This is a genomic window from Pseudoclavibacter sp. CFCC 14310 (genome assembly GCF_008831165.1).
Lineage (GTDB): Bacteria > Actinomycetota > Actinomycetes > Actinomycetales > Microbacteriaceae > Pseudoclavibacter_A.
This window is the reverse complement of record NZ_WBKC01000003.1, coordinates 415,449-499,424: the sequence shown is the minus strand read 5'-3', so window position 1 is coordinate 499,424 and position 83,976 is coordinate 415,449. Positions and strand designations below refer to the sequence as shown.

71 protein-coding genes and 2 tRNA genes are annotated in these 83,976 nt (G+C 64.9%); 54 read left to right on the top strand and 19 right to left on the bottom strand.

Annotated elements, in window-relative coordinates:
* From F8O06_RS09615 to F8O06_RS09575, 9 genes are all read left to right on the top strand, one after another.
* On the top strand, positions 1-951 hold a 951-nt coding region (locus F8O06_RS09615), incomplete at its 5' end, for a DUF11 domain-containing protein (protein WP_225733464.1).
* A gap of 344 nt (positions 952-1,295) precedes the next feature.
* A complete protein-coding gene (locus tag F8O06_RS09610; RefSeq protein ID WP_158030927.1) occupies positions 1,296-3,515 on the top strand; it encodes a polyribonucleotide nucleotidyltransferase in 2,220 nt (739 codons plus the stop codon).
* A gap of 1,428 nt (positions 3,516-4,943) precedes the next feature.
* Positions 4,944-5,978, top strand: a complete 1,035-nt coding sequence (locus F8O06_RS09605) for a heme/hemin ABC transporter substrate-binding protein (RefSeq protein WP_225733463.1) — start codon at positions 4,944-4,946, stop codon at positions 5,976-5,978.
* Entirely contained in the window at positions 5,978-7,120 is a 1,143-nt protein-coding gene (locus F8O06_RS09600; protein ID WP_158038383.1) for a FecCD family ABC transporter permease, read from the top strand. Before F8O06_RS09605 ends, F8O06_RS09600 begins: the two co-directional genes overlap by 1 nt.
* Positions 7,117-7,977 (top strand): heme ABC transporter ATP-binding protein, encoded by an 861-nt coding sequence (locus F8O06_RS09595; protein WP_158038382.1) that lies wholly within the window; start codon positions 7,117-7,119, stop codon positions 7,975-7,977. The genes F8O06_RS09600 and F8O06_RS09595 overlap by 4 nt, the downstream gene beginning before the upstream one ends.
* Entirely contained in the window at positions 7,974-9,188 is a 1,215-nt protein-coding gene (locus F8O06_RS09590) for a hypothetical protein (protein ID WP_158038381.1), read from the top strand. The genes F8O06_RS09595 and F8O06_RS09590 overlap by 4 nt, the downstream gene beginning before the upstream one ends.
* Positions 9,189-9,230: 42 nt before the next feature.
* Positions 9,231-12,407 carry an immunoglobulin domain-containing protein gene (locus F8O06_RS09585; RefSeq protein ID WP_192496910.1) on the top strand — a complete coding sequence of 1,059 codons (3,177 nt, stop codon included), beginning with the start codon at positions 9,231-9,233 and terminating at the stop codon, positions 12,405-12,407.
* A gap of 130 nt (positions 12,408-12,537) precedes the next feature.
* Positions 12,538-14,289, top strand: coding sequence for a hypothetical protein (locus F8O06_RS09580; RefSeq protein WP_158038379.1), 1,752 nt, complete (start codon positions 12,538-12,540; stop codon positions 14,287-14,289).
* Between the two features lie 112 nt (positions 14,290-14,401).
* Positions 14,402-15,055 carry a heme oxygenase (biliverdin-producing) gene (locus F8O06_RS09575; RefSeq protein WP_192496909.1) on the top strand — a complete coding sequence of 218 codons (654 nt, stop codon included), beginning with the start codon at positions 14,402-14,404 and terminating at the stop codon, positions 15,053-15,055.
* A 9-nt stretch (positions 15,056-15,064) separates the two neighbouring features.
* Here the strand turns inward: F8O06_RS09575 and F8O06_RS09570 are convergent, their stop codons facing one another.
* Positions 15,065-15,784: a TetR/AcrR family transcriptional regulator gene (locus F8O06_RS09570; protein WP_192496908.1), complete on the bottom strand. Its 720-nt coding sequence runs from the start codon at positions 15,782-15,784 to the stop codon at positions 15,065-15,067.
* A gap of 82 nt (positions 15,785-15,866) precedes the next feature.
* Positions 15,867-17,036 carry an FAD-dependent oxidoreductase gene (locus F8O06_RS09565; protein WP_225733462.1) on the bottom strand — a complete coding sequence of 390 codons (1,170 nt, stop codon included), beginning with the start codon at positions 17,034-17,036 and terminating at the stop codon, positions 15,867-15,869.
* An 86-nt stretch (positions 17,037-17,122) separates the two neighbouring features.
* Here F8O06_RS09565 and F8O06_RS09560 point away from each other — a divergent pair, with 86 nt between their 5' ends.
* Both F8O06_RS09560 and F8O06_RS09555 read left to right on the top strand, forming a co-directional pair.
* Positions 17,123-18,499, top strand: a complete 1,377-nt coding sequence (locus F8O06_RS09560) for a M16 family metallopeptidase (RefSeq protein ID WP_158038376.1) — start codon at positions 17,123-17,125, stop codon at positions 18,497-18,499.
* A gap of 2 nt (positions 18,500-18,501) precedes the next feature.
* The gene (locus tag F8O06_RS09555; protein ID WP_158038375.1) at positions 18,502-20,001 is read left to right on the top strand and encodes a multicopper oxidase family protein; all 1,500 of its coding nucleotides are present in this window, start codon (positions 18,502-18,504) and stop codon (positions 19,999-20,001) included.
* 36 nt (positions 20,002-20,037) lie between these two features.
* Here F8O06_RS09555 and F8O06_RS09550 read toward each other — a convergent pair whose 3' ends face one another.
* Positions 20,038-20,403 carry a TM2 domain-containing protein gene (locus F8O06_RS09550; protein WP_225733461.1) on the bottom strand — a complete coding sequence of 122 codons (366 nt, stop codon included), beginning with the start codon at positions 20,401-20,403 and terminating at the stop codon, positions 20,038-20,040.
* A 35-nt stretch (positions 20,404-20,438) separates the two neighbouring features.
* The gene (locus F8O06_RS09545) at positions 20,439-21,161 is read right to left on the bottom strand and encodes a GntR family transcriptional regulator (RefSeq protein WP_192496907.1); all 723 of its coding nucleotides are present in this window, start codon (positions 21,159-21,161) and stop codon (positions 20,439-20,441) included.
* A 59-nt stretch (positions 21,162-21,220) separates the two neighbouring features.
* Here F8O06_RS09545 and deoC point away from each other — a divergent pair, with 59 nt between their 5' ends.
* The 3 genes from deoC to F8O06_RS09530 are packed head-to-tail and all read left to right on the top strand — an operon-like array spanning position 21,221 to position 23,426.
* Positions 21,221-22,180, top strand: coding sequence for a deoxyribose-phosphate aldolase (deoC, locus tag F8O06_RS09540; protein WP_192496906.1), 960 nt, complete (start codon positions 21,221-21,223; stop codon positions 22,178-22,180).
* 42 nt (positions 22,181-22,222) lie between these two features.
* Positions 22,223-22,933, top strand: coding sequence for a 4-hydroxy-tetrahydrodipicolinate reductase (gene dapB / locus F8O06_RS09535; RefSeq protein WP_158038371.1), 711 nt, complete (start codon positions 22,223-22,225; stop codon positions 22,931-22,933).
* Between the two features lies 1 nt (position 22,934).
* Positions 22,935-23,426 (top strand): hypothetical protein, encoded by a 492-nt coding sequence (locus F8O06_RS09530; protein ID WP_158038370.1) that lies wholly within the window; start codon positions 22,935-22,937, stop codon positions 23,424-23,426.
* On the opposite strand, the gene F8O06_RS09525 is transcribed toward F8O06_RS09530, so the two are convergent.
* Positions 23,414-24,118: an NAD(P)H-binding protein gene (locus F8O06_RS09525; protein WP_158038369.1), complete on the bottom strand. Its 705-nt coding sequence runs from the start codon at positions 24,116-24,118 to the stop codon at positions 23,414-23,416. The genes F8O06_RS09530 and F8O06_RS09525 overlap by 13 nt on opposite strands.
* A 154-nt stretch (positions 24,119-24,272) precedes the next feature.
* Between F8O06_RS09525 and dapA the strand changes: the two genes are divergently transcribed.
* From dapA to F8O06_RS09495, 6 genes are all read left to right on the top strand, one after another.
* Entirely contained in the window at positions 24,273-25,265 is a 993-nt protein-coding gene (gene dapA / locus F8O06_RS09520) for a 4-hydroxy-tetrahydrodipicolinate synthase (RefSeq protein WP_158038368.1), read from the top strand.
* A gap of 180 nt (positions 25,266-25,445) precedes the next feature.
* A complete protein-coding gene (locus F8O06_RS09515) occupies positions 25,446-27,167 on the top strand; it encodes a ribonuclease J (RefSeq protein WP_225732850.1) in 1,722 nt (573 codons plus the stop codon).
* 84 nt (positions 27,168-27,251) lie between these two features.
* Positions 27,252-30,116, top strand: coding sequence for a DNA translocase FtsK (locus F8O06_RS09510; protein ID WP_158038367.1), 2,865 nt, complete (start codon positions 27,252-27,254; stop codon positions 30,114-30,116).
* 5 nt (positions 30,117-30,121) lie between these two features.
* Positions 30,122-30,763 carry a CDP-diacylglycerol--glycerol-3-phosphate 3-phosphatidyltransferase gene (gene pgsA / locus F8O06_RS09505; protein ID WP_158038366.1) on the top strand — a complete coding sequence of 214 codons (642 nt, stop codon included), beginning with the start codon at positions 30,122-30,124 and terminating at the stop codon, positions 30,761-30,763.
* Positions 30,760-31,269: a CinA family protein gene (locus F8O06_RS09500; protein ID WP_225733460.1), complete on the top strand. Its 510-nt coding sequence runs from the start codon at positions 30,760-30,762 to the stop codon at positions 31,267-31,269. The genes pgsA and F8O06_RS09500 overlap by 4 nt, the downstream gene beginning before the upstream one ends.
* 53 nt (positions 31,270-31,322) lie before the next feature.
* Complete coding sequence (locus F8O06_RS09495; protein WP_158038365.1) at positions 31,323-32,183, top strand: sulfurtransferase; 861 nt, start codon at positions 31,323-31,325, stop codon at positions 32,181-32,183.
* Here the strand turns inward: F8O06_RS09495 and F8O06_RS09490 are convergent.
* On the bottom strand, positions 32,132-33,517 hold the full coding sequence (locus F8O06_RS09490; protein WP_225733459.1) for an amino acid permease: 1,386 nt from the start codon (positions 33,515-33,517) through the stop codon (positions 32,132-32,134). The two genes, F8O06_RS09495 and F8O06_RS09490, sit on opposite strands and share 52 nt — an antisense overlap.
* 328 nt (positions 33,518-33,845) lie before the next feature.
* On the opposite strand from F8O06_RS09490, the gene F8O06_RS09485 reads away from it, so the two are divergent.
* The 9 genes from F8O06_RS09485 to F8O06_RS09445 all read left to right on the top strand — a co-directional run bounded on the left by F8O06_RS09485 (position 33,846) and on the right by F8O06_RS09445 (position 41,601).
* Complete coding sequence (locus F8O06_RS09485; RefSeq protein WP_158038363.1) at positions 33,846-34,172, top strand: carboxymuconolactone decarboxylase family protein; 327 nt, start codon at positions 33,846-33,848, stop codon at positions 34,170-34,172.
* A gap of 246 nt (positions 34,173-34,418) precedes the next feature.
* Positions 34,419-34,754, top strand: a complete 336-nt coding sequence (locus F8O06_RS09480) for a helix-turn-helix domain-containing protein (RefSeq protein ID WP_158030947.1) — start codon at positions 34,419-34,421, stop codon at positions 34,752-34,754.
* A 9-nt stretch (positions 34,755-34,763) separates the two neighbouring features.
* A complete protein-coding gene (locus F8O06_RS09475; protein WP_158038362.1) occupies positions 34,764-35,000 on the top strand; it encodes a DUF3046 domain-containing protein in 237 nt (78 codons plus the stop codon).
* A gap of 234 nt (positions 35,001-35,234) precedes the next feature.
* The gene (recA, locus tag F8O06_RS09470; protein WP_158038361.1) at positions 35,235-36,299 is read left to right on the top strand and encodes a recombinase RecA; all 1,065 of its coding nucleotides are present in this window, start codon (positions 35,235-35,237) and stop codon (positions 36,297-36,299) included.
* Positions 36,299-37,057, top strand: a complete 759-nt coding sequence (locus F8O06_RS09465; RefSeq protein ID WP_158038360.1) for a regulatory protein RecX — start codon at positions 36,299-36,301, stop codon at positions 37,055-37,057. Before recA ends, F8O06_RS09465 begins: the two co-directional genes overlap by 1 nt.
* 102 nt (positions 37,058-37,159) lie before the next feature.
* Positions 37,160-38,662 (top strand): tRNA (N6-isopentenyl adenosine(37)-C2)-methylthiotransferase MiaB, encoded by a 1,503-nt coding sequence (gene miaB, locus F8O06_RS09460; protein ID WP_158038359.1) that lies wholly within the window; start codon positions 37,160-37,162, stop codon positions 38,660-38,662.
* The gene (gene miaA, locus F8O06_RS09455; RefSeq protein ID WP_158038358.1) at positions 38,662-39,621 is read left to right on the top strand and encodes a tRNA (adenosine(37)-N6)-dimethylallyltransferase MiaA; all 960 of its coding nucleotides are present in this window, start codon (positions 38,662-38,664) and stop codon (positions 39,619-39,621) included. Before miaB ends, miaA begins: the two co-directional genes overlap by 1 nt.
* Before the next feature lie 2 nt (positions 39,622-39,623).
* Positions 39,624-40,502 carry a diaminopimelate epimerase gene (gene dapF / locus F8O06_RS09450; protein ID WP_158038357.1) on the top strand — a complete coding sequence of 293 codons (879 nt, stop codon included), beginning with the start codon at positions 39,624-39,626 and terminating at the stop codon, positions 40,500-40,502.
* A gap of 85 nt (positions 40,503-40,587) precedes the next feature.
* Complete coding sequence (locus tag F8O06_RS09445; RefSeq protein ID WP_158038356.1) at positions 40,588-41,601, top strand: aldo/keto reductase family protein; 1,014 nt, start codon at positions 40,588-40,590, stop codon at positions 41,599-41,601.
* Positions 41,602-41,643: 42 nt separating this feature from the next.
* Here F8O06_RS09445 and F8O06_RS09440 read toward each other — a convergent pair whose 3' ends face one another.
* Positions 41,644-42,072 (bottom strand): type II toxin-antitoxin system PemK/MazF family toxin, encoded by a 429-nt coding sequence (locus F8O06_RS09440; protein ID WP_158038355.1) that lies wholly within the window; start codon positions 42,070-42,072, stop codon positions 41,644-41,646.
* A 13-nt stretch (positions 42,073-42,085) separates the two neighbouring features.
* Positions 42,086-43,873: a cation:proton antiporter gene (locus tag F8O06_RS09435; protein WP_192496905.1), complete on the bottom strand. Its 1,788-nt coding sequence runs from the start codon at positions 43,871-43,873 to the stop codon at positions 42,086-42,088.
* Between the two features lie 274 nt (positions 43,874-44,147).
* Between F8O06_RS09435 and gltX the strand changes: the two genes are divergently transcribed.
* The 4 genes from gltX (at position 44,148) to F8O06_RS09415 (ending at position 49,128) form a co-directional block, all read left to right on the top strand.
* Entirely contained in the window at positions 44,148-45,665 is a 1,518-nt protein-coding gene (gene gltX, locus F8O06_RS09430; RefSeq protein WP_158038353.1) for a glutamate--tRNA ligase, read from the top strand.
* Between the two features lie 58 nt (positions 45,666-45,723).
* Positions 45,724-46,653 carry an NAD(P)/FAD-dependent oxidoreductase gene (locus F8O06_RS09425; protein WP_158042474.1) on the top strand — a complete coding sequence of 310 codons (930 nt, stop codon included), beginning with the start codon at positions 45,724-45,726 and terminating at the stop codon, positions 46,651-46,653.
* A 95-nt stretch (positions 46,654-46,748) separates the two neighbouring features.
* Positions 46,749-47,351: a ribosome hibernation-promoting factor, HPF/YfiA family gene (gene hpf, locus F8O06_RS09420; RefSeq protein ID WP_158038351.1), complete on the top strand. Its 603-nt coding sequence runs from the start codon at positions 46,749-46,751 to the stop codon at positions 47,349-47,351.
* 379 nt (positions 47,352-47,730) lie between these two features.
* The gene (locus F8O06_RS09415) at positions 47,731-49,128 is read left to right on the top strand and encodes an NAD-dependent succinate-semialdehyde dehydrogenase (RefSeq protein ID WP_225733458.1); all 1,398 of its coding nucleotides are present in this window, start codon (positions 47,731-47,733) and stop codon (positions 49,126-49,128) included.
* A gap of 367 nt (positions 49,129-49,495) precedes the next feature.
* Here F8O06_RS09415 and F8O06_RS09410 read toward each other — a convergent pair whose 3' ends face one another.
* Positions 49,496-50,218 carry a LysE family translocator gene (locus F8O06_RS09410; protein WP_158038350.1) on the bottom strand — a complete coding sequence of 241 codons (723 nt, stop codon included), beginning with the start codon at positions 50,216-50,218 and terminating at the stop codon, positions 49,496-49,498.
* A gap of 82 nt (positions 50,219-50,300) precedes the next feature.
* On the opposite strand from F8O06_RS09410, the gene F8O06_RS09405 reads away from it, so the two are divergent.
* A complete protein-coding gene (locus F8O06_RS09405) occupies positions 50,301-50,753 on the top strand; it encodes an Lrp/AsnC family transcriptional regulator (RefSeq protein WP_158030963.1) in 453 nt (150 codons plus the stop codon).
* Between the two features lie 81 nt (positions 50,754-50,834).
* Here the strand turns inward: F8O06_RS09405 and F8O06_RS09400 are convergent, their stop codons facing one another.
* From F8O06_RS09400 to F8O06_RS09390, 3 genes are all read right to left on the bottom strand, one after another.
* Positions 50,835-51,788, bottom strand: a complete 954-nt coding sequence (locus tag F8O06_RS09400) for an alpha/beta hydrolase (RefSeq protein WP_158030964.1) — start codon at positions 51,786-51,788, stop codon at positions 50,835-50,837.
* Positions 51,789-51,882: 94 nt separating this feature from the next.
* Positions 51,883-52,491: a DNA-3-methyladenine glycosylase I gene (locus tag F8O06_RS09395; RefSeq protein WP_158038349.1), complete on the bottom strand. Its 609-nt coding sequence runs from the start codon at positions 52,489-52,491 to the stop codon at positions 51,883-51,885.
* Positions 52,472-52,825 carry a metallopeptidase family protein gene (locus F8O06_RS09390; RefSeq protein WP_158038348.1) on the bottom strand — a complete coding sequence of 118 codons (354 nt, stop codon included), beginning with the start codon at positions 52,823-52,825 and terminating at the stop codon, positions 52,472-52,474. Before F8O06_RS09390 ends, F8O06_RS09395 begins: the two co-directional genes overlap by 20 nt.
* A 75-nt stretch (positions 52,826-52,900) precedes the next feature.
* On the opposite strand from F8O06_RS09390, the gene F8O06_RS09385 reads away from it, so the two are divergent.
* Complete coding sequence (locus F8O06_RS09385) at positions 52,901-53,650, top strand: sulfite exporter TauE/SafE family protein (protein WP_158038347.1); 750 nt, start codon at positions 52,901-52,903, stop codon at positions 53,648-53,650.
* Positions 53,651-53,768: 118 nt separating this feature from the next.
* Here the strand turns inward: F8O06_RS09385 and F8O06_RS09380 are convergent, their stop codons facing one another.
* Positions 53,769-54,215, bottom strand: a complete 447-nt coding sequence (locus F8O06_RS09380; RefSeq protein ID WP_158038346.1) for a hypothetical protein — start codon at positions 54,213-54,215, stop codon at positions 53,769-53,771.
* A gap of 116 nt (positions 54,216-54,331) precedes the next feature.
* Positions 54,332-54,772, bottom strand: a complete 441-nt coding sequence (locus F8O06_RS09375; RefSeq protein WP_158038345.1) for a hypothetical protein — start codon at positions 54,770-54,772, stop codon at positions 54,332-54,334.
* Between the two features lie 570 nt (positions 54,773-55,342).
* Here F8O06_RS09375 and F8O06_RS09370 point away from each other — a divergent pair.
* From F8O06_RS09370 to F8O06_RS09355, 4 genes are all read left to right on the top strand, one after another.
* Positions 55,343-55,750, top strand: a complete 408-nt coding sequence (locus F8O06_RS09370; protein ID WP_158038344.1) for a hypothetical protein — start codon at positions 55,343-55,345, stop codon at positions 55,748-55,750.
* Positions 55,751-56,006: 256 nt separating this feature from the next.
* Positions 56,007-56,864 carry an RHS repeat-associated core domain-containing protein gene (locus F8O06_RS09365; protein WP_192496904.1) on the top strand — a complete coding sequence of 286 codons (858 nt, stop codon included), beginning with the start codon at positions 56,007-56,009 and terminating at the stop codon, positions 56,862-56,864.
* A gap of 3,077 nt (positions 56,865-59,941) precedes the next feature.
* Complete coding sequence (locus F8O06_RS09360; protein ID WP_158038342.1) at positions 59,942-60,376, top strand: hypothetical protein; 435 nt, start codon at positions 59,942-59,944, stop codon at positions 60,374-60,376.
* A 1,529-nt stretch (positions 60,377-61,905) separates the two neighbouring features.
* A complete protein-coding gene (locus F8O06_RS09355; protein WP_158038341.1) occupies positions 61,906-63,450 on the top strand; it encodes an MFS transporter in 1,545 nt (514 codons plus the stop codon).
* A gap of 35 nt (positions 63,451-63,485) precedes the next feature.
* Here the strand turns inward: F8O06_RS09355 and F8O06_RS09350 are convergent, their stop codons facing one another.
* The gene (locus F8O06_RS09350) at positions 63,486-64,718 is read right to left on the bottom strand and encodes a DUF2075 domain-containing protein (RefSeq protein WP_158038340.1); all 1,233 of its coding nucleotides are present in this window, start codon (positions 64,716-64,718) and stop codon (positions 63,486-63,488) included.
* Between the two features lie 54 nt (positions 64,719-64,772).
* Between F8O06_RS09350 and F8O06_RS09345 the strand changes: the two genes are divergently transcribed.
* Positions 64,773-65,684, top strand: coding sequence for a DMT family transporter (locus F8O06_RS09345; protein WP_158038339.1), 912 nt, complete (start codon positions 64,773-64,775; stop codon positions 65,682-65,684).
* 30 nt (positions 65,685-65,714) lie between these two features.
* On the opposite strand, the gene F8O06_RS09340 is transcribed toward F8O06_RS09345, so the two are convergent.
* The gene (locus tag F8O06_RS09340; protein WP_158038338.1) at positions 65,715-67,094 is read right to left on the bottom strand and encodes an MFS transporter; all 1,380 of its coding nucleotides are present in this window, start codon (positions 67,092-67,094) and stop codon (positions 65,715-65,717) included.
* Between the two features lie 241 nt (positions 67,095-67,335).
* Here F8O06_RS09340 and folP point away from each other — a divergent pair, with 241 nt between their 5' ends.
* The 5 genes from folP to F8O06_RS09315 all read left to right on the top strand — a co-directional run bounded on the left by folP (position 67,336) and on the right by F8O06_RS09315 (position 72,553).
* Positions 67,336-68,247 (top strand): dihydropteroate synthase, encoded by a 912-nt coding sequence (gene folP, locus F8O06_RS09335; RefSeq protein WP_158038397.1) that lies wholly within the window; start codon positions 67,336-67,338, stop codon positions 68,245-68,247.
* A gap of 32 nt (positions 68,248-68,279) precedes the next feature.
* Complete coding sequence (locus tag F8O06_RS09330; protein ID WP_158038337.1) at positions 68,280-69,035, top strand: dihydrofolate reductase family protein; 756 nt, start codon at positions 68,280-68,282, stop codon at positions 69,033-69,035.
* 28 nt (positions 69,036-69,063) lie between these two features.
* Complete coding sequence (locus F8O06_RS09325; RefSeq protein WP_158038336.1) at positions 69,064-70,176, top strand: hypothetical protein; 1,113 nt, start codon at positions 69,064-69,066, stop codon at positions 70,174-70,176.
* 131 nt (positions 70,177-70,307) lie between these two features.
* On the top strand, positions 70,308-71,333 hold the full coding sequence (gene cyoE, locus F8O06_RS09320) for a heme o synthase (protein ID WP_158038335.1): 1,026 nt from the start codon (positions 70,308-70,310) through the stop codon (positions 71,331-71,333).
* Between the two features lie 50 nt (positions 71,334-71,383).
* Positions 71,384-72,553 (top strand): winged helix DNA-binding domain-containing protein, encoded by a 1,170-nt coding sequence (locus F8O06_RS09315; protein WP_158038334.1) that lies wholly within the window; start codon positions 71,384-71,386, stop codon positions 72,551-72,553.
* 131 nt (positions 72,554-72,684) lie between these two features.
* On the opposite strand, the gene F8O06_RS09310 is transcribed toward F8O06_RS09315, so the two are convergent.
* A tRNA-Gln gene (locus F8O06_RS09310) sits at positions 72,685-72,756 on the bottom strand.
* 116 nt (positions 72,757-72,872) lie between these two features.
* Between F8O06_RS09310 and F8O06_RS09305 the strand changes: the two genes are divergently transcribed.
* Positions 72,873-73,838: a 3-methyladenine DNA glycosylase gene (locus F8O06_RS09305; protein WP_225733457.1), complete on the top strand. Its 966-nt coding sequence runs from the start codon at positions 72,873-72,875 to the stop codon at positions 73,836-73,838.
* On the opposite strand, the gene F8O06_RS09300 is transcribed toward F8O06_RS09305, so the two are convergent.
* Complete coding sequence (locus F8O06_RS09300; protein ID WP_158030977.1) at positions 73,816-74,553, bottom strand: VIT1/CCC1 transporter family protein; 738 nt, start codon at positions 74,551-74,553, stop codon at positions 73,816-73,818. The two genes, F8O06_RS09305 and F8O06_RS09300, sit on opposite strands and share 23 nt — an antisense overlap.
* A gap of 223 nt (positions 74,554-74,776) precedes the next feature.
* Here F8O06_RS09300 and F8O06_RS09295 point away from each other — a divergent pair, with 223 nt between their 5' ends.
* The 4 genes from F8O06_RS09295 to rarD all read left to right on the top strand — a co-directional run bounded on the left by F8O06_RS09295 (position 74,777) and on the right by rarD (position 77,156).
* Positions 74,777-75,649, top strand: a complete 873-nt coding sequence (locus F8O06_RS09295; RefSeq protein WP_225733456.1) for a glycosyltransferase — start codon at positions 74,777-74,779, stop codon at positions 75,647-75,649.
* A gap of 24 nt (positions 75,650-75,673) precedes the next feature.
* Entirely contained in the window at positions 75,674-75,952 is a 279-nt protein-coding gene (locus F8O06_RS09290) for a metal-sensitive transcriptional regulator (protein ID WP_158030978.1), read from the top strand.
* 92 nt (positions 75,953-76,044) lie between these two features.
* Positions 76,045-76,120 (top strand) — tRNA-Glu (locus F8O06_RS09285).
* 127 nt (positions 76,121-76,247) lie between these two features.
* Positions 76,248-77,156, top strand: a complete 909-nt coding sequence (gene rarD / locus F8O06_RS09280; RefSeq protein ID WP_158038333.1) for an EamA family transporter RarD — start codon at positions 76,248-76,250, stop codon at positions 77,154-77,156.
* Here the strand turns inward: rarD and F8O06_RS09275 are convergent.
* Positions 77,098-78,651 (bottom strand): PucR family transcriptional regulator, encoded by a 1,554-nt coding sequence (locus tag F8O06_RS09275; RefSeq protein ID WP_192496903.1) that lies wholly within the window; start codon positions 78,649-78,651, stop codon positions 77,098-77,100. The two genes, rarD and F8O06_RS09275, sit on opposite strands and share 59 nt — an antisense overlap.
* Before the next feature lie 192 nt (positions 78,652-78,843).
* Here F8O06_RS09275 and gabT point away from each other — a divergent pair, with 192 nt between their 5' ends.
* The 4 genes from gabT to F8O06_RS09255 all read left to right on the top strand — a co-directional run bounded on the left by gabT (position 78,844) and on the right by F8O06_RS09255 (position 83,847).
* Positions 78,844-80,190 (top strand): 4-aminobutyrate--2-oxoglutarate transaminase, encoded by a 1,347-nt coding sequence (gene gabT, locus F8O06_RS09270; RefSeq protein WP_158038331.1) that lies wholly within the window; start codon positions 78,844-78,846, stop codon positions 80,188-80,190.
* 2 nt (positions 80,191-80,192) lie between these two features.
* Entirely contained in the window at positions 80,193-81,653 is a 1,461-nt protein-coding gene (locus F8O06_RS09265; protein ID WP_158038330.1) for an NAD-dependent succinate-semialdehyde dehydrogenase, read from the top strand.
* Between the two features lie 312 nt (positions 81,654-81,965).
* Entirely contained in the window at positions 81,966-83,468 is a 1,503-nt protein-coding gene (locus F8O06_RS09260; RefSeq protein ID WP_158038329.1) for an amino acid permease, read from the top strand.
* A 10-nt stretch (positions 83,469-83,478) separates the two neighbouring features.
* Positions 83,479-83,847: an FKBP-type peptidyl-prolyl cis-trans isomerase gene (locus F8O06_RS09255; protein ID WP_158038328.1), complete on the top strand. Its 369-nt coding sequence runs from the start codon at positions 83,479-83,481 to the stop codon at positions 83,845-83,847.
* Positions 83,848-83,976 lie beyond the last annotated feature (129 nt).

Below are 83,976 nucleotides of genomic sequence, written 5' to 3'. Positions count from 1 at the left end.
GAGGGGAAGGATCTGCAGGCTTCGGATGAGTGGTTCGGGTTCGGCACGACGACTGGTCTGACTGTTGTGAAGTCTGGCAATGGTGTGGCGAATGACAGCGCTGATCGTGCGGTGCATGTGCCTGCTGGCTCGTCGGTGAAATTCGAGTACACCGTCACCAACAGTGGTAATTCGGCTGTGACCGGTGTCTCGGTCTCGGATGACAAGTTGACCGGGGTGGCGGCTCCGGCTGGTTTCGATGGGACTTTGGCTGCTGGTGCGTCGGTGACGTTCACTGCTGATGGTCCGGTTGCTGCTGGTGATTACAAGAACACGGCGACGGTCACGGGTCAGTCCGAGGGGAAGGATCTGCAGGCTTCGGATGAGTGGTTCGGGTTCGGCACGACGACTGGTCTGACTGTTGTGAAGTCTGGCAATGGTGTGGCGAATGACAGCGCTGATCGTGCGGTGCATGTGCCTGCTGGCTCGTCGGTGAAATTCGAGTACACCGTCACCAACAGTGGTAATTCGGCTGTGACCGGTGTCTCGGTCTCGGATGACAAGTTGACCGGGGTGGCGGCTCCGGCTGGTTTCGATGGGACTTTGGCTGCTGGTGCGTCGGTGACGTTCACTGCTGATGGTCCGGTTGCTGCTGGTGATTACAAGAACACGGCGACGGTCACGGGTCAGTCCGAGGGACAGGACGTCACCGCGCATGACGATTGGTACGGCTTCGGAGACGATGAGGCGCCGACTCCCGCCCCGACGCCCACGCCGAGCGCCCCGACTGCCCCAGCCCAGCCGGTTGCTCCTGACCAGAATGACGGAGCATCCGACGGCGACTCGGCCCCGCACGAGCATCAGCTTGCTCGAACAGGAGCAGAAGTAGGCTCGATCGGAGCTGGCCTCGCCTTGCTGGCCGCTGGCCTCGCCACGGTCATCTGGTCTCGTTCACGGCGACGCAGCGAGTGACGCGGTCACCGGCCGCGTGACTTCAGAAGGTCTCGACCTCTCCCGAGAGGTCGAGACCTTCTTTCGTGCGACGAGACCAGCCCAGTGCAACGATGAAGGCTGCTGCGGCAGACACCTCTGAGCGGTATTAGAGCACAGAGCCTTCCCAGCGTCTCTCTGCTAGAATGCAGAATGGCTCGTTGAGAGCCACTCACAAATCAAAACCGTGCAGGTGAGCCGTTCAGGCGCTGATCTTCGGTGGTGAGTTTCGGAACGTCCGTCCGAGGTTTTCTACTGTTGATCAGCACCATACGTTGCTCGTGCCAGTCCTGCCTGCCTGCACGTATCAGGTAAAGGAGTACCCCTTGGAGGGTCCAGAAATCACGTACGCCGAGACCGTCATCGACAACGGCAAGTTCGGCAAGCGCACCATCCGTTTCGAGACGGGTCGTCTCGCCCAGCAGGCCGCCGGCGCCGTGCTCGTCACGTTCGACGACGAGACCACGCTGCTGTCGACGACCGCCGTGTCGAAGAAGCCGAAAGAGGGCTTCGACTTCTTCCCGCTGACGGTCGACGTGGAAGAGCGCATGTATGCCGCCGGGCGCATCCCCGGCTCGTTCTTCCGTCGTGAGGGTCGCCCCACGACCGACGCCATCCTCGTCGCCCGTCTGTGCGACCGCCCGCTGCGCCCCTCGTTCGCCGAGGGTCTGCGCAACGAGGTGCAGGTCGTCATCACCGTGCTGACCATCGCCCCCGACGAGCGCTACGACACGCTCGCGATCAACGCGGCCAGCGCATCCACCCAGATCGGCGGACTGCCCTTCTCAGGCCCGATCGGTGGCGTTCGCATCGCATTGATCGACGGCCAGTGGGTCGCATTCCCGAAGCAGTCACAGCTTGACCAGGCCGTGTTCGACATGGCTGTCGCCGGTCGCAAGGTCGTGACCGAAGACGGCAGCGAAGACGTCGCCATCATGATGGTCGAGGCCGAGGCAGGCGAGAACTCGTGGGATCTCATCGAGGCCGGCGCGCAGAAGCCGACCGAAGAGGTCGTCGCCCAGGGGCTCGAGGCAGCGAAGCCGTTCATTCGCCAGCTGGTCGAGGCTCAGGAGGAGCTCGCGCGTCAGGCCGCCAAGCCCGTCGCCGAGTTCACGCTCTTCCCGCCCTACAGCGCAAGCCTGTATGAGAAGGTCGAGAAGCTGGCTCACGACGAGCTCGCCAAGATCTACCAGATCGCCGACAAGCTCGAGCGTCAGGATGCTGACGACGCGCTGAAGGCAAGCATCAAAGAGCGTCTGGCTCCTGAGGTCGACGAGGCCGAATACGAGCAGATCGGTGCGGCGTACAAGGCCGTGACCAAGAAGATCGTGCGCGGGCGCATCATCAACGAGGGCGTGCGCATCGACGGACGCGGGCTGCGCGACATCCGCGCGCTCGACGCCGAGGTGGCCGTGCTGCCTCGCGTGCACGGCTCGGCGCTGTTCCAGCGCGGCGAGACTCAGATCTTGGGTGTGACCACGCTGAACACGCTCAAGATGGAGCAGCAGATCGACTCGCTGTCGCCCGTCACGCACAAGCGCTACATGCACCACTACAACTTCCCGCCCTACTCGACTGGTGAGACCGGTCGTGTCGGCAGCCCGAAGCGCCGCGAGATCGGCCACGGCATGCTCGCCGAGCGCGCTCTGGTACCCGTGCTGCCCAGTGTCGAGGAGTTCCCCTACGCGATTCGCGAGGTTTCTGAGGCGCTCGGGTCGAACGGCTCGACCTCGATGGGCTCGGTCTGCGCGTCGACGCTGGCTCTGCAGAACGCCGGTGTGCCGCTGCGCGCCCCGGTCGCAGGCATTGCCTCGGGGCTGATCAGCCACGAAGAGAACGGCCACACCGAGTACGCCGTGCTCACCGACATCCTGGGTGCCGAAGACGCGCTCGGTGACATGGACTTCAAGGTCGCCGGCACCGCTGACTTCATCACCGCGATTCAGCTCGACACGAAGCTCGACGGCATTCCCGCCTCGGTGCTCGCCGGTGCGCTGACGCAGGCCAAAGAGGCTCGTCTGACGATTCTCAAGGTGCTGAACTCGGCGATCTCTGAGCCGGACGAACTGGCTCCGACCGCGCCGCGCATCATCACTGTGCAGGTTCCCGTCGCCAAGATCGGTGAGGTCATCGGCCCGAAGGGCAAGATCATCAACCAGATCCAGGAAGACACCGGCGCTGACATCTCGATTGAAGACGACGGCACGGTCTACATCGCCAGCGCTGACGGACCTTCGGCTGACGCCGCTCGTGCCGCGGTCAACGCGATCGCGAACCCGACCATCCCTGAGGTGGGGGAGCGCTACCTGGGCACCGTTGTGAAACTCGCCGACTTCGGCGCGTTCATCTCGCTGATGCCCGGCCGCGACGGACTGCTGCACATCTCTGAGCTGCGCAAGCTCAACGACGGCAAGCGCGTCAACCAGGTCGGCGACGTGGTGCAGGTCGGCCAGAAGGTTCAGGTCGAGATCTCGAAGGTCGACGATCGCGGCAAGCTGTCGCTGATCCCTGTGGTCGAAGAGGATGCTGCGGCCGACGCTGAGTAGGAGCAGTCGCAGTCGTTGAATTCTCGACTGCTGACGTTGTTGTTGACCTCTTGACCGCTGACGTTGTTGTTCAACGCTTGACCGCTGACGTTGTCGTTCCTGTAGGGGGATAACGGCTCGCTACCGCAAGTGGTTGCGGCGAGCGGTTGCGGCAAAGATGTGTCGAGTACGACTCGGAGCCCCACCAGACATTGTCTGGTGGGGCTCTTTTGCGTCTCTGCAGGGTGCCGTGGGGTCGAGCGGCAACTGTCGCCGGTGCCGCCGGTGCCACCGTCGACGAATGCAGCCGTAGTCCAGCGCAGCCGTAGCCAAGCGCAGCCGTCACCGAGCAGTTTCTGCCTGAATGTCCAGGCGTCGGCCCTGAGAACGCGGTCTCTCTCCGTTCGAGGCATGGGAATTGCTGCCCGCATCCGTTCGAGGCATGGGAATTGCTGCCCGCATCCGTTCGAGGCATGGGAATTGCTGCCCCCATCCGTTCGAGGCATGGGAATTGCTGCCCCCATCCGTTCGAGGCATGGGAATTGCTGCCCCCATCCGTTCGAGGCATGGGAAATGCCGCCTCAACCGATCGAGACATGGAACTTGGCATGCCTCGAACTGCCTGGGTCGCATTTGGCATGCCTGGATGCGGATGCTGCACGACGAGGGCAGGGTAGAGCGGCATGTGTGGATGCGGGTGGTGCACGACGAGGGCAGAGCGGGGGCGGCGTGTGGATGCGGAGGGTCGGGGTTGGGGCGGTGGCTCTGGGCGCGGACACGGACAGGGATACGGACGCGGATGCAAGTTGGCGGGGTGGCGGTACCTCAGGTCTCTGATCGTCTGCGAGACGCCCACTGTTCGCCAGCGGCTGGGGCGTGCGACGTGCAGACCGCGCACTTGGGCAGAAGCGACACAGTGCCTGGGGGCGTGCGACGTGCAGACGGCGCACATGGGCAGAAACGACACAGAGCCTGGGGCGTGCGACGTGCACCGCGCACTTGGGCAGAGACGACACAGTGCTTGGAAGCACGCGATCGTCAGGGCTCAGACAGTGACTCGGTCGGCGACTCGCACAGCTACTCGCATAGCCACAGCGACTCGCACGGCGACACACGTCAGACCACACGACGGTTGACGAACAATACGATCGTTGCCTAAACTCCAAAGGTGCATCTGAGGTAAGCCTTAGATTGGTTGTGGGCCCCCGACTTGGTGATTCTCTGGATCGTCGTGCGCGCCCGACGAGTGCCGGACCGGAGAGAGAGACAGCGATGTGCCCTCAAGAACAGCGTGAGAATCCGCCTGTGAAGGCCGGATCTCGACGTCACGGCACAGCTGCTGTCAGGCCATTCACGCGCGTGATAGGGGCAACGGTCGTTGCTCTCGCGCTGGCTCTGTCGGGATGCTCTGTCGGGAGTAAGGCGACGACCGGTGAGCAGAAGGCTGGTGTGGCTAACCTTCAGCCGCTTTCCTCACTCGACACCCTCAGCAATCCGCGTAACCACTTCGGCGAGTCCACCGCCACAACGGCTCAGACTTCGATCACCCCGATCGAGAACGACCCGCAGCAGCAGCTGCCGGCGACCGTGACCGACACACAGGGCGCATCCGTCACGGTCACAGACACGAGCCGCATTCTGGCACTCGACCTCTATGGGTCGCTGGCGGCGACGGTCTTCGGCCTTGGCCTCGGCGACAGGGTCGTGGGCAGAGACGTCTCGACGGGATTCCCCGAAGCCGCAGATCTTCCGCTGGTGACGCAGAACGGCCACGAGCTCAACGGCGAGGCCATCCTCGATCTCGCTCCCACCGTGATCGTCACCGACACCACGCTCGGGCCGTGGGACACCCTCATGCAGATGAAAGACGCCGGCATCCCCGTCGTCTTCGTCGACTCCGAGCGCAACATGGGCAACGTCAGCGAGATCGTGATGCAGGTGGCCTCTGCGTTGGGCGTGCCCGAGACCGGGCACCGTCTCTCAGATCGCCTGTCTGCCGAGATCGCTGCGAAGACGCAGGAGGTCGCTGCGATTCGCCCGCAGAACGAGGCCGACCGTGTGCGCATGGTCTTTCTGTATGTGCGCGGGAACGCCGGCATCTACTACATGTTCGGCGAAGGATCCGGCGTCGACTCGCTCATCGATGCTCTCGGCGGGGTCGACGTCGCGCGCGAGGTCGGCTGGAAGGGCATGAAACCGATCAACGCCGAAGCGCTGGTCCAGATGAAGCCCGACCTCATCCTCATGATGACCAAAGGCCTGGAATCGGTCGGGGGCGTCGACGGACTGTTGGAGCGCGTGCCTGCGGTGGCCAACACTCCGGCAGGACAGAACCGCCGGGTCGTCGACATGTCCGACACCGAGATCATGAGCTACGGGCCGCGCACTGCAGACGTTCTCGACGCCTTGGCCCGCGCGGTGTACGCGCCGGATGCCAGCCCGGCCGCGGGGGCTTCAGACGGTTCAAGCCGCAGGGACGGCTGATGAAAGCCTCATCTTCTGCGCCCAGTGCGAAGCTCGAACAGACGTCACGGGCAGACCTGCGGGCCCACTCTGGACTGACCGCCGAACCACTCGCAGCCACGTTGCCGCACAAGGCTCGCACCACCGTCGCCATCGTGGTGCTGAGCGCCCTGCTCGCTGTCTTCGGCGTCATCTCCGTCGGCTCCGGGCAGCTGCATATCCCGGCAGGAGAGGTCATCCAGATTCTGCTGCAGGGTGTTGGCATCGACATCGGGCACGGCACGACGCATCCCAATGCCGCAGCCGCACTGTGGAGCATCCGCCTGCCGCGTGTCGTGATGGCGCTGCTCGTGGGCGCCGCGCTCGCCGTCGCCGGTCTCATCATGCAGGCGATCTTCGGCAACCCGCTGGCAGACCCGGGCGTCGTCGGGGTCTCGAGCGGTGCTGCGGTCGGCGCATGCACAGCCATCGTGTTCAACATCGCTCTGCTGGGCGAGTGGACCGTTCCGGTCATGGCGTTCGTGTCCGGTCTGGCGACGACGCTGATCGTGTACGCCTTCTCTCGATCGGGCGGCCGCACCGAGGTGGTCACCCTGATTTTGACCGGCGTCGCAGTCAACGCGTTCGCTGGGGCCGCACTCGCCTTTCTGACGTTCGTCAGCGACCAGTCTGCGCGCGAGCAGATCGTGTTCTGGCAGCTGGGCAGCCTGAACGGCAGCCGGTGGGTGCAGGTGGCGGCAGTGGCTCCGCTGGTCGTGATCGGCATCGCCTGCACGTTTCTCTTCACCCGTCGACTCGATCTGCTCTCGCTCGGCGAGCGTTCGGCACGACACCTCGGTGTGAACGTCGAGGCGCTGCGCGTGATCGGCATCGTGGTCGTCGCCGTTCTGACCGCTGCCGCAGTCTCGTTCGCAGGCATCATCGCATTCGTCGGGCTGGTCATCCCGCATCTCATGCGCATGCTGTTGGGGCCGGCGCACCGCCCGCTGCTGATCACCAGCATCCTCGGTGGCGCGCTGCTGCTCGAAGTCGCAGATCTGGTCGCGCGTACTGCGGTGACGTATGCGGATCTGCCCATCGGCATGCTCACCTCACTGGTGGGCGGTCCGTTCTTCTTCTGGCTGCTGCGGCGTACGCGGCGCACGTCAGGAGGGTGGGGATGAGCGGTCTGATGAGTGCTCGGATGATCGCTCTGCCGAAGCGCACGCCGATCGGGGAGACCGCTCTCGAAGCCTGCGATCTCTCGGTCGAGTTGGGCGGTCGCACCATTCTCGATCATGTGGATGCGGTGGTGCGCGCCGGCGAGGTGCTCGCGCTGGTCGGCCCCAACGGCGCAGGCAAGTCCACGCTGCTCGGAGCGCTGAGCGGCGACATCCCGTCGACCGGAGTGGTGCGCCTCGACGGACGCAGCATCAGCGAGTGGTCGCTCAGCGAACAGGCCCGCGCGCGAGCCGTGCTCACCCAGCACAACTCGCTGGCGTTCCCGTTCACCGTGCTGGAGGTCATCGAAATGGGGCGTGCACCGTGGCAGCGCACGCCTCGCGAGGTCGAAGACGAAGCCGCCGTCGCCGAGGCGATGGAGCGCACTGAGACGTCGGCCTTCGGCGCACGGGCCTTTCCCTCGCTTTCGGGAGGGGAGAGCGCACGGGTCTCACTCGCACGAGTGCTGGCGCAGCGTACCGGGGTGCTGCTGCTCGACGAGCCCACCGCGGCGCTCGACATCCGTCATCAAGAAGAAGTGCTCGGCATCGCACGCGAGCGCGCACAAGCGGGTGACGCCGTCGTCATCGTGCTGCACGATCTGAACCTCGCCGCCGCCTATGCCGATCGGATCGCGCTGCTCGAGCACGGCACGGTGACGGCAGTGGGAAGCCCGAGCGAAGTGCTCACGGCCGAACGCATCAGTCGTGTCTACCGGTACCCGGTCGACGTGATCGAGCATCCTCGCACGGGTCAGCCGCTGGTGCTGCCCAGCCGCGGGAGAGAAGCATCCGAACACACACGAGAGGAATCAGCGTGAAGAACTCAGCGCGTCCAGCGACACGACATCGACAGCGTCATGCCGGCCGCATCCTGCGAGGTCTCACTCTTGCCGTCGTCGGTCTGATCGCGGCGGGCACCGCAGCGGCACAGTCGACGGCAGAGCCCGCCCAGGCAGCCGGTCCGACCGTCGTCGCCACGGTCGAGGGGCGACCCGATCTGGTCAACGTCGCAGACAATCAGTATCTGACGACGCTCGACGTGTCAGGCAGCGGCTTCGTGTCGAAGAAGAACGGATTCGGCGGAATCTACGTGCTCTTCGGCTGGGCCGGGCAGAACTGGAAGCCCAGCAGCGGCGGAGTCGACGGCCTCGACCGCAAGTACGTCTACGACGACGAGTCCAACCCGACCGGCTACATGCTCTTCGTGAGCTTTCCCGGCAGTGAGACGCAGTACGCGGCCAACGGTGGCCTGCTGAACGCCGATGGCACGTGGCATGCGAAGCTCATGGTTCCTGGCCCCACGTTCGAGTACAGCGACCGTGACGGCAACAAAGGCAGTGTGAACTGTCTGGAGACGCAGTGCGGCATCATGACCGTCGGGGCCCACGGCGTCAAAGAGCCGTCGAACGAGTCGTTCACTCCCATCAACTTCCGGCATATCTCCGATTCAGGAACGAAGGTCGACGCACAGGCTGGGACGACCGGCCAGACCTCGGCGCAGGGCAAGGCGCTCGAGCAGCAGACCTCGGGCGGCGCAGCCGGTGTGGCAGCACCTGACGCGGCCGATGCTCGGCCGGCAACCGTGCCTGGAAGCCCAGATCTCGCGGCTCTGACCGATGACAAACGGGGCAGTCTTCAGGTCACCGTCGGTGACTCACAGCTGAAAGTCACCGATGCTGCGGCCGACCCTGCATCGTGGACGGGATTCTTCGTGATGTCCGACCCCCAGTTCACGGGATGGTCCAAGCCGAACTCCGCCGGAGAGTTCGACGTGCGACTGCCCGACGACATCACTGACGGAGAGCATCATCTCGTCGCCGTCAACGCACAGGGCGATGTGACCGGATGGACGACCTTCGACGCATCAGGTCAGACGGCCACGACCGAGGCGTCCGCCGACCAGAGCGGTTCGAACGGGGCGCTGGTCGCCGCCGCGCTCGCCGTCGGTGCCGTCGCAGTGCTGGCGATCGTCGTCTTGATCCTCGTGATTCTGCGCAGACGGCGAAACCTGCAGTCGAAAGAGGCCTGAACAGCCATGATCCCGAGCACCCATAGAGAAAAGAGAGCACACATGTACAGAACAGGACGACCGCGCCGTGTGCGTGGCCCGTTGGCAGTCGGCCTTGCGGCCGTTCTCGCCGTCGGCGGCACCATCGCCGGCACCACCTTCGCCTCGGCGGCGGATGACTCCAAGACTGTGTCCGATGCGACGTTCGCATGGGGGATGAACCACGAGTCAGGCAACGGCGGGTTCATGCCCGGCAGCTGCAACTATCTGGTCAAGGGCAAGATCCCAGACCCGGGGCAGGGGAACATCCAGCTCACCAAGGCCGGCTATGACTCCGCGACCGAGGCCGGAAACGCCAGCGTGCTGAAGCCTGATCTGCAGGGAAACCTGACTGCGGCGACGTGGGAGAACAGCTGCCTCTCGGTCAAGGGCAACAAGGTCGCACCTGGTGCGCACAAGGATGTGAACGACTTCAGCCTGAACGAGGTGCAGATCGGCAAGGGCACTGGCGAGATCGACTCGGTCAAGAACACCGCAGACATCAGCTGGAAGGGGTCGTGGACGGTCGTCTACTACAGCGGCCTCACGTTCTGGTATGCGAGCGACCCACACCTGACCGTCAGCAGCGACGGCAGCGCGAAGATCACCGCCACGGCCAGCGGGTTCGGATCGTCGATGGAGGACATGAGCCAGTGGACGAGCATTCCGGCCCAGCAGATCACCCTTGCCGACTTTGCCGCAGGCGCGGTGAAGGTCACCGACAAGGGGGTGACGACGAATGACGGCAAGCCGATCACGCCGCAGTACCAAGGCGTGCAGGTCAAAGATGCCGAAGGGCAGGTGCTCAATCCCACCGGCAATCCCCAAGGATCGTTCCCGCAGAGCTTCGTCGACTTCCAGAAGCTCACGGGGCAGAGCTCCTACTGGTATTCGTCAGGCGGCAGCGCTGACCCGAACAAGCCCGCGACGCCAGTGAGCATCGGCTACACCGCGCAGTCCAAGGGCGTTGCCCCGACGATCACCGCGCAGCCCGCCGACGCGACCGTGACCGAGGGCGGCGATGCGACGTTCACCGTTGCAGCCGCGGGCACTCCGCAGCCGACCGTGCAGTGGCAGTCCAAGGCCGTCAACGCTGACTGGGTCGACGTCCCCGGTGCCACGGCCACGACGCTGACGGTCAAGGCCGCCAAGCTCTCGGCCACTGGAACGCAGTACCGTGCCGTCGTGACCAACGCGATCGGAACAGCGACGAGCACTGCGGCAACACTCACGGTGCGTCAGGCGGCCACGCCGGTCACCACTGTCACGGTCGACTCAACCGATACGACTGGGCTCGGAATCACCGTCGCAGGCACGAACTACACGAATCTGCCTGACTCGTCAGTCGGTGCCTTCCTGAACAACGGCGTCTATGCCGCCGTGATCGATTCGACCACTGACCTGGCGACGATGGACCAGAACAACGGGTTCATCGGCGAGGCGAAATGGATCATGCAGAAAGACATTGTCGACGGGGCGTTCACAACCCAGCTGAAAGCTCCCGCCGCCAAACTGGATCGGACTCACACCTACCAGGTCGTGGTCTGGCGGGCACACGGCATGCCCACCGGTAACGCCGTGATCGCTCGTCAGAACATCTCGATGACCGAAGACCAGTGGGATCAAGTGTTCCCTGAGCCCGTGCAGATCACCGGACAGCCAGAGGCCGTGTCCACGCGAGCCGGACAGTCAGTGACCTTCGCGGCGACGGCTACCGGGCTGCCCCTGCCTGCGGCGAAGTGGCAGAGCAAGACGGGCGACGCCGACTGGACCGACGTTCCGGAGACTTCGGTCACCACGACGTCGCAGCGTCCGTCGGTCACCACTCATCTGAAGATCGATGCGGCGACCATCGCGCAGAACGACACAGAGTACCGGGCGGTCTTCACGAATCTGGCCAGCGCTGAAGGCGTGGCCACTGACCCGGCGAAGCTCCTCGTCAACGACGTGCCCGCAGCTGTCGCCAAGCCAGCTGTGACGAAGTCGAAGACCTCGGTCATCGAGGTCACCTGGCAGAAGCCCGCTGAGAACAACTCGGCCGTCACCGGCTATGCGGTCACGCTGACGCCGTCCGACGGCGGCAGCCCGAAGACGGTCACCGCAGCCGCTGATGCCACGAGCAGTGTGTTCGACGGCCTTGTCGCTCCCGGAGTGGCATACACCGCAACGGTCACGGCGAAGAATGCAATCGGTGCGTCGGCAGCATCCGCCGCCTCTGACCCCGTCATCGCGACCCCGAAGCTCGCCGCCAGCGTGACCGGCAGCGTCTCGACCGCGCCGGCGCAGAACATGCTGGAGGTCAAGGTCGACGGCACCGGCTTCGTCCCGACCGATCTTCCTCAGTACTGGAGTGATGGCAGCCAGGCATGGAAGGACTCTGCAGGCGTCTACGCTGCACTGGTTCCTGCAGACGTCGACCTGAGCGCGATCACCGCGACTGACGGCACCCTCGGCGTGCAGTACGTGACCAAGTACGGCCCCGGCGCTCTGACCGACGGCACGTTCGCGACGACACTGCAGGTGACGACGAAGGACGACCAGGGCAAGGCCAGGCTGTCGCGTGACCAGTCGTACAAGGTCATCGTCTGGAACGCTCACGGTCTGCCACAGGCACCGAACCAGCCTCTGGTACTGGCCGAGACTCCGGTCAGCATCACGACGGCGCAGTTCGATGCGCTCTACCCCGAGAAGCCCTCGGTGCAGACGCAGCCGACCGACCAGAAGGCCGCCGAGGGGCAGGATGCCACCTTCAGCGCCGAGCTCACCGGGGCCCCGGCACCGAAGCTGCAGTGGCAGCGTTCGACTGACGGCCAGACCTGGACCGATGTCGAGGGAGCCACCGAATCGAGCCTGACGCTCAAATCGGTGACTCTCAGCCAGAACGGCGAGAGCTATCGCCTCGTCGCGACGAACGACAGCGGCACAGTGTCGTCCGATCCGGTCACACTCACAGTCGAGGCCAAGAAGAGCGACGAGACCCCGGCACCGTCAGAGCCGGCAGCCGACGGGACGAGCGGCAAGCAGTCAGCCGAGAACGGTCAGCAGACCGGTGCCCAGACGAATGCCCAGACCTCGGACCAGCAGCAGCTGGCACGAACCGGTCAGGGAATCGCCGGGATCGCACTGGCGGCCGCGCTGCTGGCCGGCGGCCTGCTGCTGACACGGGCTCGCCGTCGTGACGATCAGGCGTCTCAGCGCTGATCGCAGCGGTCTCTGATCTGAGACCGGACAGATGAACGAGGCGGGGTGCGATCTGCGCTGCGGATCGCACCCCGCTCCTGGTGGCCGAGGGGGCGGCACTGGTCGCGCTTTCGAAGGAGCAGAACGGCTGATGGGCAGGCAGATGATTGAGTCGACGGGTAAGAAGTCAGAGACGAGCGGTCTCAGACGTCACAGACGCGGCGCGGGAGCGCGGCCGACCATGGGTACCGGGCGCCGTGGGCGTCGTGTCGCCGCCGTGCTGGCGCTGCTGGCTGTCGGAGTCGGCGGCGGCGCGTTTGCCCAGGCTGCGGTGACGGCGGCGACCCCCGCGAGCAATCTGGTCGAGATCAAGGATGCGAGCTTCGCATGGGAGATGAACAATGAGTCCGGCAACGGTGCGTTCATGCCTGGCAGCTGCAACTTCCTCGTTGCAGGAAAGGTGCCCGATCCCGGACGCGGCAGTCAGCAGATCGATGAGGCCGCCTACACTGCGGCTCGCCAGAACGACGTCGGCAATGTGCGTGTGACCCGACCGTCGGAGGATCGCACCACACGCGTCGACTCGACGTTCGCCAATCGCTGTCAGTCTGTGAAAGGCGCGAAGCTCGTCTCCGGCGTACACAAGGACGACGGAGACTATAGCCACAACCGCATCGACATCTCGGGCGGTACTGGCAGCGTCGACTGGCGCACTGGCGCAGGAACGATTCAATGGCAGGGCGCGTGGACCGTCGCCTACTACAACGGGCTGACCTTCTGGTACGCAGAGAATCCCAAACTCACCGTCAACGCCGACGGCAGCGCGAAGATCACTGCAACCGGAAGCGGGTTCTCGTCGTCGATGGAGGACATGACGCAATGGGGCCCCGTCGAGCCGAGAGAGATCACCTTGGCCACGTTCGACAAGGCGAAAGGCCGAGCAGCGCTCGCTGAGGGGGCGTTGCGCCGGGCAGACACGACTGATCAAGAAGCCAAGGGATTCGACATCCTCCCAGACTACGAAGGCATCAGCGTGAAGGACGACTCCGGCGCGGTGCTGAACGAGGCGGGCAATCCCCAGGGCTCGTTCCCTCAGGACTTCGTGAGCTTTCAGCAGGCCACCGGTCAGGGTGCGTACTGGTACTCATCGAACGGCGCGGCAGACCCGAACAAGGTGGCAGCCCCGGTCACGGTTCGCTATGGCAACGCCCCAGTCACTCAGCAGGTGACGGTGAACAGCGTGACCGGAGGCAGCGAGGGCGGGAACGCCGCCGCACGGCAGGCACCAGCACAGACCGCTGACGCACAGCGCCAGCCCGCGACGACGCCTCGGCGAACCGAGTCTTCGGCTGCCGCCGCGGCACCGATGGCAGACGCGCCGCAGGCGGCGACGCCGACGGAGCTGAAGACGATCGACGACCTCAGAGCGGCGATTGAGGACGGCCGAGTGCAGCAGATCGAAGGCACTGACGCCGGGCTCGCGGAGTCGTTCGCCTGGGGCGATCGGCTCGACATCGGCTTCGCCTGGCCAGAGGACGACGCGGATGCCACCGGGGGAACCGTCATGGCGTATCCGGATGCCCAGTATGTGGGGGCGTTCACTGTCACCGACGGGCAGGTTCGCCTGGCCATCGACTCGTCCGTGCTGCAGCAGGGCGACGATGGAGAGCGGTACTTCGTCTTCTTCGGCGACACCGGCAGGACGATCGCCGTGCACACGACACAGAGCGGAACAGCTGCTGAGTCATCGTCGCGGCGTGCCGAAGCAGAAGAGCCGCCTGCTGCCTCAGAGCGGCGCAGCAACGACTCGCTGTGGACCACACTGCTCATCATCGCAGGGGGAGTGATCGTGGTCGCCGCTGGAACCAGTCTGCTGATGGTCAGACGCGGTAATGGAAGATGACCGCATTGCGACTAAGGTAGAACACACACACGAACGTTGCTCAGCAGAGCGGGCAGGCGCTCGCGGTGCGAGCAGCCACACCACACAAAGAGACAGACGAGGTGCCATGACCATGACAGCGACGAGCAGGGAACGACCGGCGGCTGCGACTCCTTCAGCGCGACTGCGTGAGGCGACCGTCGCCGAGCATTCCGCAGCCGAGACGAAGACCTTCATCGCCGACCTGATCGAAGGTCGTCTCACCCTCGCCGACTACACGAGGTATCTGGCTCAGATCGCCTACGTCTACGAGGCGCTGGAGAACCGTCCGCCGAGGCCCGAGGAACCTGAGTTTCTGCACGATCCCCGTCTGGCCAGATTCGCGGCAGCCAGGCACGATCTCACAGAGCTGGGCGTTCAGGACTGGCGCGCTGAGCATCCCGCGCTCGCGGCCACTCGGCGATACGTCGAACATCTGCGCACCGTTGCGGCAGACGAAGACATGGTCGCCTACCTCGCCCAGCACTACACCCGCTACCTCGGCGATCTCTCAGGCGGGCAGGTCATCGCCACGATGATCTCGCGGCACTACGGCGCCACCGAAGACCAGCTCACGTTCTACCGCTTCGACCAGATCGACAAACTGGTGGGCTACAAACGGGCCTACCGTGAGCACATCGACCATCTCGGTCTTGACGCCGCCCAGATCGACCAGCTCATCGCAGAGTCGAAGCGTGCATACCAGCTGAACGCAGATCTGTTCGACGAGCTCGCTCGCACACGCTGACCGCTGCGGTCACAGCAGACGCTTCGTCTCGATGTCGTGCGGCGGCAGCGCGATGGCTCGATACTTCTCGAGCAGCGCGTGCGGGCGCTTGACGCCCAATCCCATGAGCGACCAGCTCCAGATCGATTCGGCCTTGTCTTCGAGGTCGACCATCGGCTCGAGCCGGTAGCGCAGCACGACACCGAGCGTGGCGTCGACGATGCCTTCGCTCGCCGTCTGCACCTCGATCGCACTGTCGATCTCGCGGTCTTCGAGGGCCTCGATCAGATACTCGGCCACGAGCTGTCGCGCGCTGAACGGCGGAGTGGGCAGCGTCACATCGAGCACCGGCGCGTCGAGCAGCAGTGAGATGGCGGCCCGCTGATACGGGCCGGTGCCGTGGTCTGCGAGAAAAGTGCGCATCATCGTGATGAGACCGGCGAGTCCGGTGCGGTTCGTGTCATCGACGAGCTCGTGCATCGTCTCCCAGCGCTCGAACTCGGTCTCGAGCAGTGCGGTCGCGATGTCTGCCTTCGTGTCGAAGTGATAGCGCAGTGCGGTCTTCGGCTTGTGCAGCACTGCCGTGATGTCGGCCAGAGACGTTGCCTCGTAGCCGCGTTCTCCGATGACAGTGGCAGCGGCGTGCAGCAGCTCGGCACGCGTTCGAGCGGCTTGGACGCTGCGGTGTGAGGCAGCGGCGGTGGGGCGGGCGCTGTGCGTTTCGACCCGTCGATAGGTGCGAGGTGTCATCTCATGCCTTCCGGATTCGAGCTGCCCCCATTGTAAAGGACTGACTTTTCCAGACGCGTGCGCGGTCAGCCTCGTGGCTGCCTCAGCTGCGGGGGATGCCGCCCAGCGCATCCAGCGCATCCAGCGCGTCCAGCGTCGATCGCGCGTTGAGCCGCCCCGCTCGCTCCGCCGTGATGGTACTGGCCTGCGGGCCGTACCCCGCCAGAATCAAGGCTGGGTCACGCTGTGCGACGCCGTCGATCACGCGGATGCCGCCGGCCTCCTCGCGCAGCCCCAGACCCGCGAGGTGTCTGAGATCGGCGCGAAACCCGGTGTCCCAGATGATGGCGTCCAGGTCGACGTGCGTGCCGTCGGCCAGTACCGCGCCCTGCTCGTCGAGCCTGCGGAACATCGGCTGTCGACGCAGCCCGCCCCTCTCGTGCAGGTCGCTCATATACGGCGTGATCGGCACATCGGTCGTGCTCACGATGCTGGGCAGCGCTCGGCCGGCGCGTGCGGCCGCATCGGCGGCGGCGACGGATGCTCGGCCGGCCTGGTCGGTGAGACCTCGCGTGGGCACGATGCGAACCGGGCGTCTGGTGAACCAGTGCGTCTGGGCGGCGACGCCGTCGAGTTCGGCGAGATGCTCGATCGCCGAGGTGCCCCCGCCGACGACGCCGACTCGCTGGCCGCGAAACTCCTCGGCTGAGCGGTAGCCCTGGGTGTGCAGCTGTCGCCCGGCGAAGACGTTCTGCCCCGGATACCACGGCAGAAACGGCGCACCCCACGTGCCCGTCGCGTTCACGACGACCTGCGCGCGGATGCTGAACGCTCCCGTCGCGCTCGTGCCGACGACCTCGAAGCGATCGGTCTCGAACCCTTCGGCAGGGGACGGGCGCACGACGTGGTCGACCCCGTGCCCGTGATGCACCTGCAGGCCGAAGTGTGCTTCGTAGGCGCTGTAGTACTCGACGACGATCTCATATGCGGGGCGATGATGATCGGCGGTCTCGAAGCTCAGCCCGAGGTCATGCATGCCCGGCAGATCGTGCACCCGATGTGCGTCGCCGAGGCGCATGGCCGGCCAGCGGTGCTGCCAAGCCCCGCCGGCATCCGCATCACGATCGACGATCACCATGTCGACGTTCGGGCGCAGCCCACGGCGCAGCAGCCAGTAGGCGGTCGAGAGCCCGGCCTGACCGGCCCCGATGATCACGACCGGCGCGCGCGAGGGCAGGGGCGTCGGCGGTGCGGAGGAGGCGAAGTCGGACACAGTTCATCTCAGCGACGAAGGCTGCGGTTTCATTCCGAGCCGGATCGTCGAGCCGGGAGACCGGACGACCAACTAGACTCAGCCAGATGGCTACTACCTCTCCTTTCCCTCTTCCACTTGACGTGGACGACTCCTCGTTCGAACTCGACGGTGGCGCGACCGTTCGCCGAACGGTGCTGCCCAATGGTGTGCGCGTGCTCACCGAGAACATGCCCGGTGCGCACTCGGTGACTTTGGGAATCTGGGTTCCAGCCGGCTCACGTGACGAGCACGAAGGCCAGTTCGGCTCGACGCATTTTCTCGAGCATCTGCTGTTCAAAGGCACGCCCACGCGAACGGCGATGGACATCGCCGTGGCATTCGACGAGATCGGCGGCGAGTCGAACGCGCTGACCGGCAAAGAGCACACCTGCTATTACGCCAAGGTGCGCGACGCCGACCTCGGTGTGGCCGTCGACGTGCTCACCGACATGGTGATCAGCTCTGTCATCGACCGTGACGAGTTCGAACGCGAACGCAAGGTCATTCTCGAAGAGCTCGCGATGAGCGAAGACGACCCCACCGACGTCGCACACGAGCTCTTCTCGTCGCTGGTGTACCGCGGCGAGAGTCTGGGGCGCCCGATCGGCGGCACACCCGAGTCGATCAACGCCGTCGGTCGTGATGCCGTCTGGGCGCACTACCGTGCGAACTATCGTCCTGAAGACATCGTCGTCACCGCAGCCGGGGCCATCGACCACGATGATCTGCTCGCCCGACTCGGCGAGGCGCTCGCAGCCGGAGGCATGGGCGCCTCCACACACGGTGCGCTGCACCCGAGGCGCACCCGCGGCGCGCTGCCGGCACTCGTCGAGCCGAGCTTCGAGGTGCGTCAGCGCGACGCCGAGCAGGTCAATCTGATCATGGGCACACGCGGCATCCCCGGGTGGGACGAGCGCCGGTTCACGCTCAGCGTGCTCAACGGCGTGCTCGGCGGCGGCATGAGCTCGCGCCTCTTTCAGGAGGTGCGCGAGCAGCGCGGACTCGCCTACTCGGTCTACTCGTTCTCGGGCACATACGCCGACGCCGGTTCGTTCGGCGTGTATGCCGGCACCCGCCCGGACTCGGCTCCCGAAGTCGCACGTCTAATGCAGGATGTCGTGGCCAGGTTCGCCGAGGAGGGGCCGACCGCGACGGAGCTCGCGCGGGTCAAAGGCCAGCTCTCGGGCGGCATCACGCTCGGATTCGAAGACAGCTCGCATCATATGACGCGCCTGGGCAAATCGGAGATCGGGCTCGGCGAGCTCTGGGATCTGCCTGCGACGATCGCGCGCATTCGCGACGTCACGGCCGAACAGGTGCGCGATCTCGCCGCGGAACTCGTCGCCGGGCCGCTGCAGATCGCCGCGGTCGGTCCGATCGACGCCGATCGGCTGCGGGTGAGTGAGCTCCAGTCGACGGTCTCGGCGGCACAGGCGCACTGACGATGACCGAAGTCAGCCGTCGAGGCTTTCTCGAGCGCACCGGTCTGATCGCCGTCGGCGCGTTGGGCATCAGTGCCTCGGGGGCGGCTCTCGCCGGATGCTCGCAGAGCGTGTCGACGGCCGACGCCGAAGCCTTCGTCAATGCGCTGCACATCCCGGCAGAGGCACCGGCGACCGTCGATGCGGCAGGCATCCGTCGATTCGCCCTACAGGCCCAACCCGGCAGCACAGAGTTCGTCTCGGGAAAGACCGCGCAGACGGCTGGCTACAACGGCGACTACTTGGGGCCGACGCTGCGGGCGAAGCCGGGTGAGCACGTCGCCGTCGACTTCGCCAACGGCCTCGACGAGGCGACGACCGTGCACTGGCACGGCATGATGCTGCCGGCTCGGATGGACGGCGGCCCGCACCAGATGGTCGACGCAGGCGGCGAATGGCACCCCGACTGGACGATCGCTCAGCCTGCAGCGACGCTGTGGTACCACCCGCACCCGCATGGCGAGACTGCTCAGCAGGTGTACCGGGGGCTGGCGGGCCTCTTTCTGATCGACGACCCCGCCGTGAGCCGGGCCGGCGTGCCGAGCACCTATGGCGTCGACGACGTCCCGGTGATTCTGCAGGATCGCTCGTTCACCAGAGACGGGGATCTCTCGACCTCCGGCGCCGACTCCGCGTTCGGCCTGCTCGGCGACAGCATCCTGGTCAATGGAACGCTGCTGCCGCAGTTCACCGCGACGACCACGCTCGTGCGCCTGCGCGTCGTCAACGGGTCGAACGCACGCGTCTATCACGTCGAATGCGACGACCAGCGCCCCTTCTCTGTGATCGCCACAGACACCGGACTGCTCGAGCACCCGGTGAGCGCGACGCAGGTGCTGCTCAGCCCGGCAGAGCGCGTCGAGATCGTCGTCGAGCTGCAGCCCGGCGAACGGGTGATGCTGCGCAGCGCCAAAGGCACCAACGACGTGCTCGACAACGCCGAGTTCAACCTGCTGCGGCTCGACGCCGCCGAGCAGCTGCGGCCCTCGCCACCCCTCGCGGCGGATCTTCCCGGTGCCCGAGTCGCCGCGACTCCGGCGGCCGGCAGCAAGGCGCGCGACTTCTCATTCGACAATGCCAACCGCATCAACGGGCTGTCGATGGATATGAACCGCATCGACGAAGTCGTGCCCGCAGCGGCGCTCGAGGAATGGCGGGTGGCGAACACCGTCGACCCGCACAACTTTCACATCCACGCCTGTTCGTTCCGCATCGTCGAGATCGACGGGGCTGAACCACCCGAATGGATGCGCGGGCCGAAAGACACGGTCTTCGTGCCGCACGCCACCAAAGTGCGCCTGGCGGTGCAGTTCGGCTCCGACACCGACCCGGCGACTCCCTACATGTATCACTGCCACCTGCTGCGGCATGAGGACGAAGGCATGATGGGACAGTTCGTCGTCGTCGAACCTGGAACCGAAGGGGGCGTGTCACTGCGCCTGCCCGCCGCTCACCAGCACTGATGGGCGGAGGGCAGGCCAGCGTCAGTCTTCGGTCATTCAGTCTTCGGTCATGTAGTCGTGCAGCGGCTGGCCCGTGCCGTCGGTGCGGTAGTTCGGTGCCTTCGCAAGAATGAGAATGCCCTCGACCAGACCCCAGATCGAGGAGACGATGGCCAGCATGCCGAGCGACAGCACCGTGATCAGCAGCTGTGCGACGCCGAGCCCGGTCTTGCCGAGGTAGAAGTTGTGCACGCCAAGGGTTCCGAAGAAGATGCCGAACAGGCCGGCGGCGATGCGGCTCTTGTACGGGGTGACCTGCTGGTAGGGCTGATACGGGGCCTGTCCCGGGCCTCCGTAGGGCGGGGGAGTCGGCGTCGGCTGGTAGGCGGGCGGAGCGAATTTGGGCAGATCCGGATTGGTCATGCCTCTAGCGTAGGAGAGCACGCAGCCGTGGTGCGTCAGAAAGTCAGATGCAGGCGAAAATAGTCTGGGTCCATCAGCGACTCGGCGTATTCGACCAGCGTGCCGTCGGCAGCGCGCGTGACGCATCGTGACACCAGAACGCTTGATCCCGCCGTGCGGTCGAACAGCTGAGCGTCGCGCTCGCCGAGTGTGCCGACGTCGACCCACTGCTCTCCAGAGGCTGCGACCAGGCCGGCCTTGCGCAGCGTCGCGATGATCGATTCGTCGACCAAGCCCTGCTCGGGCAGCCCGTCGAGCTCGACGACGGCCGGAACCAGCGAACGTTCCAGCGAGATCGTGCGCGCCCCGACCACCTGTCGTACGCGTTCGATGCGCAGCAGCCGCTCGGCCGGTGACACAATCGAACCGAGCAGGCCGGTCGGCAGCTCTGCGGCCGCCACTTCTCGAATCGAGAGCGTTCGAACGTGACCGACCGCACCCTTCTGCTGAATCGCACTGGCCCAGCCCAGCGCGGGCTCGGCATCCACCGGATGGAACGTCACGAACGAACCGACGCCCGGCCGCGTCATGATCAGACCCTGATCGGTGAGCGCGGCCAGCGCCTGACGCACGGTGTTGCGACTCGCCGCAAACCGTCGACCGAGTGCGGCCTCGCTGGGCAGCGGTTCGTCTGCAGCGAAGGTCCCGGCCTGGATGTCGGCTGCGAGCGCGTCTGCGATGCGCTCGTGTTTCAGCGGAACGGTACGGGGTCTCTGCATGCCCATCATCGTACCCGGCGACGTCTCTCACGCCGCGCCGCCCGCTTAGAATGAGCTGCATGTCAGACTTCGATCGCATCCTTGAGCGCTCGGCGCAGCTGCTCGACGGGCCGGCCACCGACGCGCGCATCACGACGCTGCTGCGTTCGCTGCCGCATATCGATCCTGCCCAGCTCACGCCGTGGGTGGGGCAGCAGACCCAGATCGCGACGCGCGATGCGGCGACCCCCGACGACCTGCGGCTGATCACATCGCTCATCGATCTGACCAGTCTGTCGGCTGACGACACCCCAGAGAGCGTCGCGGCGTTGGTGCGGCGAGCACTCGCACCCGAATCGGACCTCATGCACCCGGCAGTGCTGCCCGCGACGGCTGCGGTCTGTGTGCACGCAGACCTCGTCGTGCCGGCTCGGGTGGCGCTCGACGAGGCGGCGGATGCTCCGGTCGCGCTCGCCGCAGTGGCCGGCGGCTTTCCGCATGGTCGGTCGCCGCTCGCTGCGAAGGCCGCCGAGATCGAATACGCCGTGGCTGCCGGAGCAGACGAGATCGACATCGTCATCGACCGCGGTGCGCTGCTCAGCGAACGCTACGCGCAGGTCTACGACTGGGTGCTGGCCGCGCGGCGCCTGGTGGAACGAGGCGACGGCACCCGCGCACACCTCAAGGTCATTCTCGAGACGGGGGAGCTGCCCGACTACGACGCCATGTTCCATGCCGCGATCATCGCGTTGCTCGCCGGTGCCGACTTCGTCAAGACGTCGACGGGCAAGGGGCGCGCAGGTGCGACTCCCGAGGCAGCGGCCGTGCTGTTGCAGGCCAGCGCACACTGGCGTGAAGAGACCGGTGAGACCATCGGAGTGAAGGTCGCCGGAGGCGTGCGCACCGTGGATCAGGCCCGGGTCTATCTGCGGCTGGCGCGCGTGATCTGCGGCGACTCGTTCGTGGCCCCGGCGTCGATGCGCTTCGGCGCATCGGCACTGCTCGACGACGTGCTGCGCACCTTCGAGCCGCTTCGCTGACCGCATCGCCGGGTCGTAGAGCGCCCGCACTACACTGAACGCATGACTCTCAACATCTCTGTCACCGGCGCCACCGGGCGCATGGGGCGGCTCGTCGAAGACATCATCGAACACGACGACCGTTTCGCGCTGCACTCGACACTTGATTCGCACAGCTCGCTGAGCAAGATGGAGGGAGCCGACGTCGTGGTCGACTTCACGATCTATGACGCCAGCCGAAAGATCGTCGACCACGCGCTCGACCACGGCATCGACGTGGTCGTCGGCACGTCGGGCTGGAGCGCCGAGCGCATCGCCGAGGTCGCCGATCGGGCAGATCGCAGCTCTCTGGTGATCGTGCCGAACTTCTCGGTCAGCTCAGCACTGGCCACCAAACTCGCGCAGCTCGCCGCTCCGCTCTACGATTCGGTCGAGGTGGTCGAGGCGCACCCTGCCCGCAAGAAGGATTCCCCTTCGGGCACCGCGGTGCGCACGGCCGAGCTCATTGCGGCCGCACACGGCCCCTACGCGCAGCCGAACACCGACCAGACCGCTCGCGGCCAGCTGGTCGAGGGCATTCCGGTGCACTCGCTGCGTCTGCAGGGAGTCGACGCCGTGCAGCAGGTCATCTTCGGCGGCACCGCTGAGACGCTGACTCTTCGGCATGACACCCTGAGCATCGACGCCTACCGAGACGGCATCGCACGCAGCATCGTCTTCGCACACGAGCAGACCGGTACGACCGTCGGGCTCGCCGACGTCATCGGGCTCTGAGATGGACCGCGGCGCTCAGTCTCGGGCACTGACCCTGGCGATCGTCATGATCGTCTTTCTGGCCCTGTACATCTTCACCGTGTTCGAGCGCGCCTTCGTGCTGATCGGCCTGCATGATCCTATTGCGAAGACGATGGGCGCGTTCCTGCTGATCTTTCCGCTGCTCGGCGTCTATGTGATCTATGCCGAGATGCGATTCGCCGTGCGTGCCAACCGGCTCATCGCGAGGCTGTCGCGAGAGGGCGCTTTGCCCACCGACGACCTGCCGCTGCGACCGAGCGGAAAGGCCGACCGCGAGGTCGCCACGCAGCGCGTCGACGACCTGGCTGCGGCAGTCGAACAGGCAGGGGAGCGGGTGACCTGGCAGGACCTTCTGCGTCTGGGGCTCATGCAGGATGCCGCAGGGCATCGATCCGACGGCCGACGCACGCTCGTGCAGGCGATTCGCGTCGAGCGCAAGGCGCCGCAGGCAGAATCGGCTCAGCGAGACTGAGACACGCCGAAGAGCTGGGCGACGGCTGCTGCGATCGCTGCGGTTCCCTCGAGCGCGTCGATCGCGCGGCCGACGGTGCCCGGCTCGTCGAGCACCGCCTGCAGCAGCGCCGCGACATCGGCGCGTGCGATGCTGTCGGACGCTCCGCCCTCGGCCGTTCGCCGGGCGAACCCGGTGCCGAGAGCAACCGAACCGCAGGCCGGGTCGTCGGTCAGGCGGCCGGGTCGCACGATCGTCCAGTCCAGGTCGTCGCGGCTCTGCAGTGCACGATCCGCGTCTCGTTTGGCGTGGTGGTACGCGGTGAAGACCTCGTCGTCGAGGCCGAGCTCGTCCTGCTCGGCGCCGATGAACGAGATCTGGACGAAACGGCGCACCCCTGCCGCGACCGCTGCGTCCGCACTGCGAACAGAACCGAGGTAGTCGACGGTGTGCTTGCGAGCCACACCGGAACCGCCGCCCGCCCCAGCCGCGAAGACCACGGCATCCGCATTCTGAAACCTCTCGGTGAGATGTTCGACGGCGTTCGCCGCTTCGAGGTCGGCGAGCAGCGGGGTTCCGCCGCGCTCCAGCACGTCGGGCTCATGGCGGGCGTCGCGAACGACGTTGAGCACCGTGTGCCCGGCCGACGAGAGACGCTCCGTGAGCAGCAGCGCGATCTTGCCGTGCCCTCCGACGATGGCGATGGTCGACATGGTGGCTCCTTCGGTCTGGCTCTGCTCCGGTCGCATTGCGTTCGCCCATTCTGTCAGCAGAGACGCCGCTGCGCAGCAGAGGCCTGCGGCATGATTCGGCGCCGGTCACGCTCGAAATGTGGCCAGCCGCCTGCCTGCGGGGTAAACTGAGGTGATGCCAGAGACAGAGATCATCAATCAGCTCGGCCAAGTGCTGGTCGCAGTCGTCACTCCCATGCGCGCCGACGGTGAAGTCGACTGGGCCGGAGTCGAAGCGCTGATCGATGACTGCGTCACCCAAGGCGCCGATGGAATCGTCGTCAGCGGCACGACCGGTGAGACCTCGACGCTCACTGACGCCGAGAAGATCCAGCTGGTTCGCACTGCGAAACAGGTGGCCTCAGGCCGTGCCCGCATCATCTCGGGTGGGCCCTCCAATGAGACGGCGCACGCCATCCAGCTGGCCCGCGAATCCGAGGCCGCCGGGGCCGACGGCATTCTGCTCGTGACCCCGTACTACCTGAAGCCGACGCAGGCGGGCGTGCTCACACACATTCGCATGGTCGCAGACGCCACCGATCTTCCAGTGATGCTCTATGACATCCCCGGGCGTGCTGGCATTCCGCTGACGTACGAGACCATCTCGCGCGCCGCGAAGCATCCCAACGTGGTCGCGGTCAAAGACGCCAAGGGCGACTTCGCACAGGTTTCGCGCGTGCTGAACGAGACCGGCCTGGCCTACTACTCCGGTGACGACACCCATGCGCTGGCGCACGCCGCGCTCGGTGCGGTCGGCGTGGTGAGCGTGACCGCCAACATCGTGTCGGCCGCATACCGCAAGATGTTCGACGCCGTGAACGCCAACGATTTCGCGACTGCGCTCGACGTGCACCGTCAGCTCGAGCCACTGGTGCGGGCGACCATGACGCACATTCCGGGCACGGTGTCGACGAAGTACATCCTGCACGGTCTCGGCCGAATCGGCAGCCCGCGCGTGCGACTGCCGCTGGTCGGTCCAGAAGACGCCGAAGCCGCGCTCATCGAGGCTGACATCGACGCGGTCGAGAGCATTCCCGGTGTCGACTTCACAGATTTCCGCCCCGACCGCAATGCTGCGGCCGGAGGAGCACTGCCGCGCATCCCCGGCGCGGCACGGCGTAACGCCTGAGCAGCACGGCGTCCGCGCCCCGCGCAGCGTGACCAGCGCAGGCTGATCGCGCGACGTTCGCCTGCTCCGGTGACGAGAAGAGATGTACATGTCGTGCACGAGGCACGGCCATGAAGACGCGAGTCTCCACGTTGGAGCCGCACGAAGCACGGGCACGAGTGTGCCCACGGAAGGTCGGATTTGTCCGCTGTAGTCATCAATCAGCCACCGAAACTGCGCAAAGACACTCTGCGCATCATCCCACTGGGCGGCCTCGGCGAGGTCGGACGCAACATGACGGCGTTCGAGCTCAACGGACGTCTGCTCATCGTCGACTGCGGCGTGCTCTTCCCCGAAGACTCACAGCCCGGTGTCGATCTCATCCTGCCTGACTTCGCACCGATCGCCGATCGTCTCGACGACATCGATGCGCTCGTGCTCACTCACGGCCACGAAGACCACATCGGTGCCGTGCCCTACCTGCTCAAACTGCGCGACGACATTCCTCTGATCGGCTCACGTCTGACGCTGGGGCTCACCGAGGCGAAGCTCAAAGAGCACCACATCACTCCAGAGTCGATCGTCGTCGAGGCACGAGACAAACTGACCGTCGGCGAGTTCGTACTCGAGTTCTTCACGGTGACCCATTCGATTCCCGACTGCCTCGCCGTCGCCATGCACACACCGGCCGGCACGCTGCTGCACACCGGTGACATCAAGGTCGACCAGACACCCATCGACGGTCGCGTCACCGACTTCCAGGGCCTGGGACGTCTCGGCGCCGAAGGCGTCGATCTGCTGCTGATGGACTCGACCAACGCCGAGGTGCCGGGGCACTCCGACTCTGAGCGCAGCGTCGGCCCGGCGATCCGCCGTGTGATCAGCGAGGCGAAGCAGCAGGTGATCGTGTCGACGTTCTCGTCGCATGTGCACCGCGTGCAGCAGATCGCAGACGCCGCCATCAAGGCGAGACGCAAGATCGTGCTGGTCGGCCGTTCCATGCTGCGCAACCTGACGATCGCCCGCGAACTGGGATACCTCAACATTCCCGACAACGCCCTGGTCGATCTGAAGAAGGCCGGCAAGATGCCGCGCGAGAAGCTGGTCTACATCTGCACCGGCTCGCAGGGCGAATCGCTGGCCGCGCTGTCTCGCATCGCCAACGGCTCACACCCCTCGATCACCGTCGAGAAGGGCGATACCGTTCTGCTGGCATCGTCGCTGATCCCGGGCAACGAGACTGCGGTCTCTGGTCTGATCAACAACTTGATCGAGAAGGGCGCCGACGTCATCCACAAGGGCAACGCCAAGGTGCACGTCTCGGGCCACGGCAACTCGGGCGAGCTGCTGCAGTGGTACAACGTGGTGCGTCCCCACATGGCGATGCCGGTTCACGGCGAGGTTCGCCATCTGCACGCCAACGCTGGACTGGCGGCTTCGACGGGTGTGAACCCCAAGGGCATCGTCGTGGCGCACTCGGGGTCGGTCATCGATCTGGCAAAGGGTCGAGCGAAGATCACCGGTCAGTACCGCAACGACCACATCTTCGTCGACGGCTCGTCGGTGGGAGAGATCACTGAGGCCGACCTGCGGGATCGGCGCACGCTGAGCGCCGAGGGCTTCATCACGGTGATCATCGGCATCAACATGAACGACGGCCATCTGGTCGTCGGTCCCGAGATTCAGGCGCGCGGCCTTGCCGAAGACGACAAGGTCTTCGACGACGTCGTGCCACGCGTGGAGCGTGCGATCGCAGACGTCTACGCAGAGGGCGAGCGCAACCCGCACGTCATGCAGCAGGTCGTGCGCCGCACCGTCGGCCGGTGGGTCAGCCAGAGGCTTCGCCGCAAGCCGATGATCGTGCCGATCGTGCTTCCAGCCGAGTCGATCGACGACGTCGAGATCGTCACCGAGAGCGACTGATCCAGGGTCTGCCGCTCGGACTCTTCCTGGTGCCGCCAGCGTGTATGCGTGCAAGCGTCTGCGGCTGGCGGTACCGTTGAGGCCATGGCTCGACAACCCCGAACGAAACCCGCCGCGAAGACGGCGAAGACCCGCGTGCTCCAAGACGCGCAGAAGGGCCAGGCCAAGCGCGTGCAGACCGAAGGCGAGGGGTTCGGGCCGTTTGTGAGGCGTGCCTACATGGCGTGCGCGCATGGCGTGGGCGCCGCCGCACGCGCATTCGCTCCCGACAAGGTGCCGGCAGACGAACGCCGCGACGGGTTTCCCTTCGCCCTCTTCGTACTGGCGGTTCTCGGTGTCGTCGTCGAGTGGTTCCTGCCCACCTCAGCCGTCGGGCACGCGCTGCACACCGCAACGTTCGGGGCGCTCTTCGGAGGGTCTGCCACGCTGCTGCCAGTGCTCTTCTTTCTGCTGTGTCTCTGGCTGTTCCACCACCCGGTCAAGGCCGCTGAGACCGGTCGCATCGGCATCGGTCTGGGGCTCTTCGTCGCCATGCTCGCCGGGCTCTGGCAGGTTGCGGCAGGCAACCCCGTTCCAGCTGACGACGGCCTCGAACACGTCGCCCAGGCCGGCGGCATCATCGGCTTCACCGTCGCCTTCCTGCCGATCCGCCTCACGGTCTGGTTCGCTGTGCCGGTGCTCACCGTGCTGCTGCTGCTCTCACTGCTAATTCTCACCAAGACGCCGCCGAACCGCATCATGAGTCGGCTGCGCGAGGCCTATGCCTACATGTTCGGCCTCGATCACAGTGCTTCCCGCGAGGCCGACGAGGCCAAGATGACTCCGGGCGAACAGCTTCCGCCGACACGTCCGCTGCTGGCGAGCGACCGCTCCGAAGAGAGCCCGCAGCAGCCCGGTCGGCGCAGTCGCCCGAGCCGAGCCGAACGCCGTGCGAAGAAGGCCGCCGAGGCAGCCGAGCACGAGGCGATCGAAAGCGCCGAGACGCCTGCCGCAGACGAAGTCGCCGCACTCTTCGACATTCCAGACGAACCCGCCGCGACCGTGCATGCCGCTGACAACACCCACACCGAGGTGCTCAGCGAGGGGGAGCACGGTGCTGCTCCCAGTGACGAACCAGACACCTTTGAACCTGAGCCTGCCTCGTTTGACGACCCAGAGCATCCCTATCAGCTGCCCGAGATCGACCTGCTGAGCAAGGGGGCACCCGCACAGGCACGCACCAAGGTCAATGACGAAGTCATCGCACAGCTGACCGACGTCATGCAGCAGTTCGGCGTCGACGGCAAAGTCACCGGATTCAGCCGAGGCCCGACGGTGACTCGCTACGAGGTCGAACTCGGTCCGGGCGTCAAGGTCGAGCGATTCACTGCGCTCAGCAAGAACATCGCGTATCAGGTGGCCAGCGCCGATGTGCGCATTCTGTCGCCGATTCCCGGAAAATCGGCCATCGGCGTCGAGATTCCGAACCGCGACCGCGAGACGGTGCATCTGGGAGACATCCTGCGATCGCCGGCGGCGCAGAAGAGCCACCATCCGCTGACCATCGGCGTCGGCAAAGACGTCGAAGGCGGCTTCGTGCTGGCGAACCTCGCCAAGATGCCGCATCTGCTGGTGGCCGGCTCGACCGGGTCGGGCAAGTCGAGTTTCGTGAACTCGATGATCACCTCGATCCTGCTGCGGTCCACGCCGGCACAGGTGCGGCTCGTCCTGGTCGACCCGAAGCGTGTGGAACTGTCGAACTACGCCGGAGTGCCTCACCTGATCACCCCGATCATCACCAACCCCAAGCGGGCGGCAGACGCGCTGCAGTGGGTGGTCAAAGAGATGGATCACCGCTACGACGATCTGGCAAACTACGGCTTCAAACACATTGACGACTTCAACAAGGCCGTCGTCAACGGAGAGGTGCAGCCTCCTGCAGGCTCGAAGCGAGTGCTCAGGCCGTATCCCTACCTGCTGGTCGTCGTCGACGAGCTCGCCGACCTGATGATGGTCGCGCCGAAAGACGTCGAAGACTCGATCGTGCGCATCACTCAGCTCGCCCGTGCCAGCGGCATCCACTTGGTGCTTGCGACGCAGCGACCGAGCGTCGACGTGGTCACAGGTCTCATCAAGGCCAACGTTCCGAGCCGTCTCGCGTTCGCCGTGACCAGCGTCACCGACTCCCGCGTGATCCTCGACCAGGCCGGCGCCGACAAGCTGATCGGGCAGGGTGACGCGCTCTTCCTGCCGATGGGTGCCAACAAACCGGCTCGTGTCCAGGGCGCCTGGGTCGAAGAGGGCGAGATCCATGCGATCGTCGATCATGTTCGACAGCAGGCCAACCCGGACTACCGCGAAGACGTCACCGCTGCACCAGAGGCCGAGAAGAAGCACATCGACGCCGACATCGGCAACGATCTCGAAGATCTGCTGGCTGCGGCCGAGCTGATCGTCTCAAACCAGTTCGGCTCGACATCGATGCTGCAGCGCAAGCTGCGCGTCGGCTTTGCCAAAGCCGGGCGTCTGATGGATCTGCTCGAGTCGCGTGACATCGTCGGCCCCTCCGAAGGCTCGAAGGCACGCGATGTGCTGGTGACGCCAGAGTATCTGCCCAACGTCTTGGCCTACCTGCGAGGCGAGCGCGACAGCATCTACGACGCTGATGACGACGGTGCGACGCCAGCCGCGGGCGGCGACGCACCCAGCGGCGGGCATCCGACTGGCTCGGGCGGCGGCACGGCTGGGCAGTCCTATGAGAGCCGCAGCACCCAACACGAGGCGGAGTCAACCGCAACGCGCGGGCACGTCGCCGGCTATGGCGGTCCCGACAACCACGCACCGACGGGACCCGACGCCCGAGGTGTCGATCCCAGCAAACCGGTGCTCTCGAACGATCTTGACGACTTGGACGACGGCCGTCGGCATGGCGGCTCGAGTCAGGACGCCTGGCAGCTGACAGGAAGATGACCCAGATGACCACACCCACCCCGGCGCGCTCGAGCGACGCTCAGCCCTCACCCTGGAACCTGCCGAATGCGATCACGGTCGTGCGCATCCTCTTCGCACCCGTCGTCTTCGTGCTGCTGCTGGTCGACGCGGCCGGGGTGCACGGCGGCGGTCTGCGCTGGTGGGCGACCGTGCTGTTCATTGTGGCGATGGCCTCAGACGGCATCGACGGTCACCTCGCGCGCAGCTGGGGGCAGATCACCGACTTCGGCAAGATCGCCGATCCGATCGCAGACAAGGGCATGACCGGCCTGACACTCATCGGCCTCAGCATCGTCGGCGATGTGTGGTGGGCCGTGACAATCGTCATTCTGCTGCGTGAGATCGGCATCACGATCTATCGCGTCATCGCTCTGCGGTCGCACCTGGTGATTCCCGCCTCGCGTGCCGGCAAGCTCAAGACGGTGGTGCAGTCGGTCGCCATCGCATTTGCCCTCGCCCCCTTCGCGCTCCACGTCGCCTGGTTCCAGTGGATCACATGGGCGCTGCTCGCAGCAGCGGTGCTGCTCACTCTGTACAGCGGCGTCGCCTATGCCGTCGATGCCGTTCGCGGGCACCGAGCGCGCTCGTCTGCCGACGACACCACACAGCCAGGAGGCACCCGATGATGGCAGAACAGCCGATCAGCCGGCAGGGATTCATCATTCAGCACTACACGCGGCTCGGGCTCACCATCGCCGTCGCAGAGTCGCTCACCGCAGGTCTCGTCAGCGGGGCGCTGGCCGATGTGCCCGGCGCATCGAAGGTGCTCGCCGGAGGCATCACGGCCTACCAGACTCCGCTCAAGCACCGCCTGCTCGGCGTCGACAAACAGCTGCTCGAAGAACGCGGCGCGGTCGACCCGCAGGTGGCCGAAGAGATGGCGCTCGGCGTGCGTGAGCGGCTGGCGCAGGGGCCGCTGGTCTCGACCGTGGGCATCTCGACCACGGGAGTCGCCGGCCCCGACTGGCAGGACGACCAGCCTCCGGGCACGGTTTTCATCGGCCTGGCGTCACAGTCCGGCGTGACTCATTTCGCGCATCACTTCGGTGGCAGCCGTCAGGCGATTCGCGAGGCAACGGTCTCGGCCGCCCTCGATCATCTCTGGGAGCACATCGATCTCGGCATGCGCTGATCCGAGTCGCCCTGCTCGACACCCGCTGCACAACTCACCGACAAAGGAGTCATATGGCCATCGATCCGCTCATCTCGACTGACGATGTCGCGGCGCTCATCGACCAGCGCGGGCAGGCGGATGCTCCCCGCCTGGTGCTGCTCGACGTGCGCTGGCAGCTGGGCAATGATCGCACCCATGACGAGTATCTGGCAGGGCATCTGCCCGGAGCGATCTACGTCGACCTCGACGTCGAGCTCGCCGATCCTGCCGCACCAGAGCTCGGGCGGCATCCACTGCCCTCAACCGAACGCTTTCAGCGAGCTGTGCGGAGGTGGGGGCTGCGCCCCGAAGACCTGGTGGTCGTCTATGACGACGTCGGAGGCATCGCCGCGACGCGCGCCTGGTGGCTGCTGCGAGACGCCGGTTTCGAGAACGTTCGACTGCTCGACGGAGTGCTCGCCAAATGGAGAGCCGAGGGTCGGCCGCTGCAGGCAGGCGACGTCGTCGCCGGCGCCGACGGCACGGTGACGGTGCGCTTCGGCCATCTGCCGACCGTCACTATGGACGAGGCGGGCCGTCTGCCACAGCATGGCACGCTGGTCGACATCCGTGCGCGCGAACGCTACCGCGGTGAGAGCGAGCCGGTCGATCCGCAGGCGGGGCACATTCCGGGTGCGGTGAACGCCCCGACCGATGAGAACCTCGCAGACGACGGCACGTTCCGCTCGCCGAACGAGCTGCGCGAGCGCTTTGCCGGTCTCGGCATCGACGGCACGACCTCCGTGGCGGTGCACTGCGGATCTGGCGTGTCAGCGACACACACGATTCTGGCGCTCAGCCTTGCCGGAATCGATGCGGCGCTCTATCCCGGCTCGTGGAGTCAGTGGTCGTCGACGCCCGGACGCCCCGTCACGACTGGCCCGCTGCCCTGACCCGCCTCAGGCGACTGGTCGCCGGGCATCGTCGAACGGCGTCGATCGACGCCCCTGATGAGGCCGATGAGCCAGATCACCAGCGTGATGGCGATCGTGCCGAGCAGCTGCCAGCGAGTCTGTTCGTTCCAGAGCATCAGCCCGGCGAACGCGGCGAGCCCGATGAGCCCGATCCACGACAGCCACGGGTGCCACCACATGCGCAGACTGATCGACCCCTCGCGCTCGAGCTCGCGGTGCAGACGCAGCTGTGACGCGAGCATGCCCGCCCAGACGACCAGCAGCGCAGCGCCGACGAGGTCGAGCAGCACCGTGAAGACCTGACCGGGAATCCACCAGTTGAGGAACACCCCGACCAACGAGAGCACGATCGAGGCCAAGACGGCATTGGTCGGCACTTTGCGTTTCGACAGATGCAGCAGGGGAGCGAACCCCTCACCCTGCGCTGTCAGCGAATAGGCCATGCGCGAGGTCGCGTAGATGTTCGCGTTGAACGCCGACAGCAGCGCGAGGGCGGCGATGATCTGCATGACCGTCGCAATGGCCGGGATGTGAGCCAGCTGCAGCACTGCGACGAACGGGCCGTTCGGGCCGCTGACAGCCGGGTCGTTCCACGGCAGCAGCGTGGCGATGACGAGCATGCTGCCGATGTAGAAGATGAGGATGCGCCAGAAGATGCTCTTGGTCGCCGCGCGGATCGCCTCACGCGGGCGATCGGCCTCGGCAGCGGCGATCGTGATGATCTCGATGCCGCCGAAGCTGAACATCACGGCGAGCAGCCCGGCCGCGACACCGCTGAAGCCCTGCGGAGCGAAGCCGCCGTGTTCGAACAGATTCGAGAAGCCCACCGGGCCGTCGCCCACAACGCCGACGATCAATGCGACGCCGATGATCAGGAAGACCACGACGGTGACGACCTTGACCCCCGAGAGCCAGAACTCGAACTCGCCGAAGTTGCGAACGCCCCAGAGATTGACCGCCGCGAACGAGACCACGAAGATCAGCGCCCAGCACCACTGCGGCACTGCGGGAATCAGCGAGTTGAGAATGCCGGCGGCCCCGCTGATCTCGGCGATGAGCACCATGATCAGCAGAAACCAGTACAGCCAGCCGAGGGTGAACCCGGCCTTCTTGTTGAACGCCTGTGACGCGTAGGTGGCGAACGAGCCGGTCGAGGGGCGTGCTGAGACCATCTCGGCGACGGCGCGCATCACGATGAGCACGAGAACGCCGGCGACGGCGTAGGAGACGATGATCGCGGGCCCCGCCATCGCGATGCCTGCCCCGCTGCCGAGAAAGAGGCCGGCGCCGATGGCCGAGCCCAGACCCATCATGGTCAGGTGTCTCGTGCGAAAGCCGCTTCTCGCCTTCGTCGTGCTCGAGCTCGTCTCTGTGCTCGTCTGCCCGTCCTGCATTGGATTCCTCGTCTCTCGGTCGGCGCAGCCAGGCTGTCGGAGGCCGCGGTGAAGCTGGGAACGAGAGGTTCCGCTCCTCGGTGCGCCGCATGGATCTTGGACGAGTCTAGTGCCGGGGCAGCTGCGCGTGACCGGAGAGCGGCGCCGGCCCCGCAAGGGCGGCACACTGTTACGTCGTGCGTCGGCTCGACGGATGCCGGCTGACGTGTGCGGGTATGGTCACCGAGAACGAACGGAGAGGTGCAGGATGGCACAGCAGGAGAGCAAAGCCTACGGCAGGGTCTATCGAGAGAGCACCCCAGATGTGCTCAAAGCGTTTGGCGCGTTCAACGACACCGTGTTCTCGGTGCAGCGTGAGATCCCGGTCAAGTATCTCGAGCTGATCGCCCTGGGAGTGGCGTTCACAACTCAGTGCGAGTTCTGCATCGAGGGGCACACTGCACGAGCGATCGACGCGGGCGCGACCGACGTCGAGCTGGCCGAAGCCGCGTGGGTCGCCGCGGCTCTGCGTGCAGGCGGAGCCTATGCCCACGGCAGGCTCGCATTCCAGGCGGCCGACGCACACGGCCACTGAGGAGGGCTTGGAATCTCGTCCGGCATGCTGCTGCGACGGATTAGAGAGCACACGGGCGTTCCACGGCGACGAACTCGTGTCGCAGACGCGGGAATAGCGTGTGGTGCACCTTCGTTGTACCAACAGAACCCCATGGCCTTCAGTAATTGTGCATGAGCTGTCACTCTGCATACCTTGTAACAGGGGTGGGCTACTCTGGTTCGTAGCCGCAACAGCCAGGCTCAAGCGGGCCGGAGAGGAGAACCGATGGTATTGCTTCGCCAGGAGCTCGGTGATGTGCTCCGGGATCTGCGACAGGAACGGGGCCACACGCTTCGCCAGGTGGCCGGTCGGGCAAGCGTTGCGCTCGGGTACCTCAGCGAGGTCGAGCGCGGGCAGAAAGAGGCGTCGAGCGAGATTCTCGCGTCGGTTGCCGACGCGCTTGATGTGCCGGTCTCGCAGATCATGCGTCAGGTGAGTGATCGCATGGCCACGCTCGAGGGCATCACTGCGCATCCCTTCGACGATATGTCGGGCATCCCCGACACGATTCCTGACGAGCTGCTCGACGACGTCGATCGCTACGTTCCTTCAGCGCGCTGAGCTCAGCCGATGCGCAACAGCCAGTTCTGGGAGTTTGTCGAGAACGAGTTCGGCAGCGCGTACGGGCAGGTGCTGGTCGATGACCTTGTGCTGGGTGCCTGCGGCGACGTGACCGGCAGAGTCGCGTTGGCCAGAGGCGATGAGCCTCGTGAGGTCTGGCTGGCGCTGTGCGCCGCAGCAGACGTGCCCAAAAGCCGGTGGCATGGCGTCGACCCCAAAACGGCCAAGAATCGGATGCGCTCCTGACGCGCCGCCGTCTCGTGTCGAATCCTCAGGTCTGTGACGAGGAGTCGAACGCTGGAGACACGCAGAGTGGTCTTCGAACATATCTTCGAATCTTCTGCTAACGTTCTCTGCAGAGCGCGTCGTCGCCAGTCTGCTTCTCCACAGACAAGTCGACGTCGTACAGGAATGTCAGTGGTCGGCTCTAACGTGATCTTCATCACAGAATGTGAACGTCGACCAGAGATGAGGAAGCACATGGCTGCAGCAAATGATCGTCATAAGGCGCTTGACACAGCGCTGGCACAGATCGACCGCCAATTTGGCAAGGGGTCGGTCATGCGGTTGGGCAGCGACGAGCGTGCACCTGTCGAGGTGATTCCCACGGGGTCGATCGCACTTGACGCCGCGCTCGGCATCGGCGGGCTGCCGAGAGGCCGAATCGTCGAGATCTACGGCCCTGAGTCCTCGGGTAAGACCACAGTGGCTCTGCACGCACTCGCCAATGCGCAGAAGAACGGCGGCATCGCTGCGTTCATCGACGCCGAGCATGCGCTCGATCCTGACTACGCTCACAAGCTTGGCGTCGACATCGACCAGCTGCTCGTCTCTCAGCCCGACACCGGTGAGCAAGCGCTTGAGATTGCCGACATGCTGATCCGCTCGGGGTCGATCGACGTCATCGTCATCGACTCGGTGGCTGCGTTGGTTCCGCGAGCCGAGCTCGAGGGCGACATGGGCGACTCGCACGTGGGTCTGCAGGCACGACTGATGAGCCAGGCCCTGCGAAAGCTGACCGGTGCGCTTTCGCATTCGAAGACCACGGCGATCTTCATCAACCAGCTGCGTGAAAAAGTCGGTGTGTTCTTCGGCAGCCCCGAGACCACCTCAGGCGGAAAGGCACTGAAGTTCTATGCATCGGTGCGCCTTGACATCCGTCGCATCGAGACTCTGAAAGACAGCGGCAGCGCAGTGGGCAACCGCACACGAGTCAAAGTCGTCAAGAACAAGATGGCTCCGCCGTTCAAGCAGGCCGAGTTCGACATTCTCTACGGCGAAGGCATCTCTCGTGAGGGCGGTCTGATCGACTACGGTGTCGACAACGGCTTCGTGCGCAAGTCTGGGGCATGGTACACCTACGAAGGTGAGCAGCTCGGTCAGGGCAAAGAGAACGCTCGACAGTTTCTCAAAGACCACGCCGAGATCGCCAATGAGATCGAGACTAAGATCAAGGTCAGTCTGGGCATCATCGAAGCTCCAGAATCCGCAGAAGAGTCGAATGTCGAATCGCTCGACGACAAGCGTGTGGCAAAAGAGGCCTGATGAGCGACGACAACGTCGTCAGTCTGGGGGCTTGGCGTAGAGATGCCGACGACCGGTCTGAACAGACTGCGACTGCTTCCAAGCATCGGCAGCAGAGCGCTGACGCCTCTGTGGTCTCACTTTCTCCTCGAGTTCGCGCTGCGCAGGGCCGAGGTCAGGCCCACGCAGAGGCGCAGACGCAGACATCAGCTGCAGGCCCGACAGACGAAACCGAGCATCACGCCGACGAGCTCGAGGCTGAGGGTGCGCTCGCCGGCGCAGCCGACGCGGCGACAGCCCTCGGCGAAATGCTCGGAGCCGATCCTGAACTGCTGCAGGCCCGAGCCGAGCTCGACCGTCTGCTGACGCGTCGAGACCGAACGGAGTCAGAACTCCGCGGTGCGCTGTACGCACACGAGATCGCTCCGGCAGCGGTCGACGCCGTGATCGCCGAAGCACAGCAGCGCGGCGACATCGACGACCGTCAGATCGCTCAGGACATCGCAGAGCAGATTCTGCGCCGTCGAGGCCAGGGCACGATCGTCATCCGACGTGCACTCGAAGAGCGCGGGCTTGACCGCTCGGTCATCGACGACACACTCGCCGACCTCGACGGCGATCAGCAGGTCGATCGTGCTGAGGCGCTGGCCCGCAAGCGACTGCGCAGTCTGGGTGCCCAGACCCCCTCGGCTCAACGCCAGCGGCTTTCGGCGACGCTGCAGCGCAAAGGCTTCGACTCTGAGACGGTTCATCTTGCCATCGCCAGAGTGCTCGGCTAGGTTCGCCGAGGCGGCACCTCTGCAGAGTGTCTCGTGGTGTACGAGCCGCGCAGAACGGAGACGTTCTGCCGTACCACCGACGTCGCCTAGAATGACTTCATCATGAGCACCATCGAACAGAGCGCACCACACACCGACCAGCCCCGCACCTACGAGGTGCGCTCGTTCGGCTGCCAGATGAACGTGCACGACTCCGAGCACCTGCGTGGGTCACTCGAGGCTGCCGGCTATGTCGAGGCAGACGGGCAGGAGCCCGACGTCATCGTGCTCAACACCTGCGCTGTGCGTGAGAACGCCGACAATCGCCTCTACGGCAATCTCGGTTACCTGGCCTCGGTGAAACGGGAGCACGAGGGTATGCAGATCGCCGTCGGTGGCTGTCTCGCTCAGAAAGATCAGGGGCGCATCATCGAGAAGGCCCCTTGGGTCGACGTGGTCTTCGGCACTCACAACATGGGCTCGCTGCCGGTGCTGCTCGAACGTGCGCGACACAATCATGAGGCGCAGGTCGAGATTCTGGAATCGCTTGAGGTCTTTCCGTCGACGCTGCCGAGCAAGCGGGAGTCTCATGCGTCCGGGTGGGTCTCTATCTCGGTGGGCTGCAACAACACATGCACGTTCTGCATCGTGCCGTCACTGCGTGGCAAAGAGAGAGACCGCCGGCCGGGCGACGTGCTGAGCGAGGTCGGAGCTCTTGTCGATCAGGGCGTGATCGAGGTCACACTGCTCGGGCAGAACGTGAACTCATATGGCGTCGGTTTCGGAGACCGCAAGGCCTTCGGCAAGCTGCTGCGCACCGCCGGTGCGATCGACGGGCTTGAGCGTCTGCGCTTCACCAGCCCGCATCCGGCCATGTTCACCGCCGACGTCATCGATGCGATGGCTGACACTCCCTCAGTCATGCCGCAGCTGCACATGCCACTGCAGTCGGGATCAGACAGAGTTCTCAAAGCCATGCGCCGGTCGTACCGCAGCGCCAAGTTCCTGCGCATCCTCGACGATGTTCGCGACCGCATGCCTGACGCCGCCATCAGCACAGACATCATCGTCGGGTTTCCGGGCGAGACCGACGAAGACTTCGAACAGACTCTCGAGGTGGTGCGCAAGTCGCGCTTCGCCAGTGCGTTCACCTTCCAGTACTCGATTCGTCCCGGTACTCCGGCGGCCACTATGCCAGATCAGGTGCCGAAGGCTGTGGTCCAAGAGCGCTATGAGCGACTGGTCGAAGTGCAGAACCAGATCTCGCTCGAAGAGAACCGCCACCAGATCGGCCGCAGCGTCGAGGTGCTGGTCGCGCCCGCCGAGGGACGCAAAGATCACGCGAATCATCGTCTTAGCGGTCGCGCCGCAGACAACCGCCTCGTCCACTTCAGCGTGCCGGCCGGTGCAGATGCGCCTCGTCCCGGCGATTTCGTGACGGTTCCGGTGACCGACGCTGCGCCTTTCCACCTGCTGGCCGATCCTCGAGAAGACCAGTATCGGGTGCGCCGCACCGTATCCGGCGATGCCTGGGAGGCCGCCGAAGCCGATGCCTGCGCCGTCGACGACGGACGAGTCAGTCTCGGCATGCCGAGCATTCCGATCAGAGCGACCACCGCATCCTGATGGCGCTGACCGTCATCGCAGGCGCCACCGCCACAGGAAAGAGCGCGCTGGCCGTCGACGTCGCTCTCGCACTGCGCGAGCAGGGCATCCCCAGTGAGATCGTCAACGCCGATGCGATGCAGGTCTACCGTGGCATGAACATCGGCACGGCGAAGATCACGGGGCTCGAACGTCGTGGCGTGCCGCACCATCTGTTCGATGAGCTCGGCATCACAGAAGAGGCGACAGCGGCCTGGTTCCGCGAACGTGCCAGAGCCGTCATCTCCGAGATGCAGCAGCGCGGCGTTCATCCCATCATGGTGGGCGGGTCGGGGTTCTACATCGAGGCCGTCATCCATCAGCAGCACATGCCCGGAACCGACCCGGCCATTCGATCGCGCCTCGAGCAGCAGACAACAGATCTCACCGACGAACAGCTGCACGATCTGCTGCGTGAAGTCGATCCGATCGCGGCGGATCGCATCGACCAGCGCAACAGACGTCGCGTCATCAGAGCCATCGAAGTGTTTGAGCTCACCGGCAGACCGTTCAGCTCGTTCCGCGCGGATGCCGCCGAGCTGTGGCAGCCCACGAGGCTCTTCGTGCTCGAAGACGAGCGTGCCGTACTGAACGCGCGCATCGCCGAGCGCACCCAGGCGATGTGGCGCGGCGGGATGCTCGACGAGGTTCGCACCCTGGATCGGCAGGGGCTCGCCACCAGCCCGACGGCGATTCACGCCACGGGGTATCGTGAGGCGCTCGAACAGCTGCACGGCCGCTGCTCCGAGACCCAGGCCGTCGAAGACACCGTGCTCGCCACGACGAGACTCGTCAAGAAGCAGCGCACCTGGTTTCGGCGATACCATGATGCTGTGCGGCTGCACACCGGAGACCCTGGGAACATCCGATGCATCGCCGACGCTGTGGCTGACGACCTCGCACATGACGTCGATGCCCGGCCAGATCACGAAACGGAGTGACGATGACCACGATTGCGTTCACCAAGGGGCAGGGCACCGGCAACGACTTCGTGCTCGTCGAAGACGCCGACGGCACGCTCGAGCTGACCCAGGAACAGATCGCGCAGATCTGCCACAGACACTTCGGCGTGGGAGCAGACGGGCTGATCCGCGTGGTGCGCTCTGAACATCTGCCCGAAGGCCGCCCGCTGCTGGCCGAAGAGCCTCGTGCCGAGTGGTTCATGGACTACCGCAACGCCGACGGCAGCGTCGCCGAGATGTGCGGCAACGGCGTGCGCGTCTTCAGCCGTTATCTGACCTCTCGAGGTCTGGCCGAGATCATGCCGGGCAGCACGTTGCCGGTCGCCACGCGTGCCGGCATCAAAGACGTGCAGGCGTCGGCGGGTGGCTTTCAGGTCGACCTCGGACGCTGGGCGCTGGTGCCCGGAGACGTCACGGTCGACGACGAACTCGGCGGCGCGAGTCGGCCCGGTCTCGGCATTGACGTCGGCAACCCGCACGTGGTCGTTCTGCTGCCGGATCGCGCCACACAGCAGCGGCTGCAGCTGATCGAGCCGCCCGTGCTGAGCCCTGCTCCGCCTGCGGGCGCGAACGTCGAGTTCGTGGCGCTCGGCGAGCAGCCGATCGTGGACGGCGTTGGGCAGATCAGTATGCGCGTCTTCGAACGCGGCGTCGGAGAGACCCTTTCGTGCGGCACCGGCACTGCTGCCGCCGCACTGGCCACTCGTCACTGGATGGGGGAGAGCGCCCCGAACCTGTGGCGTGTGCAGGTGCCGGGCGGAGCGCTCACCGTGCGCATGTTCGCCGCCGAAGACGGTGAGCACGTCGCCTTGGGCGGGCCTGCCGAGCTGGTGTTCGAGGGGTCTTTCACGCTCGCGTGAGAGCACCAGTCTTGTCGGGCCAAGTCGGCGGAGGTTCATGTCGTGTTCACAGCGGCGGACACGACGCATGCGATAACGTGCACTCATGACTGAATTTCGGTATCTGGGCGACAGCGGCCTCAAAATCTCATCCCTCATCTTCGGCAACTGGCTCACACACGGCTCACAGATCGAGAACGATGCTGCGATCGCCAGCGTGCACGCGGCGCTCGACGCGGGAGTGACCTCGTTCGACACGGCAGACGTGTATGCCAATACGAAGGCCGAGTCAGTGCTCGGCGAAGCCCTGCACGGTCAGCGGCGGGAGTCTCTCGAGATCTTCACCAAGGTCTACTGGCCGACCGGGCCGAAGGGACACAACGACTGCGGACTGAGTCGCAAGCACATCCTCGAATCGATCAACGGCTCGCTCGAACGGCTCGACACCGACTACGTCGATCTGTACCAGGCGCACCGCTACGACACCGAGACTCCGCTCGAAGAGACCATTCAGGCCTTCGCCGATGTCGTCAGCTCCGGTAAGGCGCTCTACATCGGCGTCTCAGAGTGGACGGCCGACCAGCTGCGCGCCGGGCAGGAGCTCGCGCGTCAGGCAGGCTTCCGCATCATCTCGAACCAGCCGCAGTACTCGATGCTCTGGCGCGTCATCGAGGGGGAGGTCGTGCCCGCGTCGAAGGAGCTCGGCATCTCGCAGATCGTCTGGTCGCCGCTCGCGCAGGGCGTGCTCACCGGCAAGTACCTGCCAGGTGAGCAGCCGCCGGCCGGCAGCCGTGCCACCGACGAGCACGGGGGATCGCAGATGATCGCGCCCTTCCTGCACGACGATCTGCTCGCAGCCGTGCAGCGACTGCGCCCCATCGCCGACGACCACGGCATCACACTCGCGCAGCTGTCGCTGGCCTGGGTGCTGCATCGCGACGGCATCGCGGGTGCGATCATCGGCGCCTCACGCCCCGAGCAGGTCACCTCGAACGTGCAGGCCGCCGAGGTCGAGCTCGACGATGCGACGCTCGCTGCGATCGACGACGTGATTCTGCCCTTCGCCGAGACCGATCCGGCGAAGACGGCCGAACGGGCTCCGCAGACTCGTCCCTGCTGATCGTCAGGCCGTCTGCGGCTGAGCTCTGAACGAAGAAATCGATCAGTCGCTCAGCCGCAGCGTTCGGCGCAGCGCTCTCGCCTGCATGCGATCGAGTGCTGCGCCGCCGTCTCGCACCTCCGTGTGATGAACCTGGTAGAGGCGGCGCACCTGCGCCCAGCTGCCCCGATCGCTGCGATCCCAGCTGCCGTAGCCCAGAAACAGGTGGTCGGCGTCGTCATCATGATCTCGACTGGTCAGATACACCATCAGCAGGTCGCCGCGGTCAGAGACCGACCCCACCACGACGCAGGGGCGGTCTTTGCCGTGACCGCCGCGCTCGCCGAAGGGCACCCACGTCCAGACGATCTCGCCGAAGGCATAGCCAGTGGACGCGTTGGGCACGTTCGTCCACTCGGTGTCGGCCGACCGCAGCGCACGCAGCGAGACCTCGGCGCATCCGCCTGACGAGGAAGACCAGAACCCGCTCACCTGCGGCCGCCCATCAGCGGGCCCCCACGACCGACTCGTCGAGCGCCAGCTCTTCGGCGTCGAGTCCGGCCATCACCTCGCGCATCAGCTCTTCGTCGATGTGCCCGGCGTTGCGTTCGCGCAGCAGAATCTCGCGTCGAGTGCGCAGCACCTGACGGCGCAGTTCGGTGATGTGCCGAGACGCGAGTGCGGTCACCTCTTGATGTTCGGCGGCGTCGAGCTGATGCTCGATGCGGCTGAGCCGTGACTCGATGTTCGTGATCGCGCGGTCGACGGCTTCGTCGCCGAACTTCTTGCGCCAGTTGCCCTCGCGCTTTTTGACGAAGTCGGTGGCCTCGGCGAGGCTGGTGCGCAGCAGACGCTGCCGGGCGGCCCGGTCGCGCTTGGGCTGCTCTTTGTCTTCGACGTTGAGCAGGCGGATGAGCGCGGGCAGAGTCAGTCCCTGCAGCAGCAGTGTGCCGACCGTGACCACGAACGCGATGAAGACCAGCATGTCGTGCCCGGGAAAGCGCGACCCGTCGGCCATCACCACCGGAATGCTCAGTGAGGCGGCCAGGGTGACCACGCCGCGCATCCCCGTCCACGACAGCACCAACAGCTCGTTCCACTTCAGCGGATCCTGCGAGCTGCCGAACGCTCTCACCGTGTTCTTCGCTCGAACCGCGAAGCGGCGCGTCGAGCTGTTCTCCGGAGTCAGCACCATGATCGACCGGGTGAGCAGACTCGGATCACTTGGGACACTTTGCCCACCGGGTGGGGCGGATGCATCGGCTGAGTCAGGCGATCCGCTGTGTCGGCTTCGGCGCAGGCGCATGCCCAAGAGCTGCAGGCCGTACGTGGCGAAGACGAAGGCCGGTCGCACCAGGATCACGGCGACGAGCACCAGCGCGGCGACGCTGAGGCTCCACAGGATGCCACGCCCGCCGTCGACCAGGTTGGTGCTGACGCTGTGCAGCTGCAGCCCGATGAGGGCGAACACCATGCCCTCGAGCAGCACATCGATCGCTTTCCAGAGAGGTTCGTCCTGCAGACGGGTGCGGTAGTTGAAGGTCGGTGACGCATACCCGACCAAGAGACCGGCTGCCACGACGGCCAGCACACCCGAGCCGCCGAAGTGCTCGGCGCCGGTGTAGGCGAAGAACGGCAGCAGCAGGCCGAGCAGAGATTCGATCACCGGATCGTTCAGGCGTCGGCGCAGCCAGTTGTAGACCACTCCCATGACCACGCCCAGACCAATGCCGACGCCGACGGCCAGGCCGAAGATGCCGAGGTCGTCTGCGAAGGTGAGCGCCGCCCCGCCGACCAGTGTCAGCGCCACTTTCATCATGGTCAGCGAGGTGGCGTCGTTGATGAGGCTCTCGCCCAGCAGAACGGTCATCAGGCGTCTCGGCAGATTGAGCTTGCGGCCGACCGAGGCTGCCGAGACGGCATCAGGAGGCGCGATGATCGCACCGAGCAGCAGAGCCGCGGCCCAAGTCATATCCGGAATCACCATGTAGGCCACGAAACCGGCGACTGCGGCCGTGACGATCACCAGCACGACGCCTAGCATCGAGATGTCGCGCAGATTCTTGCGGAAGCTGATCACCGAGACGTTCAGCGCAGAGGAGTAGAGCAGCGGCGGCAGCACGAGCGTCAGAATCAGCTCGGAGTCGATGTCGAAGTGCGGAACGAAGGGCAGGAACGAGATCGCCGATGTCAGGATCACGATCACCAGCGGAGAGGACCAGCCACGTCTGCGTGCGAAGGCGGTGATGAGCACAGACATCGTGAGCAGAGTGAAGAGCAGCAGATGGTTCATTGGTTCCCTCTTCAGCGGTGTGGCGTTCGACCTTCGGCTGTGTGGCGTTCGACCGAGTCGCGGTGGAGATTGGTGCCGATGATACATCGTGTCTGCGCAAGAGCCGTGGCCGCGGCCTGAACCGATAGGCTAATGAAACATTTGATCATCGTCAGGGCGGCCTGAGCCGACGGCCTGGCCGGATGCCACCTGCGGCATCCGTCTCGACGATCGCTCGCTGGTTGCGCGCGCCGCGCTGTGCTCCCCGACACCTGTCGGGGTAGACTGAGCCATCATGACCACAGACCTTTTCTCTCACGCGACCGGTTCTGACATCCGCGTGCGTTTCTGCCCGTCACCCACCGGCACACCCCATGTCGGCATGGCTCGCACCGCACTCTTCAACTGGGCGTATGCGCGTCACGTCGGCGGCACGTTCGTCTTCCGCATCGAAGACACCGACGCCGAGCGTGACAGCGAAGAGAGCTACGCGCAGATCGTCGAGGCTCTGCGCTGGCTGCACCTCGACTGGGACGAAGGCATCGACGTGGGTGGCCCGCACGGCCCATACCGGCAGTCGCAGCGCGGTGACATCTACCAAGACGTCATCGAGAAGCTGAAGGCCGCCGGCTTTCTCTACGAGAGCTACGTCACGGGCGAAGAGATGGAAGCCCGCAACGTCGCACAGGGACGCAACCCCAAGCAGGGCTACGACAACTTCGAGCGCGACCTCACCGACGAGCAGCGCGCCGCCTACCGCGCTGAGGGGCGTCAGCCTGCTCTGCGTCTGCGCGTGCCCGACACCGACCTCTCGTACGACGACTTGGTGCGCGGCGAGATCGTCTTCCCGGCCGGCTCGTTCACCGACTTCGTCGTGGTGCGCCCCAACGGGCAGCCGCTCTATACGCTGGTCAACCCGGTCGACGATGCGCTGATGGGCATCACCCACGTGCTGCGCGGCGAAGACCTGCTGTCGTCGACGCCCCGTCAGATCGCTCTGTACCACGCACTGATCGAGATCGGGCTGACCACGTTCATCCCGCGCTTCGGTCACCTGCCCTTCGTGATGGGCGAGGGCAACAAGAAGCTCAGCAAGCGCGACCCCGAGTCGAACCTGTTCAACCACCGCGACAACGGGTTCATCCCAGAGGGCCTGGTCAACTACCTGGCTCTGCTGGGGTGGTCCATCGCCCCAGATCGCGACGTGTTCAGCCCGGCCGAGCTGGTCGAGCACTTCGACATCGTCGATGTGAACCCGAACCCGGCACGCTTCGATCTGAAGAAGGCCACTGCCATCAACGGCGATCATCTGCGCGCGCTCGATCCCGCAGACTTCGAAGCTCGACTCACTGAGTTTCTGCAGCACGGCGGGCTCGTCAGCACGCCGCTGACCGAGCGTGAAGCCGAGATCCTGCACGAGGCGTCACCGCTGGTGCAGCCGCGTCTCAACGTGTTGGGCGAAGCCCCCGATATGCTGCGCTTCCTGTTCATCACAGCAGACCAGGTCGAATACCAGGACGACGCGATGAAGCTCAAGGGTGATCCCGCAGTGGTCGTCTCGGCCGCGCGGGCTGCACTCGAGGCGCTGCCAGCCACCAGCTGGCACACTGATGCCATCCACGCCGCACTGCAGACGGCGCTGGTCGACGGTCTCGGCGTCAAGCCGCGCCTGGCATTCGGGCCGATCCGCACACTCGTGTCGGGGCGACGCGTCTCTCCGCCGCTCTTCGAGTCACTCGAGATTCTCGGCCGCGATGAGACGTTCGCACGGTTCGATCGCTTCTCCACGGTGCTCGCCGAGCGCGGGCTCTGACACACGGGGGCGTCCAACCCCCGTCGAACAGGCACGGTCACAGAGAGGTGAGCTGCAGATGAACAACTACGACTGCATCGTGGTCGGTGGGGGACCGGCCGGTCTGAGTGCCGCATTGGTGCTCGCCCGGGCCCGACGCGAGGTGCTCGTCGTTGACGGCAATCGTCCTCGCAACCGTGCGACCTATATGTCGCATGGCTTCATCACGCGTGACGGCACCCCGCCGATGGCGCTGCGCGAACTGGGGCGCGAAGACCTCGCGAAATACCCCAACGTGCACTTCCAGTGGGGTGAAGTGCAGCATGTCACGGGCGTCGACGGCGAGTTCACCGCGTCGATCAAGGGCGTGCGCGGCGGGCCGAGCGGCGAGGTGCAGGCCCGTAAGGTGCTGCTGGCCACCGGTGTGCTCGAGGCGCTGCCGCAGGTGCCCGACCTGATCAGCTACTACGGATCCACCATTTTCAGCTGTGTGCACTGCGACGGCTGGGAACGCCGCGAGCAGTCGCTGGTGGTCATCGGAGAGAACCCCGAACTGGTCAACACCGCAAAGCGTGCATCGCAGTGGGCCGACCGCGAGATCGTGCTCACGAACGGCTCGGGCATCATCGAAGAGCACCAGGCCGAGGTGCTGGGCAGACAGGGCATCGAGGTCGACGACACCCCGATCGCCGCGCTGCATGGTGACGGTGGCCGTCTCGAGTCGGTCGAACTCGCCGACGGCCGCGTGCTGCCGGCGACCGGCGGGTTCGTGCAGCCGGAGTGGAGCCTGCCGCAGGTCGTGGCCGATCTCGTGCCCACGGCAGGCGATCTCGGCGGGGTCAAGACCGATGAGTACGGCCGTTCGGGGGTCGACGGAGTCTACGCCGCCGGTGACGTGCGCGGCATCACGCCCTCGCAGCTGATCATCGCCGCTGGTGAGGGCGCTCGGGCCGGCATCGGTCTGAACAACGATCTGATCTTCGCGACGTTCGACGCGCCAGGTCGCTGAGGCCTCCGTCGCCGGCTGTGTACCGTACAATGGTCGCAACCTAATTCCCGGCGGTGCCGGTGTTCGGCACAGCCGACGACAGAAGGAGGTCTGCCATGCAGATCAGCGTCCTGGCACGGGGAGTGAAAAACTCCGATCGTTTCGAGAACTATGTCGATCAGAAGGCCGACAAAGTCACTCAGCTCTCTGACCGCGCACAGCGGTTCGAGGTGAAGGTCTCGAACATCAGCGACAAGACTCCCGATCTCGGCGAACGCGTCGAACTCACAGTGATCGCTCCGGGCCCGGTGATTCGTGCCGAGGCCGAAGGCGGCGACCGTTTCTCAGCGTTCGACCAGGCGTTGGGCAAACTTTCAGAGAGACTGCGGCGCAGCAAAGATCGTCGCAAGATCTCGAAGGGTCGCCCCAATCGCGTCCAGGTGAGTGTGGATGCCGGAGTCGTCGTGCCTGACGCGTCTGCTGCGCCCGACGCGGGTGTCGACGAGCAGCCGGAGTCGCCGCTGGTGATCCGTCGCAAAGAATTCCCAGCCGAGCGGCTGTCGCCCGAGCAGGCCGTCGATCGCATGGAACTGGTCGGCCACGACTTTTACCTCTTCGAAGACGTCGAGACCGGCAAGTCGAGCGTCGTCTACCGACGCAAGGGCTACAACTACGGCGTCATCGCCTTGGGCGAGGCAGACGAGACCGTCGACGAGTGACCCACGCTCAGTCGCAGTCGGGTCTGACCGGCTGAGATGAAGACTGAGCAGTCGAATCCCCGTGCCTGCGACGAATCTGTCGCGACACGGGGATTCCTCGTCTGCAGCCTGTGCCGACGCGCGCGGAGTTCTGCAGCAGTTGTCTGCGACTGAGTCTGAGAGATGTCCTGTTCTGGCACATCCCGATGCCAGCGGACTGTCATGCGATCAATCCGGTCTTACACTCGGTTTTCGGGATCGACGCTCAAGACGTCGCCCCACTCACGCGATGTGGCGTCGAAGTGCCGCACCGCGATCAGCAGTCAGGATTCTCGGGGCCGACAGAGGAGTGCCTCGATCGGTGCGGCGAACGCCACGCGAAACCGGACCAAGGAGATCCATGCTGCAGTATCAGACTGTGAACCCGGCCACGAACGAAGTCGTGGCCACCTTTCCGAACGCGACTGACGAGGAGATCCTCGACAAGGTCGCCAAGGCACACGATGCCTTCCTTGACTGGCGAAACACTCCGCTTGCCGATCGTGCGGCGGTGCTTGCCAAAGCAGCCGATCTGCTGCGCGCCGACAAGCAGAAGTACGCCGACATCCTCACCCTTGAGATGGGCAAGCTGACCGCAGAGGCACTGGGCGAGGTCGATCTGTCGGCTGACATTCTGCAGTACTTCGCCGATCACATCGACGAGCTGCTCGCACCGCGCGTGCTCCCCGTCGCCGACCCTGCAGAGGGCAAGGCACAGCTCGTGACCCAGCCTCTCGGCGTGGTCTACCTGATCGAGCCCTGGAACTTCCCGTACTACCAGATCGCACGTGCAGCGGCGCCGCAGATCGCCGCGGGTAACACCGTGATTCTCAAGCACGCCGAGATCGTGCCGCAGGCTGCGCAGGCGTTCGACGACCTGTTCCGCGAGGCCGGTGCGCCTGAAGGGGTGTTCGCCAACGTGTTCGCCACGCATGAGCACACCAAGCTCGTGCTCGAAGACGACCGAGTCGTCGGCGTCGCACTCACCGGCAGCGAGCGGGCGGGCTCGGCCGTCGCATCCGTCGCCGGCGCAGCCATGAAGAAGGCGACCCTCGAACTCGGCGGCTCTGACGCATTCATCGTGCTCGACGACGCCGACCTCGACAAGGCGGTGCACCTCGCTGTGCGCGGCCGCAACTGGAACGCAGGGCAGGTCTGCGTGTCGGCCAAGCGCATCATCGTCGTGGATGCTCTCTACGACGAGTTCCTCGAGAAGTACATCGCCGAGGCCAATGCGACGATCAAGCCCGGCGATCCGAAGGATCCGGCGACGACGATGGCTCCGCTGTCGTCACAGCGTGCCAAGGAGATGCTGACCGCACAGGTCGACGGCGCCGTCGCAGCCGGTGCCACCAAGGTCGAGGTCGGCGCGCCGATCCCGGCTCAGGGCGCCTACTACCAGCCGGCCGTGCTCACCGGCGTGACCCCGGAGAACCCGGCCTACCACCAGGAGCTCTTCGGCCCGGTGGCCACGTTCTACCGTGCGAAGGACGAAGACGACGCAGTGCGCATCGCCAACGACTCGCCCTACGGTCTCGGTGGCTCGGTGTTCACCGCTGACGAGGCGCGTGGCGTCGAGGTGGCCAAGCGCATCGACACGGGCATGGTGTTCGTGAACCATCCCACCGGTGTGTTCGCAGACATCCCGTTCGGCGGCATCAAGCGCTCAGGCTTCGGCAACGAGCTGATCGATCTCGGCTTCGACGAGTTCGTGAACAAGAAGCTGATCGACGTGCAGGACATCAACACGCCGTTCTGATCGGTCTGTGCGTGCAAGTCAGCGCACCCGTTGCGCTGATCGGTCAGCGCGCGTCTGTCTGAACTCAGCGTGCAGTCGCGCTGACAGCGTAGCGACTGCAGCGAGCCTCGGCCCAGCCTCTGGTGCCGGGGCTCGCTTGCGCTCTGCTGGTGGGTGCTGTCGCCACCTTTCGCACGTGCGCCGCCACCACGGTTCGCACGTGCGCCGCCAGCACGGTTCGCACGTGCGCGGCCACCACGGTTTGGATGGAGTAGCCATCGTTCGCGCAAAATCAGCGGTTTTTGACCAATCGCCGCAGGTGTCTGCCAATTGCCGCAGCTCGCCGCCGGTCTGGCCCGCCGTTTGCGCAGCCCACGGCACCACCTACTCAGCGCAGCAGCGTCACGACTTGGTCTGCGATCAGCGCCACCCCGAAGCAGAGCATCAGAATGCCCGAGACGATCGAGATCGGCTTGAAGACACCAGGGTGCCGGTCGAGCACGCGCACTGCGGTGAGCGCCAGCAGCGTGTAGAAGCACATCGTGGCCAGCACGTGAACGCCGCCCAGCATCGCCGTCTGCGCGCTCAGCGACCATGCGGCGTCAGGGCTGATGAACTGCGGCAGAATCGACAGATAGAGCAGCACGACCTTGGGGTTGAGCCCGCTGACGCCGGCGCCCTTGGCGACGACGCGTCCGAGCGGATGCTCCGGCGGGGCAGGCAGCACCGGCAGCGTGATCGACCTGGTCACCACCGGCATCGCGCCTGTCGTCGTCGAGATCGCCTGCGCCTGCATTGGAGTCACCTGCGTCGGAGCCGACAGTGCGAAGCCGCTAGGACGCCGCAGGGACTGCACCCCGAGCCAGCAGAGATAGGCCGCACCCACGAAGGTGAGGGTCGTGAGCGCACCGGGCAGCAGCGCCAGTGCGACAGTGAGGCCTGCGGTCGCAAGGATCGTGTGGCCTGCATAACCGATCAGGAGCCCGCCGATCGAGGCCATCGCCTCACGCGTGCCGCGTGCATGCGAGAGGATGTACGCCCAGTCTGCACCCGGGGTGATGATGACGATGAGACTCACGGCGAAGAACGCCGGAAGCAATGCGGTATCCATAGAGTGAATGGTATGTGCACAGCTTTCGCATGTGGTGCCAAGTCTGGTTGTCGAAGGCGTCTATATAAGTAAGATCTTGCGTATGGATGCAATTGACCGGAAGATTCTTGCGCAGCTTCAGAAAGATGGTCGGCAGACCGTCACCGAGCTTGCCGAAAAGGTGCAGCTGAGCGTCTCGCCGTGTCTGCGGCGTGTGCGTCAGCTCGAACGAACCGGGATCATCACCGGCTATCACGCCAGCATCGACCCGCGAAAGGCCGGACTCGAGTTCCAGGCGCTGCTCTTCATCACGGTGAGTCGCAGCGATGCCGGAACCATGGCGTCTATAGAACGGTCGTTGGCAGATATCGACGAGATCATCGAGTGTCAGCGGCTATTCGGCGAACCAGACTTTCTGGTCAGGGTGCTCACGCGAACTCTGGCCGACTACCAAGAGCTCTACGATCAGCGCATCTCGGTCATCCCCGGCATCGAGCGCATCCGTTCGACTCTCGTCATGCGTTCGGTCGTGGTGAGTCGGCCGATCGCGCTGTAGGCCGCCGACACTGCTGAGATCACGGACGCCGAGCGACGCCCGCGCATGGCACCTGACCGCCTCTGTCGCGCGTCCCGTCGATCAGATCGCGTGCATCGCGCGGATGCGGGCGAGAATCGCCTGACGAGAGATCTCGATCTCAGGGGCGATGCGATCCCACCTGTGCGGCACGCCGGGATACACATGCAGCTCGGTCTGCACACCGGCCTGCAGCAGCCGACTGGCGAAGGCGATGTCTTCGTCGCGGAAGATGTCGAGCGTGCTGGTGTCGATGAAGGTGTCGGGCAGGCCAGAGAGGTCGTCGGCGCGCACCGGTGTCGCATAGACCGAGGCAGGCTCGTCTGCTGCAGCCTGATCGCCGAGCAGCGCCTGCCAGGCGGTGATGTTGTCGTTGTACGTCCAGGTGACGTGCTCGTCGAGCAGCGGGTCTGAGAGCACCGTTCGGTCGTCGAGCATCGGCGCGATCAGAATCTGGGCTGCGGGGGAGGGGCCGCCACGGTCGCGGCTGAGTAGGGTCAGACCTGCGGCCATGCCGCCTCCGGCGCTGTCGCCCATGACGAAGATGCGGCGAGGGTCGGCATCGAGCTCGTCGAGATGCTCGAACACCCAGGTCAGCGTGCTGTAGGCGTCTTCGAGCGGGGTGGGGTGCGGATGCTCAGGCGCGAGACGGTACTCGGGCGCCAGCAGCGCGACCCCTGAGCGGGCCACGTAGTCGGCGATCGAGGCGTCGACCTGATCGAGCGTGCCGACGAACCAGCCGCCGCCGTGCAGAAAGAGGCCGAGCGGGCCGGGAGTCCAGTCGAGCGGCAGGTACAGTCTGGCGCGCAGTTTGTGACCGTCTGGCGTCGGAATCGGGTAGTCGCGAGTGACCACTTCGGGCGTGCGCGCTGGATCGGTCACGAAGCCGAGACGCAGCGCCGCACGTCGCCTGCGCCCCTCGATGTCGCCGACGGGCAGCTTGGCCGGGCGCACCTTCGAATAGAGATCGTCTCGTTCCAGAAAGGCGCGAAACTCCGGGTTGATCGTCCAGGTCATGAGACCACTTCCTCTCCAGCGACTGTGATGGATGGGTGTCTCTATCGTTCCAGATCTGTGTCGGGTTGTCGCGTGTCGATCTTGCGAAGTCTCATCAAGACCCGTGAGCGTCGCCTGCGGCGACCGGCCGGTGCGCCCCGGGCAGGTGGGTGTCGACGATGCCGATGGCCTCCATCAGGGCGAACATGGTCGTGGGGCCGACGAACGAGAACCCCTGCGCTCGCAGTCCGTCGGCCAGCGCACGCGACTCGGCGGTCTGCGTAGGGATGTCATGCAGCGTGAGCGGCGCATCCCACGTCGATGGGCGGAACGACCAGACGAACGCGGCCAGCCCACCGGTATCACGCATGGCGGCGGCTGCGCGCGCGTTGCGCACGGTCGCCTCGATCTTGCGGCGCTGGCGGATGATGCGCTCGTCGGCCAGCAGACGGGCGACGTCAGATTCGTCGAAGGCGGCCACGGCATCCACTTCGAAGTCGGCGAAGGCAGCCCGAAAACCCGGTCGCCGGGCGAGGATCGTGCGCCACGACAGGCCGGCCTGGAACGCCTCGAGACTGAGCCGCTCGAAGACGCCGCGCTCGTCAGTGACGGGCAGACCCCACTCGGTGTCGTAGTAGTCGCGCAGCAGTGGGTCTGTGGCCGCCCACCGCGGGCGTGCCCGACCATCGGAGCCGACGATGAGCTCAGCCCCAGCCGAGCTCATGCAGCTTCTCTTCGTCGATGCCGAAGTAGTGCGCGATCTCGTGCATCAAAGTGATGTGCACCTGTTCGACGAGGGCCTGCTCGTCGTCGACGACGTCGAGCAGCGACTCGCGATAGAGCACGATGCGGTCGGGCAGATCGACCATGCCGTAGTCATCTCGTTCGGTCAGCGCGAGGCCGTCGTACTCGCCGAGCAGATCGAGCGACCCGTCGGCGGGCCGGTTCTCGATCACGAAGACCACGTTGTCGAGCTCGTCGATGACCTGTTGCGGAATCTCGTCGAAGACGTCGTCGACCAGCTCTGCGAAGCGGGTCTCGTCCATCTCGATCGGCATGAGGTCATCATAGCGATCGCCGACATCTGTCGCTGTGAAGTAGGAGAACAGGGCTGCAGGAGGTAGCCTGCCCCGGTGATCGCAGCGCTGCTCATTCTCGTCTTCATCGGCTCGTTCGCCCAACGCATCACCGGCCTGGGCTTCGGGCTGGTCGTGTCGCCCTTCATCGTGCTGCTCTTGGGCCCCTACAGCGGGGTCATGATTCTCAACCTCGCAGCCATCGTCTCGGCTTCGCTGGTGCTCAGCCGTGTCTGGCGAGACGTCGACTGGCGTCGGTTCATCGGCTTCGTGCCCACGACGCTGCTCGGCATCGTCGCCGGAGGCATGCTCGCGCATGCACTGCCGGGGGAGTGGCTCGAAGCGATCATCGGCGCGACGCTGATCATCGCGCTGACCGTCTCGCAGCTGATCGGTCGCACCTCGTTCGTCGCGGCGGGGCCGAGCTGGATCGCCGGCAGCGGGTTCGCGGCCGGTGCGATGAACTCGGCTGCGGGCATCGGTGGGCCGGCGATGACGGTCTATGCGGTGCTCTCGAAGTGGCCGCAGAAGTCGTTCTCTGCGATGCTGCAGCCGTTCTTCATGATGACCGGCGTCGCCTCGTTCCTGGTGAAGTTTCTGATCGACCCCGGGCGTCTGGTCAGCCTGCCGACGCTGGTCTGGATCGGCATCTTCGTGATGCTGGTGCTCGGTGTGACCTGCGGCAGTCTGGTGGCCAAGAAGGTGCCGGCGGGTGCGGCGCGCATGGCCGTGCTCGTGATCAGCTATGCGGGCGGTGTGGTCACGCTGGTGCGCGGGCTGCTCGACATCTTCGGCGTGCAGATCTGAGCGGCTCTGGGGATGATGCGGCCAGTCTGGCTCACGGCGGTCGGCCACGCAGTCGGCGCCGGTTCTGTGTGGATGCGATGTGCACGAGACGCAGCGGGCCCCGCGCTGGTAGCGCGTACTACGAGAAACTCTCTGTCAGGAACACGTACATTCCGAGCACTTGAGCAGCAAGAAAAAAGAGGGTAACGCCCCACATAGTTTGTATTGCGAGTCGTCGTTGGCTGGGAGGGATTGTGCCATTCTTCGGTCGCCGGCCTACCAAGCCGAGTGCGAATAGTCCGATGGGGATGATGAGCATAATGTACATATGTACGTGTGCGTTGCTTGCCCCGCGGCCGTTGTAGAGGATGTACGAGTTCAGCGGGATCTGGGTCATCACGAACCCCAGCATGGCAAACCCCAGCAGCGACGCAACCAACGGAATCCAGGCCAACTTCCTCGACAACAAAATACCCGAGAAACACTCAGATTTGCTGATGGCTGGCTTATCATGAGATGTCAAAGCCGCATTACAGTCCCGAAGGATCTGCTCGAGCTCTGCGTCAGTGATCTTCAATTTGCTCATGGTTCATCCCCCGGAGTCCTCTTGATGATCTTACCGGTGAGTTCGTCGAGCGTGCCTGTGGCAGCACTGCTGGCAGCGGCCACGGCAAGGCGACGGGCGTGCGGATGTGCCCTTGCCTACTGCATTCCGTTGGCTAAGTATGAGTAGGCGCCCACGATCTGGATCCCAACGACGAAGAGCACAATGAGCACAACGAGGGCCACTGAGAGTTTCCGTTGGCTGTATGGGATCGTGCCGCCTTTGGGGCGTCTGGATAAGCCGGTGAAGATGCCAAGCCCGACCGGAGCGACCAGCAATGTGTATAGGTACATGTGTACGTTGGTGCGCCCGCGCCCGTTGTACAGCACGTAGGTGTTCCATGGCACTTGGGTGAGGACGTACACCAGCAGTCCGGCGCAGATCACCGCACCGGCAAGCAGAACCCAGGACAGTTGGTATGACAGGCGGATACCGGCTGCGAGCTCCTCTTTCTGCATCGGAGGACGATCTCGTTGTTTGAACTCCGCGTTGGTTTCGGCCAGGAGTTTGTCGAGTTGTTCTGAGCTGAGCTCTTTCATTGCGGGCCTCCTGACAATGCCCAGGTGAGTGACCCCCACCCGATGTTCATCGCAGAGCGTGCAGCATGTGCACCACCACCATGACCGGGCTCCATGTCCTTCGCACCCGGCACCCACCCCGTCGCCCAACCACTCGTCACATCCCCCAATATATCGGTGGTCTGCATAGGATCCCCGCCAATGTACTTGCCCACCGCGTCACCAGCCCACGCCGTGCCACCACCAATCAGCCTATCTGCAGAGTTCCGCAGCCGCGCATATGGAGCTAGATTTTCGCGAGTCGGGAAGGACGAACACAAACTGAAGCTGACCTGGGTCTTCCAGGCATTCAACTCGGAAGGATCGCATCTCTGCGCGCCCAACAGCGAATTCTGTCCAGTGAAATCCCGCTGATCGTCCAGCTTCGCCAACATTTCCTCAAAGCAGCAACTGGCATTGAGAGTGATTAGCGCTCAGCAGAACAAAACGCCCCGTCGGCGTAACATAGCTCGAACTGCGTCGCATCCAATATGTCGGCGCAAGCGTATCGACATCAGACGTCTGTAGCCCGTACAGACAGGGGAGGCAGCTTTGTACACCAATTCACCTGCGCAGAAGAAGCCGCGAAAACCGGGCACAGTCATTCCCATTGGGCAACGCCTCTCCATGCTCGTCGTGATCATTGTGTTCGCACTGCAACGCGCACTCTTTCCAGCGTCTTCGGTGCTCGTCGCTGCCATCTCAGGTGCAGTCATCGGTGGGCTTTCCGCACTCATCTGTCACCTCATCGTCACCGCAGTGCAGAAGAGCAAAGCGCCAACACAGGCCGAAACAAAGTGGGCGCTGAAGTACTTGCGATGGTCACAGCCAAACATGGCATTCCATTCGGACGAAGCATGGGCAGACGCACTTCGTCGCCGTGGAGTCACAGACGGCCGCATCGCACTCATCGGCCCAAACATCCAGCAATATGCACAGAACAGATACGGACTCGCCTAAGAGACACCCTTGCAACCCTGCCGGCCTCACACGCTACCGGCGCGACGCGGCCGGGCGTGTGACCGCAGTCACCCATGAGGGTGTCGGTGATGCCGAGGTGAGCCGTGATGCCGCGCGCCGGGTGTCTGTGGTCGCTGCTGGTGGGCATGTGTTGTGGGTGGATGTGCTCGGGTGTCTGCGACAGATCGATGGGGTGGCGTTGACCTGGGATGTCGCTGACAGGCTGCCTCGGCTTGCTGCTGTGGGTGGCTCCCCGGTGGTCACTGGCCCTGCCGGGCTGGTTGGGACGGCCGCGGGGTGGGGTGGTGCCACGGCGCGTCAGACTCGTTCGTTCGCCGCTGACCCGTGGGCGGTGCCCGACTGGCAGACGTCAGACGCCGAGCCTGCCCGCACCGACATGTCAACACCAGCCCAAGGAGGCCAAGCGCCCGGCGGCCAGACACCTGGCGGCCAGGTGTTTGGCGGGCAGGTGCCCGGTGGCCGGGCGGGGTCGTTGCCTGCTGTCGGGCTGCCCGCGGGCGTGTCGCTCAGTGGTGCCGGCAGTGTGGTGTTCTCAGGCATGGAATGGATGGGCGCGCGGGTGTACGACCCGGCGACTCGCGGGTTCCTGGCCGTTGACCCCGTGCCGGGCGTGCCCGGAGCCGGGTGGCAGACCAACGCGTACGCGTACGCGGGCAACAACCCAGTCGGCATGTCAGACCCATCCGGCCTCGCCCCGCTCAGCGATGCCGACCTGGCCGCATGGGACGACGCACACCACGGAGCGATAGCGGCTGTCGGTGACTGGTGGAACGACAACTGGGAATACGTCGCCGCTGGCGCAGCGATCGCTGTCGGTGTGGGGCTGATGTTCACCGGCGTCGGCGGCCCCGTCGGCGCGGTCCTCATCGGCGCCGCCTCCGGCGCGTTCATCTCTGCGGTATGGACAGAAAGCGACCACAGGCAGCATCGACTGGATCACCGTCGGCCGCGACGCACTCGTCGGCGGGATACTCGGGGCGGCGGGCCCAGCCTGGAGCGCCAGCAAAGGCGCGGCCACGCTCGGCACACAAACACTGGGCACGAGCACGTTTGCGGCTGGCGTGAAGAGTGGCGCCCGAACGGCGCTCGATAAGGTGGCATTGAACGCAGGAGCTGGAATTCGCCAAGCTGGTGAGTTCGCTACACGGGTCGCGACGAGTCCTGGTGCAAAGTCGTTGGGCGTGCGTGCCGCTATCGATTCCGGGGTCGGGGCCGTAGGTAATACCGGCACCTACTTTGTGACGACACCTCAGAGCAAATGGTCGGTCCAAGGTGCTGCTGCTGCAGCAGCCGGCGGAGCAGCAGGCGGGCTCATTGCAGCCCCAGCCGCACCACTCAGCGCACATGCGACATCTAGATATGGGCAGCTGCTGATTGAAATGGGCATGTCAAGCGCTGGAGGCGTGAGAGGGAGCTGGCTGACACACACATTCGACGGAAGTTCCTACAGCCCTGAGGAAATGGCATTCGATGCATTTACTGGTGGGGTGATGTCTCGTTTTCCTGGCGCAGATGATCTGCTGTCCAAGCCAACGTGGGGTACGGATCTTGGCGTGGCGTGGGCGGCGCAGCATGTGCAGTGGTCGTTCGATAGTGTGAAGTACATCGGAGAGCAGACAGGAGTGCTTCCCCAATGAGTGAGAACGTACGACAGAAAGACGAAACTATTGACGAGCGCCGAGCAAGACTCGGCAAGCATCCGCTTACTCCACGGGAACGAAGACTAGGTCGCAGCGCTGTACATGTGATCCAAGCCATGGTATCTGTTTCAATGGTGATTGTTGTCTCTGCTGGGGTCTGGATCTGCACGCAAGTACCTCTCAGTACCACGATTTCATATAGCAGGTCTAAAGATGCAGATACCCACATTCCACTCTTTGCACTGGTACTAGCACCCTTGCTACTTCTGCGTATTTGGTTCGTAGGCAGAAAACCGGATGCCGGGGATATTTCAACGTCAACTCGTATCGCGCTGCTTGTCGTAATCCCAATCTTCTTACTGATGATAGTGGCTGGTCAAATGGTGCTCATTCATGCATATCTGGTATCAGGAAGAAACTAAGAGTCTAGGGCACAGTCCTACAGTGATTTCAAGGCTGTGATGTGGCCGAAGAGCCCGACCATACTTTGCTACTACTCTTGCCGCGTGACAGTTGTACGTCCCTAGACGTTGCTTTTCTCAGCTACCCGCGTCACGATGTGTACTTGGGTGAAGCTCTCTGCCGGTAGAACCCACTCGTGTTCGTGGACGACAGGCAGCTGGCATAGGGGTGATCTCATCTGATGCCGATGCGGCAATTCTGAAGGCGACGACCGGGCATATTGATTGGGCTCAGGCCGGCGTGTCAGGCATATCTGGCCCTATTGGTGGCGGGCTTGGGCCCGTGTCGCGTCTTCAGGTGCGAGGAAGGCGGCACGGTATAGGGGGCTCGGTGGTCCTTGGATCGGCAGCGTCGGTAGAACGTCAATGGGGCGCATTGTCGGGGAGTTCGGGATGAACTCGACAGCCGTGCTTGCTGGTACGGTCACCGCTGATCGAGTGTCTGGCCATGAGACTGATTGGGGAAAGACGTTGATTCAAGCTACAGCTGGTGGCGCTGCCGCAACTGGTGTCGGGCACATCCCCGCGTTCAGTGGCCCTGGTGCTGCGAAGGATCTGGCGAGCATGTACCAGCACGGCGCCTCGGGAGTCGATTATTTCATTGGCCAAGACGGTGCCCGGAACGCAGCATCCCTGCTCGTTGGCAATTCTGTTCCTCTCGCGGTGAACGGTATGACGGACTTCGTCTGGACTACGGCGCAATGAGGGCAGGGCTGTTCCCCAATGGACGACGGGCTCTGTACCCAGCTCTCCCCGGCCCAGCGGCACTCATAGCAACAGTTTCTGTGCTTGTCATTCAATGCGCAGTGATCTGCTTTCTGTGGACAAAAGGCTTCAATGCTGCTTTGCTTTGTGCCCAGTCGCTCTTGCTGTTTGTCGGGGCAACGTGTTTCAGCTCTGTAGCGTTTCTTCTCTGTGGCTTAGTCCCCGGGTATCTCTCGCAGCTACTTCTTCTTAGTGGCGGTGCAGTGTTCATCGGCTGGATGGGAGGTAGCTGGCCTGCAGCCCAAGTGAGTTTGTACGCGGCAGTTTTCCTCTCTCGTTGGTGTGGGGTTGCTGGGAATGTGTGGTTGTTCGGGCGTGATGTGCGTGCGGAGGTGGTTGGTCTGGTCGTGGCTGATCGTTCGGGGGGGTGTTGAACGAGTTGAAGACGAGCTGGGTCTGATGGCTGAGGGTGTCGGGCGGCGCTCGTTTCTGCTTGTTGGTGATCAGCGCGCGCTCTTTGTGGGGTCAAGCGATGTCGATGACGTTGTGGTGGCGGTCTCAGATATGCGCAGTGCTCTGGTGGGTCGAGGGAACTGGCAGATGCTCCAGGATGCTCACGCTGATGGCAGGGCTGCTCGTGTTGCTTTTGGGGTTGATGCTTTTCGTGTGCCTGGCCAGCTGCGGGTTCCGCTTGCGGTTGCCCGGGCATCTGCTGAAGCGTTTATGCGCGGGCAGGTGGAGAGCACCCAGGAGTGGCGGCCTGCGAGAAGGTACGGACCGCGTCTTGACCGAGTTGTCTCCAGATGGGTGTCGTCAGCACCGCAGCAGAACCGTTCGGCAAACGACTCAGACCGGGATGAGTAGCAGGTCGGGAGTGCGACGTGCTGGACCCGTTCGTGGCTGCCGTTTCGCTTCCTCGTGCCGATGATCTGATGCCCAAGCCAACGTGGGGCATGGATCCTGGTGTGGCCTCGGCGGCACGACATGTGCAGTGGGCGTTCGACAATGTGAAGTACATCGGGCAGCAGACAGGAGTGCTTCCTCAGTGAGTGTGCGTGCACGGCGGAAAGATGAGACGGTCGATCAGTGGCGAGAACGTGTGGGCAAGCGGCCACTGAGCGATGAAGAACGCAGACTCAGTCGGAGCGCGCTGTCGTGAGCTCTGCTCCTGCTGGTCCCGATGCAACACAAGGTCTTACTATGGGGTTGTGGTGCACAATAGTGCGATGCGTGGAGCGGCTGCGCAAGGATTCCGCAGGGTGCCAATTTGTGGCAGGTAGCAGTGAATGGGTTTGTCTCGGGTGGTACAAGGCCGACTATGGGCATCCATGCCAAGTAGCTCTGACAAAAGGAAGCGCGAGGCATTGACTTCCAACTCTCAAAAGCAAGGAAATGCACAGGGCTCACCGTTGAAGCGGTGGTGGAACCGTGTGATCGTTCTTTTAGGCATAGTCATGTTGTTGTTCGTTGGGTTGATTTTCATCAATCCGTGGTTGGAGTCGTTGGATGCACAGTGGGTTCCGTGTACGGTGACCTCGGCCGAGGCGGCGACCGCGTCTGGCGGAGGCCGTACTGCCCGAACGTCACGGCCCATGGTCAAGATTCAGACTCAGCAGTGTGGAGAAGTTGGCATTTTCAACGAGATCACGAGTGAAAATCAGCAGCAGATCGCTTCTGAGCTGAAACCGGGACAAACCTACGAATTCGAGATGGGCTGGCTATCGCAGCGCGCCGCCGCAGGTATCTGGGTGTTCGACTGGATGTTCGACCCCGAAGCCACAGCATTCCGCACTCTCTAGAGCCTGGTAGCGAAGAGAGTGCCAATAGGTGCGGATCGGATGGCCGTGCTCGTGATCAGCTATGCGGGCGGTGTGGTCACGCTGCTGCGTGGGCTGCTCGACATCTTCGGCGTGCAGATTTGAGCGGCTCTGGGGATGATGCGGCCAGTCTGGCTCACGGCGGTCGGCCACGCAGTCGGCGCCGGTTCTGTGTGGATGCGATGCGCACGAGATGACGCAAGCCTCGCCCTGGAAGCGCGTCTGCCAGATGACGACGCGCGTGCTGGGCTGGTCGGGGCGTTGCTTTAGGCGAGCCCGTATCTGTTCTGCGCATATTGCTGGATGTTTGGGCCGATGAGCGCGATGCGGCCGTCTGTGACGCCACGCCGACGGAGTGCGTCTACCCAAGCTTCATCGGGGTGGACGGGTGTGTGTGGCTGTGACCATCGCAAGTACCTCAGAGCCCACTTCAACTCGGCTCGTGAGGGCGCTTTGCTCTTCTGTACTGCGGTGACGATGCGGTTACAGAGAACAGCGAAGAGACCGCCGATGACTGCGACCGAGATGAACGCGATGAGTACCGAGGATGCTGGAAAGAGAATGCGCTGCAGCGCAAACACAATGAGCACTGCGATCATGGTGAGGCGTTGTTCGAAAGGAATGATGGTGCCCGGTTTTCGCGGCCTCTTCTGGCCGGGTGAGTTGGTGAACATAGGTGCCCCCGATCTGTAGCGGCTGCAGGCGTCTGATATCCATACGGTGCATCGACATGCTGAATGCGACGCAGTTCGAGCTATGTTACGCCGACGGGTGTTTACCACTTGGACCCCTGATCACGTCGAGCTGATTCCAGCACGATGCTGGGGGGGAGTCAGAGTCCAGGGCATGGCAAGGACAAACCACACGGATGAGTTCCTGCAACGGTCGACCGCCGCGTCTCAGTCCTCATTGAACGGAGCTTTTCGATCGGGGAGTCGAGTCCCCGGTACGTGGACGATGTCTGTGCTGTCACCGCATCCGTTTGCCTCACGGAAGCAGCATGACCGAACCGACACTGTGCCCACGATCGAAGGTCAAGGCGAAGGCGCACAAGCCGGTCGAATCAGGCAGTTGTTGCGGCACCTCTCTGAAAAGGCTGCAGCCGAATCCCGTGCTCTTGCCTGGCATGTCCCAGGCGCTCCAGCGCTGTCGCGCATGGACAGTGTCGTTCAGCCCGTGAACGTGACGTTCATGCGGTGTGGGTCAGCGATAGCGACGTCGCAGTAGCCATATCTGGTACACTTGTGCGTTATTGCCTGTAACGGTCGGGTCCTAGTGACCCGTGAAGAGCTGCGTGAGCGCCCTGTCGACAGGCGGCGGAAGACGGTCGAGATGACTGTTCCGCGGCACCGTAGCCCATGCCCCGCGCCCGATGCGCGGCTGGCAGGGCTGTGCAAGATGTCCGTGCTGCGCTGAGAGATCCTCAGCGCAGATGCCTGGGTGCGTGATCATCCGGGCCACGTTCGCGATGCCGTTCCGTTCCCGCGTTCACGAAACGAACAGAGGTCGAGATGCAGACGAAAGACAGTACTTCGCAGAATCAGGGCTCAAACGAGCCCGCTCAGCAGCAGGTGAGAAGGCGACCGCTGCGCAAAGACGACGTGGTGATCGTCGAGAAAAGGCCGATGAAACAGGCTATCGGCGGCACTGTGGTCGGTAACTTCATGGAATGGTTCGACTTCGGCATCTACGGCTATCTGGCCGTCGTGATGACGCACGTCTTCACCGAAGGGCTGCCTCAGCAGACCGGTCTGATCATCATGCTCTTGGGCTTCGCCGTGAGCTTTCTGGTTCGCCCCCTCGGCGGGCTCGTGCTCGGGCCGCTGGGTGACCGCATCGGTCGTCAGAAGGTGCTCTTCATCACGATGGGCATGATGGCTCTGGCCACCGCTCTGATCGGCCTGCTGCCCACCGCGGCGCAGATCGGCCTGTGGGCGACGGTGCCGCTGTACCTGCTGAAAATGGTGCAGGGCTTCTCGACCGGCGGCGAATACGCCGGTGCCACCACCTACGTCTCGGAGTTCTCGCCAGACAAACGACGGGGGTACTTCGCCTCGTGGCTCGACGTCGGTTCATACCTGGGGTTCGCCGCAGGCGCGGCCACGGTCGCGATCACCACGGTCATCGCCGAATCGGCGTGGGGCGAGCAGGCTATGGTCAACGGCGGCTGGCGCATTCCGTACCTCGTCGCGATTCCGCTCGGCGCCGTCGCGATCTATCTGCGCACGAGAATTCCCGAGACGCCGCACTTCGAAGACGAGCAGTCGCAAGAGAGCGAATCGACGGCCAACGACCCCATGTTCCAGCGGCTGGGCATCGTCGGCATCATGCGCAACTACTGGCGCGAAGTGCTGATCGGCATCGCGATCGTCGCGGCGACCAACACCGCAGGATACGCGCTCACCAGCTATATGCCCTCCTACCTGGAGACCGAGGTGGGAACCACCCCGACGATGGCCGCTGCTGCGACCGTTCCCGTGCTCGTGGTCATGTCGCTGTGCCTTCCCCTGATCGGTCGTCTCTCAGACCGCATCGGTCGCCGACCGGTCTATGGCATGGCCGTGATCTCGACGCTGGTGCTGATGGTGCCCGCATTCATGCTCATGCACGTGGGCACTTTCTGGGCCATTCAGGGCGCGCTCGTCCTGGTCGCGATTCCCGTGGCGTTCTACGTCGCGATCTCTGCGGCCACGCTGCCGGCACTCTTTCCGACCGCCTCACGCTTCGGCGCGATGGCCATCTCGTACAACGTCGCCGTAGCGCTCTTCGGTGGCACCACCCCGGTGTTCTCACAGGGGCTCATCGCACTGACCGGCAACCACTACATGCCAGCGTTCTACATCATGTTCTTCGGCCTGCTCGGCGGCATCGCGATGCTCTGCATGCGTGAGAGCGCGAAGCGTCCGCTGCTGGGCTCGATGCCGACGGTCGAGACCGAGGCCGAGGCGCGACGCCTGGTGCGAGATCAGAAAGAGAACCCGTACATCGACACCCGCACGATGCCCCTGCAGGTCGTCGACGGATCAGCCTCGCACGAGAAGACCTCTCAGAGCTGATCCGAACCCGGCCGCCGCACCTGCCCGGTGCGTGATCACAACCGTTCGGCCCTGGCACGCGGCCGACCCCCGAGCGCCGCTGCCAGGGCCTGATCGTGCGCATAGAGGCCCAGCCCTCGCCGCGCACGCGTCAGCAGTGTGAGCAGCGCATCTCGCAGAATGCGTTCGCGAGCCTGTTCGACGTCGCCATCAGACCAGCCTCGGGCACGCAGCGCGGTCACCCCGTTCAGGGCTGCGCGATCTTCGTAGCGCTCGGGCAGCATCCGCAGACGCCCGTCTGACGACAGCGCCACCGATGGGCCGAGCAGCACGCCGGCCCAGTCGAGATCGAGGCCCTGCACCGTGTAGACCGAGCCGACCTCGTCGACGGTGTCGGCTCGCGTCGTCCAGGGCTCCGGCTCATCTGGGCGGTAGCGGTCCCAGCGAATGTGCAGGCCCGGCTCATCGATGAAGTGATCGCCGCCGTCGAGCGTGTACGGGTAGTCATAGGTCGAGAGCATGCGGGCTGAGCCCTCGCCATCGTGGCTGCGGATCGCACGGTAGAGCGCCCCGGCGTCGTCGAAGACACGGATGCCGAAGTCGCCGTCGCCTGCGGGCGGCGGTTCGACGGGTGCTCGCCCCGAGACCGTGCGGTCGATCCAGTCGCGCACCGCCAGCGAGGCTCCCATGCGGTGCTGGCGTTTCAGCTCGCCGCGTTCGACGGCGGCACGGCCGATCACCTCGTCGAGCAGCTTCGGCGTCCACTGTGCACGCATGCGCAGCACCTGAGCGTCGTCGTAGACCACGATGGTGACGCGGCTCGCTGCGATGATATCGGCGAGCTGGTTGCTCCCGTGAAAACGGGTGTACGGATCGGGGCGGGTGAGCAGCAGATGAGCCTCATCGACCAAAGCGACGTCGGCCTGCTTCGCTTCGTCGCGGGCCGCAGCGTTGATGAAGGGCGTCGGCCGCAGCACTTGGGCTTTCCGCAGCACAGGAGTGCGCTCGGCGAGCTCGCGGTAGCGTCGCCACATCTCGGCATGATTGACGAGCATGCGGATGCGACCGTGCGCCAGCGGGGCAGGCGCCTGCGCAGAGCGGGCGCGTTCGGTCAGCGCGATCAGCAGGTGTGAGAGCAGCACGCTCTTGCCGGTGCCGGCAGCGCCCTGCACGAGGAACACTGCGTGACGCTGCGACGTCGACAGGCAGCGATCTGTGAAGGCGATGATGCGGTCGAAGAGCCGCTGCTGGTCGTCGTCGAGCGGAGCCAGCAGAGAAGAGGGAGTCACAGTGGGCGAGTGTAGCCCCGTGCCGCAACGGCGTCGAACGAGTACAGTGCCGCTATGACCTCACAGACCGCACGCAGCCTGCGTGCCTCGGCAGCCATGATCGGAGCCACCCTGTTCTGGGCGGTGCACTATCAGCTGAGCGCCTTCGTACTGCAGGGCATGTCGGCGGTCGGGCTCACCTTCTGGCGCTGGGCGATCGCCGCCGTGCCCCTGCTGGTACTGGCTCAGCTCATCGAGCACCCCGACTGGCGAGCGGTGGTGCGTGCGCTGCCGCGGCTGGTCGTGCTCGCCCTGCTGGGGCTGGTCGGCTACAACCTACTGCTCTATGCCGCGCTGCACTTCACCACTCCGGTCGGCGCGTCGCTGGTGAATGCGGCGAACCCGGCGCTCATGGTGCTGCTGTCTGTGGTGCTGGTTGGGCAGCGAGTGTCGAAGGCCGGTGTCTTGGGCATCGGGCTGAGCCTGGTGGGCGTCGTCGTGGTGCTCACCCGCGGCAGCTGGCAGACGCTCGCCGGGCTTGACTTCAACGTCGGGCAGCTCATCATGCTGGGAGCCATTCTGGTGTGGAGCCTCTACACGATCTACGGGCGCGTGCCCGGCGTGCGGCCGATCACGTCGACCGCGGTGCAGGCGGTGCTGGTCTGCGTGATGCTCGGCCCCTTCGCCGTGGTGCAGCAGGCCGGGCTTCCTCTGGAGGCGCCCGGCACACTGTGGGGGCTGATCGTGATCGCGCTGCTGCCCTCGGTCGCGTCGTACCTGCTCTGGAACAGCGCTGTGAGCGTGGTGCCTTCGTCGACGGCGGCGATCTACCTCAACCTGATCACGGTGTTCGTCGTGCTGATCGGCCTCGCCCTCGGCCAGCCGCTCACCGTCTCGGCTGCGCTGGGCGGCATCCTCATCATCGCCGGTGTCGTGATCACCAGCTTCGCCGCGGCCCGTCGTGGCACGCTCGCCCAGGCGACCTAGATTCGTGAGACGCCACGGGGGAACCCGAACTCAGGCATCGGCGGGAACCTCACGGTGGCGTTCAGGGAGGGCGATCAGACAGACCAGACTCAGCGCCATCGCCGCCACGAGAAAGATCGAGATCGAGACGGTGGTGCCGGTCGCGACCAGAAGCCGGTTCGCGATCAGCGGGGAGAAGCCGCCACCGAGCGCCGCGCCGATCTGAAAGCCCAGGCCGATGCCTGTGTAACGCTGCGCCGGTGCGAACAGCTGTGAGAACCAGGTGAGCATCGGGCCGAACATGATGCCGGCGATGACGAAACCGATCACGATCGCCATGGCGGCGTCAGCCGACGAACCAGCGGTGAACAGCGAGAACATGGGAAAGGCGTAGAGCGCGAGCAGCACCGCTCCGGTCAGGATCACCGGCTTGCGGCCCACCCGGTCAGAGATCACGCTGCTGAGCAGAATCGTCACGGCGTGCCCGAGGCAGCCGAACAGTGTGCCGGTCACGAGCACACTGCGCTCGAGGCCGAGCCCGTGCTGGGCGACCGGCTCGGTGCCGAACGAGAGCAGAAAGGTGAAGAGCACATACTGAAACGCGTTGAAGCCGAACATCACACCCGCCGCTCCGAGCACGCGACCCCAGCTGTGCCTCAGCGTCTCGGCGATGGGCCGTTTCGCGACTTTGCGTTCGCTCTGCAGCTGTTTGAACACGGGCGTCTCGTCGACGTGCAGACGCGTGACCAGGCCGACGACGAGCACGAGACCGCCGAGCAGGAACGGGATTCTCCATGCCCACGAAGCCACGACATCCTGCGGCAGCAGCAGAATCAGCAGAAATGACAGGTTCGCAAGCCCTGCGCCGATGGGCGACCCCAAGGTCACGAAGCTGCCGTACAGGCCGCGCCTGCCCTTCGGTGCGTGCTCGATCGCGATGAGTGCCGCACCGCTGACCTCGCCGCCGCGGGCGATGCCGTGCACGAGACGCAGAAAGAGCAGCAGCAGCGGGGCCGCGATGCCGATCGTCGCGTGACTCGGCAGCACACCCATCAGAAACGTCGCAGCACCCATCAGGGTGAACGTGGCGATCAGGGTGTTTCGGCGGCCCAGCCGGTCGCCGAAGTGCCCGAAGAGCAGCGCGCCGATCGGTGCCATCAAGAACCCGACCGCGAAGGTCACGAACCCGAGGAACGCCCCGAACCACGGGTCGTCGACGACGAAGAACACCTTGTTGAACACCAGCGAGGTGGCTGTGGCGTAGAGCGCGAAGTCGTAGAACTCGAGTGCCGTGCCGACCCCCGAGGCGAGGGCGAGGCGACCGAGCAGGCCGTGACGAGGCTGCGTCGCGGCGGGCGGGTCATCGGGCAGGTGCAGCTTCGGTGATGGCTCGTGGGTTGTGCGCTGATTCACTGTGATCTCTCTGTGCATGGGGCCGATCGTCTGATCGGATTCGGGGCCGTGCCGCCGATGAGAGAGAATCGCACAGATGCGAAAGGCCGCTCGATCGGCGGCCTGAATGTGTGCGCGGTGCGCGGGTCAGTGCCGTCGGAAGGACGGCCACCACCAAGCGCTGCGCGAGAACTGCATGGCCATGACTATACACCCGGCCGAACGCGCCGCAGCCTCCGGTGCGCTGTCGTCGGGCAGGCGTCTGCGAGACAATGGGCGCATGCGCATCAGCGAACCGACTTCGGGTCACCTCTATCAGCCCCCGCTGCAGCACCCTCGTCGCACCATCGGTCGGCGCAGCTTCGATTTCTCTCGCCAGATCGCGGTGATGGCGATCGTCAACCGCACACCAGACTCGTTCTTCGACGAGGGGCGCACCTTCGCACTCGATGCGGCCGTCGAGGCGGCGATGGATGCGGCGCGGGCCGGTGCCGACTGGGTCGACATCGGCGGGGTCAAGTTCGCCCCCGGGCCAGAGCTGCCGGCAGACGACGAGGTTGCACGGGTGCTGCCCGTGGTTCAGGCGGTGGCGCAGAGCAGCGACGTGGTGATCTCGGTCGACACCTTTCGGCACGAAGTGGCCGAAGCGTGCATCGAGGCCGGTGCGGCGGTGGTCAACGACACCACCGGGCTGCACGATCCAGACGTCGCACGAGTGGTCGCCGACAGCGATGCGACGCTTGTGATCACGCACAGTCTGGCCCGGCCTCGCACGCCGTTTCCGCATCCGCACTACGACGACGTCGTGGCCGAGGTGACGACTTTTCTGCGCCGTCGCGTCGACCGGGCGGTCGAACTCGGCGTGCCGATCGAGCGCATCGTGATCGACCCCGGGCACGACCTGAACAAGAGCACCCGGCAGACGCTCGAGCTCACCCGTCGCTTCGCAGAGATCGCCGAGATCGGTCTGCCCGCGCTCGCGGCGGTGTCGAACAAAGACTTCATCGGCGAGACACTCGATCGAGACAAGCCCGACCGGCTGGCCGGGTCGCTCGCCGCGGCGACGATCTGCGCGATGCAGGGAGCCCGCATCGTGCGCATGCACGCCGCGCGGGAGTCGGTCGATGCGATGCGGCTCGTCGAAGCCGTGCTCGGGTGGCGCGAACCGGCCTACGAGCGGCACAACATCTGAGCTCTGTCAGCTGCTGCCGGTAGGGTCGAAGCATGAGCGAGATCACCGAACTCATCACGACGAGCGATGCGGCGACATCGCTGAGCGACGACGACCTGCTGCGGCGCTACGCCTGGCCAGCCGGTGACGGCGTGCGCATCCGACTGAACTTCGTGAGCAGCCTCGACGGCGCGGTCACGGTCGGGGGCGTCTCAGGGCCGCTGGGCGGCGAGGCCGACCACCGGGTCTTCGACCTGCTGCGTCGCCGGGCGCACGTGGTTCTGCTCGGTGCAGGCACCGCACGTGACGAAGGCTACGGGGCGATGCGCGTCGACGACGCCTCGGCCGCGTGGCGTGAGGCGCACGGCCTGTCTCGACATCCCGCCTTCGCACTGGTCTCGGGCCGGGCCGCTCTCGACCCGGGCAGCGATGTCTTCGTGAACGCGCCGACACGACCGATCGTCTTCACGCTGGCCAGTGCCGACGCCGATCGTCGTGCTGCGCTCGCCGAGGTGGCCGAGGTCGTCGTCGTGGGCGAGACAGAGATCGACATGACTCGGCTCGTCGCCGCACTGCACGCACGCGGTCTCTGTGACGTGCTGTGCGAGGGCGGCCCTCATCTGGCATCGGCGCTTTTCGACGCCGATGCGGTCACCGAACTGTGTCTGTCGCTCGACGCCCTCGTCGTCGGCGGCGACGGCCCGCGTCTGACGCACGGCGTCGCAGAGTTCTCCCGGCGCTTTCGTCTCTGCGACGCTCTGCGTTCAGACGATCTGCTGCTGCTCAGATATCGCCGGGCCCGAGACTAACCTCGCAATCGATCGACAGGAGGCCATCATGCCGACGCGACCAGAGCATCCGCCGACAGCAGAGCAGGACCACAGCGAGGCACCCGACGCACGCACGATGACATGGCGGCGTCGCAGCCGGCGCACCGCCGCGCTGGGCGCACTGCTGTGCACGGTGCTCGCCCTCAGCGGGTGCGTCGGGCAGCAACGAGTCAACGACGCCCGAAGCATCGACCAGCTGATCACCGGGCTGCCGGGCGTCAACAGAGAGAAGAGCGATGTGAGGTTCAACTCGGGCATCGACTCTGGCAGCAGTCTTCAGGTCGACCTTGCCTTCGACGCGACGGCGACACCTGAGCAGACGCAGCAGGCCGTCGCCCAAGTGCAGCAGGCGATCGATGACTCGTCACTGCACGACGTCATGTACGGCAGTCTTTCGGTCGAACTCGGTGACGTCGATTCGAGCATGAGGTTCTCGCTGCCGATCGAGGTCGACGAGGCCGGCATGCGTGAGCTCGTGCAGACGATGAGCGGGCGGCCAGAGGCCAGAGTCGATCTTACGCGTCTGCACTCATCTCGATATCGCAGCGATCGGCCCGTTGCAGATTTCAGTCAGACGCTGCGCGCCGACACCCTCGGTCAGGCGGTTCCGCAGCTGACATCGACCTTCAGCGCATTGCAGCTGCAGCACGTCGACGTGCGCGATGCCGCCATCACCGTGATGGGCCCGGGCTACGAGACGTATGAGCAAGAGGGCCTGATCGCAGATATCAGCGCAGACGAGCCCGGTCTGTGGAATGACGGCTACGTGCAGCTCTTCGGCGACCTTGACGCCGTGCTCGAGGGGCTGCCAGCGGGCATCGTCCGGCGCCCGTCGTGCACGCTGACGTCAGGGCAGGCGTCGAAGCCGGCGACCGGGCAGACAACAGAACCGGCGACAGAGTGCCGCTTCGAGTTCTACTCCAGCGACGGGCAGACGGGGGTGAGAGGTCTTGACGCCGACGAATTCAGGCAGCAGACGATCGCTGCCATCGAGCAGGTGTTCGCGAAGCACGGAGGCGCTTACACCCTTGACGCCACCGTCGAGGGGAGGTCCTACCCGATGCAGTCGTCAGGCGGTTCCGCGTCTGGGCCCGAGAGTGCTTCGCCGTCACCCCGGTAGCAGGTGCTCGCCGCGTCGCTTCGATCGGGTGAGTGACCAGAGAGACGGCACGAGCGTGTTAGCCTACAACTTTGGAATGTCTGCCTTCGACTTCTCGTTGTCGAGGGTGAGAGCGAACGAGGTATAAGGGCATGAGTGTGTCATCCGAGCGTGCGGCCGACGATGCCCAGACGTCGTCGGGAGGTCACCGGAGCACCTCGGAACAGGCCGCCGCTGCGCAGCCTTCGCCGACACCCGCGGCTCGGCCCGGCACCGATGCCGCGATCGCCTCTCGGCATGCCGGGGAGTCGCTGCGTGATGTGATCGCGCGCTACTACTCGCTGACCAAGCCAGGGGTGCTCTATGCGAACGTGCTGAGCGCCGTCGCAGGCTTTCTCTTCGGCAGTCAGAACGGCGTCGATCTCTTCTCACTCGTGATCGTCACGGTCGGCACGACGCTGATCGTCGGCTCGGCGACCGTGCTCAACAACGTGCTTGATCGCGACATCGATCAGCGCATGGAACGCACCAAGAAGCGGGCGACCGTCACCGGGGGAGTGCGGGCCAGACGAGCGACGATCTTCTCGATCGTGCTGGGGCTGCTCGGCGCTGCGGTGCTGGGCCTCTGGTCGACGCCGCTGGTGCTCGGCCTCGGAGTGTTCGGCTTCGTCTGCTACGTCTGGCTCTATGGGGCGACCTCGAAGCGCATGTCGTATCACGGCACTCTGGTCGGGTCGGTCTCGGGCGCGGTGCCCATTCTCGCGGGCTATGTGGGGGCCACAGGGCGTGTGGATGCTGGGGCCGTACTGGTCTTTCTCGCGCTGTTCTTCTGGCAGATGCCCGAGTTCTATTCGATTGCGATCTATCGGCGCGAGGAGTACGCGGCCGCAGGCGTTCCTGTGATCACCGTGGTGAAGGGCGTGCCGACGACCATCGTGCACATCTTCGTCTACACAGTGCTGTACGTTGCGAGCGTGGTGCTGCTCGGCGTGCTCGGGTTCGCCAGTCTGACCACCACCAGCGTGTTGGGGCTGCTCGGCGTCGTGTGGATCGCGATCGGCGCGCTCGGCTTCACGACCTCAGACAAGATCGCCTGGTCACACCGCATGTTCGGGTTCTCGCTCGTGTCGATCATGGCGCTGTGCATCATGCTCGGTCTCGATCCCTGGCTGCCGTAGCCGTATCGGCCCTCGCAGCGGCAGACCTGCACGGCGAATAGAGTGATGCCATGGCCATCGCACTCAGCACGCCGCAGATCGCAGCAGCCCGGATCTCTGCGCAGCTGCTCGATGCGGCCGTTCGTGAACCGATGCATTCGCCATGCAGCGCGTCTGCGTCGAATGACGTTCTCGAGGCTGCTGAGCATCTGCTCGCGTTGCAGGGGCAGAACTCCTTCGCCGCTCAATGGGCCCTGGCTCTGCGAACGGGGGCTGCAGCGCAGACGATTCGGGCGGCTTTCGACCAGGGGCTGATCGTGCGCTCTTGGCCGATGCGCTCGACGGTGCACCTCGTGGCGGCGGCAGACATCGGCTGGATGCAGCAGGCCACGAACCACCGCGTGCTCAAAGACTGGCCCAAGCGCCGTGCGCGTCTGCACCTCGATCTTGCCGTCGTCGATCAGGTGCGTGAGATCACTCGCCAGGCTCTGTCGGGCGGGCGACGGCTGCATCGAGATGCCCTGATACAGGTCTGGCAGGATGCCGGGGTCGAGATGCGAGCGGGCTGGTCGTACCACCTGGTGTGGGCGCTCAATCAGCTCGGCGAAGTGGTCTTCGGGCCGATGAACGACAATGGGCGTGATCTCGATCTGGTGCTGGCCGACGAGTGGATCGTCTCACCGCGGGTGCACGAAGGAGACGAGGCGCTGGCCGAGCTCGCCCGACGCTACATTGCCGGTCATGGCCCTGCGACTGCAGCAGATCTCAGCTGGTGGACGGCTCTGACCATGCGAGAGAGCGGCAGGGCGTTGCGCCTCGCCGCATCAGACGATGAAGGTCAGCCGCTCGTGGAATGCGTCGGCCCCAATGACGAGGGGCTGTGGGCGACCGAGAGGCAGCTGCAGAGAGTGCTGGGCGAAGACGGGACGACGGGGCGCACTGGCACTGATGCTCTGGCGGTGACCTTGGCGCTGCCTGCCTTCGACGAGGTTCTGCTCGGCTATAAGGACCGTTCGGCCGTGCTCGACCCGAAGTTCGGGCCGCTGGTCATGTCGAAGAACGGTCTGGGGCAGCCCACCGTGCTGAGTGACGGTCGCATCCGTGGTGTGTGGAAGACCAAGACCGCTGAAGTCAGCCTGTTCGCTGGCGAGAAGATGAGCACGCGTGGTTCGGCAGCCCTCAAGCGCTCGATGCAGGCCTACGGACGTTTCAGCGCGGGAAGCGGCTTGGTGGAGCGATAGCGGAAGTCTGCCGAGAAGGTGCCGAATAGGCTGCGGCATTTGAGCGTCTGCGAAAGGAAAGGCTGCAAGAAAGGCTGACAGTCGGTCGGCGTGAACGGATGAAACCCGATTCTGCCTTGATATCTCTAGTGCTGGGGTACCTGGACTCGAACCAAGAATAACGGTACCAGAAACCGTCGTGTTGCCAATTACACCATACCCCAAGGGCAGTTGCGCATCCGTGTGCACGTTTGCGAACCGAGAGTCAACGATAGGACATTCTCATCCAGAACACAACTCGGGCTCGAAGAGGCTCTGCGCAGCGCCGTACGATGGGGGAGTGACCACCACCCAGCCTGCCGTTTTCGAGCGCCTCTCGGTGCAACAGTGGCGGGTGCGTGAGGCTCGACACAGGCAGCGCGCAGATCAGCTCACCGCTGGCTGGCGCAGGCGTCGACAGACCGGCGAGGCCAACGAGGTCGAAGACTTCCTCTTCACCTACTACTCGTATCGGCCTGCGCTGCTGCGGCGCTGGCACCCGGGCGCAGGCATCAGACTCGAAGGAGCATCCGCCGAACCCCGTGCCCAGTGGCGCTGGTACGCGACCGACGAGGCCGACGTGCTCGTCGATGCGGGCGCCCTTCTCGCCGACCGCGCCGACACGGTCGGCTTCGTCGAAGGCCTGCTGCGCCGCACCGCTGCACGCCGCGCCAAGCTGGGCTGCTCCTGCCTGCACGAGTGGGCGATGGTCTATGGCATGCGCGACGGGCAGGAGCGGCATACGAAGCTGCCGCTGCGCCTGGGTCATGCCGGCACCGATGCCGTGGTCGAGTCGAGCCGCATCGAGTGCACGCACTTCGACGCCTTCCGCTTCTTCACACCCGTCGCCCGACCGCTGAACGCACTGCAGCCGACGCGCGAGACGCAGACGGAACTCGAACAGCCGGGCTGTCTGCACGCGAACATGGATCTCTACAAATGGGCCATGAAGCTGGGCCCGATCATTCCCGGGGAGCTGCTGATCGACACATTCGAACTCGCTCGCGAGGTGCGAGATCTCGACATGCAGGCATCGCCCTATGACGTGCGCCGTTTCGGCCTCGAACCGGTGCGCATAGAGACGCAGCAGGGGCGGCGGGAGTTCGCCGTGCGACAGCAGAGCTTCGCGTCACGAGCCAACGTGCTGCGAGAGCGCATGCTGCAGGCGATCGCGCGGGCGCGGCAGGCGGCGTCGGCGGATGCTGTGGCGAGCCCGCCTGCAGCATCCGGGCCGGGCGAGTCGATCAGTGCGCGTCGACGCCGATGAGCATGCCGACGGCGTAGGTCACGGCCACGGCGATGAGGCCGAGCAGCAGCTGGCGTGCCGCCCCTCTGAACCAGTTGCGCCCTGAGACCTTGGCAGCGATGCCGCCGGCGAGCAGCAGGCCGATGCAGCCGGCGATCAGGCCGGTCATGAGCGAGCCGATGCCGAAGAGGTAGGGCAGAATCGGCACGATCGCTCCCATTGAGAAGAACAGGAACGAGAGCAGGCCCGCGGCGACGGGTGACGGGCGATCATCCGGGTCGATGCCGAGCTCCTGCATGAGATGCACGTGCACAGTGCGGGTCGAGACCGACGTGCTGTGAATCTCGGCGGCTGCAGTGTGTGCGGTCTGCTCGCTCATGCCCATCTGCTGGAACTCACGTGCGAGCTCGGCCTGCTCGCCGACCGGGTTGCGCTTCTGCGCGGCCACCTCGATGGCAATCTCTTTGTCCAGCTGCTCGTTCTGGCTGCGCACCGAGGTGAACTCCCCGAGAGCCATCGAGAACGCACCGGCCAGCAGGCCCGAGATGCCGGTCAGCAGCACCACGTGGTTCGAGGCACCGGCCGCGCCGATGCCGGTGATCAGCCCGATGTTCGAGACCAGGCCGTCCATCGCACCGAAGACCGAGGCACGCAGCCAGCCGCCGCTCACATTCGCATGCGTGTGGTCGTAGGTGTGCGGATTGGTCGGATCGATCACCGTTGCCGCTGCTGACATGGAGTCAGGCCTCCTCGTGAGAACTGGTCTTCTGGGTGCGGATGCTGCTCGCAATGGGTGCCATCGCCGCGTCTGAAGGCCACCGTAGAACGAGATATCGGGTCAACACCACCGTCATCTGGGTGTTCGGCGGTGAGAACTTTATCGATCTGCAACGTCGAATCCTGACGACGGTGCGGTGGTGCGGCTAGGGTGGAGGGCGACAGACTGGAAAGGAACCGCAGTGACCGCAGAGGTTACCGGCTTGCTCCCTAGCGTCTCGCTGATCATCCCGGCGTACAACGAGGAAGAGCGCATCGAGGCGTGCCTGCGGGCGGCGATCGCACAGACCGTGCCGCTCGACGAGATCATCGTCGTCGACAACCGCAGCACCGACGGCACCGCAGACACGGTGCGGCGTGTGGCTCGACAGCACCCGAATCAGGTCGTCCGTCTGATCGCTCAGAACGAGCGTCAGGGGCTTATACCCACTCGTGACGCGGGGTTCGACGCCGCTACCAGTGATGTGCTCGGCCGTATCGACGCTGACTCGCTGCTGGCTCCGGAGTGGAGCCGAGAGGTGCGGCGTGCTTTTCGCAACCAGCACATCAGTGCGCTTACGGGCCCGGTCATGTATTACGACATGCCTTTTCGTCGTTTCGGCCTGCGTGCCGACGATCGGTTTCGCAAGCTGCTGATGCGACTGAACCGGGAATACCGGTTCGTCTTCGGCAGCAACATGGCGGTGCGGGCCGACGCCTGGCACCTGATTCGCGACGAGGTGTGCCCCGATGAGGGTGATCTGCTGCACGAAGACATCGACCTGTCGATTCATCTCGCCGAGAACGGGCTGTTCGTGGGCTACGAGTCGAACATGGTCTGCGGCATCTCTGCGCGACGCATGGACTCCAAGTTCCGCGACTACAGCGACTACGTGCAGCGCTTTCGCCGCACCTACCGCGCGCACAGCCTCAACCGCGGCCTTGAGCGCATTCCCCAGGCCGTGCTCTACATGATCTATCCGTCTCTGCACGGGCTGCGACAGATCAGACATCTCGGCACAGAAGACGTCGAGCGCAGCAGTCTGCCGAGCGTGCCTGTGCTCAGTCGTCGTTGAGTGCGACAGCGTAGTCTGGGCAGCATGATCGACGACATCAAGAAGCGTGCTCTGCATCGCGTGCGCATCATCGAGGGGCAGCTGCGCGCCATCGAGCGTCAGATCGAAGACGAAGACTACTGCGTCGACATCGTCACACAGTCACTTGCGGTGCAGCGGTCGCTCGCCTCGTTGAACTCGCTTCTCGTCGAGAACCATCTGCGCACCCATGTGCCGCATATGCTGCAGGCCGGGGGAGACGAACGCGAGCGCGCCATCGACGAGATGGTGCGCCTCTACGGCATCAAAGGTCGAGCCGACTGAACCCTGCGGGCGCAGACGACACGCCCGAAACATGCGCCGGAATTGGTGTGTGTGATCGAAACTGTGGCATAATCATCTGGTTGCTTACAGACGGCCCCATCGTCTAGCGGCCTAGGACATCGCCCTCTCACGGCGGTAACGCGGGTTCAAATCCCGCTGGGGTCACCAAGAGCTCAAGGCTCGTATTCAGTCACTCGGCTGATGCGGGCCTTTTGCATTGCCGCTTCCCATCCCGACTGCATATTCGCATTGCGAATGTCTGCGCGTTCGGCCGACACGAAGAAATGGAGCTGCGATGGCGCAGACGACGAAGTCAGGCGTGAGCGCGTCGGTCTCGGCATCGGTGATGTTCGGTCTGATCTCGCTGCTGACCAGCGAGCTGTCGGCGTTTACCTCAGAAGAGGTCACTGCGTGGCGGATCGTCTGCATCGTCGTGCTGATGGCAGTCTTCTTCACGGTGCACCGGGACTGGGACGCCATCGGGCGCCTGATCCGCCGCATCCTCCATGACCCCCGCCGCATTGTGGTGCTGCTGGGATGCTCGGCAATGGTGACCGCACAGATTTGGGTGTTCATTTGGGGGCCGATGCACGGGCACGCGCTCGACGTCTCGCTGGGCTACTTTCTGATGCCGCTCGTCGTGGTCGCCGCCGGCCGTTTTCTCTTCAAAGATCGTCTCGACCGCTGGCAGTGGGCGGCCGTCGCGCTCGCGGCTGTCGCCGTGATCATCGAAGTGCTCATCGTCGGCGGGTTCTCGTGGCCGACCGCGCTGGTGGGCTTCGGGTATCCCGTCTACTTCGCCGTGCGCCGTGCGGCCGGCATGGACGATGTGCGCGTGTTCTGGCTCGAGATGCTGCTTGCTGCTCCGTTCGCGGTCTGGCTGCTCTCTCAGGGGGATGTCGCAGGCACGCTGGCGCGACAGGCCGGCCCGGCGTGGTGGTCGTTCGTTGCGCTCGGCGTGCTCAGTGGTGTGGCGATGATGCTGTACATCCTCGCCAGCGGCCGACTGAACCTCACTCTCTTCGGCATGCTCAGCTATCTCGAGCCGGTGCTGCTCTTCGCCGCGGCGCTGCTGCTCGGGGAGCAGCTGCTGACAGCTGATCTGTTCGTCTACACCGTCATCGCGGCGGCCCTGGCATGCATGCTCATCTCTGGGCTTCTCCCGCTGCTGCGGAGAGGTCGTTCGGGTCGTCTGTCGCGCTGAGCGCCAGCCAGACCTTTGTGCGGGTCTCGAAGGTGTCGAGGTCGAGATCGAGCAGAGAAGCTGCACGAGCGACTCTGTTGCGCACAGTGTGCCGGTGCACGCCGAGACGCGTTGCAGCGGCTTCGGCCTGGCCGTTCTCTTCGAGCCAGACCCGCAGTGTGCGGCGCAGCTCTGCGCCCTCTGACGCATGGCGCTGATCGAGGGGCGCCAGGAGCTGCGCCGCCACGACCTCGAGCATCGAGCCGCGCAGCAGCGTGGGCCAGCCGGCATCGGACAGATCGTCATAACGGACGACCGCTCCGGGTTCGGCGTCTGCGACGACGCGTCTCGCCTGCTGAATCAATCGGCTGAGCGGCAGATTCGTGCTGAGCTGTGAGATGCCGGCCCCCACATGTTCGCGCAGGCAGACATCCAGGACCGCGTCAAGGTTCTCGCCCGGCGCGACGATGGTGGCCCGGCCGTCACGCAGTCCCCAGAAGATCATGCAGTCGCGCTGCATGCGGTCGAGTGCATCGACCAAGGCGGTCGTGGTGCTGTTCAGCGCGATGACTGTGCGCTCACCCGTCGGAAGTGTCTCATTCCAGAGCCGCTCTGCGAGCCGATTGGCCAGAGCGATGCTTCCTGACGCGGCGATCTCGATGACGCCGTCGCGCAGCACGTGCTGCTGCCGATTGATCGTTCGGTTGAACTCCAAGGTGATGCCGGTGAGCGCTAGAACCGACTCGACGACGTCCAGCTGCACGCCGTCGAGGCGGCTCACTCCGCTGAGCACGAGCATGCCGGCGAGCTTCGGCGGCGCACCGATGGTCTGCACGATGAACTCAGCGCCGTCGGCGCTGATGCGTGCGGCCGAACGTGTGCCGCTTCGGGTCAGACGCTCCATGGCATCGGTGAGTTCCTGCAGCTGTGAATGGGGAAGCGGACGCTGCCTGGCTGAGCCCATCAGCTGGCCGGAGCTGTCGAAGATGGCCACCCCACAGTTCAGCTGCTTGGCAAGCTCCTGCAGCAGGTCGCCCAACCGATTCGACCGCATTGCCGCTCGTGAGATGGCGCGCTGAGCGTCGAGTCCCCACTGAATGTGCTGCTGGTGCTCGCTGTCGAGCAGGTCGTCGGCCGTGCGTATCACCGCGAGAAACGGCACGTGATACGGCACCTCGACAAGTGGCAGGCCGCGCCTGCGACAGGCGTCGACCAGCCCCTCGGGGGGCTCTGCCCACGTGAGACCGGTGCCCAGCCCCATGCCCACGAGGCCGCCGTCGCGCAGCCGACCCACGTACTGGCCGTAGTCGAACCTCTCGACGTCGAACTGCGCTCCGTCGGTCAGGAGCATCTGGCCGGCCGGAAGAAAACGCATCGGATCCACGAGGTTGGAGCTGTACACCCATTCGAGCGGAGCATCGAGCAGCTCGACCGTTTCGGCACCCGTCTCGTCTCCGACGACGGGGCGCAAAGCCAGTTCGCTGATGCCGAGCAGGCGACGTATCGTGACAGGCATGGACAGATTGTACATTGAATGCTGGTCAGATATCCGCGACGTACATGCCAAATGACGGCGTTGTGACCGTAATGTCAATGCCAGAAAAGTGCATTCCGGCACCTTCAGCTCGAACTGCCCAACGTCGGGCTCGCCACGTCTGCGGCGTGCCATCGACATCGGTATCTGTCGCAAACGAATGGAGTACGTCTCATGACTGAACAGAGCATCCCCGTCGGCGGGCCCACCCTCGCCCAGCACCGCAACCTTGTCACCGAGATTCCCGGCCCGAAGTCGCGTGCACTGCACGAGCGCAAGGTCGCCGCAGTGAGCGCCGGCGTCGGCGTCATGCTGCCGACCTACGTCGTCGCCGCAGGCGGAGGCGTGATTCTCGACGTCGACGGCAACACCCTGATCGACTTCGCCTCAGGCATTGCCGTCACCGGTGTCGGCAACTCGGCTCCAGAAGTCGTCGACGCCGTGCAGCACCAGGTCGCACAGTTCACGCACACGTCGTTCGCCACGGTTCCGTACGAGTCGTACATCGAGGTCTCAGAGCGTCTGAACGAGCTGACTCCGGGCAGCTTCGAGAAGCGCACCGCACTGTTCAACTCGGGCGCCGAAGCCGTCGAGAACGCAGTCAAGATCGCGCGCAGCTTCACCGGGAAGGACGGCATCGTCGCCTTCGACCATGCCTTCCACGGGCGCACCAACCTGACCATGGGCCTGACCGCAAAGGCCGCGCCGTACAAGAGCCACTTCGGCCCGTTCGCGAACGAGCTCTATCGGGTTCCCGGGTCATACCCGTATCGTGACGGACTGACCGGCGAAGAGGCCGCGAAGCGCACGATCAGCGCCATCGAGAAGCAGATCGGTGCCGACTCGGTCGCCGCGATTCTGCTTGAGCCGATTCAGGGCGAGGGCGGCTTCATCGTTCCAGCCGAGGGCTTCATGGCAGCACTGGTCAAATGGGCGCACGAGAACGACGTGCTGTTCATCTCTGACGAGATCCAGACCGGTCTGGCGCGCACGGGGCGACTGTTCGCCTCGGAGTACGAAGGCATCGAGCCCGACCTCGTCACGACCGCCAAGGCGATCGGCGGAGGCCTGCCGCTTTCGGCGGTCACCGGCCGTGCCGACGTGATGGATCACCCACAGGCCGGCGGCATCGGCGGTACCTACGGAGGCAACCCGGCTGCCTGTGCTGCAGCGCTCGCCGTCTTCGACAAAGTCATCGACGAGAAACTGGCCGACCGTGCCCTGCACATCGGCGAGGTCATCACGAACCGGATGCACGAGCTGCAGCAGAACGATCCCCGTATTGGCGAGGTGCGCGGTCGTGGAGCTCTGCAGGCCATCGAACTGGTGCACCCAGAGACCAAGGAGCCGGACGCCCAGCTCACGCACAAGATCGCCGAGTACGCGCACAAGAACGGCGTCGTGCTGCTGACCGCCGGCACCTATGGCAACGTCATCCGCTTCCTGACGCCGCTGGTCATCTCTGACGAGGTGCTCAACGACGGCCTCGACGTCATTGTCCAGGCGTTCAAGGAGAACTGAGCATGACCGAGCTCATCGACTACGCCCGCTCGGTCAGCGGCCTCTGGATCGACAACGAGTTCGTCGATGCGAAATCGGGAGAGACCTTCGCGGTCATCGACCCGAGCACCGAGGATGCGTTCGTCGAGGTGGCCGATGCCGGGCTGGCCGACGCCGATCGTGCGCTGGCGTCAGCACACGAGGCGCAGATCGCCTGGGCAAAGGTGGCACCGCGGCAGCGCGGCGAGGTGCTGAGACGTGCGTTCGAGCTCATGATCGAACGCCGTCAGCAGCTCGCCGAGCTGATCTCTCTTGAGAACGGCAAAGCGCTCTCTGACGCGATCGGCGAGGTGACCTATGCGGCGGAGTTCTTCCGCTGGTTTGCCGAAGAGGCCGTGCGCATCGAGGGGGAGTACCTCACCGCGCCGGCAGGTGGGGTGCGCAACCTGGTCACACGCCGACCCGCCGGGGTCGCGGTGCTGGTCACACCGTGGAACTTTCCCGCCGCGATGGCCACACGCAAGATTGGGCCTGCGCTCGCCGCCGGATGCGCGACCGTGCTCAAACCGGCCGGTGAGACACCCCTGACCGCTTTGGCGATCGCGCAGATCCTCGCTGAGTCGGGACTGCCTGCCGGGCTCGTCAATGTGCTGCCGTCATCGCACACGGCTGAGCTCGTCGATCATCTGCTCGACGACCAGCACGTTCGGGTGATCTCGTTCACCGGTTCGACTCCGGTCGGCAAGGTGCTGCTGCGCAAGGCTGCCGACCGTGTGCTCAACACGGCTATGGAGCTGGGCGGCAACGCCGCTTTCGTGGTGACGGCGGATGCCGACGTCGAGGCGGCGGTGGAGGGAGCGCTGACTGCGAAGTTCCGCAACGGCGGTCAGGCCTGTACCGCTGCGAACCGATTCTTCGTGCACGCAGACATCGCAGAGAGGTTCACTCGTCGTTTCATCGAGCGCGCGGCTGATCTCGCTGTGGGGGCGGGCCTCGCCGAGGGCACCGACATCGGCCCGCTGGTCAACCGCAAGTCGGTCGACAAGGTGTCAGAGCTCGTCGCCGCCGCGGTGCGTGAGGGTGCGACCGTCGCGTATCAGTCCGAGGTTCCTGAGACGGGGTACTACGCCCCGGTGACGGTGCTGACCGACGTGACTCCGGCATCCCCGGTGTTCGCCGAAGAGATCTTCGGGCCGGTTGCCTCGATCGCGACCTGGTCTGACGAGGATGCCCTCATCGCATCGGTGAACGACACCGATTACGGGCTGGCTTCGTACGTGTTCGCAGGTGAGCTGCGACATGCCGTCGACATCGCCAACCGTATCGATGCCGGTATGGTCGGCGTGAATCGCGGGCTCGTCTCCGATCCGTCAGTGCCGTTCGGCGGCTTCAAACAGAGCGGCGTCGGGCGTGAAGGCGGGCACGAGGGCATTGAGGAGTATCAGGAGACGCAGTACTTCAGCGTCGCCTGGCCCGGGGCCTGAGACGCCGTCTGACAGCGCCGGTCGGCGTTTGGAGGCTGCGGTGCCGCAGGAGGAGAACTCCAGCGGCACCGCAGCCTCTTTCCTGTGTCAGGACGAATCGGGCCGCCTGTACAGGGCTGTACATGTCGGCCAATCGGTGGACGATTCGGCCAGTTTGCGTAACCCAGCGTTCACGTTGATGCTGCATAGACTTTTGCACGATTCCACAGAGGGACACAGGGAATTCGAGTCGGTGCACAGCCACTCGCAGAACCTGTCCAGAAACAATCTCTTCGCCGCGGTGCGGCGAGGAATGAATAGAGGAACCACATCATGAGTTCTGAGAAGAACGAGAAGCCGACGACTCCGCCAACGGAGGCGGTGTTCACAGTCGGCGAGCTTGACCGTGCCGAGCCGGAACCACGCCTGGCGGGCACGCTGAAACCTCGCCACCTCTCGATGATCGCCCTGGGCGGCATCATCGGAGCCGGCCTGCTGGTGGCGTCCAGCAACGCGATCATCTCGGCGGGCCCCGCCGTCATCATCTCGTATGCCCTCGCGGGCATCGTGATCATCCTGGTGATGCGGATGCTCGGAGAGATGGCCTCAGCGAGTCCGGACACCGGCTCGTTCTCGACCTACGCCACGAAGTTCATCGGGCCGTGGGCGGGGCTGTCGATCGGCTGGCTGTACTGGTGGTTCTGGGTGGTGGTCGTCGGTATCGAGGCCACAGCGGCAGCCAAGATCATCACGAAGTACCTGCCCGGACTGGACCAGTGGATTCCCGCTCTCGTGATCACCGTGCTGTTTCTCGGGCTCAACCTGGTCTCGGTCAAGAGCTTCGGTGAGATGGAGTTCTGGTTCGCCGGCATCAAGATCGTCGCGATCACGCTGTTCATCCTCTTCGGCATCGGCTTGGTGACCGGGATCATCCCGAGTGCGCACCAGGGCGTCGACTACGGTGCACAGGGAGGATTCATGCCGAACGGCATCTCTGGCATCTTCGTCGCGCTGCTGCCGGTCATCTTCTCGATGTTCGGCGCTGAAGTGGCCACTGTGGCCGCAGGCGAGTCGGAGCACCCGGCTCACGCTGTGCGCAAAGCGGTCAACTCGGTCATCTGGCGAATCCTGCTGTTCTACATCGGATCGATCACCATCATCGTGCTGCTGCTGCCACACGACCAGGTCGTTTCGGGCAAGTCTCCCTTCGTGAGCGCACTGGAGTACGTCGGCATTCCAGGCGTCGACGTGGTCATGGACTTCGTCGTGCTGACGGCCCTGCTGTCGACGCTCAACGCATCGCTGTACACCGCATCGCGCATGGCCTACTCGCTGGCCGGTCGTGGTGAGGCCCCGCGGGCATTCCGCAAGGTCAACAGGCACAACACTCCGTACGTGGCCATCCTCGCTTCGGCCATCGTCGGCCTGATCTCGGTGGTCCTGAACTACACGGTGCCCGACTACGTCTTCGCGTTCCTGGTGAACTCGACCGGTGCGACCGCCATCTTCGTCTGGCTCGTCATCGCCGTTTCTCAGCTGCGCAGCCGCCGCATGCTCGCGAAGCAGGGTGTCGTCCCGGGCAAGGCCAACGGCACCATCAAGATGTGGGGCTTCCCGTACATCACCTGGATCGTGATCGTCGCCCTGGTTGCCCTGCTCGCCTACATGACGTTCAACAAGAGTCTGCAGACGCGCATCGAGCTCTACGTAAGCCTGGTCGTCGCTGCAGTGAGCGTCGTGGCCGGTCTGATCGTGCAGCGCCGCCAGAAGCGTCTGGGGCTGCTGTCCGACGGCTCCCCGGCGAGTGCGCAGAGCACTGACGCCGAGTCGAAGTAAGGTTGCTGCCATGACAGAACTCAGCAAACCAGAGATCGACTTTCCGACCGGGCCGGCTCCTGAGAGCCTCGAGATCGAAGACGTCGTCGTCGGCAGCGGTGCAGAGGCCACCGCGGCCTCGACCGTCGAGGTGCACTACCTCGGCGTCGGCTTCGAATCGGGTGAGGAGTTCGACTCGTCGTGGGGACGCGGCGAATCGATCACCTTCCCGCTGCGCAACCTGATCAAAGGCTGGCAGGTCGGCATCCCCGGCATGAAAGTCGGCGGTCGGCGCAAGCTGATCGTTCCGCCGCATCTCGCCTACGGGCCTGCCGGCAGCGGCCACCCGCTGAGCGGCCAGACCCTGATCTTCGTGATCGATCTGCTCGACGTGAAGTGAGTCGATGAACCCAGACGGAAACGTCCGTCGTCGAGAGGCGCCGCCAGGATGTGAAATCCTGGCGGCGCCTCTCTGCGTCAGAGCGCGGCGGCGGAGCCGGGGTTGGGCGGCACGCCCCGGCGGGGCGGG

Excerpts from the sequence above, each read along its gene's own strand:
- F8O06_RS09545 (WP_192496907.1), bottom strand. The coding sequence starts at position 21,161 with ATGCAGAGACCCCGTACCGTTCCGCTGAAACACGAGCGCATCGCAGAC.
- rarD (WP_158038333.1), top strand. The coding sequence starts at position 76,248 with ATGGCGCAGACGACGAAGTCAGGCGTGAGCGCGTCGGTCTCGGCATCG.
- F8O06_RS09510 (WP_158038367.1), top strand. The coding sequence starts at position 27,252 with ATGGCTCGACAACCCCGAACGAAACCCGCCGCGAAGACGGCGAAGACC.
- dapA (WP_158038368.1), top strand. The coding sequence starts at position 24,273 with ATGCCAGAGACAGAGATCATCAATCAGCTCGGCCAAGTGCTGGTCGCA.
- F8O06_RS09330 (WP_158038337.1), top strand. The coding sequence starts at position 68,280 with ATGAGCGAGATCACCGAACTCATCACGACGAGCGATGCGGCGACATCG.
- deoC (WP_192496906.1), top strand. The coding sequence starts at position 21,221 with ATGTCAGACTTCGATCGCATCCTTGAGCGCTCGGCGCAGCTGCTCGAC.
- F8O06_RS09555 (WP_158038375.1), top strand. The coding sequence starts at position 18,502 with ATGACCGAAGTCAGCCGTCGAGGCTTTCTCGAGCGCACCGGTCTGATC.
- F8O06_RS09435 (WP_192496905.1), bottom strand. The coding sequence starts at position 43,873 with ATGAACCATCTGCTGCTCTTCACTCTGCTCACGATGTCTGTGCTCATC.
- F8O06_RS09600 (WP_158038383.1), top strand. The coding sequence starts at position 5,978 with ATGAAAGCCTCATCTTCTGCGCCCAGTGCGAAGCTCGAACAGACGTCA.
- recA (WP_158038361.1), top strand. The coding sequence starts at position 35,235 with ATGGCTGCAGCAAATGATCGTCATAAGGCGCTTGACACAGCGCTGGCA.
- hpf (WP_158038351.1), top strand. The coding sequence starts at position 46,749 with ATGCAGATCAGCGTCCTGGCACGGGGAGTGAAAAACTCCGATCGTTTC.
- miaB (WP_158038359.1), top strand. The coding sequence starts at position 37,160 with ATGAGCACCATCGAACAGAGCGCACCACACACCGACCAGCCCCGCACC.
- F8O06_RS09325 (WP_158038336.1), top strand. The coding sequence starts at position 69,064 with ATGCCGACGCGACCAGAGCATCCGCCGACAGCAGAGCAGGACCACAGC.
- F8O06_RS09405 (WP_158030963.1), top strand. The coding sequence starts at position 50,301 with ATGGATGCAATTGACCGGAAGATTCTTGCGCAGCTTCAGAAAGATGGT.
- F8O06_RS09585 (WP_192496910.1), top strand. The coding sequence starts at position 9,231 with ATGTACAGAACAGGACGACCGCGCCGTGTGCGTGGCCCGTTGGCAGTC.
- F8O06_RS09445 (WP_158038356.1), top strand. The coding sequence starts at position 40,588 with ATGACTGAATTTCGGTATCTGGGCGACAGCGGCCTCAAAATCTCATCC.
- F8O06_RS09315 (WP_158038334.1), top strand. The coding sequence starts at position 71,384 with ATGGCCATCGCACTCAGCACGCCGCAGATCGCAGCAGCCCGGATCTCT.
- F8O06_RS09415 (WP_225733458.1), top strand. The coding sequence starts at position 47,731 with ATGCTGCAGTATCAGACTGTGAACCCGGCCACGAACGAAGTCGTGGCC.
- F8O06_RS09560 (WP_158038376.1), top strand. The coding sequence starts at position 17,123 with ATGGCTACTACCTCTCCTTTCCCTCTTCCACTTGACGTGGACGACTCC.
- gabT (WP_158038331.1), top strand. The coding sequence starts at position 78,844 with ATGACTGAACAGAGCATCCCCGTCGGCGGGCCCACCCTCGCCCAGCAC.
- F8O06_RS09580 (WP_158038379.1), top strand. The coding sequence starts at position 12,538 with ATGGGCAGGCAGATGATTGAGTCGACGGGTAAGAAGTCAGAGACGAGC.
- F8O06_RS09290 (WP_158030978.1), top strand. The coding sequence starts at position 75,674 with ATGATCGACGACATCAAGAAGCGTGCTCTGCATCGCGTGCGCATCATC.
- F8O06_RS09595 (WP_158038382.1), top strand. The coding sequence starts at position 7,117 with ATGAGCGGTCTGATGAGTGCTCGGATGATCGCTCTGCCGAAGCGCACG.
- F8O06_RS09265 (WP_158038330.1), top strand. The coding sequence starts at position 80,193 with ATGACCGAGCTCATCGACTACGCCCGCTCGGTCAGCGGCCTCTGGATC.
- F8O06_RS09300 (WP_158030977.1), bottom strand. The coding sequence starts at position 74,553 with ATGTCAGCAGCGGCAACGGTGATCGATCCGACCAATCCGCACACCTAC.
- F8O06_RS09475 (WP_158038362.1), top strand. The coding sequence starts at position 34,764 with ATGCGCAACAGCCAGTTCTGGGAGTTTGTCGAGAACGAGTTCGGCAGC.
- F8O06_RS09340 (WP_158038338.1), bottom strand. The coding sequence starts at position 67,094 with ATGCACAGAGAGATCACAGTGAATCAGCGCACAACCCACGAGCCATCA.
- gltX (WP_158038353.1), top strand. The coding sequence starts at position 44,148 with ATGACCACAGACCTTTTCTCTCACGCGACCGGTTCTGACATCCGCGTG.
- F8O06_RS09380 (WP_158038346.1), bottom strand. The coding sequence starts at position 54,215 with ATGAGCAAATTGAAGATCACTGACGCAGAGCTCGAGCAGATCCTTCGG.
- F8O06_RS09390 (WP_158038348.1), bottom strand. The coding sequence starts at position 52,825 with ATGCCGATCGAGATGGACGAGACCCGCTTCGCAGAGCTGGTCGACGAC.
- F8O06_RS09410 (WP_158038350.1), bottom strand. The coding sequence starts at position 50,218 with ATGGATACCGCATTGCTTCCGGCGTTCTTCGCCGTGAGTCTCATCGTC.
- F8O06_RS09490 (WP_225733459.1), bottom strand. The coding sequence starts at position 33,517 with ATGATGGGTCTGGGCTCGGCCATCGGCGCCGGCCTCTTTCTCGGCAGC.
- F8O06_RS09355 (WP_158038341.1), top strand. The coding sequence starts at position 61,906 with ATGCAGACGAAAGACAGTACTTCGCAGAATCAGGGCTCAAACGAGCCC.
- F8O06_RS09345 (WP_158038339.1), top strand. The coding sequence starts at position 64,773 with ATGACCTCACAGACCGCACGCAGCCTGCGTGCCTCGGCAGCCATGATC.
- F8O06_RS09395 (WP_158038349.1), bottom strand. The coding sequence starts at position 52,491 with ATGAGCTCGGCTGGGGCTGAGCTCATCGTCGGCTCCGATGGTCGGGCA.
- F8O06_RS09485 (WP_158038363.1), top strand. The coding sequence starts at position 33,846 with ATGGCACAGCAGGAGAGCAAAGCCTACGGCAGGGTCTATCGAGAGAGC.
- F8O06_RS09530 (WP_158038370.1), top strand. The coding sequence starts at position 22,935 with ATGGACCGCGGCGCTCAGTCTCGGGCACTGACCCTGGCGATCGTCATG.
- F8O06_RS09480 (WP_158030947.1), top strand. The coding sequence starts at position 34,419 with ATGGTATTGCTTCGCCAGGAGCTCGGTGATGTGCTCCGGGATCTGCGA.
- F8O06_RS09465 (WP_158038360.1), top strand. The coding sequence starts at position 36,299 with ATGAGCGACGACAACGTCGTCAGTCTGGGGGCTTGGCGTAGAGATGCC.
- F8O06_RS09400 (WP_158030964.1), bottom strand. The coding sequence starts at position 51,788 with ATGACCTGGACGATCAACCCGGAGTTTCGCGCCTTTCTGGAACGAGAC.
- F8O06_RS09275 (WP_192496903.1), bottom strand. The coding sequence starts at position 78,651 with ATGCCTGTCACGATACGTCGCCTGCTCGGCATCAGCGAACTGGCTTTG.
- cyoE (WP_158038335.1), top strand. The coding sequence starts at position 70,308 with ATGAGTGTGTCATCCGAGCGTGCGGCCGACGATGCCCAGACGTCGTCG.
- F8O06_RS09550 (WP_225733461.1), bottom strand. The coding sequence starts at position 20,403 with ATGACCAATCCGGATCTGCCCAAATTCGCTCCGCCCGCCTACCAGCCG.
- miaA (WP_158038358.1), top strand. The coding sequence starts at position 38,662 with ATGGCGCTGACCGTCATCGCAGGCGCCACCGCCACAGGAAAGAGCGCG.
- F8O06_RS09375 (WP_158038345.1), bottom strand. The coding sequence starts at position 54,772 with ATGAAAGAGCTCAGCTCAGAACAACTCGACAAACTCCTGGCCGAAACC.
- pgsA (WP_158038366.1), top strand. The coding sequence starts at position 30,122 with ATGACCACACCCACCCCGGCGCGCTCGAGCGACGCTCAGCCCTCACCC.
- dapF (WP_158038357.1), top strand. The coding sequence starts at position 39,624 with ATGACCACGATTGCGTTCACCAAGGGGCAGGGCACCGGCAACGACTTC.
- dapB (WP_158038371.1), top strand. The coding sequence starts at position 22,223 with ATGACTCTCAACATCTCTGTCACCGGCGCCACCGGGCGCATGGGGCGG.
- F8O06_RS09525 (WP_158038369.1), bottom strand. The coding sequence starts at position 24,118 with ATGTCGACCATCGCCATCGTCGGAGGGCACGGCAAGATCGCGCTGCTG.
- F8O06_RS09575 (WP_192496909.1), top strand. The coding sequence starts at position 14,402 with ATGACAGCGACGAGCAGGGAACGACCGGCGGCTGCGACTCCTTCAGCG.
- F8O06_RS09255 (WP_158038328.1), top strand. The coding sequence starts at position 83,479 with ATGACAGAACTCAGCAAACCAGAGATCGACTTTCCGACCGGGCCGGCT.
- folP (WP_158038397.1), top strand. The coding sequence starts at position 67,336 with ATGCGCATCAGCGAACCGACTTCGGGTCACCTCTATCAGCCCCCGCTG.
- F8O06_RS09495 (WP_158038365.1), top strand. The coding sequence starts at position 31,323 with ATGGCCATCGATCCGCTCATCTCGACTGACGATGTCGCGGCGCTCATC.
- F8O06_RS09425 (WP_158042474.1), top strand. The coding sequence starts at position 45,724 with ATGAACAACTACGACTGCATCGTGGTCGGTGGGGGACCGGCCGGTCTG.
- F8O06_RS09260 (WP_158038329.1), top strand. The coding sequence starts at position 81,966 with ATGAGTTCTGAGAAGAACGAGAAGCCGACGACTCCGCCAACGGAGGCG.
- F8O06_RS09500 (WP_225733460.1), top strand. The coding sequence starts at position 30,760 with ATGATGGCAGAACAGCCGATCAGCCGGCAGGGATTCATCATTCAGCAC.
- F8O06_RS09570 (WP_192496908.1), bottom strand. The coding sequence starts at position 15,784 with ATGACACCTCGCACCTATCGACGGGTCGAAACGCACAGCGCCCGCCCC.